Source organism: Rhizobium sp. BK602, assembly GCF_014195095.1.
GTDB lineage: Bacteria > Pseudomonadota > Alphaproteobacteria > Rhizobiales > Rhizobiaceae > Rhizobium.
Genome location: NZ_JACIBC010000006.1, coordinates 279,714 through 391,554, shown reverse-complemented (window position 1 = coordinate 391,554; position 111,841 = coordinate 279,714). Strand labels below are relative to the sequence as shown.

The following is a 111,841-nucleotide window of genomic DNA, read 5'->3' as shown; positions in this document are numbered from 1 at the left end:
GTGGTGGAGACAGGCAATTTCACCCGCGCCGCTGCAACTCTTTCCATGCCGAAGGCGACAGTGACGACGCTCATCCAGTCGCTCGAGGCGCATCTGCATGCCAAGCTCCTGAACCGCACGACACGGCGGGTCATGGTGACGACCGATGGCGCGCTCTACTATGAACGCGCGGTCCAGATCCTGTCCGAGATCGACGAGCTGGACGGCAGCGTCAGCAATTCGCAGAGCCTGCCAAGCGGCCGCCTGCGCGTCGAAATGGCCGGCGCCTTCGCCGAAAAGATCATCATGCCGGCGCTTTGCGATTTCTATCAGCGCTATCCGGATATCCATATCGACCTCGGCGTCGGCGACCGGCTGGTGGATTACCTGGCGGAGAATGTCGACTGCGCGCTGCGCGCCGGCATGCCGAGCGATCAGTCCTTGATTGCCCGGCGGGTGGGTGAGATACCGCTCATCACCTGTGCCGCTCCCCGTTACATCGAGAAGTTCGGCCTGCCCGAACGGCCGGAGGAGCTGGAGAGCACGCATTATGCCGTCAGCTATTTCCGCGCCCAAACCGGACGGGTCATCCCCTTCGAATTTCAGCGCGGCAATGAATCGCTGGAAATCAGCCCGCGCTACATTCTTTCGGTCAACGACAGCCGCAGCTACGTCAACGCCGCGCTGGCCGGCCTCGGCATCGCCCAGGCCCCCATGTTCATGATCCGCGACGAACTCGCCAGGGGCGACCTCATCCCCGTCCTCCCCGGCTGGACGCGCACCGCCATACCGCTGCACATCGTCTATCCCCCGAACCGGCATCTGAGCAACAAGGTGCGCGTCTTCGTCGACTGGTTGGCAAAGCTGCTGGTGACCTCCAAGGTAAGCGAAGCCTGACCGCCTCCCTAAGGGAGGCGGCCCTTGTCCGGCGCGATCAGCTCCACGAGGCTCCCGCCGGCTGCCGCACCGTCGCATTCAGCCGGTTCCAGACATTGTCGACCGCGATCGAGACGATCAGCGCGGACAGCGCCTTTTCGTCATAGTGCCGGGCGGCTTCATTCCAGACCTCGTCGCTCACGGCGTCCGGCCGGTCGGCAAGCCGGGTCATGGCTTCGCCAAGCGCCAGGGCGGCACGCTCGGCCTCGGTGAAATAGGGCATTTCGCGCCAGGCGGAAACACCGACGATGCGCTCCACCGTCTCGCCTGCCTTCTGTAGCTTGCGCAATCCCATATCGGTGCAGACACTGCAGCCGTTGATCTGGCTGACGCGCAGATGCACGAGATCCATGGTGTTTTCGGATACCCCGCGATCCCTCAGCGAGGCGCTGAGCGCCAGCAGGGCTTGCAGGGTATCCGGCAGGATGACGGCGGGGTTTTTCATACGGGCTTGCATCATTCTCTCCTTGAAACATTTGCTGTGATGATGACGATGTCACCTCCATGCCGATCCGTTGTCACACCGGCCGGATGTCGTTCGTCATGGGCATGACGCAACAGGATCAGGGAGTGTGACCGATGGACGAAAAAAAGTGGCAGGCGGAAAAATTCGAGGCCAACCGCCCGCATCTGCGCGCCGTTGCCTACCGCATGCTGGGCTCGCGTAGCGAGGCGGAGGACGCAGTGCAGGAGGCCTGGCTGCGGCTCAGCCGCACGGATACGTCGGCGATCGACAATCTCGGCGGCTGGCTGACCACGGTCACCGCCCGCATCTGTCTCGACTGGCTGCGTGCCCGCAAATCCCGGCGCGAGGAGCCATTGACCATCCATGTTCCCGAACCCGTCATCAGCCATGAGGCCGGAACGGGCACCGATCCGGAACGGGAGGCGCTGCTATCGGATTCGGTCGGTCTGGCGCTGCTGGTCGTGCTGGAAAAGCTCGCGCCCGCCGAACGGCTGGCCTTCGTGCTGCACGACATGTTCGACATGCCTTTCGACGAAATCGCCCCGATTGTCGGGCGCAGCACCGTCGCCACGCGCCAGCTCGCCAGCCGCGCCCGCCGACGCGTGCAGGATAGGCCGGCCACCGCGGAGGTCGATCTTACCCATCAGCGTCATGTGGTCGATGCCTTCTTCGCGGCCTCGCGCAACGGCGACATGAACGCGCTCCTCGCGATTCTCGACCCCAATGCCGTCTTCCGCGCCGATGCGGTTGGCATACGCATGGGCGCGCCGGCGGAAGTCCGCGGCGGCAGCGCGGTTGCCGGAATCTTCCACGGCCGCGCCCAGGGCGCTCGCCTGGCCGTCATCGATGGCGCGGTCGGCGCGGTGGTCATCCTCGGCGGACAATTGCGCGTCGCGCTGCGTGTCGCCGTGACAGGCGAAGGCAGGATCACCGGCATCGAATCGATCGCCGATCCCGAGCAGTTGCGCCTGCTTGAGATCGTGATGATCGCGCCATGAGGATTACCCCATCCGCGTCGGGCTCGCTCCCGTCAGCCGGCGAAACATGGCGATGAAAGCGGAGGCGCTGCCGTAGCCGAGCTTCGCCGCGATCCACTGCACCGGCTCGCCCGCCTCGATCAACGCCAGCGCCTCGACCAGCTTCAGCCGCTGGCGCCATTCGTTGAAGGACATGCCGAGATCGTCGTGGCAGCGGCGGGAAAGCGTCCGTTCGGTGGTGCCCATCCGCCGCGCCCATTCGGCCAGGGAGTTGCGGTCGCCGGGATCGGCCTGCAACGCCTTGAGCACCGGCTCCAGCAGCGGATCGTCCGACAGCGGCAGATAGCTTTCGCAACGCGGAGCGAGCCGGATCTGATCGACCAGAACCCGCGCCAGCCGCAGATCCTCCTCGGTCTGCGGAAGAGTGACGTCGCGGGAGGCGAAATCGGCGAGGATCGCCTTCAACAGAGGGCTGATGCTCAGCGTCGACGGTTCGGACGGCAGGTCGGTGCAGAGTGCGCGCTCGACATAGACGGTGACATAGCGCAGGTCGTACTGGTTCCAGGCGCCATGCATCGTGTCCGGCGGCAGCCAGATGGCATAATGCGGCGGAGACAGATAGCGCACGCCTCGGATCACGAATTCAGCCACACCCGCAAGGGCGTAATTGAGCTCGCCCCATGGCTGGCTCTTCGAGGGAAAGACCGTCCCGGCCTTGTACGTCTCTGTCCGAAAGGAAACCGGCCGCGGCGGGTCTCCCTCTATGCGTGGTTCGCGCGCCATACGCCTGCTCCGCTCTGTCCGTAATCCGCTACCCTTGTCCGAAAGTCGCTATATACCAAAAATCGGACAGCCGGTAGAAACGATCCCATCCCGAACGATCAGACCCAGGCCGGCCGCCCGACAGGAGGATGCCATGCGCCGCAATTCAACGCCTGCCACCGACACCGGCACCGCCGTCACCGCAAGCGCGATGCTCGCGCCGCTGCTCACCGTGTTCATCTGGTCCGGCAATACCGTGGTCACCAAGGCGGCGGCCGGCATCATCTCGCCCGGCTCGATCTCCTTCTATCGCTGGCTGCTGGCTTTTCTCATCCTGCTGCCCTTCGTCGGCCGCGCCGCATGGAAAAACCGCGCGCTGCTGAAGCAGCATTGGCTGCAGCTTGCGACCCTCGGCGCGCTCGGCATGGTGATCTACCAGAGCCTCGCCTATGAGGCGGCCAAGACCACCTCGGCGGTCAATATGGGTGTCATCATCGCACTGATGCCGCTGCTGTCGACCTTGCTGGCGGGCATGCTCGCCGGCGAGAGACTGACGGTCGCCGGTCTTGCGGGCGGCGTCATCTCGCTGATCGGGCTGATCTACCTCACGTCGCAGGGCCAGCCCGCAACGCTCCTGACCGGCGGCTTCCACATCGGCGACGGCCTGATGATCGTCGCTGTCCTCTCCAACTCGCTCTACGGCGTCATGCTGAAGCGCTGGGCGATGCCGATACCGGTGTGGCAGCAACTCTTCTGGCAGATCGGCTTTTCGACCATTCTGCTGATCCCGATTTTCCTGATGGGCGATATCTCGCCGATCACCGTAACCAATCTGCCGCTGATCCTCTATGCCGCCATCCCGACGTCGCTGGTCGCGCCGCTGTGCTGGATGATCGGTATCCAGAAACTCGGGGCGGCACGGACCTCGCTGCTCATCAATCTCCTGCCGATCGTGGTTGCCACACTTGCCTGGGCGACTCTCGGGGAAGACTTGCATGCCTATCACGCCATCGGTGGCGCGCTCGCCCTCATCGGCGTCGCCATCGGCCTTCGGCAAACAAGGATCGCCAAGGGTGAGACAGAGCCCAGCGCCGGTCAGGCGGCCTGGGAAACGGAGGAGGTTTGACACGGCTGCCCTTCCTTCTACGATGTCCGGCATGGCGGGAATCGCCTGGGCGGGAGGGGAGCGAGCGTGCGGATAGGCCTGGAACCGGTATCATCGAGAACGACCATCCAGGAGGCCGTCTACCAGCAATTGCGCAACGCTCTGATGGCCGGCAATTTCGATCCCGGCCAGACGCTGACCATCGCTTCCCTGGCCGACACCTTCGGCACCAGCAACATGCCCGTGCGCGAGGCCTTGCGCAGATTGGCGGCTGAAAATGCGCTGGAGGTGGCGGCGAACGGCTCGGCCCGCATTCCGATCGTCACGCTCGCCCGCCTCGACGATCTCTGCCGCGCCCGCATCGCGGTCGAGGGGCTCGCCGCCGAACTCGGCCTCCCCCGCCTGACCGCTACCGACATCGCGACCCTGGAGCGTATCGCCGCCGAACAGCACGCCATCGGCCTTGGCAGGAATGTCTACGACCTGATGATCCGCAACCAGCAATTCCATTTCACCATCTACCGCGCCTCGGGTTCGGAGGTGCTGCTGCAGCTCATCGAAACATTGTGGCTGCGGTTCGGCCCCTATATGCGCATGCTGTCCGCTTCCGTCGAGCCGCTGATGCGCAGCGGCGAGATCGATCCGGCGGCACCGCATGTCCCGATCATAGAGGCGGTCAAGGCCGGCGATTTTGGCCGTGCCCGCGACGGCGTCATCGACGATATCCGCCGGACCCATGAGATCCTGCGCGACTATTGCCCGGCGCCCCAGGACGAACCGCGCCCGAAAAAGCCCGCTTCGGCAGTTCGGCGTTAGACCCAACGAAAATCCCGGCGAGCCGGAGCCAACGGACCTTCCGGAGAATTTAGTTGAGCCTTCAAATATTTTGTGATCAAATGATCATATCTGATCTTCAAGTCCGCCCGTTTTCAGCGAGAGCATCATGAGCGCCTCCCCTGCCAAACCAGCCTTTTCAGGTCTGAACAGCTTCCCGGTCGACGAGATCCGCGCGATGTTCCCGGCCATCAGGAAAGCGGGCGATTTCGTTTTTCTCGACAATGCCGGCGGCGCGCAGGTGCCGCAGGCGGTGGTCGATGCCGTCGCCAATCACCTGATCGATTTCAACGTCCAGCGCATGGCGAAATATCGACACAGCCAGGGCGTCGACCGCAACTTGACCGAGGCACGCGAAAGCGTCGCCATGCTGGTCAATGCCTACCGACCGGAGGAGATCTCCTTCGGCCAGAACGCCACCTCCTTCATCCGCCTGGTGAGCCTCGGCATAGCCAAGCTGCTCGGCGAGCGCAACGAAATCGTCATCACCGACGTGGACCATGACGCCAACATCGCCACCTGGCTGGCGCTGGAAGCCGATGGCGCCAAGATCGTCTGGTGGCGCATGCGCGAGGACGGCATGCTGCACACCGAAGACCTGAAGCCGCTGCTGAACGGCAGAACCCGCCTCGTCGCCTGCACGGTGACCGCCCATTCCATCGGCACGATCGTCGATGTCGCCACCGTCGGCAGCTTGGCACGTGACGCCGGCGCCGAAGTCTTTCTCGATTGCGTCCATTACGGCCCCCATGGCCTGATCGACGTGCAGGCATGGGATTGCGACTATCTGGTCTGCTCCGGCTACAAGAATTTCTCGCCGCATATGGGTTTCCTCTGGGGCCGCTATGATGCGCTCGTCAGGCTGCCGACCTTCAAGGAAGACTTCATTCCGGACGTGCCGCCCTACAAGATCGAGGTCGGCACCTTCACCTATGAGAACGTCGCCGGCATGAATGCGGCCATCCACTACCTGGAAGATCTCGGCCGCCGCTTCCTGCCCGCCGGCGAACACGGCCGCCGCGACGCACTCGCCGCCGCCATGGGCGCGATCCGCGACTACGAACTGACGCTCTCTCGTGACATGATCGCCGCTCTGAAACGCCATGGCGCCACTATCTACGGCATTTCCGATGAGGCCCGTCTGGAACAGCGCGTGCCGACCATCTGCTTCAACATGCCTGATATCACACCGCAGCAGTTCGCCACCGAAATGGGCGAAGCCGGCATCGGCCTGCGCGACGGACACATGTTTGCCCCGCGCCTGATGAAACGCCTCGGCCTCTCGATGGAAACCGGGGCGATCCGGGTATCCCTGGTACACTACAACAAGCCTGAAGAAATCGCTCGCTTCGAGACGGTACTGACCGAGATCATGGCGCGACACAGATAAGCCGCTTCACAAGCGGCGGCGTCACCGAGCAACTCCGCCACCGCGATGCACCGGCCGGAACGATGGCAGCCTGCGGCAACGTTGAAACCTGAAACGATTGCCGCTTCGCAGCTCCGCCTTTTCAGTCTATCCCTTCCCCAGGGACCTTTTGAGCGCGAGGAAGACCATGAGCGATTTCCGCAAGAGCTGCACCGACAAGACCCCGCTCATCGGCACCTTCGCCGCTATTCCGCATCCCGTCGCCATCGAAGTCATTGCCGCCTCCGGCGTCGACTTTCTCTGCATCGACTGGGAACATGCCCAGATCAGCCGTGAGCGTATCGAGGATCTGATCCGCGCCGCCGACATGCACCGTGTTCCCGCCCTGGTGCGCGTGCCCGGCCACGCGCCGGAATCCATTGCCGCCGTATTGGATGCGGGTGCAGCCGGTGTTCTGGTGCCGCGCGTGTCGACGGCGGCGCAGGCAAAGGCCGCCGTGCTCGCAACCCGCTATCCGCCGCTCGGCGAGCGCGGCGTCGGTCCCGGCCGCGCCGCCGCCTATGGCTACCGCATTCCAGACTATCTCGCCAAGGCCAATGCCGAACTGGTGCTCGCCATTCAGGTCGAGACGGCGGAGGGGCTCGCCAATATCGCGGCGATTGCCGCGGTCGATGGCATCGACGTCATTTTCATTGGCCCCGGCGATCTCTCGGTGTCGATCGACGCCATGGGACCTGCCGGAAAGGACAGGCTCGATGCCGCCATCGAAACCATCGCCGAGACGGCTCTTGCCGCCGGCAGGACGGTTGGCATTTTCCGGCCATCGCCCGATGATATCGACCTCTGGTCGAAGGCCGGCATCAGCTTCTATCTGCTTGCCAGCGACACCATGTTCCTGGGCGCCAGCCTGGCTGGCGGCATCGTGGCGGCGCGAGCACGCGCAGCATCGCAAAATATTGAAAAATAATAATTATTTCAGAAACTTAATACGTGAGAAAACAACGCGGGGACTATTCACGAAACCAGACTTTTTAAGCTTAAAACTTTATCCTTGAAATACATTCGCTTTTGGATAACGATCCTCAAAATGAAGGGCTCTCCAAACGCTGCTCTCCGTGACGCGCCGCCCTTCCAACACCAGGTTTCCAGGGAACGCACCTTGCCTCTTCCACCGCCGAATAGCCTGTCCGGGACGACACGCAACCACCATGCCTTCGAGGGTATCCGCGCCCAGATCCGCGATCTGCGCACCGACAATATCGCCGTGCTCGCCAAGCGCGCCCGCGAACTCGGCGGCGTCATTCCGTTGTGGTTCGGCGAAGGCGACATGGTAACCCCCGCCTTCATTCGCGACGCCGCCAAGAAGGCGCTCGACGACGGCCAGACTTTCTACGTTCCGAACATGCGCGGCCTTCCCGCACTGAACGAAGCCCTGTCGGAGTATCAGACGCGCTGGCATGGCCGCCCGATCCCGATCGAGCGCACCACCGTCGCGCCCGGCGGCATGCAGGCGCTCTATATGGCACTCGAACTGCTGGTCGATCTCGGCACCAATGTCGTCTATGTCGCGCCGCAATGGCCGAACATCCACAATGCCATCCATCTGATCGGCGGCGAACCCCGCCCCGTATCGCTCGATTTCGATACCGACTGGCGCCTCGATCTCGACAGGCTCTTTGCGCGTTGCGACGCCCGCACCCGCGCCATTTTCCTGTCGACCCCGTCGAACCCGACCGGCTGGACCGCGACACGGGAGGAAATGCAGGCGCTGCTCGATTTCTCCCGCCGCACCGGTATCTGGATCATTTCCGACGAGGTCTATGCCCGCCTCTATTTCGATGGCGAAATCGCGCCGTCGATCCTGCAGTTGGCCGACGATGACGATCGGGTGATTGCCATCAACAGCTTCTCCAAGGCCTGGGCGATGACCGGCTGGCGCGTCGGCTGGCTGACGCATCCCGCCGGCATTGCCGACCAGCTCGGCGCGATGACGCAATATGTCAACAGCGGCACATCGGCAATGATCCAGGCCGGGGCCGCCGCGGCGCTACGCGACGGCGAACCGCTGGTTGCCGAGATCCGCGCCAGAATCAAGGCCGGGCTCGATCTCGCCTATGAAAAGCTGCCGCGGATACCCGGCATCATCCTGCCGGAAAAACCGCGTGGCGGCATGTATGCCTTCTTCGCGCTGAGGGGCGAAGCCGACGCCACGGTGGCCTGCGAACGCATTCTCGAAACTGCACGCGTCGGCCTGGCGCCCGGCTACCATTTCGGTGAATCGTCCCGCGCCTTCCTTCGCATGTGCACGTTCCGCGACACGGAACAGATGCGCATCGCGCTCGACCGCATGGTCGGCGCCATGGCTTGACGGCTCGCCCCAGGACGAGCCGGCACTACCCGCGCACGGAACGCGTCCGCGGTCATAACCAGAGGGAGAACAACGAAATGCATTTGACCCGCCGCAATCTACTCGTTCTTGCGACCGTCGCCGGCATGGCCGGCGGCGGCCACTTCGCTTATGCCGCCGATGTGCTGAACGTCGGCTCCTATCCGAACAATCCGCCCTTCGAATACAAGACCGCGAGCGGCAGCTTCGAAGGTTTCGAGGTCGATATCGTCAACGAGGCCGCAAAGCGCGCGGGCATGACGACCAATATTGCCGACTATGGCTTTCAGGCCCTCTTCGCCGCGACCAGTTCCAAGCGCATCGATGTGGCGATCTCCTCGATCACCATCACGCCGGAACGGCTGAAGTCGCAATCCTTCACGCAGCCCTACTACGATTCCGACATGGGCATCGCCACCAAGGACGGCAGCCCGATCAAAAGCCTCGCAGATCTCAAGGGCAAGACCATCGGCGTCCTCTCCGGTTCGACCGGCGAGAAATGGGCCAACGACAACAAGGCCGCCCAGGCCTTTGCCGACGTCAAGGGCTACAATGCCCAGCAGGACGTCTTCCTCGATCTCGGCGCCGGCCGCATCGACGCCGTCGTCAGCGACATCCCCGGCATGCAATATCTTTTCGTCAAGACGAAAGGCTTCGCCATCAAGGAACGCATCAAGACAGGCGAGCAGTACGGGTTGATGATGACAAAGGACTCGCCGTTGCTCGGCAAGATCAACGATGCCATCACCGCGATGAAGAAGGATGGCACGCTGGAAAAGATCCATGAAAAATGGTTCGGCGGCAAAGCGCCGGCCGGCTCCTCCACCGTCACCGAAATGCCGATCCCCAAGGCGTGATCAAAAGATCATCTCGATCAGACCCTGCGCCGGCGCTCGTAGCCGGCGCAGCCGTGATAGATTTCAGCTCTGTTCCGCCTGATGGGAGCGCCAATGTCCTTCGTCGATACCTTCTTCAATTCCGACGTCATGGTCTCGGCCTTCCCGCAATTGCTGCGCGGCCTCTGGATGACGATCGCGCTGGGCGTGGTCAGCATCCTCTTCGGCGTTTCCGGCGGTCTTGTCGTCAGCCTTATCCGCCTCTATGCGCCGAAGCCGCTGCGCCTGCTGACCGTCGCCTATATCGACATCATGCGTGCCATGCCAATGCTGGTGGTGCTGATCCTGATCTACTATGCCCTGCCCTTCGTCGGCATCAGCCTTTCCGCCTGGTGGTCGGCGATCCTGGGCTTTTCCATCGTGCTGGCCGCCTATTCGGCCGAGGTCTTCCGCTCCGGCATCGAAAGCGTGCCGCGCGGGCAATTCGAGGCCGCCGCCGCTCTCGGCATCCCCTTCCTCGTCACGCTTCACAAGGTGGTGCTGCCGCAGGCGATCCGCATCGTCATCCCGCCGACCACGAGCAATTGCGTGTCGATGTTCAAGGATACTTCGCTTGCCTCCACCGTGGCATTGCCGGAGTTGTTGAAGGAGGGACAGAATGCGCAGGGTTTCTATGCCAATCCATCACCGCTGATCATGGCGGCGCTGATCTACATCATCCTGCTCTGGCCTATGGTGCGGCTGGTGAGCGTGCTCGAAAAGCGATTCAAAAGCGAGCAGGCGCGGTAGGCCCGGTCCTCAATCGAAGGCGGCGCCCGAAAGATGATTGTTGACCGAGGATTTGACCGCGCCGATATCCTTCCAGAGTTCGGCGATGATGGCGGGATCGACATCGGCCATCAGTTCGCGCAGCCAGGCTTCATGCGCGGCGGCCATGGCGCCGAAGTGCTCCTCGCCCTTCGCGGTGAGCTTCGCGACCGTCACCCGCCGGTCTCCGTCGGGCGTTTCGCGCAACACGAGGCCATCGATTTCCAGCCGTTCGACCAGACCCGTGACATTGCCGTTGGTGACCATCGTGCGCTTGGAAAGCTCGCCGAGCCGCAAGCCCTCACGCTCGCGATAGAGCTGCGCCATCAGATCGAACTGCGGTAGGGTCGCGCCGAATTCATTGCGCAGGCGGCGGCGGATTTCCTGCGAGATCAGCTTGGTGGTCGACAGCATCCGCAACCAGAGCCGCAACTCCTGCTTCTTGCCCTCCTGCGCCCCCTGGACAATGATTTCCAGATCGACGGTTCCACTCTCGGATTCTGCCATGGCGCCAGCTCAAATCACCGTGTTGCACGTTCATCTTCAAACGGTCTACGGAGCAACATTTCAAATGTCAAAGGTTTAGCATCGAGGCCGCGGCCGCTCTTTCCCCTCGCATTTTCGCAGGCATAAGCAAGCCGACATGGACGCGTCCGCGGCCTTTGCGCCCACCATGATCATGTCATCGTTCATGGCCTAGCTCACAGGCCACGCCTATTGCCGTCATATGCATATAATTTAAATTTTATACTTCAAATACTTGCAGCAACCGACAGCTGATACGGTCCATGGCTGGCGCGTCGTCAGGTACCCGGCCACCGAGAAAAATAGTGTTATTTTTCCGAATGTTACCCGATCCTTAGCGCCTGAGATATCAACAATCGCCTTATCTTCCGAGAGCCCCGTGGAATGCTTGCATTGTCATATATTGTGCCCTAGGCTCGCCTCATCCTACCGCCGTCGCACGTTTCGCCGTTCGAGAAAGATACGCTCGCGCCCGCCGGCAAAGGCATTCAAGCTTGGTTCCGAGGCGAAGATCCGCGACGCGGCTCTTCGAGCGGGATCACGCCAAATCAAGGGGAACGCACCATGACCGCCAATACGCTTGCCAGCCTGGCCTCTGCCCTTGTTTCGGGCTCCATCAAGGTCGTCGACCTGACCGCGCCGCTCGGGCCGGACACGCCGGTCCTCTACCTTCCGCCGCAATTCGGCAAGAACACGCCCAGCGTGAAAGTCCACACCATCTCCGAATATGATCAGAACGGCCCGTTCTGGGCCTGGAACTGGCTGGAACTCGGCGAGCATACCGGTACGCATTTCGACGCGCCCTGTCACTGGATCACCGGCAAGGACAATCCGAACAACACGACGGACACCATCCCGCCGCAGAACTTCGTCGCTCCGGTCAATGTCATCGACCGTTCGAAGGAGGCAGCCGCCAATCCGGATTATCTGCTGACGGTCGACAGCATCAAGGAATGGGAGGCCGAACATGGCGCCATCGAGGCCGGAAGCTGGGTATTGCTGCGCACCGACTGGTACAAGCGCAACGGCGCGACCGAAACCTTCCTCAATGCCGACGAAAATGGCCCGCATTCGCCGGGTCCGACCGCTGAAGCGATCGAATATCTGCTGACCAAGGGCATTATCGGCTGGGGTTCGGAGACCATCGGTACCGATGCCGGTTCCGCCGGTGGCATGAACCCGCCCTTCCCGGCACACAACCTCATGCACAAGGCAAACCGCTATGGTCTGGCCAGCCTGTCGAACCTTGACCAGCTCCCCGCCAAGGGCGCCGTGCTGATCGCCGCGCCGTTGAAATTCGTCAAGGGAACGGGTTCGCCGGTGCGTGCGCTGGCATTGATTGCATAGGCGGCACCATTGACGAAGGCGGGCTGGAGCAGCCTCCCCTCTGGCGTCGCTTCGGCTCCTCTGTTAACCACCGCACTCATATAGCAACTCCATATCGACGGGTCGGGATCTCGGCGGAGACCCGGCCCGTCGAGGCATCATTGAAAACAGCAAGATCTCACGAGGAGATATCGTTCATGGAGGAACGGTTTTCAGGCGCAGTCCTGAAGCGCAGTCAAGGTGGTTCCGAAAAGCGTCCGACCATGGGCGAGATCGGGCTCAACCACTTCGCCCCCTATCTGATGAACCGGATCATGGCGCGCTGGAACAGCAACATGGCCGAGGAGCTGCGCGAATATGACATGACGACCGCGAAGATGCGCGCGCTCGCCATCCTCAGCATTTCCTCCTCCGTGAGCATCAACGAACTCTCCGTCTTTGCCGTCACCGAGCAATCGACGATGAGCCGAACGCTGGATTCCCTCGAGCAACAGGGCTTCATCCGTCGCCAGCCTCGCGCCGAGGACATGCGCGTTCGGGACGTCTCCATCACCGAGGACGGCCGCGCCGCCTTCGAGAAACTCTGGCCGACCATGTACGACCTGCTCCTGCAGATGTTCGACGGCGTGGAGGAGGCCGAATACCGCGCCTTCATCGCGACGCTGCACAAGGTGCTACACAATATCAGGAAGCATGAGATTTGAAGGGCGCTCTCATGCTAGCTGGACCAATTCGATGACAAAGACAATGATTCTGGGTCAAGAACACGATCAGAACCTTCGAGACACCCTCATGGAGGTTCTGCGTCAACTCGGGGCGTCCATCACCAGTCGGAATCGGGCAATCGCTGGCTCGCAAGAAATCGAGACCGTCGTGCTGCAACTGGCTGGGAAGGAAATAACCATCGAGGCGGAAACTTACGTCGGACTTTCCATCACTGGCGACGAGAAAGTGATCAATGAAATCTCGGAGCGCGTAAGGCAAGCCATTCGCAGCATCCAAAGCTGATCTTGTCCGGTCCTTGTGAGGCAACGAGCGTTGAGTGTTTCACAGCGTCGCCACGGTCTTCAACGCCCCATCCAGTGCAGCTCCGCTTTCATCCAGCAGCGCCGCCTGCCGCAGGCGCTTCATCCAGGCCGCGCCATCCTCACGATCCCGCAGCAACGGCAGGGCCGACATCACCCGGTCGAATTTCGACAGGCCGCGCGCATGCGTGTCGGAATAGCCTTTGACCAGACGGCGGTTGTTGAGCACTTCGACGGCGAGATCGTAGTTCGCGCCGATAAGATCAGACGCAGCAGCAAGCCAGACTTCGCAATGCTCGATTTCGCGCATGTGCCTGAGCGTACCACGGCGAGTGCGGCGCAGGCCTGAGACGATATAGAGGCCAAGGAACCAGAACAGTGTGCCGGTTTTGACACGCCGGCCCTTGTTGACGATACGGTCGAGCCGGCCAAAGAGTTTCGGCCGGCTTTCTATCCAAAGGCCCAGACCCCTCGGCAGCGTGCCGCAGACCTCTTCCATGCGCGGATGCATGTATTCCGTCATGTAGACGATCTGGTCATCCGTGGCGCCGACCTCCGCGCGAACACGGTCGAAGCGGGAGCCGCGCACCTTCAGGTCGGCGACGCGGATGACATCGTCGTAAGCCATGGCGACCGCGACATATTTGGCGGACTGGACAGTGAAAGCGAAGTCCCGGTCAGCACCGCCGGCCTTGCAGTCGAGCGCATGGAGTGCGGCGACGCGGGTCAGATACTCATCGGCATAGGCCGGGTCCTGATAGTCGGCGAGCTTCTTGACGCCGGCAAACAGCAGCGGCCGGGCCGCTTGCGGAAATTCGGACCGGATACGACGCACGAGACGATCCAGTGCCGGGTGGCCGGCCGTCTCCGGCAGGGCGTCGAAACGCTTCGGCGGCGTTGCCGAAACCGGATCGCGCGGCTTGTCCTTTGCCCGGTCGAAGGCGTCGTTGAACGCCTTGAGGCTGGGCTCGATGCCCTTGCCGCCGGCACGGATCATCGCCTCGAACGCTTGCTTGCCGAAAGGCAATGCGCCTGACGCTGCGAGAGCGCCGAACATCGCGGCGGAAATGACGCTGCCATTCCTGACGGCCATCGTTTCCATGTCGAAGGCGATCGTGCGCTTGGCGGCGAAATCAGTGGCCTCGACCACCACTTCCGGATTGCCGATGCCGTCGCCCGGCTTCTCCTTTTCGCCGACGGCGAAGGAACGGTGCGTCGAGGCGATCAGCACGGTCTTGTCGGGCGTGACCAGCCCGCGCAGCACGGAGCGGCCGGCTTCCATCAACTCGGCGGCCATGACGACATCGACATCGCCCGGCGTCGGCATCAGCGAAAAGATCGGCGCATGGCCATCGCGGGCCGGCAGCATTTCGATATAGTAGATCGTCGCGCCCGTGCGCTGCGCCACGCCAGGCACCGACGTCGTCTGCGCCATCCATCCCTCGGCCTCGGCAAGACCGACGATCCAGTCGGCCAGCACGCCGCCGCCCTGCCCGCCCATGGCGAGGATGGCAAGCGACAATGGCTTGTCCGTCGAAAGCCTGTTAGCGCCAAGATCGCTCATGCTCACATGCTCGTTCATCTCGCCCTCTCAATCCGAAAAGACGATGCGGCCGGCGCGACGGCGCGCCTGCAGCCAGCCGATGATACCCGAGCGCATGCGGGCCACGAAGCGATCCCAACCCGTCGGATTGTGGATGATATCGGCGCGGTAGAAGGAGGGACAGAGCACCGCCGCCTCCGAAACCTCGCCGCAATTGCCGCATCCCACGCAATTATTATCGATCGCCGCCACCGGATCGTCCTTCAGCGGGTCGTCGGTATGCTTGACCGACAGCGACGGACAGCCTGAAAGCCGGATGCAGGCGTGATCGCCGGTGCAGACATCTTCGTCGACGCCGAAGCGCTCCTTGACCACGCGCTTGCCCTCCTTCACCGCCTTGGCGAATTGCGGCTTCACGCGGCGCTGTTTGTTGAGCATGCATTCGGAGGAAGCGACGATGATCTTCGGCCCCGGCTCCTTCGAGGTCAGTGCCTCGCGCAGCGTGTCGCGCATTTTCGCCACGTCATAGGTCCGGTCGATCTGGCGCACCCAGGTGGCGCCGATCCCCTTGACGGCACTGACGATGGAATTGTTGGTCTTGCGGCGCGGATTGAGCGCACGCGACGACGGGATGTCCTGGCCGCCGGTCGCCGCCGAATAATAATTGTCGACGACGAGGATGACGCCGTCCTGCTTGTTGAAGACGGCATTGCCGACCGAGGTCGCCAGGCCGTTGTGCCAGAAGCCGCCATCGCCCATCACCGAGATCGCGCGCTTGTCGGCGGCGACATTGAAGGCCGAGGCAGCGGCCGGACCGAGCCCGTAGCCCATGGTCGTGCTGCCGATGTTGAAGGGTGGCAGGATCGAGAAGAGATGACAGCCGATATCACCGGAGATGTGGTGCTGGCCGAGCTCGCCTTCCACCAGCTTCATCGCCGCGAAGATCGGCCGCTCGGGACAGCCGATGCAGAAGCCTGGCGGGCGCGGCGGCACGACTTCGGCCAATGCCTTGACCTTCGGGTCGTTGAGAACAGGCGTCGGGTCCGGCAAAGGCGGCTGGTTGCCGAGCAGCACGCGCTGATGGATTTCCAGGAAATTCTTGATGCCCTTCATCAGTACCGGCGCGGTATATTCGCCGCCCATCGGAAGGACGTCCTTGCCCGCGATCTTCGTCTGGATATCGCGGCGGCGCAGAATGGTGTTGAGAGACTGCTCGATATATTCGGGCGCCCCCTCCTCGACCATCAGCACCGCCTTCTTGTTCGCGCAGAACGCGGCAATCTGATCATCGACCAGCGGATAGGCGACGTTGAGGACATGAAGCGGGACAGCGGAATTGCCATAGACATCGGCAAGACCAAGCTGCTGCAAGGCACGCATGACGCCATTATACATGCCGCCGAGCAGGATGATGCCGACATCGCCCTCGGACGGGCCGAAATATTCGTTGAGCTGGCGCCTCTTGATGAAGTCGACAGCCGCAGGCCAGCGCTTCTCCAGCTTCTCCTTCTCATGCAGGAAGGAAGCCGGCGGCAGCACGATGCGATTGACGTCGCGCACGGGATTTTCCAGCGCCTGCTTCAGCGTATAGGCCGGCCGCTTGTTATCCTTGGCGACGAACTGGCCGTGGACATGACAGCTGCGGATGCCGACTTGCAGCATGACCGGCGTATTGGAAGCTTCCGAGAGTTCGAATCCCACCTCTACCGCCTGAACGATCGATGGCAGGTTCGGGCGCGGATTGAGCAGCCAGATCTGCGACTTCATCGCATAGGCATGGCTGCGCTCCTGCATGATCGAAGAGCCCTCGCCGTAATCCTCGCCGATGATGATCAACGCGCCGCCGGTGACGCCGCCAGACGACAGGTTGGAAAGCGCATCGGAGGCGACATTCGTCCCCGCCGTCGATTTCCAGGTGACGGCGCCGCGCACCGGATACATGACCGAGGCCGACAGCATGGCGGCGGCGGCGGCTTCCGATGCCGAGGTCTCGAAATGGACGCCCAGCGCCTCCATCACCTCCTTGGCGTCGGCCAGCACGTCCATGAGGTGGGAGATCGGCGACCCCTGATAGCCACCGACATAGGAAACACCCGACTGCAACAGTGCCTTGGTGATCGCAAGGATGCCCTCGCCGCGGAAGATGTCGCCTTCCCCGAGCTTCAGATCCTCGACCTCGCGCGCAAAAGACCGCTCGGCCATAGACGTTACCCCTTTGCCCTGAAGGCTTCCTTTAAATCATTTGCAAAATCATATTTTGAAGATTTGACGACTGTCAACGAACAAGTGAGCGAGCGCTGCCTGATGTGACTTCATGGCGGCTTACGATGATCGAAACAGCACCATGCCTGCCTTCATGCGTTCGGCAATCAACACTCATATATATGCAAATACATGAAACATGCGCAGCACCGGAGCATTTCGCTATTTGAGGCGGAAGCGCTGTATCTTGCCCGACTCCGTCTTCGGCAGAGCCTCGACGAAGACGATGGAACGCGGATATTTGTAGGGCGCGATCACCGCCTTGACGTGATCCTGCAACGCCTTGACCAGCAGATCCGATCCGGCAACACCCGGCATCAGCACCACATGCGCCTGAACGATATGGCCGCGATCCTCGTCCGGCTTGCCGACAACGGCACATTCCAGCACATCGGCATGCGACAGAAGTGCCGATTCCACTTCCGGCCCGGCAATATTGTAGCCGGCCGAAAGGATGATGTCGTCGGACCGCGCGGCGAAATGGAAATAGCCTTCTTCGTCCTGAATGAAACTGTCGCCCGTCAGGTTCCATCCGTCCTTGACATAATCGGTCTGCCTGTCATCGGCGAGATAGCGGCAGCCGATCGGACCGCGCACCGCCAGTCTGCCGATGGTGCCGTGCGAGACCTCGTTCATATCGTCATCGACGACGCGTGCCTGATAACCGGCAAGCGGCCTGCCGGTGCAGTTCGCCCTCGCATCGTCAAGCCGATTGGAAATGAAGATATGCAGCAGCTCGGTCGAGCCGATGCCGTCGAGGATCGGCTTGCCGGTCTTGCGCGTCCATTCCTCGAAAATCGGTCCAGGCAAGGTCTCGCCGGCCGAAACCGCGATGCGCAGCGAGGAGAGATCCGCGCCCTCGTCCATGGCGGCCAGCATGGCGCGATAGGCTGTCGGCGCGGTGAAGCTGATGGTCGCGCCGTATTCCTGGATGATCTCGACCATGTTCTTCGGTGAGGCATTTTCGAGGAGCGCCGTCGATGCTCCGAAGCGAAGCGGAAAGACGACCAGACCGCCGAGCCCGAAGGTGAAGGCGATCGGCGGCGAGCCGATGAAGACATCGTCCGGCGTAACCTGCAGCACTTCCCTGGCATAGGCATCGGCGATGATCAGAATATCGCGATGGAAATGCATCGTCGCCTTGGGCACGCCTGTCGATCCCGAGGTGAAACCGAGCAGCGCCACATCGTCCCGCCCCGTCTTTGCCGCCTCGTAACGCACCGGCTTGTTGAGCGCGATACGGTCGAGTTCGGCATCATGATTGGCCGTGCCGTCGAAACCCACGACTTGCTTCAAATGCCGGCTGTCCTTTGCCGCCGCGACCAGCTCCGCCAGCAGCCTCGTATCGCAAAGCGCCAAAGAGATCTGCGCCTTGTCGATGACTTTCGAAAGCTCCCCCGCCCGCAGCATCGGCATGGTGTTGACGGCGACGGCACCGACCTTCGTCACCGCCAGCCAGCAGGCGATCATTGCCGGATTGTTGCCGGAGCGGATGAGAACGCGATTGCCGGGCTTGACGCCAAAGTCTTCGGCAAGCGCGTGGGCGATGCGGTTGGTCCAGTCCGTCAATTCCTTATAGGTGCGGCGCCGGCCATTGCCGATCAGCGCCACATGGTCGCCGAAGCCCTTTTCGACCATCCGGTCGCTGAGTTCGAACCCGGCGTTCAGCCATTCGGGATAGTCGAAACCATCCAGCAGCAAGTCGGGCCATGCCTCCGAGGACGGCAGATTGTCTCGTGTGAATGTATCGCTATGGCCGGTCGGTCCCAGCATTGCCTTGCTCCCACATTCTTCTCGATCAGATCGCCACCCTTGCCGCTTTCCCCTTCGGCATGCGTCGCGCGATCAAAAAGATCGCACTGACGGTCACAATGTTCAAGAAAGAAATTTTAAGTTTAAAATATTATTAGCCTACCCTTGATTCAAAAGGACATTTTGGAATTTTCGGTGTATTTTGATGGCCAACGGCCTGCGGCTCCGGCAAGATGCGTCTTGACGGGTGGCAACGACAATATATTTTAAACTTAAATGAATTTGGAGCCGGTCTCGGCGCCATGGGAGAGAAGCGATGCGCATCGTCTGTATCGGCGGCGGCCCTGCGGGACTTTACTTCGCGCTTCTGATGAAGAAGCTCCATCCCGAACATTCTATCCGCGTCATCGAACGCAATCGCCCCTATGACACTTTCGGCTGGGGCGTCGTCTTCTCCGATGCCACCATGGTTTCCATGCGCGAATGGGACCCGGAAAGCGCCGCCAAGATCGAGGACGCTTTCAACCACTGGGACGATATCGAAGTCTGGTTCAAGGGCACGCGCCAGCGCACCTCCGGCCACGGCTTCGTCGGCATCGGCCGCAAGAAGCTGCTGAACATCCTACAGAAGCGCTGCGAGGCACTCGGTGTCGAGCTGATCTTCGAAACCGACGTCGCCTCCGACCTCGATTTCCCCGACGTCGATCTGATCATCGGTTCGGACGGTCTGAATTCGAAGATCCGCAATCACTATCCCGAAGTCTTCCAGCCGGACATGATCACCCGTCCGAACCGCTATATTTGGCTCGGCACCAACAAGCTCTTCGATGCCTTCACCTTCGATTTCCGCAAGACCGCGCATGGATGGTTCCAGGCGCATATCTACAAATTCGACGACAAGACCTCGACCTTCATCGTTGAAACCACCGAGGAAGCCTATCTCGCCCATGGTCTCGACAAGATGGACCAGGACGGCTCCATCGCCTTCTGCGAGAACCTGTTTTCGGAGGTGCTGGACGGCGCCCCGCTGATGACCAATGCCCGCCATATCCGCGGCTCGGCCTGGCTGAACTTCAACCGGCTGATCTGCGGCAAATGGAGCCATTTCAACGGCAACGCGCATGTCGTGCTGATGGGCGATGCCGCCCATACCGCGCATTTCGCCATCGGCTCCGGCACCAAGCTCGCCATCGATGATGCCATCGAGCTGACGCGGCAATTCCAGATTCATGGGCACGGCAAGGACAAGATACCAGCCATTCTCGCAACCTATGAAGACATCCGCCGCGTCGACGTCGCCCGCATCCAGAATGCGGCGCGCAACGCGATGGAATGGTTCGAGGTCGTCGGACGTCGCTATGCCGACACGCTGGAACCCGAGCAGTTCATGTATTCGATGCTGACCCGCTCACAGCGCATCAGCCACGAGAACCTGCGGCTGCGCGACAGGGACTGGCTGGAAGGCTACGAGCGCTGGTTCGCCAGGAAATCCGGCCTTGCCGTCGGCAACGACCGTTGCCTGCCGCCGATGTTCACGCCCTATCGTCTGCGCGATGTCCAGCTCATTAACCGCATCGTCGTCTCGCCGATGGCGATGTATTCGGCCGAAAATGGCGCGATGAACGATTTTCATATCGTCCACCTCGGTTCCCGCGCTCTCGGCGGCGCCGGCCTGATCTTCGCGGAAATGACCTGCGTTTCGCCCGATGCCCGCATCACGCCCGGCTGCCTCGGCCTCTGGAACGAGGAACAGGCGGCGCAATGGAAGCGGCTCGTCGAATTCGTGCACACCAACAGCGCTGCCAAGATCGGCATCCAGCTCGGCCATGCCGGCCGCAAGGGCGCGACGAAAGTCGCCTGGGAAGGGATTGACCAGCCGGTTGCCGACGGTGCGTGGCCGCTGATCTCGGCCTCTGCCGTTCCCTACCTCAAGAACAGCCAGGTGCCGAAGGCCATGGACCGCGCCGACATGGATCGCGTCAAGGCCGATTTCGTCCATGCCACGAAACTGGCCATCACCACCGGCGCCGACTGGCTGGAACTGCACTGCGCCCACGGCTACCTGCTGTCGAGTTTCCTGTCGCCGCTGACCAATCTGCGTAACGACGACTATGGCGGCAGCCATGAAAACCGCGCCCGCTATCCCCTGGAGATCTTCAAGGCGATGCGGGAAACCTGGCCGCAGGACAAGCCGATGTCCGTCCGCCTGTCCTGTCATGACTGGACCGACGGCGGCAACACGCCGGAGGATGCGGCGATCTTTGCCGGTATGTTCAAGGAGGCCGGCTCCGACCTGATCGATTGCTCGTCCGGCCAGGTGTCGAAGGAAGAAAAGCCGATTTACGGCCGCCTGTTCCAGACGCCTTTCTCGGACAAGATCCGCAACGAGATCGGCATCCCCACGATTGCCGTCGGCGCGATCTCGGAGGCCGACCACGCCAATTCGATCATCGCCGCCGGCCGCGCCGATCTCTGCGCCGTCGCCCGCCCGCATCTGGCCGACCCCGCCTGGTCGCTGCACGAAGCCGCCAAGATCGGCCTGACCGCGATCCCCTGGCCGAAGCAATATCTCTCCGGCAAGACGCAATATGAAACCAACCTTGCCCGCGCGGCCGCCACCGCGCCGGCGAAGTGAGGCCCCGATGACGAGAGCAGGCAAACTTGCGGGCCGTCACGCCCTCGTCACCGGCGCCGGTAGCGGCATCGGCGCCGCCATTGCGCGGGCGCTTGCCGCCGAGGGCGCAAACGTGACGCTCGCGGGGCGACGCAAGGAACCGCTGGAGACCGTCGCCAGCGAGATCGGTGTAGGCGCTTTCGTTGTTGACGGTTTCGACGTCGCCAGCACCGAAGCGATCGCCAAGGGCCTGGCTCTTTCCCGCGAAAAATTCGGCCCCATCGATATTCTCGTCAACAATGCCGGCGAAGCGCCGAGCGCACCGTTCGAAAAGACCAGCCTGGAGATGTGGAACCGCGTGCTGACGGTCGACCTCACCGGCGTTTTCCTGGTAACGCAAGCCGTGCTGCCAGACCTGAAAGCCCATGGAGCCGGCGCGCGCATCGTCAACATCGCCTCCACGGCGGGCCTGACCGGCTACGGCTATGTCTCCGCCTACGTCGCCGCCAAGCATGGCGTGGTCGGCCTGACGCGTTCGCTGGCGCTGGAGCTGGCAAGGACCGGCATCACGGTCAATGCCGTCTGCCCCGGCTTCACCGACACGCCGATCATTCAGCGCTCGATCGAGACCATCGTCGCCAAGACCGGACGCACGGCGGAACAGGCGCTTTTGGAATTCACCAAACACAATCCGCAGGGACGGCTCGTCAAACCGGAGGAGGTTGCCGACACCGTTCTGTGGCTGGCATCGCCGGCGGCGGCATCGATCAATGGACAGGCAATCGCGGTTGCCGGCGGAGAGGTTTTGGCGGGATGAGCGAACAGGACATGACGATGCGGGGCCATCTTGTGCCCTTCAACACCTATGTGGCCCGCCATTTCCTCTGGGAAGTCAGCGAGGACGGCCGCGTCGCCACCATCCGGCTGAACCGTCCGGACCGTAAGAACCCGCTGACATTCGACAGTTACGCCGAGCTGCGCGATCTCTTCCGCAATCTCACCTACGCGTCCGATGTGCGCGCCGTGGTGCTGACCGGTGCCGGCGGCAATTTCTCCTCCGGCGGCGATGTCTTCGAGATCATCGAGCCGCTGACCCGCATGGCCATGCCCGAGCTGCTCGCCTTCACGCGCATGACCGGCGATCTCGTCCGCGCGATGCGCAAATGCCCGCAGCCGATCGTTTCGGCCGTCGACGGTATCTGCGCCGGGGCCGGCGCCATCCTCGCCATGGCCTCCGATCTGCGCCTGGCGACGCCCGAAGCCAAGACCGCCTTCCTCTTCACCCGCGTCGGCCTTGCCGGTGCCGACATGGGTGCCTGTGGCATCCTGCCCCGCATCATCGGCCAGGGGCGCGCCGCCGAACTGCTATTCACCGGCCGCTCGATGTCGGCGACGGAAGGCCATGCCTGGGGGTTCTACAACAGCCTGCACGCAACCGCCGATCTGGAGCAGGAGGCCGTGAAGCTCGCCCAATCGCTCGCCGACGGCCCCTGGTTCGCGCATGGCATGACCAAGACCATGCTGAACCAGGAATGGGCGATGGGCATCGACGAAATGATCGAATCCGAGGCACAGGCCCAAGCGGTCTGCATGGCGACCCAGGATTTCCGCCGCGCTTTCGAGGCCTTTGCCGCCAAGCGCAAGCCGACATTCGAGGGGAACTGAAGCTATGTCCGCTCTATCAGCCCTCCCCGGCCCGACACGGGAGCATCTGGATTGGCCGTTCTTCGAGGAGCGTCACCGCGCGTTCGCAGCCGAAGTCGATGCCTTCGCCGCATCCTCGGCCATGGCCGATATCGACCATGGCGATGTCGACGCCGCCTGCCGCAAGCTGGTCAAGGCGCTCGGCGACGCCGGCCTCCTCGCCGCCGCAACCGGCACCTCCCACGACGACCCGCTGATCGATTCCCGCCTCGTCTGCATCGCCCGCGAAACACTGGCCTGGCATGACGGCCTTGCCGACTTCGCTTTCGCCATGCAGGGCCTGGGCACCGGTGCAATCGGCCTTTCCGGCTCACCCGAGCTGCGCGCCGCCGTGCTGCCGAAAGTCCGCGCCGGCGACTGGCTCGCCGCCTTCGCACTGTCGGAAAAAGGCGCCGGCTCCGATGTCGCGGCCATGAGCTGCGCGGCCCATGCCGACGGCGACCATTATGTTCTCGATGGCGAAAAGACCTGGATTTCCAATGGCGGCATCGCCGACGTCTACACCGTCTTTGCTCGCACCGGCGAAGCGCCGGGCACACGCGGCATTTCTGCCTTCGTCGTCTTCGCCGACGACCCCGGCTTCTCGATCATGGAGCGCATCGAGGTGATCGCGCCGCATCCGCTGGCGACGATCCGCTTCGACAATTGCCGCATCCCCGCTTCGCGCCGCCTCGGCGCACCGGGTGAAGGCTTCAAGATCGCCATGCGTACGCTCGATATCTTCCGTGCCTCGGTGGCTGCGGCCAGCCTCGGCTTTGCCCGAAGAGCATTGGACGAGTCGCTCGCTCATGTCCGAACCCGCCGCATGTTCGGCGCAGCGCTCGGCGACCTTCAATTGACCCAGGCCGCCCTCGGCGACATGGCGACCGGCATCGATGCGGCAGCCCTCCTCACCTACCGCGCAGCCTGGCGCCGCGACGTGCAGCATTTGCCGACGACACGCGAGGCCGCCATGGCCAAGATGACATCGACGGAAACAGCGCAAAGCGTCATCGACCGCGCCGTCCAGCTCTTTGGCGGCCGCGGCGTGAAATCGGGCGAGATCACCGAAAAGCTCTATCGGGAAATCCGGGCGCTCCGCATCTACGAAGGCGCGACGGAGGTCCAGAAACTCATCGTCGCGCGCGAACTCCTGAAGGCCAATTGATGGGAGACGAGACGAGACGCCACGCGATTTTCGACCGGGCCGGCCGGCAACATCCTCGCCCGTACCACGACCGGCATGGCCGCCACGCCGCACTGACCTCTTATCTGGAGACGACCGATGCATACCATCCTGCAACCTGAAGGCTGGGCCAAGCCGATCGGCTATGCCAATGGCATGGCGGCGACGGGCCGCATGGTGTTCGTCGGCGGCCAGGTCGGCTGGAACGCGGCTTGCGAATTCGAAAGCGACGATTTCGTCGAGCAGGTCCGCCAGACGCTGAAGAACGTCGTCGCCATTCTCGCCGAAGGTGGCGCCGAGCCGACGCACATCACCTCCATGACCTGGTATTTCACCGACAAGCGGGAATATCTCGATAATCTCAAGGCTGTCGGCCAGGTCTACCGCGAGACCATCGGCCGGCATTTTCCGGCCATGGCCGCCGTGCAGGTCGTCGCTCTGGTCGAGGATCGCGCCAAGATCGAAATCCAGGCGATCGCCGTCATCCCGCAATAAGCTTACTGGAAGAGACGGAACGAACCCATGTCGGCATTGCGCTTCTCGGACACCGTCTCGGCGAAATTGGCGGACGATATCCTCGTCGTGACCATCGACAATCCGCCCGTGAACGCCCTGTCGGCCGATGTCCGTGCCGGCCTCATGGTGGCGCTCGATCGCGCCGAGGTGGACAAGGCCGTCACCGCCATCATACTGACCGGCGCGGGCAGCACCTTCATCGGCGGCGCCGATATCAGGGAGTTCGGCAAGCCGCCGGTCGAACCGACCCTGCCACAGCTCGTCGCCCGCATCGAGGATTTTGCCAAGCCGATCGCCGCCGCCATCAACGGCGTAGCGCTGGGCGGCGGCCTCGAAGTGGCGCTTGCCTGCCATCGGCGCCTTGCCAGTCCCGACGCAAAGATCGGCATGCCGGAAGTCAAGCTCGGCATCGTCCCCGGTGCCGGCGGCACGCAACGCCTGCCGCGCCTGATCGGCACGGCCGCCGCCGTCGAGCTGATCGCGAACGGACGCGTCATCCCGGCTGGCGAGGCACAGAGACTCGGCATCCTTGACGATCTGAGCGACGGCGCGCTGATCGAGGATAGCATCACCGCCATAAGACATGCGGCGATGCCATCCTTGCGGCGGACCGGCACGCTGCCCGTCCCGCCCGAAACGAGCGAGAGCATCGACAAGGCCGCTACCGAAGCGATGCGCAAGGCGCGTGGCCAGCGCGCGCCTGCGGAAGCTATCCGCCTCGTTCGTCTTGCCGCGACGACATCGCTTGCCGATGCGCTTGCGGAAGAGCGCCGCACCTTTGTCGAGCTGCGGGACGGCGAGGAAGCGGCCGCCCTTCGCCATGTCTTCTTCGCCGAACGCGCCGCCGGCAAGGTCGAGGGTCTGGAAAAGGTCTCGCCGCGCGGGATCGAAACCGTCGGCATCGTCGGCACCGGCCTGATGGGCTCGGGCATTGCAGCAGCAGCGCTCAATGCCGGCTATCGCGTCATCGGCGTCGAGCAGACACCCGAAGGCGCCGACAAGGGCCGGGAGAGGATCGCCGGCCTCCTCGACAAATCAGTGCAATCCGGCCGCCTCGATGCGGCAGGCCGGGAAGAGCACCTCGCCCGGCTGACGGTCTCTGCCGATGCGGAGGAACTCGCACAGGCGGACCTTGTCGTCGAAGCCGTCTTCGACGATCTCGCCGTCAAGACCGCACTGTTCCAGCGCCTGGACGGGATCATCCGCGCCGACGCGATCCTCGCGACCAACACCAGCTACCTCGATCCAAACGTCATCGCCGCGGCGACCGCCCATCCGGAACGCATCGTCGGCCTGCATTTCTTCTCGCCCGCCAATATCATGCGGCTGCTGGAGGTGGTGAACTGCAAGAGGACCGCGCCGGATGTGCTGGCGAGCGCACTCGCCTTCGCCAAGCGCCTCGGCAAGCTGCCGATCGTCTGCGGCGTCACCGAGGGTTTCATCGGCAACCGCATCTTTTCCGCCTATCGGCGCGAGGCCGAATTCATGCTTGAAGACGGCGCGCTGCCGCAGGAGATCGATGCGGCGCTGGAGGCCTATGGCTTTCCGATGGGCCTCTTCGCCGTCTATGACATGGCCGGCCTCGAAATCGCCTGGGCGCGCCGCAAGCGGCAGGCGGCCACGCGCGATCCGGCCGCCCGCTATGTCGTCATCGCCGACCGCCTCTGCGAAGCCGGCCGCTTCGGCCAGAAGGTGGGGCGCGGCTGGTACGCCTATTCGCAGGGCCGGCGCAGCGTCGATCCAGAGGTGACGGCGAAGATCGAGGCTGCCCGCAAGGAAAAGGGCGTGACGCCGAGAGGCTTTACCACCGACGAGATCGTCGCCCGCCTGTTGCGGGCCATGGGCGACGAAGGCAAGGCGCTGCTATCCGAGCATGTCGCCGCTCGCCCCGGCGATATCGATCTGGTCATGATCAATGGCTACGGCTTTCCCGCGCACAAGGGCGGCCCGATGTTCGCCGCCGGCCATCGCTGAAAGGCTCAAGCGGCCGACGACAGCAGCGTGAACAGCTCCTGCGGCCGGTTGACGCCACGCAGCGCATAGCGCCCGACCGAGACGAGATCGTTGCTCTGCTCCGCCGCCGACAGGGCTTCGACGAAATTCGCCGACATCAGGATATTGCGGTCGGCCGAACGGCACATGGAGGCGATACGGCTGACCTCATTGACGGCTGGGCCGATAACGGTGAAATCCAGGCGGTCCATGCTGCCGATATTGCCGTAGAAGACATCGCCGATATGCAGGCCGAGATAGACCTCGGTCACCGGCCGCCCCTCGATCTGCCGCTGCGCGTTGAGATCGCGCAGGCGCTGGCGCAGCAGCGATTCCGCCATCAGGGCCGCGGCGCAGGCGTCGCCGGAATCCCTCGCCTTGAAAATCGCCAGCGTGCCGTCGCCGATCAGCTTCAGCACATTGCCGCCGGCCTCGTGGATCGAGGAGATCACCGCGTCGGCATAGGCATTCAGCATCGGAATGATCTCGTCGGGCTCGGCCGTATCCGAAATGCGCGTGTAATTGGCGAGATCGGAGAACCACAGCGCCGCCGAGATGCGCTCGGCCTTGCCGCGCGTGATCTTGCCCTCGAGCACATGGCGCGCGGCATCCTCGCCGAGATAGACCTCGGCGATCGTGCGCGCGATGCGCCCCATGCCGGTGCATTTGATCGCCAATGCCAGAGCCGGCGCAAGTTTGCGCAGCACGCGCAGGTCCTCGTCCGGGAAACCCGCGGCGGCCGCGGTGGCGAAATTGGAATAGAAACAATCCATCTCGCCGATCGTGCCGCCCGCCTCGAAGCGGTGCACCATCGCGATATAGTCGGTGTGACCGTCGTTCAGCAGCGTGTCCAGGCCGAAGAAATCGGCCGGATCGCCAAAACCGATGCGCCGCCGTACCTCTTCCCCACCGGTCGTCAGCATATGGTAGAAGGAGGTGCGCAGCCAGTTCTCGGCAGCGATCCCCTGATGGGAAGGCCCGTATTCCAGCTCGCGCTCGATCGATTGGTTGCCGTCCCAACGGAAGGCGCGGCCTTCATAGACAGGATGCAGCGTGTCCATCAGCGCCATGGCGCGATCGACCCGCAGTCCGTGGCGACAGCAGGCCTCGCAGAACCCCGCCAGGATATCGGCCTCTCCCATGCCCTTGAGGCCGCTCTGCATGAGCCAGCCGGCGATTTCGCCGATGTCCTTGTCGTTCATGGATTGTCTCCCGACTCCCGAAAGGATTCGCTTTAATACGAAATATGTAGGCTTGGAATGCAGTGCAACCCAAATAAACCGGCTGGAGACCGACAATCGTCGCCCCTGCGGCGCAGAGACGGCGATTTGACGCGTGAAAAGAACACATGCCACCAGCCTCGGCGATGGCCACCGAGGCGGCTCCGCGACGGCAGGCTCAGATCACGCCGCCATTGGCGCGCAGCACCTGGCCATTGATCCAGCCGCCATCGGGGCCGGCAAGGAAGGAAACGGCGGCGGCGATATCCTCCGGCGTACCGAGGCGTTCCAACGGGTTCATCCTGGCCATGCGGTCGATCAGCTCGTCGCTCTTTCCATTGAGGAAGAGATCGGTTGCGGTCGGACCGGGCGCCACGGCGTTGACCGTGATCGACCGGCCCCGCAATTCCTTGGACATGATGCCGGTCAGCGCCTCGACGGCGGCCTTGGTGGCGGCATAGACGCCATAGGTCTCAAGCTTGAGACCGACGACGCTGGTGGAGAGATTGATGATGCGGCCGCCGTCGCGCAGGCGCTTGCCGGCCTCGCGCAGCGTATTGAACGTACCCTTCAGATTGATGGCGATCTGTCGGTCGAAATGGGCATCATCGGCCTCGGCGATCCTGGCGAGCTGCATGATGCCGGCATTGTTGACCAGCACATCCACGCCGCCAAATGCGGCCTCGGCCGCATCGAACATGTGACCTACGGCTTCGGCGTCGGAAACATCCGCCTTGGCGATCAGCGCCTTTCCGCCCTTCTCCTCGATCCCGCGGACCACCTCGGCAGCCGCGGCTTCGCTGCCGGCATAGTTGACGACGACCGTGAAGCCGTCCTTTGCCAGACGTTCGGCGATCGCGGCGCCAATGCCGCGGGAGGCTCCGGTCACGATGGCTACCCTGTTGGAGTTATTGGTCATTCTCTTCATCCCTCATGGCTCGGCGCCGCAGCGCGTTTCTATGAGGAGAAGATGCCCCTTTTCATCTGACGGATAATCATCCAATAATCGGCATCACTATCCGAAATAGCCGAACAAATCGAAATGGACAGATTCGATGCCATGCGGGTATTTTCCCGCGTCGTGGAACGGCGCAGCTTCACGCTGGCCGCCGAGGACTTGGGACTGCCACGGTCGACGGTGACCGATGCCGTCAAGCGATTGGAGGCACGGCTCGGCGTGCGGCTGCTGCAGCGAACGACGCGGCATGTCAGCCCGACGCTCGACGGCGAAGCCTATTATCAGCGCTGCCTGCGCATCCTGTCCGACATAGAGGATGCCGAGGGCGCCTTTGCCGGCGCCAAGCCGAAAGGCCTGCTGCGCGTCGATGTGCATGGCACGCTCGCACGCCATTTCGTGCTTCCGAACCTGCCGTCCTTCCTCGCGACCTATCCCGAGATCGAGCTTCATCTCACCGAAGGAGACCGTTTCGTCGACCTGATCCGCGAAGGCATCGACTGTGTGCTGCGCGTCGGGGCGCTGCAGGACAGCGACATGGTCGCGCGCCGCCTCGCCATGCTGGACGAGCTGACGCTGGCAGCCCCCGCCTATATCGAGCGCCATGGCATGCCCCTGCACCCGCAGGCGCTCGACAGCCACCGCATGGTCGGCTTCCGCTCCTCCGCCACGGGCGGCCTGCTGCCACTGGAATTCACCGTGGATGGCACCGTCCGCAATGTCACCCTGCCCGCGACGGTCGCCGTCAATGCCGCCGAGAGCTATTTTGCAGCCGCCAAGCTCGGCCTCGGCCTCATCCAGATACCGCGCTACCATGCCGAACATGCCCTGAAATCCGGCGAGCTGATTTCCGTCCTCAAGGATTTTCCGCCGACCAGAACACCGGTCTCCATGCTCTATCCCCGCAACCGCCAGCTCTCCCCGCGCGTCCGCGTCTTCATCGACTGGCTCGTCGCCATTTTCGCGCGGCAGGCAAGCGCACAGGAGCCGATGGATGAATATTCCTCGCAATCGATCAAATAAATGAAAACCGTCCTTTGAATGTGGCAGTCGCGCACCTACGTCGAAGGCATATTCCCACGGGCATAAGCCGCCACGATCCGTGATTTGCGAGAGGGATTGATCCATGACCGAACAGAAGCAATTGAAGCTCGGGGCCTTCATGCGTCCCGTCAGCCTGCATACCGGCGCCTGGCGCTATCCCGGCGCCTATCCGGACGCCAATTTCAATTTCAGGCACATTGCAGGCTTCGCGCAGGAGCTCGAAAAAGCGAAGTTCGACGCCTTCTTCATGGCCGATCACCTGGCCGTGCTCAACATGCCGGTCGAAGCCCTTAAGCGCAGCCACACCGTGACCTCCTTCGAGCCCTTCACGCTGCTCTCCGCCCTTGCCGCCGTTACCGAAAGGATCGGCCTGGTCGCGACCGCTTCCACCACCTTCGACCAGCCCTACCACATCGCCCGACGCTTCGCCTCGCTCGACCATATCAGCGGCGGCCGCGCCGGCTGGAATATCGTCACCACGTCCAACCCGGACGCGGCGCTGAATTTCGGCCTCGACGAGCATATGGAGCACGGCGAGCGCTATCATCGCGCCCGCGAATTCTACGATGTCGTCACCGGCCTCTGGGACAGCTTCGCCGACGACGCCTTCATCCGTGATGCCGAGAGCGGCATCTTCTTCGATCCGGACAGGATGCATGTCCTTGCCCACAAGGGCGAGGAACTGAGCGTGCGCGGCCCGCTCAACATTGCCCGCCCGCCGCAGGGCTGGCCGGTCATCGTCCAGGCCGGGCAATCCGACGCCGGCCGTCAGCTCGCCGCCGAAACGGCCGAAGCGGTCTTCGCAGCGCCCCGCAATCTCGCCGACGGCAAGACGATCTTCGCCGACATCAAGGGCCGGATGAGAAAGATCGGCCGCAACCCGGATCACCTGAAGATCCTGCCCGCCGCCTTCATCGTCGTCGGCGACACCATCGAGGAGGCCAAGGCCAAGCGCGCCAAGCTCGACAGCCTCGTCCATTACGACAGCGCCATCGCCTCGCTGTCGATCGCGCTCGGCCATGACGCCTCCGGCTTCGATCCCGATGGGCCGCTGCCGGCGACGCCGGAAACCAATGCCAGCAAGAGCGGGCGCGAGCGGGTGATCGCGCTGGCCGAAGCGGAAAATCTGACCGTGCGCCAGCTCGCCCAGCGCCTCGGCGGCTATGCCGGCCTCGCCTTCGTCGGCACGCCGCAGACGGTGGCCGACGAGATGCAGCAATGGCTGCACGAGGAAGGTTCCGACGGCTTCAACGTCGTCTTCCCCTTCCTGCCGCAGGGCCTGCTCGATGTGACCACCCGCGTCGTCCCGGAGCTGCAACGCCGCGGCATCTTCCGCCGCGACTACGAGGGAACCACCTTGCGCGAGCATCTCGGCCTGCCGCGCCCGGAAAACCGCTTCTTCAAGTCCGCTTCCGAGGCGGCGCAATAAGAGACACCCGATGAGCCATATCACGCCGATCGATTACGATACCGCCTCCGAGGCCGTCCGCACCGAGCATGACCGCGAGGTGGAATTGCGCGGCCGCATGACCAACATGAAGCGCACCCTGCTGCATTCGCCCGTGGCGCACCGCATCTATGCGGAATGGTTCACCCTGCGGGAAGAGCTGCGCCCGGCACTGGACGACCGCGCCGTCTGGCTGTTCTGCCACGCGATTTCGCTGGAAAACCGCGCGATCATCCCGGTCGGCTTCTTCCGGCGCGCGCTCATCAACGCAGGATTGGAGCCGGAGGCCGTAGTGCCGAGCGAGGACGAAGCGCTGCTGATCGATTTCGGCAAGGCCATCGTCCAGGATTCCAACGCCGTTCCCGAGGAACTCTGGGCACGGCTGAAAGCCCGTTATGACGAGCCGACCCTCGTCAACCTCGTCGCCTTCGCCGGCATCATGATCGCCACTGCCGTCTATACCAATGTGGTGAAGGTGGATATCGATCCCGAGCTTGGACCCTATCTGGAAGGGTTTGAATTGCCGCCGAAATAGCGGAAAAAGCCCCTCGCCCTAGCCCTCTCCCCGCACGCGGCAGGGCAATTGCATATGGGGCAGACGAGCACCGGAAACTCCTTCTCCCCAGTGGGGAGAAGGTGGCCCGAAGGGTCGGATGAGGGGGTGGTGCGGCATAGGAAGGATTGCCTTTCGCTTGCGCTCAAGGCTCTCGTCGCTCTGCTCCTCGCCCCCTCATCCGCCCTGTCGGGCACCTTCTCCCCGCTGGGGAGAAGGGGGAGGCTGCGATTTCAGTGCATATGCGATAGCCCTGCCGCACGCGGGGAGTGGGGATGACCTCTGTACCCTCGCCTAGGCTGGCGCTGAGGGGGAATGAGGGCCTCCCTCCGCGACACAAGCCTCACCCCGAAATCACCGTCTCGAACTTCGGATTTCCACGGATCGTGTTGCTCACCGTGCAGATCTCGTCCTCGGCGGCATGCGCGATCGCATTGCGGATCTCGTCGCCGAAATCGCCCTTGATGGTGAAGGCGATGTTGAATTTTTCGACACGCGACAGTCCTTCCGTCGCCTTCTCCCCGATCACGGCGGCGGTGACTTCGGTGAGCTTGTCAAGCACGCCGAGGCCGCTCGCGGCATTGCGGGCACTGAGCACCAGACAGGCCGACAGCGATGCGTAAAGCAGGTCGAGCGGATTGAAGCCCGGCTGCGACGGCGAGGTGACGATATCGATCTCGCCGCCCGTTACCGACGTCACATGCGGAAGACCGGTGCGGCCGAGCGTGGCGGTGGCGCCCGTCCGTCTCGTCTTCACCCTCAATTCGGCCATGTCGAAAATCCTTCGCATAAAAGCATTGAAACTGTTGTTTTGAACATAGGGATTCACCTTGTCCGGCACAATTGGCGTTGTCAGCCCTTGCGCCGTCGCGTCAGTTAAGCCACCAAATAGTTACAGCATCATCGCAGACAGGCAGTTCTCGACATGACCGTTTCCGATCCCCGCGCCTTCCTGACCTCCCTCTTCGACGCCGCCGTCCGCGCCGCCGATCCCCTGACCGGTATCCGCGCGCATCTGCCGGCGAAACCGAAAGGTCGGACGATCGTCATCGGCGCCGGCAAGGGCTCGGCACAGATGGCGGCGGCGCTGGAACAATGCTGGGATGGCCCGCTGGAAGGGCTTGTGGTGACGCGCTACGGCTTTGCCGCGCCCTGCCGCCATATCGAAATCATCGAAGCCGCCCATCCGGTCCCCGACGAGGCCGGGCTCGTCGCCTCCAAGCGGCTGCTGAAAGTGGTCGAGGGGCTTACTGAGGACGATCTGGTGATCGCGCTGATCTCCGGCGGCGGGTCGGCCCTGCTGCCGTCACCGGCCGGCACTCTGACGCTTGCCGACGAGATCGCCGTCAACAAGGCGCTGCTCGCCTCCGGCGCGCCGATTTCGGCGATGAACGTCATCCGCAAGCATTTGTCGACCATCAAGGGTGGCCGTCTTGCCGCTGCCGCCTATCCGGCCAAGGTCGTCTCGCTGGTGGTCTCCGACATTCCGGGCGACGATCCGGCGCTCGTCGCCTCCGGCCCGACCGTGCCCGGCGCCGGCACGCGCGCCGAAGCGCTCGATCTTATCGCCCTCTACCGTATAGACCTGCCCGCGGCCGTCATCGCCCATATCCAGCAGCCGCAAGCCGATGCGCCGCGGCCGGACGATCCGCGTTTTGCCCGTAACGAAGTGCATCTCATCGCCTCGGCCGGCGTCTCGCTGGAAGCCGCGGCCAAGGTCGCGCGCGAAGCCGGTATCGAGGCAGCGATCCTGTCGGATGCGATCGAGGGCGAGGCCCGCGAAGCAGCCCATGTGCACGCCGCCCTCGCCCGCGAGATCCTCAACCGCGATCGCCCCTTCGCCAAGCCGATCGTGCTGCTCTCCGGCGGCGAGACGACGGTGACGCTGACGGGCAAGGGCAAGGGCGGGCGCAACTCGGAATTCCTGCTGTCGCTCGCGATCGACATCGACGGCCACGCGGGCATTCATGCCATGGCGGCCGATACCGACGGCATCGACGGCAGCGAGGACAATGCCGGCGCCTTTGCCGATGCAACCACGGTGGCGCGCCTTCGCAAGGCCGGCCTGGTGCCCGCCGCCATGCTCAGAAACAATGACGCCTGGACGGCCTTCAGCGCGATCGGTGACCTCTTCGTCCCCGGCCCGACCGGCACGAATGTCAACGATATCAGAGCGATCCTGATTGGCTGACGGTCACCTTACGACCGGACGAGCTCGGCACTTTGCGAGCATTCCTCGCAACGCCCGTAGCCGGACGCCGTTGATGTCCAGCGGAAGAAATGCCGGCGGCAATGCGCGCATTCGATTTCGACGACATGCGTCTTTTCGGCAACGACCCGCGGCTTGGGTCTATTCTTGCGGTCGTTCTTCCACTGCTCAAGTTTCGTGACGGCCACGGTTACCCTCCACGCAATACTTCCGCCTCGATCTACGCGTTCCTAAAGTAGACTACCCTGATGAATAAAATATTGCGAGCCTATAAAGCATCGGCCTCCTATATCTTGCATCGACGGCAATACCGGAACGCAGCGGCGTGGCCCGCATTTAATACTGGGCCGTTTCAAAGCCCGACAATGGCTCCGAGTATCACGGCCGCAAGGCCGGCTTTTGCCTAGCCGATCCCGACGAAAACCGGGCTGTTGGCGCGATGGAAATTCGCGTTCCTCGCACTGGACACCATGGCTTTGATGGGCTCCTTTATCCCGACAACAAACTCCGAGAGGGACCATCATGCGCCATTTCCGCCAGCGGGCGATATCCTCGGCAACCATCCTCGCCTTCGGGCTTTTCTCCATAACCACGGTCCAGGCCGCCGCACCACAGCCGGTCGAAGCCGAGCATGGCATGGTGGTGACGGCGCAGCATCTGGCGACGGATATCGGCGTGGATGTGCTGAAGAGCGGCGGCAACGCCGTCGATGCCGCGGTTGCGGTCGGCTATGCGCTTGCCGTCGTTTATCCGACCGCCGGCAATATCGGCGGCGGCGGCTTCATGACCATCCGGCTGAAGGATGGCAAGACGGCCTTCCTCGATTTCCGCGAGCGCGCGCCGCAGGCGTCCACCAAGACCATGTACCTCGATGACAAGGGCAATGTCGTCAAGGGCGCAAGCACGGACGGCTATCTCGCCGTCGGCGTTCCCGGCTCCGTCATGGGCTTCGAGACCGCCCGCGAGAAATACGGCACGAAAACCCGCCAGGAGCTGATGGCGCCGGCGATCCGCTATGCCAAGGAAGGCTTCGTGCTGAACCAGGCCGACGCCGCCGAGCTGAACGAGGGCAAGGCCTGGCTGTCGCGCGATCCGGCAACCGCCGCGATCTACACCAAGCCGAACGGAGCCCCTTTCTCCACCGGCGACCGCTTCACCCAGCCGGACCTCGCCGCGGCGCTGACGAGCATCTCCGAACAAGGGCCGGATGGATTCTACAAGAGCACGACCGCCGACGCCATCGTCAAGGCCAGCCAGGACAAGGGCGGCATTCTGGCGAAGGCGGATTTCGAACAGTACAAGGTGCGTGAACTCGACCCGGTCAAGTGCAACTATCGTGGCTACGAGATCATCTCCTCGCCGCCGCCCTCCTCCGGCGGGGTGATCATCTGCGAAATCCTCAACGTGCTGGAAGGCTACCCGCTCTCCTATACCGGCTACGGCTCGGCCGACACGGTGCACCTCATGACCGAGGCCATGCGCCACGCCTATGTCGACCGCAACTCGACGCTCGGCGATCCCGATTTCGTCGACAACCCGGTCAGCAAGCTGCTGGACAAGAACTACGCGAAGAAGATCCGCGACAGCATCGATCCCTATCGCGCCGGCGTCTCCAAGGACCTGATGCCGAAGGGTCTCGGCGAAAGCCATGAGACGACGCATTATTCGATCATCGACAATGACGGCAACGCGGTCGCCGTCACCTATACGCTGAACGGCTCCTTCGGCGCCGGCGTGGTCGCGCCCGGCACCGGCATTCTTCTCAACAACGAGATGGACGACTTCACCTCCAAGCCCGGCGTGCCGAACCTTTACGGCCTGGTGCAGGGCGAGGCCAACGCCATCCAGCCGAAGAAGACGCCCCTCTCCTCCATGAGCCCGACCATCGTCGCAAAGGACGGCAAACCCTTCATGGTGATCGGCAGCCCCGGCGGTTCGCGCATCATCACCATCACGCTCGAAGCCATCGTCAACGTCATCGATTTCGGCATGGACATCCAGCAGGCGATCGACGCGCCGCGCATCCATCATCAATGGCTACCGGACCGGATCTACACCGAACCCTATGCGCTCTCGCCCGACACGATCAAGCTTTTGACCGGCATGGGTTACGCCGTCCAGATCGGCGGCGACTGGCCGGTCTGGGGCAAAGCAGCCGGCATTCTCGTCGGCGGCAAGAGCCTCAGCGACATCGCCAAGGGCGACGGCGCCCGCTACAACGGCGCGATGGACAGCCGCGCCGGTTCCGGCCTCGCAGCGGGCTACTGATCCCGGCGCAACCCATCCGATACCGGCCTCATTTCACCGAGGCCGGTATCCTCGCCTTCCGGCAAGAGGACACCCGGACACATCGCCTTACATGTAAAAACGAGCCGTGATCGGCATAGAGGCCCGGTCGCGGTCCTTCCGACGCCAGGCGTTCACGGTCTGTGACATTCCTGCCCGATTCCGTCATCTTTTTTCATTTCGATCAATCAGATTTGCGATATCTCATATAGAAATCAGGCGCGAGCGGGAGTATACAACCCCGCATCCAATCGGCCTTCGCGCTGTTGTCAGACTTGCGGTTCTGTCTTTGGACCCCACCGCACCATCGAGAGCGATCCCCGACAATGTCGGATCAGATTTTCCAGGCCGCCCCCACCCGGCGGGCCGCACCGAATTTTCGTGTAGTAGCGCTTATCGTGGCAAGCGCGATGTTCATGGAACAGCTTGACGCGACCGTGCTCGCCACCGCCCTGCCGACCATGGCAAGGGACTTCGGCGTCAGCGCCCCGGCGATGAGCATCGCGCTCACCTCCTATCTGCTCAGCCTCGCGATCTTCATTCCGGCAAGCGGCGCCATCGCCGACCGCTTCGGGTCGCGCACCGTCTTCCGCAGCGCCATTGCCGTCTTCGTTGTGGGGTCGCTTCTTTGCGCCCAGGCGCCGAACCTGTTTTTCCTCGTCATCGCCCGGCTGATCCAGGGTCTCGGCGGCGCCATGATGCTCCCCGTCGGCCGCCTGGTGCTGATGCGCAGCGTCGCGCGCAAGGACATGGTCAACGCCATGTCCTGGCTGCTCATCCCGGCCCTTGTCGGCCCGATCCTCGGCCCGCCGATCGGCGGCCTGTTCGTCACCTATCTCGACTGGCGCTGGATCTTCTACATCAACGTGCCGATCGGCATCATCGGCTTCATTCTGGTGTCGATGTTCATCGAGGAGGTAAAGGGTCCGCGCAACGGCCGCTTCGACCTGTCGGGCTTCATCCTCTCCGGCATCTCGCTCGGCTCGCTGCTGTTCGGCTTCGAAATGTCGAGCCGCGAGGGCGAAGGCTATATGGCGATCTTCCTGATTTCGGTCGGCCTGCTGTTCGGCATCGCCTATCTGCGCCATGCCCGCAAGCACCCCTCGCCGATCATGGACTTCTCGCTGATGAAGGTGCCGACCTTCCGCACCTCCGTCATCGCCGGCTCGCTGACCCGCATCAGCCAGGGCGCGCATCCGTTCCTGATACCGCTGATGCTGCAGCTTGGCTTTGGAATGTCGGCCGCCGCCGCCGGCCAGATCGCCATTGCGACCGCTCTCGGCTCCATGACCATGAAGCCGTTTCAGGTTAAAATCCTGCGCACGCTGGGCTTCCGCACCGCTTTGCTGATCTTCGGCGTGATCGGCACCCTCGGCTACGGCCTTTGCTCCATCTTCCAGCCGGACTGGCCGCTGCCGGTGATCTTCGTGATCCTGTTCTTCTGCGGCTTCTTCATGTCGTTCCAGTTCACGGCCTACAACACCATCGCCTATGACGAGATCGAACGCGAGCGCATGAGCACGGCGACAAGCTTCTATTCGACCTTCCAGCAATTGATGCTGTCGCTCGGCATCTGCGTCGCAGCCCTTGCCCTGCACGGCTCGATGCAGGTGCGCGGACATGCGAGCGCCGAGATGAGCGATTTCTCGGTCGCCTTCATCGTCGTCACCGCCATCGCGCTTCTCGCTGGAATCTGGAATGCCCGCTTCTCGCGCACCGCCGGCTCCGAGATCAGCGGCCACCGCAAGAAATCGCCCGAGGATACGCCGCTCGGTGATCACTGAGGTCGTATAGGAAGGCATCGCGCCCCATCCAGGGATGACGGAATAACAAAAGGCTCCGGTCATGGACCCCGGCCACTAGCCGAAATGCGGAATGCTTGCTGTCGCAGCAACGCCTATCCCTCGGCGCTCGCAATCTTAGTGGTCGCGATACCCATGCCTTGACAAGGCCGTTGCGACTTCCCGTCTAGTTGAAAGAAAAAGTCACGAATTGGTCCAATTCGTCCGCCGGACGATAAGGTTCACGGCGTAGCGTCACGGAACGCACCCGAAAATCCGGGTCTACTTCGGAGATCACGCGCACCTCGCCCTTCGATGACGTGACGCTGAACTGATAGAGCGAAACAGCGATATTGTCGAAAGCGGCCTCGTCCGAGCGATATCGGCCTGGAGCGCCGTTCGCGCGTTCGAACAATTTCAAAACCTCCAGAGCACTTAGCGTGAAAACGAGCTTGCCTTCAAAATTTGTCTCCTTGTGCCGAGCCTCGACAGTGACCGCATCAAGGCGGCCATCCCGGTATTCGAGCAAGATCGGCGTTTGTCCCATCGTCAAGTTCTGTGTTGCAAAATTGGCCAGGCTTCCCGCAGCGTCTCTCAACGCGGCCATCGTTTCCGCAGGCATGGTGGTACCGGACTGGGCTATTACCCCTTCCACATCGGATGCGACAGACGCATAAGATTTCAGCGGACTTGGCTTTCCATAAAGGGATTCCATCGAGGCGACAGCTTCCAGTGAGAGGCCGAAAGTAAGGCGCCCGATCCCGTTGTGCGGAGCTATGAGCCAATCGGCGTTCATATTATCACCTTGGGACTTGAGAGGATCGGCAGCAGCGGACGCCGCTATTATCAATAGAGCAGCCAAAAGGATCGCTCGTATATATTGGATTGCTGCCATCGCAAGAAGCTCATAGCTGACTATTTCGGAACCATCTCCATTGACACGCCATTGTCGCGAAATCCCAACTAAAGCGAGAGTTTTGCGGTTAATTTATACGGCGTCGTGAAAACGGGCACTTGGCAACGATTGAGCACGCATAATGCTTCACGAAGGCATTTCCGGCAAGGCAAACGGCCGTAACGCCTATACCGCAAGCGGTTTCCGCACCATTATCTACATCTCGGCCAGAAGCCGGCTCCTGAACCAAGGCCTTTCGCTTCACAGCTTGCCTGTGATCAAAACGCAAAAAAGGCCGGGCTAACCCGACCTCTTCCTTCATCGCCTCGACGATCCATGCCAGTACATCCGTGGTCAAAGACCGGAAGCAAATGCCTTACAGCGATTCCAGCTGATCAGCCGACATCTTGCCCGAGCGCTTGTCCTTGACAAGCTCGTAGGAGATCTTCTGGCCGTCCCGGAGGCTGCTCATGCCAGCGCGTTCGACTGCGGAAATGTGCACGAAAACATCCGTTGCGCCATCATCCGGCTGAATGAAACCAAAACCCTTGGCGGCATTGAACCACTTTACAGTACCTGTGCTCATAACGATGACCTTTTCAATCACTCACATAAGAATCGCACCCAGACGTCGCCTGGGCACATCGGACCGATTTTGAGAGGAAGTTCGTCAGTGTCGCGCAGAGTGCGTCGCGGCAAAGTTCATTCAGCAATATCGATGCGCGGTTTATAACGGATGACTGAATTTTCCACAAGGAAAAACGGGAAAACCGCCGAAAACGACCAAATATTTCTCAAAATTCCAGCCGTACGACATAAATTCATCATTTGTCGAAGTTCAAATAAATTCGAATTTCCGACTGAAATTTCCCGATTTTTCGACTGAAACCCGGCTGGTCTTACAATATTTTTTCTTTTCGTTTTCTCAAAATTTACGTGAGAACGTCGCCTTATTTCTTTGAAGCCCGCAGAATTATATCGCCAATGTGAACGCTATCCGATACACAATAGTCGCTCTTCCGCCGCGAGCGCCCTGATCCAGCGCAAATCCGCAAATAACGCCCGCAAATAACGCCAATGCCGACACGAACCCTGGAGGCCAATATGGCGCCGCCTAATAAAGACAATCTTTTCGGTTCCAAGAAACAAGCCTCGCTCGCCAAGGCCAGTCAGCTTGACTCCACCGTCAAGGAAATCCTGGCCAGCGAACAGACGCTGCGCGACCGCAAGACGGCGCGCCTGCGCGAGCTTCGCCTCGAAAAAGAGGCGCAGCAGCAGCCACCGGAACCAAAAGCCAAGCGGAAAACCGCGAAAACACCCTGATCGGCGACAGGCTCCGGCAACGCATGTCACTCATTTCGTGAACACTGCCTTCACGAGCCGCGCATTGAATTGAAAACGGCTTCCGCCCTAAATAGCGACCAGTTCTGCAATCCGCTCTGGAGCATCCCATGGTCGCCGGCATTCACCACATCACGCTGATTACCCGCAAGGTACAGGCGAATGTCGATTTCTATGTCGGCTTTCTCGGCCTGCGGCTGGTCAAGCGCACCGGCGGCTTCGAAGACGCGACGCAGCTTCATCTCCTCTATGGCGATGCCAAGGGGTCGCCGGGCTCGCTGATCACCTTCCTCGTCTGGGAGGACGGCGCTCCCGGCCGCGCCGGCGTCGGCCAGGTCGGCGAGATCTCGCTCGCCATCGATCCCGCGAGCATCGGCTTCTGGCTGACGCGCGCGCTCAGCGCCGGTCTGCGTCCGGAAGGCCCTTCGGACGAATTCGGCGAGCCGGTCCTGCGCCTGAAGGACCCGGATGGCGTCATCGTCAAACTCGTCGGCGCCAGGGAACTGCAATCCGCCGCGCCGTGGGCGAGCGAGACGATCCCGCCGGAACATGCGATCCGGCGCATTCGCGGCGCGACGCTGTTCAGCGAGACGCCCGAGCAAACGCAAAGCTTCCTCGTCGAGCATTTCAACTATACGCCGCATGCCGTCAACGGCGCCATCAGCCGCCTCGTCTCCGGCCCCGGCGATATCATCGACATCCGCGACGCCAGCGGCTTCTGGGCAAGCGCGCCCGGAACCGGCACGGTCGACCACGTCGCGTTCCGCGCCGCCGACGATGCCGAGCTGCAATCCGTCGGCGCCGAGCTGCGGGCGATCAACTCGTCGCCGACCGTGATGCACGACCGGAAATATTTCCGCTCGCTCTATGTCCGCGAACCCGGCGGCATCCTGTTCGAGCTGGCGACGGACGCGCCCGGACCGCTGGTCGACGAGGCCGAGGCAACGCTCGGCACCCGGCTGTTCTCCCCCGACGACAGGCCGGAGCGGCTGGCAGAGCTGACTGTCATCCTGCCGCAATTCTCCATGCCCGGCGAGCCGCGCGTCATCTATCGCGAGCTGCCCTTCATCCATCGCTTCTTCACGCCGCGGGAGCCGGACGGCACTATCTTCATCCTGCTGCATGGCTCGGGCGCCAACGAGAACACCATGATGCCGATCGCCCATAAGATCGATCCGCAGGCGACCTTGCTCAGCGCCCGCGGCAGGGCTCTGGAGGAAGGGGCGCCGCGCTGGTATCGGCGTATCACGCCCTTCTCCTTCGACCAGGCCGATATCGCCAAGGAGGCGGAAGCCTTCGCCGCCTTCATCGACGGCGCGATCCATGCCTATGGCCTCGACCCCGAACGCATCGTCTATATCGGCTATTCGAACGGCGCCAATCTCCTCAACGCCATGCTGTCGCTGCAGCCGCATGTCATCCGCCGCGCCGTGCTGCTGCGCTCCATGGCCGTGCTCACCGATCCGCCGCCGGCCGACATGTCGGACGCCGACGTGCTGATCATCGCCGGCGAGAAGGACGACTACGGCCCCTATGCGCAGCCCCTCGCCGAGCGCCTGCGCGAAGGCGGCGCGACCGTGAACCTGCAGACCATCCCGCATGGCCATGAATTGACCGACGCCGACGTGCCTATCATCCGAGCCTGGTTGAAGCGCTCGAAATGAGCGCTTCAACGGCCACAATCGATATGCGCCTTCCTGTGTCGGGCAAGGATTAGTTCGATAGTTGCGACAGCAGGAAATCGGCGGCGCTGCGATGAGCCGCTGCCGCTTGGCTATCCGATTTCAGAAAGAAATCATGCGCTCCGCCTTTATGAACATCAAGGCTGGCTGATCCGCCCAGCTCCTGTGCCGTCCGTTGAAGTTCGACCGCGGTCGAGACGGGAAAGACCCGGTCGGCGCCGCCCCAGACGATATGGAGCGGCGGCAACGCGCGTCTCGGCTTCGAATAGCCGTCCGGGAAAGCACCGTCGACAAGCACGAGCGCGCCGATGCCCGTCGTCCCGCCGGCAGCGGCAGCCGCGATTTGCGCACCGAGGGATATGCCGAGCACACCCACCCTGCCGGCATGGCGAGGCTGATTGTCGAGATAGGAGACCACCTCGCGAACGCTCGCGATCCAGTCCGGCAGCCGCGCCGCGTAGTAACCGATCCTGGCGCGAGCATTGCCCGCGCCGGCGATGGTCGCGACATCGGATGCCGAAAGCACATGCACGAGATAGGCGTCGAGGCCGGTCGCCTCCAAGCGCCGTCCCAGCTCATCATAGGCCGGCGAGGCGAAACCCTTGCTGCCGCTGAGGACGACCACGGCTGGGCGCGCCGGACCTGAACTGCTTGAAAAAGCCTCAACCAGCACATCGCCATTCGAAGCCGTCACGACGAACTGTCGACGGGCAGCGGCTTCGGCGTGCCCAGTAAGGGAGAATGACAACAGCGTCAAAACGACGGTTAAAACGACTCGCATGCACCAAATATCCTGCCAGACCTGCAGGGATATTGCACGGCTTCGGCCGCGAACAAAACGGCGGAAGCCGGAGAATGCCAACGAACGCAGAAATCACCCCTTGAACGTATACTCCGCAATCGACTCCGGTTTCATCTCGATCGAGAAGCCCGGCAGGCTCGGCGGCATGTAGGCGGCGTCGCGGATCACGCAAGGATCGAGGAAATGTTCGTGCAGGTGGTCGACATATTCGATCACGCGGCCGTCCTTGGTGCCGGAAACAGCGAGATAGTCGATCATCGACAGATGCTGCACATATTCGCACAACCCGACCCCGCCGGCATGCGGCCAGACCGGCAGACCGTATTTCGCGGCGACCAGCAGCACCGCCAGCACTTCGTTCAGCCCGCCCATGCGGCATGAATCGATCTGCACGATGTCGATCGCGCCCTCGGCGATGAACTGCTTGAACATGATGCGGTTCTGGCACATCTCGCCGGTCGCGACCTTCACCGGGCCGATGGCCTGGCGGATCTTGCGGTGGCCGGCGACGTCGTCGGGGCTCGTGGGTTCCTCGATGAAGAAAGGCTTGGCGAAGGCGAGCTTGTTGACCCAGTCGATCGCCTGGCCGACTTCCCAGACCTGGTTGGCGTCGATCATCAGATAGCGGTCGGGGCCGATCACCTCGCGGGCGATGGTGAGCCGGCGGATATCGTCCTCCAGATCGCGGCCGACCTTCATCTTCACGTGGTTGAAGCCGGCATCGATCGCCTCCTGGCACAGACGGCGCAGCTTGGCGTCGTCATAGCCGAGCCAGCCGGCCGAGGTCGTGTAGCAGGCATAGCCCTCGCGCTCGAGTGTGGCGATCCGTTCCGTCTTGCCGGCCTCGGCCTTCTTCAGGATGGCGACAGCCTCGTCACGGGTCAGGACATCGGTCATGTAGCGGTAGTCGACGATATCGGCGATCTTTTCCGCATCCATCTCCGCCACCAGCCGCCAGACGGGCTTGCCGGCCTCCTTGGCGAGCAGGTCCCAGACGGCGTTGACGACGGCACCGGTGGCCAGATGCATGGCGCCCTTCTCCGGGCCGATCCAGCGCAGCTGGCTGTCGCTGGTCAGATGCCGCCAGTATTTGCCCGGATTCTCGAGCACCGTCGCAAGCTCCGTGCCAACGACCAGATGGCGCATCGCCTCGATCGCCATGCAGCAGATATCGTTGCCGCGGCCGATGGTGAAGGTCAGACCATGGCCGGCAAGGCCGGGCTTGTCGGTGTCGAGAACGACATAGGCGGCGGAATAATCCGGATCGGGGTTCATCGCATCGGAGCCGTCAAGGCTCTGCGAAGTCGGAAAGCGCAGGTCGAATACGCGGAGATTGGTGATGCGCGTCATGGGGAAACTCCTTCTAAATCCGCCGGGCGATCTCTCGGATTGTCAGCCGAGGCCGAATTCTTCCCGGATCGTCGCATTATACTCGCCTCGACCAGGCCCCAGCTCGCGCCATGTCTTCTTATGTAAATACTACTTTCGCATATGGATGAAATTTGCAAACAAAAAGAGCGGTGATCATCGCCCGAGCTCCAGCGAAGAACGCACGGGAATGCGATATGGTTTCCGCATCTGTCCGGATGATCGAGAGGAGATTTGCGATGACGACGGTCAAATTGCTTGATGACGCTGAAGCCGAGGCCATCCCGGCGGTCAAGGCGGTGTTCGACGACATCCGCGCCGTCAGGAAATCCGATTTCGTCAACAATTTCTGGCGAGGGCTTGCCAATGACCCGGCGCTTCTGAAGCGGACCTGGGAGGGGCTGAAGGCAGTGATGATGGCCGAAGGGTCGCTCGATCCGCTGGTGCGCGAGATGATCTATATTGCCGTTTCCACGGCAAACGGCTGCACCTATTGCGTCCATTCCCATACCGCCGCCGCCAGGGCGAAGGGCATGACGGATGCGCAGCACGGCGAATTGCTCGCCGTCATCGGCCTTGCCGGCCAAACCAACCATTTGGTGACTGCCATGCAGATTCCCGTCGATCCGGAATTCGACGTCGGCCGGCGCTGATATCGCAAAAGAGCCCGCCGGCGCTGGCCGGCGGGCTCTTCTATGAATGACCGAGAACTGTTTTCAGCGGTCGGCTTTTTCCGCTGCCTGCGCCTTCGCGGCAACAGCGGCGGCCACGACATCGACGTCGTTGTTCACGGCCAGAAGCCGCTTACGGACGAGAACGCCCATGACCCGGGCGGCCGTCGAAAAGGTCATCGTGTCCAGCGGACCTTCGCCTTCCCAGGGCTTGGTCAACCGTTCCGTGACGGCCGAGACGATGTTGTTCGGCACGATGTCCGTGCATTCGCGCATGGCTTCGAAAACAGCCCTGATGGGAACAAGCCGGCCTTCGAACATCACGATCGGCTCGGTGACTTCCTCATCCCACTCCTCGAAGGCATAAAGCGCCTCCCGGAAGAGCTGCTGCAGAGTGATAGGGGCATGACCCTCATGAAGGGGCGGCAAGGCATTCGACATGTCTGTCTCCTTTCAATTGAAGTCCGGCGCATAAATGTAAAGACTGATCGGCCTCTCTCCGAGGCCCACGCGCTGCTTCTGGATTCGGCGCGCCCCGATATTGGATCGGACTGGCGGCGCGGCAAATCATCTTTGGTGACCGGCGCAACGCGGGATCACACGAAATGTTCCCACCGGTCACTTAACTTGATCAAGTCTATAGATTAATCTCGACTTGAAAAGCCTCTTTTGAATTTTTCTGTAATTCCCTATATTTCTGAATGGCTTCGCCGTAGGCCAACATGCCGCCTCGCCTTCTTGGAATGGGCGAATCTTCCCTTGGTTGCAAAAGGATCGTCATAGGCAGCGGTCACGGATATGACGATCAGGGACGCTGGAATGCGCCCTCGTGCGCTCTGTCCGGCGCAAACGACCATCATCGTCTCGACATAGAAGCCGCGAATCCGCTCTGGAAAGAGCCAATCCACCACCGATATGCACAAATCGCATGCATTCAGGAGCGCCGGCGCACAAAAATCCATCACGTTTATAGAAAATTAGTTCGTGATCGACTGCTCACCCAAAAGAGTTTTCCATAAGTGCGGTGCACAAAAAATCTTCCTGCTTCGCGTAAATGGCGAGCGTCTGAAATGATCAGCGCCGTCAACGAGACAATGGCGTCTCAATCACATGGAACAGGATTTCCCATGACGAAAAAGTCTTCTCAGGGTCTCGATGCATTGCGCTTCTCGCGCCGGACCGGCCTTGCAGCCATCATTGCCTCCGCTGTCGCCGTCTTCGGCTTGACGGCCGCCACCCCGTCCTTTGCCGCCGGCAAGACCATCAAGGTCGGCATCATCAGCGGCGAGGACGAAGATGTCTGGCGCGTGGTCACCACCGAAGCAGCCAAGAAGGGCTTGAAGATCGAGACCGTCGTCTTCAACGACTATACCCAGCCGAACGAAGCGCTGGAGCGCGGCGAAGTCGACGCCAACGCCTTCCAGCACCAGCCCTATCTCGACAACCAGATCAAGCAGCACGGCTACCATATCGTCCGCGTCGGCTATACCGGCGTCTGGCCGATCGGTCTCTACACCAAGAAGTACAAGACCGTCGCCGACCTGCCGAAGGGCGCCGTCATCGGCGTGCCGAACGATCCGTCCAATGAAGGCCGTGCGCTGCGCGTGCTGCAGAACGAGGGCGTCATCAAGCTCAAGGACGGCACTGGCATTCTCGCCACCATCGCCGACATCGTCGAGAACCCTAAGAATGTCGAGATCAAGGAACTCGACGCCGGCATCGTCGGCCGCTCGATCGACGACCTCGACGCCGCCGTCGTCAACACCGACTGGGCGCTGAAGAGCGGACTTTCGCCGAAGGAGCGTATCGCGCAAGAGCCGATCGACGGCAATCCCTATCGCAACTTCATCGCCGTCAGGCAGGGCAGCGAGAACGAGGCCTGGGTGAAGACGCTCGTCTCCGCCTATCAGAACGATACGGTCAAGGCCGAATTCGACAAGGTCTACAAGGGCACCGGTCTTAGCGCCTACTAACAGCAATACAGCGCTGAAATTCCTTCTCCCCTTGGGGAGAAGGTGCCCGCCAGGGCGGATGAGGGGGCGCTCGGAACGTTGTTCCGAGCGCCTTGAGCGTAAGCGAAAGGCAGCTTTCCCGTGTGGAGATACCCCCTCATCCGACCCTTCGGGCCACCTTCTCCCCGAGGGGAGAAGGATTACCCGCGCTCAAGAAAGAACCACCATGAACTCCTTCATCCCCGCCGCCGCCATCGACGGACATGCGTCGCCCGGAGCTTTGGCAAATGACGAGATCATTCGTCTCGTCGATGTCCGCCGCCGATTCGGCACGACACCGGCGCTCGACGGCATATCGCTGACGGCCCGCCGTGGCGAGATCGTCGGCATCATCGGTCGCAGCGGTGCCGGCAAGTCGACGCTGATCCGCTGCCTGAACGGGCTGGAACGCGCCGACAGCGGCGAAATCCATATCGAGGGCCGTGACATCGCGCGGCTGTCGGAAAACGAATTGCAGCCGCTGCGCCGCCGCATCGGCATGGTCTTCCAGCATTTCAACCTGCTGTCGGCCAAGACGGTGGAAGAGAACGTCGCCCTGCCATTGAAGATCGAGGGCGTCACCAAGGCCGAACGGCTGCGTCGCGCCCGCGAGCTGCTGGAGCTCGTCGGCCTCGCCGACAAGGCCAGGGCCTATCCCTCGGCGCTGTCCGGCGGCCAGAAGCAGCGCGTCGGTATTGCCCGGGCGCTTGCCGCCCGCCCCGCACTCCTCCTCTCCGACGAAGCGACCTCGGCTCTCGATCCCGAGACGACACGCTCGATCCTGGCGCTGCTGAAGGACATCAACCGCAAGCTCGGCCTGACCATCCTGCTCATCACCCATGAGATGGAAGTGGTCCGCTCGATCGCCGATCGCGTCGCCGTCATCGATGCCGGCCGCATTGTCGAGGAAGGCCCGGTCTGGCAGATCTTCGCCAATCCGCAGGCCGAGATCACCGCAAGCCTGCTCTCGACCATCCGCCCGCAGCTCCCCGACCATATCGCCGAACGCCTGTCGCAGACCACGGGCGTCGAGGCGATCCTCAGCATCGACCTCGCCGGCCCGGCCGCGCAAGGCGCGCTTTTCGCCGAGCTTTCGGCGGCGCTGCCGCACTCCTTCCGCCTCGTGCATGGCGGCATCGACCATATCCAGAACCAGCCTGTCGCCCGCTTCTTCATCGCCGTGCCGACGCGCGATGCCGGCCTGCCGGCGAAGGTAACCGATTTTCTGACGGCCCGGTCCGCCCGGGTGGAGGTCCTAGGCTATGACAACTGACATTATTCTCGGCCTGCTCTGGCGTTCCTTCTGGGAGACGATCTGGATGACCGGCGCATCCGGCCTGCTTTCGCTCGTCATCGGCCTTCCCCTCGGCCTCGCCCTGGTCGTCACCGGCCGCGACGGCATCGCCGAGCAGCTCACCGTCAACCGCATCCTCGCCGCCCTGGTCAACGGCTTCCGCGCCGTGCCTTTCGTCATCCTGCTGATCGCGCTGATCCCGCTGACCCGGCTGATCGTCGGCACCGCGCTCGGCACCACGGCGGCGATCGTGCCGCTGACCATAGCGGCCATTCCCTATTACGCCCGCATCGCTGAGGTATCGCTTCGAGACGTCGATCGCGGCCTGATCGACGCCGTGCGCGCCATGGGCGGCAATCGCTGGACGATCATCCGCGAAGTGCTGGTGCCGGAAGCCCTGCCCGGCATCGTCGCCGGTTTTACCGTGACGCTGGTAACCCTGATCGGCGCGTCGGCCATGGCCGGCACCATCGGTGGCGGCGGCCTCGGCGACCTCGCCATCCGCTACGGTTACCAGCGCTTCGAAACCGGCGTGATGATCGCCGTCGTCGTCGTACTGATCATCCTTGTCTGCGGCATGCAATGGCTCGGCGACCGCCTCGTCGCCAAGCTCGATCATCGTTAAGGGAACTCTTAGCCGCGATGACGGAATGCGGCTGCCGGATGACTTGACGGCAGCCGCCCATCGCCTCGGCCAAAGAGCTTCTGGCGCAACGTGCCCTCGGCATAATCAGCCTTGAACAAGCCGCGCTCCTGCAGCACCGGAATGACGAGGTCGACGAAATCGCGCAGGCTTTCCGGCGCGACCGTGCGCGCCAGGTTGAAGCCGTCGATGCCGCCCTCCTCCATCCAGAGCTGAAAGCGATCGGCGATCTGCTCCGGCGAGCCGACCATCGGCTTCTGCCGGCTGCCGAGCACCATCTGGTCGATGATCTGCCGTCGGGTCATCGCCGGCTTGCCGCTTGCCTTGCCGGTCACGACGGCGAGAGCCGCCTGCTGCGCATTCGTCGCCTGTTGCGTAATGGGTTCATCCAGGCCGAATTTGGAAAGATCGATGCCGATCGAGCTGGAATAATGTGCCAGCGACGCCTCGACGCTGGCGTGGCGCCGATAATCCTCCAACTTGTCCTCGGCCTCCTTCTCCGTCCGCCCGACGACAACCGTAATAAGATTGAGGATACTGAGGTCGTCGGCGCGCCGGCCGAAATCCACGGCCCGCTGCCGGAGCGCATCCGTCATCGGCTTGGCGCCCTGCGGCGTCGGGCTGGCGACGAAGACGCATTCGGCATGCCGCGCGGCAAAGTCCTGGCCCCGCGCGGAAGCGCCGGCCTGAAACAGCAGCGGCGTGCGCTGCGGCGACGGCTCGCTCAGATGGATGCCCTCCATCCGATAGTGCTGCCCCTGATGACGGACGGCGCGCACCTTCGACGGATCGGCAAACAGCCCGCCCGTCCTGTCGCGCTTGACCGCATCATCATCCCAACTTCCCTCCCAGAGCTTGTAGACCACCTCCAGATAGTCCTCGGCCGCATCATAGCGGGCATCGTGATCCGGCTGGCGCTCCATCCCCATGCTGCGGGCGGCGCTATCCAAATAACCGGTGACGATGTTCCAGCCAATGCGGCCTTTGGTCAAATGATCGAGCGTCGACATCCGCCGCGCGAAGAGAAACGGCGGCTCGTAGGTCGTATTGACGGTGACGCCGAAACCAAGATGTGTCGTCACGTAGGCCATGGCCGAAAGCGGAATGATCGGGTCGTTGACCGGTATCTGCGCAGCCGTGCGGATCGATGTCTCGGGGCTGCCCTGATAGACGTCATAGACCCCGACGATATCGGCGAGGAAAATGCCGTCCAGCTTGCCACGCTCGGCGGTGCGCGCGAAATCCACCCAATAATCGAGATCGGTATAGGCAAGCGACGTGTCGCGTGGATGCGTCCAAAGGCCATGATTGATATGCCCGACGCAGTTCATGTCGAAGGCATAGATCTGCATCGGCTTCATCGTACAATCCTCTACTGTCGTCTTCACCACCCACCGGTCCTCTTCTCCCTATCGCAAAAAGACCTGCAGTTTCACGATATTTGGAAGCGGGTTGCCATGGACGGCGCGAATCCGGAATTTTGTATCTCTATATTTTCTATCAATTTCACGATCATTAGCGCAGATCGACTGCCAGATCAGCGGTTCAAGACCAGTTTCAAACGTTACGCCCCGGGGGAAAACATGACCATCCATCGACGCCATCTTCTGACAACCACGGCGGCCGCCGTTCTTGCCGTCACGTTCGGCTCCTATGCCCATGCGGCCGATGTCACGCTCAACATCGGCTATCAGCCGATCGTCGAGCCGTCGCGCGTGCCGCAGGCCGACGGCGATTATGAGAAGGCGACCGGCGCCAAGATCAGCTGGCACAAGTTCGACGGCGGCGCCGATGTCGTGGCCGCCATCGCCTCCGGCTCGATCGATATCGGCTATGTCGGCTCGTCGCCGCTTGCCGCCGCCGCCAGCCGCGAACTGCCGATCGAAGCCATCTATGTCGTCGGCAATATCAGCGAGGCGGAAGCGCTGGCCGTCAAGGGCATCGACAAACCCGAAGACCTGAAGGGCAAGAAGATCGCCACGCCCTTCGTCTCCACCTCGCATTACAGCCTGCTGACCGCGCTGAAGCACTGGAACATCGATCCCAAGTCCGTGCAGATCCTCAATCTGCGTCCGCCGGAAATCGCCGCCGCCTGGGAACGCGGCGATCTCGACGGCGCCTATGTCTGGGACCCGGTCCTGTCGCAGATCAAGAAGAACGCCAAGGTTCTCGCAACCTCCGGCGATGTCGCCAAATGGGGCGGCCCGACCTTCGACGCCTGGATCGTCAGCAAGACATTCGCCGACGCCCATCCGGAAGTCGTGACGAGCTTCGTTCAGGTCACCGGCAAGGCCTATGCCTCCTACCGCGCCGATCCGGCAAGCTGGAGCGCCTCGTCGCCGCAGGCCGCCAAGATCGCCAAGCTCACCGGCGCCAAGCCGGAAGAGGTGCCGGAACTACTGAAGGGCTATTATTTTCCGACGCTGAAGGAGCAGGCGACCACGGAATTCCTCGGCGGCGACACGGTGAAGGCCATCGCCCAGACCTCCGCCTTCCTGCTGGAACAAGGCAAGGTCCCGGCAGTGCTGAAGGACTATGCTCCCTACGTCAACGCCAAGTTCGTCACCGACGCGGCCAAGACCGGCCTCTGATCCACATCTCTGGCGCGGGCGGGTCGTTCCCGCCTGCGCCAATTCCTTGGAGTACCCCACCCATGAGCATCCTGTCCCTGCAATCCGTCTCGCTGAACTTTCCCGGCGACCGCCGGCGGCAGGAGACGCGCCGCGTCCTCGACAATCTGACGCTGCACATCGCCTCCGACGAATTCGTCACCGTCATCGGCCGCTCCGGCTCGGGCAAGACCAGCCTGCTCAATCTCGCCGCCGGCTTTCTTGCCCCTTCCGAGGGACGCATCCTGGTCGACGGCAAGGAGATCGACGGGCCGGCGGCCGACCGCGCCGTGGTCTTTCAGGACGATGCGCTCTATCCCTGGCTCAACGCCCGCGACAACATCGCCTTTCCCCTGCGCCTCAACGGCGTTCCGAAAGAGGAGCGCCGCCGCCGCGCCGATGCGCTGCTCGTCAAGGTCGGGCTGGAAGGCGCCGGCGACCGCAATATCTGGGAGCTCTCCGGCGGCATGCGTCAGCGGGTCGGCATCGCCCGCGCGCTCGCCTCCGATCCACGCTTTCTGCTGATGGACGAGCCGCTCGGCGCGCTCGATGCGCTCACCCGCACCCGCATGCAGCAATTCCTGTTGAAGGTCTGGTCGGAAAGCAGCACCGGCGCCCTGCTCATCACCCACAGCATCGACGAGGCGCTGCTGCTCGCCACCCGCGTCATCATCCTGACGCCCAATCCCGGCCGCGTCACCGCCGACATTCCCCTCTCCTTCGGCAAGCGCAGCCTTGCCGGCGAGCCGCTTGCCGACATCAAGGCATCGGCCGATTTCAAGCGACTGCATGACGAATTGACCGGATTGATCCATGAGGAAACCGAGGAGGAAGCAGCGTGACCGCCGATATCGAAAAGATCACGGCCGTCGCCGCCCAATCCGACGCCGTGCCCGCAGCCAGGAACAGCGCATCCGGCTCGACCCTGTGGATCTCGTTCGCAACCGTGCTCGGTCTCCTGGTGATCTGGGCTGTCGCGGCCGCCTATGGCGCCGTCTCGCCGGTGTTCCTGCCGTCGCCCTGGACGGTCGCCAAGGCGCTCTACACGCTCGCCATCACCGGCTTCGTCGACTCGACGCTGGCCGAACATGCCTTCGCCAGCCTGCTCAGGATCTTCGGCGGCCTCGCCGTCTCGCTGGTGATCGGCATTCCCGCCGGACTGGCGATCGCCACCAGCCGCATCGGCAAGGGCATCCTCGACCCGATCGTCGAATTCCTGCGGCCGCTGCCGCCGCTCGCCTATCTGCCGCTGATCATCATCTGGGTCGGCATCGGCGAGGCCTCGAAGATCACCGTCATCGCGCTCGCCATGCTGCCGCCGATCATCCTGTCGACCGCCGCCGGCGTGAAGGCCGCTCCCGTCGATTATGTCAACGCCGCCCGCTCCTTCGGCGCCGGCAGATTGCAGGTGCTGCGCCACGTCGTCCTGCCGGGCGCCATCCCTTCGATCCTCACCGGCATCCGCATCGCGCTCGGCGCCGGCTGGTCCACCCTCGTCGCCGCCGAACTGGTCGCGGCGACGCAAGGCCTGGGCTTCATGATCCAATCGGCGGCGCAATTCCTGGTGACCGACATCGTCATCAGCGGCATCATCGTCATCGCGCTGATCGCCTTCCTGTTCGAAATCACCGTCCGGCTGATCGAGCGCCGCTTCGTACCCTGGTCGGCTCATCGCTGAGCCGGCCGGCGGGACGCTCGTGAAATCCGCGGAACTTCGTCAGTTCCGGGTGACCGGCTTGGAGCGCATGCGCGACACGGTTTCCCGCTCCGCCCGCTTGCAGCGCATCGGCGGCAGGCCGCGATCCATCAGGTCCATGTCCTCGAGCACCATGTCGCCCATCTTCTTGAAGGCGCTGTCGAGCGCGCCGGCGCGGTGCGCCGAGCGGAGAAAGCCCTTGAGGTGACGCACGGGGTGATCCTTGCCGAGCGGCTCTTCCGGATAGACATCGCTTGCCGCGACGATATGGCCGGTCGCCACCGCCGCCATCAGCGCCTCGAAATCCACGACGTCGGCGCGGCTGAGCAGGATGAAGGCCGCCCCCTTGCGCATGCGCGCGAAAGCCTCGGCACCGAGAAAGCCCTTGTTCTCGCTGGTGACGGAGGCGACGACGAAAACGAAATCGCTACCCGACAACACCTCATCGAGACCGGCCGGCTGCACGCCATGCTCCCGCAGGATCGACGGCGGCATCCAGGGATCGAACACTTTGACATTGGCACGGAAACCGGACAGCACCCGGTTCAACGCCTTACCGAGATCGCCGAAGCCGATAATGCCGATATCGCTGCCCGAGACGAGCCGGGCGCTGGCATTGCCGTCCCCGCCCCAAAGCTCCCTGCCCTCGCGGAAATCGAGATCGGCATCGACGATGCCGCGCGCAAGGCTGAGCGCAAAGCCGAGGCCGATCTCCGCCACCGGCTCGGCAAAGACCTGCCCCGTCGTGACGACATGGATGCCGCGCTCGAACAGGACGTCATAGGGCATGTTGTTGATGAGATTGCTCTCGACATTCAGGATGCAGCGCAGGCCCGGCATACGGTCCAGCACCTCCCTCGAGAGCGGCGGCTGGCCGATGATATATCGCGCCTCGCCGAGAATATCGTCGCCGAGACCGGCGATATTTTCCGGGCCCACCTCGACGATCCGATATTTCGAATGGAGGAGCGACAGCGCATCCTTGCTGAAGATAAGCGCGAGCGAGCGCGGCTCGGGCGCGCTGATGGCCAGCGGCCGGTTGTCGGTGGACATGATCGTCTCCTCCTCGTTTACGGCGCGATCCAACATGATCAGGCCCATCAAAGCAATCAGGCCTGCTCGTCTTCCCCCGGCATTCCGACGGAGAAAGCGCAGATGCGCGAGAGATAGGTCTGCGGCAGACCGGTCTCGGCGCCCCAGGCATTGAACTGGTCCTGGATCAGCCGCAGATCCTTCTTCGTGGGCCTCGCCTCCGAAATCGGCAGGCCGGCCAGCCGCAGGCAAACGAGGACATCATGGCTCGTGACGAAGCTGTCGCGGCCGATGGCGCGCAGGAAATATTGCCCGCTCATGCCGCCCAGCCGGTCGGCGCGCTTGTCGAGCACGGCAAGCAGGCCGACGTGATCTTCGACCGGCCAGTCCGCGAGGAAGCGCCCGGCGCTGCCATGCTCCTCGGCAAGCTGGCGGATGAAATGCGCATTGGCCCTGACCGACATGATCTTGGCGCCATTGCGCACCACCCGCGCATCGGAGGTCAGATCGTGCCAATAGTCATCGGGCGCGAAATTGAGGAAAACCGGATCGAAACCGGAAAAGGCCGCTTCGAAGCCCGGCCATTTCGAATCGATGATATTGCGCACGAAGCCGGCATAGAAGACATAGCGTGCCATGTCAGATAGCAGCCGATCGTCCGGTATGGCGCGCAAGGCGTCGTGATCCGGCGCCTTCGGCATCAGCGCCATCAGTGCCTCGGCCCCGCCCTTTCGCTTTTCCGCCCGCTCCCGAATCTCCGCGAAGCTGCCCATCTGCCGCCCTCCCTTTGTCTGCCCGCAAGTCTTTTATGATCTTTCGCCTCCCGGCAAGGTGCTTTCGCCGAAGGGCGGAATCGAAAAGGCCGGAGCGATGCCCCGGCCTCCGTCTTCTCCCTGTAAAAGTGTTTTATTCCGCCGCTGCTTCCACCACCGGACGACGCGCGATCGTCGCCTGCGTCAGCAGCAGCGCGGCAACGGCGCAAAGCGCGATGCCGGCGACCATCGGCAAAGGCGTGCCATCGAAGAACACGGCGGCAATGACCATGGCGACGGCGGCCGTGACGAATTGCAGCGTTCCCATCAGCGCCGAGGCCGTACCGGCGATTTCGCCGTGATCCTCCAGTGCCAATACCGCCGTCGTCGGAATGACCAGGCCGAGGAAGCCGTAGCCGACGAAGAGGAACACCACCAGCACAGGCAACTGGGTAAAGCCGAGGCTCATGACGACCGCCAGCGCCGCCATGGTGGCGGCGAAGGCCGTGACGGCAAAACGCATGACGCGCAACAAGCCGAAACGCTCGCCGAGCCAGCCGGTGAGCTGCGACACGGCGAAGAAGGACACGGCGTTGACCGAGAAGGCGACGCTATATTGCGTCGGCGTCAGATGATAGTGGTCGATCAGCACGAAGGGCGAATTGGCAAGATAAACGAGGAAGCTCGAAATGCCGAGACCGCCGATGAAGGTCAGCGTCAGGAAATTGCGGTCGCCGAGCAGCAGGCGATAGGCTGCCATGGCGCTGCGCAGGCCGCTTTCAGAACGCTCGGCTTTCGTCCGCGTTTCCTCGAGCTGCGTCGACAGCAGGACAAGGCCGATGAGGGCCGCGACCGTCACCGCCCAGAATACGCCGCGCCAGCCGTAGAAGGCGATGACGGCGCTGCCCGTCAGCGGCGCGAGGATCGGCGAGATGCTGAACACCAGCATCAGCAGCGACATCAGCCGCGCCGCCTGCACGCCGGTATGCATGTCGCGCACGATGGCGCGCGGCACCACCATGCCGGCCGCGCCGCCGATGCCCTGCAGGAAGCGGAAGGCAATCAGCGTCTCGATATTGCTGGCCGTGGCGGCACCGACGCTCGCCACCGCAAACAGGCCGATGCCGATATAGAGCGGCGCCTTGCGGCCCCACATATCCGACAGCGGCCCATAGAGAAGCTGAAAGACGGCAAAGGGAATGAAGAAGAACAACAGGCTGAGCTGAACGACATTGTTCTGTGCCGCAAGATCCTTGCCGATCGACGGCAGAGCGGGGAGATACATGTCGATGGCAAAGGGACCGATGGCCGAAAGCAGGCCGAGAATGATCGCATAGCGAAGGAAAGACGTCGTCATGATGATGATCTTTCAAAAAGTTCCGAGCGCGAAAGCCGGATTGCCGCCGCGCCGCATCTCCCGTGGAGGGAGCCGAAATCCATGGGTTCACCGGAAAGCCACGCGATCTTGGGAGGAAAACGTGGACCGGAATTGCGCTTAACAAGCTCGTCCATCTTTTTGGACAGTGATGTCAAATTAGACACTATTGTCCAAATCGTCAATACGCATTATCTTCGTTCCATGACCACCCGAAACGCCATCGACTTGCAGGAAAGACCGGCAAGACCCGCGCAATGCCTGAAACGCGTTCCCATTCTGGATGCGGCCGCGGACGTTTTCTGCCGCGAGGGATTTTCCGGTGCGAGCATCGACGAGATCGCGGCACGGGCCTGCGTCTCCCGGCAGACCATCTACAATCACTACCGCGAGAAGGAGACGCTGTTCATCGCCGTCGTCGCCGATGTGACCGCACGCGCCAACACCGCCGTCTTCGCCGCACTCGCCGCCTTCCCCGACAGGCCGGAAAAGCTGCGGGAAGACCTGATCGCCTTCGCCGTCGATCTCAACCGCAATTGCCTCTACAATCAGGACGGAAAATTCCTGCGCAAGCTCGTCCAGTCCGAGGGGCCGCGCTATCCGCATCTTTTCGAAGCCTGGCGCGAGCACGGACCTTGCAAGATCGGCACCGCGCTCGGCGCGATCCTGGCCCGCCTCCACCATCAGGGCCTTCTCCAGATCCCCGACTGCGATGTCGCCGCCCGCCAGTTCACCGCGCTGATCAACGCCGACCTACAGATGCCGACACTATTCGGCGAAACGCCGACCGAGGCGGATATCGAGACCGCCGCGCAGCAGGGCGTGGACATGTTCCTGCGGGGCTACGGAGTTCCGGCGAAAACCGCCGCCTGAGCCCTGGGCGGGTGCATTTGCGAGCGCTATTTTAACGATGGCTTTAGTACCTTCGCTATGTAACCGAAGCCACTTCGAAATTTACTTGTGCCGACGCGCGACAAGGCGCTAACCTGCGCCATATGGGGCGGAGCTTCAAGATATGAGCAATAGACGTTGGAACTACCCCGTGCTGGTCATCTGCACGCGCACGGGGACAACCTATACTGTCAGCACGACGAAAGAGGCGCTGGACATGCTGCTGAATGCATGGCCGGTTGCCGAAGGCAAGGCGTTCCTGAGAGCCCTGCAGGTCTGCGCCGACGTGGAAAGCGGGCTGAGGCAGCCCTTGGAAGCCCGCAGCAGCTTCATCGCCGCATCCATGGAAGCCGGCGTTCCGATCGAGACCGTGATGGCCGACTGAGCCGCCGGCATCTGTCGTACCATATCAGCACCGCCTGCCTGGCCAGGCTCCTCACACTCGTCTTCTGACCACTTGCCATCCTTTGCCGCCAACACGGACGCCCGGTCCTTGTCCATGTTTGCCGCTGGCGCATCCGCAAACCGCGCAATTACGACCGGCTGTTATTCAGCTAGGCTTCAGCTTATGGTGGTAGACCATGGCTGTGCGAACGAGCCCGCCCCCCAACAGCCCGTTCGCATCCGAGCCAGTGCCTGGCCTCCCGGCTCTGCCTTTCCCTCGGAAGGCAGAGCCGATTTCCGGCGGCAAATTGCACGCTCGGCGATCATTCATCCCCTGTTCAGCCCTATGGTTTCAGGATGAGGACGATGAAGGAGGTTCATCATGAAAATCTTCAAAACCCTGCTTGCTGGAATCCTCGGCCTCGGTCTGCTCATCGGCGCCGGCGCGGCATCGGCCACGCCGATGATGAAGATGTCGAAGCCGGAAGTTCAATCGTCCGTCCAGACGGTCCACTATCGTCGTTATCACCATCGCCATTGGCACGGTCCGCGGCATCACAGACATCATCACTGGAATTCGCATCGCAGCTACCGGAGCCACTACTGGCGCGGCCATCACCGCGGCTGGTACAAGCACCACCGCCACCATCCCCACTACCGCCACCATCGGCATCACTATTATCGGGCCTGAAACCGCGCTTGGTGTAGCTTGACGTGAATGTAAGACGGCAGCGCTCGCGAGGGCGCTGCTGTCAGAATGGTGTTCCGTGGCGATTGGCGCTAGCTGCTTTCGGCCCGCAGGTTTTTGCTTGATCTGAGGCGCTCCAGCGCCGGCGCGAATTCTATTGTTTCGCTTCAAACTGCCTTTGGAAAGTTGTAACCGCGTCGCGATTATCGGTGCTCATCTTCACGCTCTGATCACTTTTCTTCAGAAGATCATCGAAAAACGTAGGTTCGCTGTACTTTCCCCAATCAAATTTCAAAGGTGACTTCACACCCCCACCTTGGGTGCCTGGATTTTGTGACGACTGATTGGCCGCCTCCAACCTATTAAGACGCTCATTTGCGACCCTTAAGGCTTCAGTGGTCTGCCTGATAGTTTCATTAGCTTGGATATTGTCATCTGCCAGTTTCTTAACTTGGGAAGTAAGATCAGCGGTTTCGTCGCGGCGAGTATATTTAAAGCCTCCGTCAGACCATTCAAAATTCGAAACGGATGGGAGAAGCATAAGCGCAGCTCCTGCAGCCAACACCATTGCATGTCCGGAGGAAACCTCTTTCCCTCTAACAATCAAGCCGAGCGTAAATACTATAAGAATAGCTCCCGCTGCCAAAGCAATATAGTCGAACATTGCCATACCCCCTCTAAGTTGTGGGCTTGAACAATGACTCAACGATGGAAAAAGTAAACAGGTGGAGATACAGTTCTACATTTCCATGCCGCATGGATATGCCGACAGCAGAAGGAAACACCTGAAAATCAGGGAGAACAGCACACACCGCAACGAAATTGCGACGTAACGCACCGATAAAACATTGAATTCTCTTAAAGAATGGTAGCGGAGGAGGGATTTGAACCCCCGACACAAGGATTATGATTCCTCTGCTCTGACCTACTGAGCTACTCCGCCACGTCTGCGCCTGATCCATCAGCATCATGCGCAAAGGTCAAACGAAACCGCCGCTCGAAGAACGTTGGCTCGTCGGTGAGCGGCTTATAAGGTGCGGTTCGGCTTTGTGTCAAGCGGATGATTTGGAAAAATCAACGCTTTCCCCCACGCGGCCGTCGCTCGTCCTCAGGCCGCCACCGGGCTTGCCAGCAGCGCCTTCAGCGAGGCCTCCGCCGAAGGTTCGCGCTCCGAGCGTTCGATGAAGCCGCCGCCATAGACGCGGGCGTCGTCGCCGGGGGCGGAATAAAGCGCGCAGGCCTGGCCGGGGGCGACGCCGGCCTCGCCGATCGTCAGATCGACATAGATGCCGCCGGCATCGGCATGCAGCACGGCCGGCGCCGGCGCGCGCGTGGAGCGCACCTTGGCGTAACAGGCAAAGCCCTCGCCGGACGCCGCCTGCATCAGCGGCTCGTCGCCCAGCCAGTTGACATCGCGCAGATAGACGCGATGCGTTTCCAGCGCCTCCTTCGGACCGACGATGACGCGGCGCGAGCGGGCGTCGAGATAGACGACATAGAGCGGCTCGCCGGTGGCGATGCCGATGCCGCGGCGCTGGCCGATCGTATAATGCAGGATGCCCTCGTGCTGGCCGAGCACGCGGCCGTCGAGATGGACGATCTCGCCGGCCAGCGCCGCATTCGGCTTCAGCTTGGCGATCACGTCGGAATATTTGCCCTGCGGTACGAAACAGATGTCCTGGCTGTCGGCCTTCTTGGCGACGACGAGGCCCATCTCCTCGGCCAACGCGCGGGTTTCCGCCTTCGGCATGCCGCCGAGCGGGAAGCGCAGGTAGTCGATCTGCTCCTGCGTGGTGGCAAAGAGGAAATAGCTCTGGTCGCGATCGGCGTCGGCCGGGCGATAGAGCGCGCGGCGGCCGGGATGATCCGCGGACGGGTTCGGGCGCGAGCGGATGTAATGGCCGGTCGCCAGCGCGTCGGCGCCGAGCTCCTTGGCCGTTAGCAACAGATCGGCGAACTTGACCGTCTGGTTGCAGGCAACGCAGGGGATCGGCGTCTCGCCGGCGACATAGCTTTCGGCAAAGGGATTGATCACCGTCTCGCGGAAACGCTTTTCGTAATCGAGCACATAGTGCGGAATGCCGAGCGTTTCGCAGACGCGGCGCGCATCGTCGATATCCTGGCCGGCGCAGCAGGAGCCGGCACGGTGGACGGCGGCACCATGATCGTAGAGCTGCAGCGTGATGCCGAGCACATCATAGCCCTGGCGCTTCAAAATGCCGGCAACGACCGAGCTGTCGACGCCGCCCGACATGGCGACGACAACGCGCGTATCTTCCGGCCTCTTGTCAAAATCCAGTGTATTCACGGTCTTGCCGCCAATCTCGATCGATCTTCGGTGCTGTCTTCCGTCCACCGGTTGCCATGCAAAAGCGGCGGATTTTCATCCTATGGGGGCTCGCGGCGACCTCGGCCGCCCGCCTCGATGGATGAGGGATATAGAAAGGATTGCCCTCGCGCGCAAGGGGCGGCGAATCAGCGAGGCCCCGAACGGCGGTCAACGCTTCATCTTCAGCTGCCGGATGAGGTTGAACCCTCGCCGCAGCGCCGTCACCGCGGCGCCGACAGCGATGATCCAGAGCGCGATGGTCAGCACCCAGCTCCCGCCGTTCCAGAGCACTTCGAGGATGGAAATCAGCGCCGCGGCCGTGATCGTCGCCATGCGATGCTGCTTGGCCATGGGCCCGCCGAAATCGCTGGGATTGCCCGTGGCCCGACCGAGCTCGCGGACATAGGCCGTCAGAACCGCGAAGGCGGCTGCGGCCCAGCCAAGGCCGGGCGCGGCGATACCGTAGCCGACGCCGGCAAAGATCAGGATATCGGCGACACGATCCGGAAATTCATTCCAGAACGGCCCATCCGCTTCGCCCTTGCCGCCCTCGACGGCGACCATGCCGTCAAGCAGATTGCACAGCAGCCTAAGCTGGCAGAAGAGCGCTGCAAGGATCAGGAACAGAACCCGCGACCCGCCATCTCCCCCGCCCGATAGCCAGAAGGAGCCGCCGGCCAGCGCCGCCATGACCATGCTTGCCTGCGAAATCTGGTTCGGCATCACCGACAATGCGGTCATCCGCCGTGCCAATGCCTGTGCCCACCGCGTATTGCGGCTCGCCAAAGGCCGCCTGTCGCCCGTTCCTTCGCCCGCCATGACCCTAGCGCCTCCCGCCGGAAATCGAATAATTATAGATCGCCGCATAGCTGGTGGAGACCAGCAACGGCACCGCGATGGTCCTCAATATCTCCGGCGTGCCGCTGAGCGCATGGATCGTCAGCAATATGGCGGTAGAACCGAGACAGGCGATCAATGGCGGCGCCCAGAGAGAAGTGAAGCCGCCGAAGCGTTTCGACAGGGCTTCGACCACCGATTTGAGGAACAGCGTCAGACATGCAGACAAAATGCCCTGGACAAGACCAGCGATCAGAGGCCGCGGCATCGGATGCATGCGGTTGGCGAAAACGGCCCAGCCGCCCATGGCGAGAAAGGCGAAAAGCACATGCACGATGCTGCTGCCGGCAAGCGCCCTCACCCGCCCGATCATGACAGCGACCACCAGTAGCGGACCAGATGAAAGAAGATCGGGGCGGAAAAGACGACCGAATCCAGCCGGTCGATCAATCCGCCATGGCCTTCGATCAGGTGCCCCCAATCCTTGACACCGCGATCCCTCTTGATCGCCGACATCACCAGACCGCCGAAGAAACCCATGATCGTGATGACGAAGGCGAGAAGCCCGGCTTGCAAGGGCGTAAACGGCGTGATCCACCACAGCGCCGCGCCAATCAGCGTCGCGCTGGCGACGCCGCCGACAAAGCCTTCCACCGTTTTCGACGGCGACAGTTTCGGCGCGATCTTGTGGCGCCCGAACAGCTTGCCCCAGACATATTGCAGCACATCGCTGAGCTGCACGACGATGACGAGGAAAGCGATCAAAAGGACATTGCGGCCTTCATAGCCGGGAATGTGCAACGTCAGCAGCGCCGGCACATGCGAGGCGCAGAAAACGCAGATCATCAGCGCCCATTGCACTTCGGCGATACGGATCAGGAAGCGCTCGGTATCGCCGCGCACGACCGCGATGATCGGCATCAGCAGGAAGGCATAGACCGGGACGAAGATCGCATAGATGCCGTATTCCTCGGCCCAGAGCAGATAATATTGCACCGGCAGAACGATGAAGAATGCGGCGGCGAGCGCCCAATGGTCGGCGCGCCGGGTGCTGATCAGCGTGATGAATTCGCGCAGCGCCGCAAAGGAACAGAAAGCAAAGAGCAGGATGACGCCAGCACGGCCCGCCACAAAGGCGAGACCGATCAGGATGACCATCACCCACCAGGCCTTGATGCGGGCATTCAGGTTTTCGATGGCCGCGTTCGATCCGTCCGGCGACAGCCGCTGCTGCAACACATAACCGACGACGGAGGCGACGATCAGAACGCCGAAAATGCCGAAAACCAGGTGGATCAGATCGGAGCTCGCCGCACTCATACGCCATGCCCCGCTTGCTTGGGCGACAAAGCCAGCAGTGCCGATTGCGCCCGCGCCAGAAAATCCGCCTTCTCTTCCTGCGCGCCGATATGCAGGGCCTCGCCGAAAGTCACCGTGCAGATCAGCGGAATGGGCACGAACTCACCCTTGGGCATCACACGGTTGAGATTGTCGATCCAGACGGGAACAAGATCGATATCGGGACGTGCCTTCGCCAGATGATAGAGCCCGCTCTTGAACGGCTGCAACGGCATATCCGTCAGGTTTCGCGTGCCCTCGGGAAACAGGATGAGCGAGAAGCCGGCGTCGATTGCCGCAGCCATTTGCTCGACCGGGTCCTCCGTTCGCGCCTCACGATCGCGCTCGATCAGAACGGCATTGAAGACATCGCGACCGATGAAACTATTCAATTTCGACTTCAGCCAGTAGTCGGCACCGGCGACCGGCCGCGTGCGCTGACGCAGCCGTGGCGGAAGTACGGTCCAGATCAGGATGAAATCGCCGTGGCTGGAATGATTGGCGAAATAGACGCATCGGTCGGTCGGAGCACCGCTCTCCGGCCAGATCGCCCTGACAGCGGTAACGGCCCGCGCGAACAACACGACAGCGAAAGCTGCCGGCTTTGCAAACCACTTAAGCGGCCTGCCCAGCGCATCTGAAAAAATGCTCTTTTGTAACGCCCCCATGACAAAGAAATAGGCTGGTTTGCAGGCCCCCGATAGCCTGCCCGCCAAACTTATCCACAATCCGGTCTTCAACAAGGAAAACCCGGCGCAACGAACGTTACGCCGGGTTTTCAGATCGCTCTTGGGAGGAGCAAATCAGTCGACGTTGAAGACCAGCGGCTTGGCCTGACGGATCGCCTGATGGGCCGTCAGCTTGCCCAGAACCTCGTCGCCGATCGGGCCGTCGACATAGAGCAGCGCGATGGCGTCGCCACCCTGCTTGTCACGGCCAAGCTGGAAGTTGGCGATGTTGACGCCGGCGGAGCCGAGCGTCGTGCCGATGAAGCCGATCATGCCGGGAACGTCGGTATTGGCGAGATAGACCATGTGGTTGCCGACATCGGCGTCGAGGTTGATACCCTTGATCTGAATGAAGCGCGGCTTGCCGTCGGAGAAGACGGTGCCGGCGACCGAGCGCGTCATGCTGTCGGTGGTCACCGTCAGCTTGATATAGCCGTCATAGACGCCGGTCTTGTCGCGCTTGACCTCGGCGAGCACGATGCCCTTTTCCTTGATCATGATCGGCGCCGAAACCATGTTGACGTCAGCCACCTGATTGCGGATCAGACCGGCGAGCAGCGCACTCGTCAGCGCCTTGGTGTTCATGCCGGCGGTGACGCCGTCATAGAGGATCTCGATTTCCTTGATCGGATCGTCCGTCACCTGGCCGACGAAGGCGCCGAGAACGTCGGCGAGCTTGATGAACGGCTTCAGGATCGGCGCTTCCTCGGCGGTGATCGAGGGCATGTTGATGGCGTTGGACACCGCACCCTTGACCAGATAGTCGGCCATCTGCTCGGCCACCTGCAGAGCAACGTTTTCCTGGGCTTCCGTGGTCGACGCGCCGAGATGCGGCGTGCAGACCACGTTCGGCAGGCCGAACAGCGGGCTTTCCTTGGCGGGCTCGACCTCGAAGACGTCGAAGGCAGCACCCGCGACATGGCCGGACTTGATGGCGGCAGCAAGGGCCGCTTCATCCACCAGACCGCCACGGGCGCAGTTGATGATGCGCACACCCTGCTTCATCTTGGCGATAGCGCTGGCGTCGATGATGTTGCGGGTCTTGTCGGTCAACGGCACATGCAGCGTGATGAAGTCGGCACCGGCGAAAAGCTCATCGAGCTCGACCTTGGTGACGCCCATTTCCTCGGCCCGCTCCTTCGACAGGAAGGGGTCATAGGCAAGGACGTGCATCTTCAGGCCGATGGCGCGGGCAATCACGATCGAGCCGATATTGCCGGCGCCGATGACGCCGAGCGTCTTGCCGGTGATTTCGACACCCATGAACTTCGACTTTTCCCACTTGCCGGCCTGGGTCGAGCTATCGGCGGCCGGAAGCTGGCGGGCGACGGCGAACATCAGCGCGATGGCATGTTCCGCCGTGGTGATCGAATTGCCGAACGGCGTGTTCATGACGATGATACCGCGGCGCGAAGCGGCCGGAATATCGACATTGTCGACGCCGATGCCGGCGCGACCGACGACCTTGAGGTTCTTCGCCGCTTCGATGATCTTTTCCGTCACCTTGGTGGCGGAACGGATGGCAAGACCATCATAATTGCCGATGATTTCGAACAGCTTGTCCTTGTCCTTGCCAAGCTGCGGCTGGAAATCGACTTCGACGCCGCGGTCGCGGAAGATCTGAACGGCGGTTTCCGACAGTTCGTCGGATACGAGAACGCGAGGTGCCATGGTAGGCCTCCTGAAAAAAGGTCAGCTAAGAATCAATTCGGAATGCTGGGCTCCGCCTATCGTGGCGGAGCCATGAACGCTTCAAACCTCAGGCAGCAGCCTGGGAGAGCGTCGCCTTCTGCGTTTCGAACGCCCAGGCAAGCCAGGGCATCAGCTTCTGCATGTCGGAAGCTTCGATCGTCGCGCCGGCCCAGATACGCAGGCCCGACGGCGCGTCGCGGTAATGGCCGACGTCATAGGCGACGCCTTCCTTTTCGAGGAGCGCGACCAGGCCCTTGGCGAAATTCGCCTGACCATCGGCATCGAGAGCGACGACATCCTTGTCGACGATCTTCAGGCAGACGGAGGTGTTGGACTCCGTCTCGGCCTTGACGGCGAGATTGGCGATCCAGCCGTTGGCGGCAACGAAATCGTGGATGACCTTGGCATTGGCGTCGGCCCGGCCAATCAGCGCCTTCAGGCCGCCGAGATCCTTGGCCCAAAGGAGAGCATCGATATAGTCCTCGACGCAGAGCATCGACGGCGTATTGATCGTCTCGCCGGTGAAGATGCCCTCGATGAGCTTGCCGCCGCTGGTCATGCGGAAGATCTTCGGCAGCGGCCAGGCCGGCTGATAGGTGGTCAGGCGCTCGACGGCGCGCGGCGACAGGATGATGACGCCGTGTGCGCCCTCGCCGCCCAGAACCTTCTGCCAGGAGAAGGTGACGACATCGAGCTTGGCAAAATCGAGGTTCTGCGCGAAAGCGGCCGAGGTGGCGTCGCAGATCGTCAGGCCCTTGCGGTCGGCCGGAATGAAATCGGCGTTCGGAACGCGCACGCCAGAGGTGGTGCCGTTCCAGGTGAAGACCACGTCGCGGTCGAAATCGACAGCGGAAAGATCGGGCAGCTCGCCGTAACCGGCTTCGAGCTTGCGGACGTCCTTGAGCTTCAACTGCTTGACGACGTCGGTGACCCAGCCGGCGCCGAAGCTTTCCCAGGCAAGCATGTCGACGCCGCGCTCTCCGAGCAGCGACCACAGCGCCATTTCGACGGCGCCGGTGTCGGAAGCCGGAACGATGCCGATGCGGTAATCGGCCGGTACTTCGAGAGTTTCGCGGGTAAGGTCAATGGCCTGCTTCAGCTTGGCCTTGCCGACTTTCGCGCGGTGCGAACGGCCAAGAGGCGCGTCGGAAAGGGCATCGAGCGTCCAACCGGGGCGCTTCGAGCAGGGGCCAGAAGAGAAATGGGTATTGTTCGGACGGATGTCCGGCTTGGCGAGCTTAGTCATGATGCTATCCTCTCAGATAGAAAGCTCCTCGTTGGGGAGGAGTGTCCCGCCGCCGGGTATATTGGATGTGCTCGGTAAGCACAATAGGCAAAATACGCGGGTAGACACCCTCTCACATATTCGTGCAGAAACGACGCGGAGATTGGCCACACAAAAGCTGGTTTCTTTGCGGACACGCCACCATATGCTATGGCGTTGCATGGATTTGCGCCTATCGATGAAGAACAAATGTCTCTAACACATCAAGTCGCACTGTCCGAAAGTCCTCACATGCCCTCGCAGCCGCTGCCCGTCTACCTCATCAATATCGATCGGGCGACGGACAGACTGGCCGAAATGCAGCGGCAGAGCGACGAATTCGGCATCAAGATCGAGCGTGTCGACGGTGTCGACGGCGCCCTTTTACCGCAGGAACAATGGACCGACGTCGACCACGAGCGCTTCCAGCGCCGGCATGGCCGGGTCATCCTGCCCGGCGAATATGGCTGCTACCGCAGTCATCTGCTGGCCTTGCGGCAATTCCTGGCCGGCGGCAGTCCCTCGGCTGTCATCATCGAGGACGACATCGCCTTGAACGGCGATTTTCTCGCCCGTGCCCTGGCCATTCAGGACGCAGCTCCGAAGGCCGAAGTCATCAAGCTCGTCAATCATCGCTGGGGAGGCTTCCGCGCCACGACCAGCAGCAACAAAGGGGATGTGGTCGGCCGCTGCCTCTTCGGCCCGCAGGGCTCGACAGCCTGCTATCTCGTGACGCGCAGCGGCGCGGAAAAGATCGTCAGGTCGCTGGCGGTCATGTCCCTGCCCTGGGATGTCGCCGTCGAACGTGGCTGGGACATGCGGACATCCATTTTCACCACACGCACCAACATCGCCGGCTTCAGCCCGCTGCAAAGGACGACGATGATCGGCTGGCGCCGCGATTATCGCGCCGCGAAATCCTCCGCCTGGCGGCGGATTCCGGCGCATATTTTCCGCACGGTGGATTTCTTCCGCCGCATTGCCTACGTGCTGAACGCGCCGTGAGCCGACCTACCAGGTGGTGATTCGCAAGCCGACGCGAATCTCGTGGCGGGAAAGATCGCCGTCGCGGCCCATCGTGCCGCCGGCACCCGCTGCCGAATCGGCGGCGGAATAGCCGAACATGTCGCCGCCGGCGACATGGGAGAAGCGATAGCCGAGATCCAGCTTCACATTCGGCGCCACCTCATAGGCGACGCCGGCCGTCAGCGCATAGGTGAAGCGCCAGTCACTCTCACCCGAATAACGCGTGCTGACCGACGAGGCGCCGCCGCAGCTGGACGCGCCATCGACGCAGGAGCCGACAGCGTTGACGTTGCCCCAGGAGATCCGGGTGGCGCCGAGACCGGCGCCGACATAGGGCGTGAAGCCGGCAAGCGTGCCGAGATCGACATAGCCGTTCACCATCAGGCTGCCGGCCTTGTACGAGGAGCGCGCCCTGGTGGAGCAGCCGGTGCCGGCTGCACCGCCGGCACATGGCGAGGCGCTCGAACTCTTGCCGGTGAAATCGCCGCTAAAATAATCGCCGGTCAGATCGGCGCGGATAAGATCGTTGAACTGATAGCCGACCCCCAGCCCGCCGGAAAAATCGCCGCTGAAACGGCTGGAATCAAACTGGTCGGAACTGTAGTCGCCGGTGGCTGAATCATAGGCGCGAAACCGCGTGTCGCCGTGGCTCGCGTTGACGGCATAGCCGAGATCGCCGCGCACATACCACCCCTTGGCATCCTTGACACTGACTTCCGGCATCTTGATTTCGGGCGGCAGATCGCCCGCATAGACGGTGCCCGCACATGCGCCCGCCATCATCGCGGCCAGCGCCAAAGCGTCGAAACGGATCATTACTCCTCGCCTTCCATTCCCGGGCAGGCGCCCGCATTCCACTCCGGCCAGCTCTTGCAGTCCCGCTTTGCGGCTCTCTCCAAAAGAAGAGACCGGACCATGCCGCAGCCATTGTCATTTCATTAACCATAGGGAATTCATGGTTAACGAAGGTTTAAGCCATGGCCGAATTGCTTAACGGCAACCGCAAAAAGAAGAAGCCGCCCGGCGAACCGGACGGCTTTTCAATGGGCTCCAGAAGCTGGAAAGGTTTACTTGTAGACCGGCTGGACGGGGATATCGGCCGGCGGCATGTAGCTGGCCGTCTGGCAGCCGCCGAACGTATAGCGGGCGCCGATGCGAGCCTCATGCAGGTTGAGCCCCTTGTCGGAGCCGGGGCCGCCATTTTCGGCATAACCGAACATGTCGCCGCCTTCGATATGGCGGTAGCGATAGCCGACATCGGCCTTGAGGTTGCAGGAGAGGTCGATGGAGGTGCCGGCCATCAGCGCATAGGTGAAACGCCAGCTGCCGCGGCCCTTATGCGTGACGGTGCCATCGCAGGAATCCGGATTGGCATCGGAGCAGGAGGTGTTCTTCAGCTTGTCCCACTTGACGTAGGTGCCGCCGAGACCGCCGCCGACATAGGGCGTGAAGACGCCGTAGGTGCCGAGATCGACATAGGCATTGGCGAGCAGGCTGTAGGCCGTGAGCGACGTCCGGTCGCGGGAAGTGGCGGGTACGGAGGTGAAGTCCGGTCCGCAGCCGCCGCAATCGCCGCGCGTCGAACCCTTGAAGTCCGACTTGAAGAGATAATCCAGCGTCAGGTCCGTACGCAGGTAATTGTTGATCTGGTAGCCGACACCGCCGCCGATCGTCCAGCTGTCATCAAGCTTGGCGGTACTGAAATCGGCGACGTTGCCGTTCGAGCCCTGGAAATAATTGGCGCCACGAAGCTTGGTGAAGGCATAGCCGACATCACCGCGCAAATACCAGCCGCTCGCCTCGCTGACGGCAACCTCCGGTGTCTGCTGTGCCGGCTCCGGCGTATAAAGATCAGCGGAAAAAGCGGAAGTGCCGACCAACAAAGCGGCAACGGCCCCGATCAGGGATTTCATCATGGCTTTGGCTCCGAATTATTTGCCATTGGCACGACAAACGCTTGCCAATCGTAAAAGACATGAGATGGATAATGATTGATAAGGGTTAAAACCGGATTAACTACGAATATTTACTCTACTTATTTGCAAGCTATACTTGTTTTATATATTAGTAATTCATAATTATCTCACCGTAACAGCAAGATATCCTTCCGGATGGATATCTTCGGACCTCGCGATCCGGGAAACCGCTTCGCCACTCCCCACGCGTTTAAACCAATTGGCAAGAATAGCACCGCTACCTTGAGCACCGCCGGGGCCTGGAAACATGGAGGAAGTCATTGACTTGCTTTCGCAGACTGCGCGCCGGCTTCGGCCTCGCGCTGATCTTCATTGCCTCGAGCGTGCTCGCCGGTCCGGCGCCGACCCATCCGGTCGCGGCGACGGCCTGGGCCAAAGGACGGGAAACCGGGTTGCCGATCCCCCGTTACGTATCGCTGAAAGCCAATAGGGCGCGCATGCGCGTCGGGCCGTCGACGGACTATCCCACCCGATGGATCTACATGAAGCCCGGCTTGCCGCTGGAAATCATCGACGAATACGGCCATTGGCGACAGGTGCGCGACGATACCGGCTCGACGGGCTGGATGCACAGCGCCCTGCTATCCGGGCTGCGAACTGCGGTGGTCGCGCCATGGCTGAAAACAAACATCATGCTGCGCAGCGGCCCGCAGACGACCGCCTCGCTGATTGCCGAGTTGCAACCGCGCGTCCTGCTGTCGCTGCGCTCCTGCTCCGGCACATGGTGCCGCGTTTCCGTCCCGGATCATGCCGCAAGTGGTTATGTCAGGCAAAACCTGCTCTGGGGCGCCTATCCCGGCGAGCTGTTCCAGTAGCGTCAGTCTGCAACCATGCTCGGAAATGAATATGGCCGCCCTTGGCGAGGCGGCCATGTCCGAATGCGATGAAAGGCCGCTGCCTTGGTCAGGCAGCGCTGCGCACGCTCGAGATCACATCGATCAGGCCGCCGACGATCCGCTCGATCTGGCCACGATCGTCGCCCTCCGCCATCACGCGGATCAGCGGCTCCGTACCCGAGGGGCGGATGACCAGGCGACCATGACGGGCAAGCTCGCTTTCAGCATCGGCAATCGCCTTGCGCACCTGATTGTCCTCCAGCGGCTTGCCGCCGGAGATGCGGACGTTGCGCAGCAATTGCGGCACCGGCTCGAAACGCCGGCAAACCTCGCTCACCGGCTTGCCGGTGCGCTTGACGGCCGCCAGGATCTGCAGCGCCGCCACGAGGCCGTCACCGGTCGTGCCATAGTCGGACAGCACGATATGGCCGGACTGTTCGCCGCCGACATTGTAATTGTGCTGGCGCATATGCTCGACCACATAGCGGTCGCCGACCGCCGTGCGGGCAAGCGCCATGCCGCGCTCTTCGAGGAAGCGTTCCAGGCCGAGATTGGACATGACGGTGGCGACGATGCCATTGCCGCGCAGGAGCTGGCTCTCGGCCCAGCTTTCGGCGATCACGGCCATCAGCTGGTCGCCGTCGATGATGGTGCCGGTTTCGTCGACGATGATGACGCGGTCGGCGTCGCCATCCAGCGCGATGCCGATATCGGCCCGCACCTCATCCACCTTCTTCTGCAGCGCGACCGGGCTGGTGGAGCCGCAGTTGAGATTGATGTTGGTGCCGTTCGGCTCATTGCCGATGGTGACGACCTCGGCACCCAGCTCCCACAGCACGGCCGGCGCGACCTTGTAGGCGGCGCCGTTGGCACAGTCGATGGCAATCCGCAGGCCCTGCAGCGTCACGTCGCGTGGCAGCGTGCGCTTGGCATGCTCGATATAGCGGTCATGCACGCCGTCGACGCGCTTCGCGCGGCCGATATTCTCGGACTTGGCGAGATGCGCCGTCATGTCCTTTTCGAGCAGATCCTCGATCTTCATTTCGAGATCGTCGGAGAGCTTGTAGCCGTCGGGACCGAAAAGCTTGATGCCGTTGTCCTCGTAAGGATTATGCGACGCCGAAATCATCACGCCGATATCGGCGCGCAGGGAACGCGTCAGCATGGCGACGGCCGGCGTCGGGATCGGGCCGAGAACGAAGGCATCGACGCCGGCGGCGGTAAAGCCCGCCACCATGGCGTTTTCCAGCATATAGCCGGAGAGGCGCGTATCCTTGCCGATGACCACGCGATGGCGATGGCTGCCGCGATGGAAGATCGTGCCGGCAGCGATACCCACGCGCATGGCAAGATCCGGCGTCATCGGATAGATGTTGGATTGACCGCGGATTCCGTCCGTTCCGAAATAGCGACGTTTCATATGCACTCCCGTGATTGCTCAGTCCCACTGCGGGACTGCGGCATCCCGTCCACCTCCCCCGCGAAGCAAGGACCGGCGCGAACATCGATGCTTGTGGCTCATGCCACAGATTGTAAAATTCGGCACTTAAATTACCGAGAATGGCTATTACAACGCGTTACCGTTAATAAGCACTGAAAAAGGCCAGTTCCCGGTTGCAAGGGAGCTGGCCTCTTCATCGATAGGCTTTGATCGCCTCTGTCGCGCTTAACGCGGCTGCGGTTCGAAGCCGCCCTCGGGCTCATCGCCCTTGGTGCCCAGCGAACCATCCTTCTTGGCGCCGGTCTTCGGCACGGCCGAACCACGGCTCGGCGGCGTGTCGTCGCCAAGATCACGGGCGGGCTTTTCACCGCGAATGAGTGCCTTGATCTCCTCGCCGGACAGCGTCTCATATTCGAGCAGGCCTTCGGCCAGCGCGACGAACTCGTCATGCTTCTCGGTGAGAATGTCCTTGGCTTGGCGATAAGCCTCGTCGATCAGACGGCGGACTTCATTGTCGATCTTCTGCGCGGTCGCTTCCGAAACATTCTTCGACTGCGAGACGGAATGACCGAGGAAGACCTCCTGCTGGTTTTCACCATAGGCGACCTGGCCGAGCTCGTCGGAGAAGCCCCATTGCGTGACCATGGCGCGGGCAAGCTTGGTCGCCTGCTCGATATCCGAGGATGCGCCGGAGGTGATGTTCTCCTTGCCGAAGGTCAGCTCTTCGGCAACACGGCCGCCCATCATGATGCAAAGACGCGAGACCATCCACTTGTAGCTCATCGAGTAGCGGTCGCCCTCGGGAAGCTGCATGACCATGCCCAGCGCGCGGCCGCGCGGAATGATGGTCGCCTTGTGCAGCGGATCGGCAACGGCGACGTTGAGCGCCGTGATCGCGTGACCGGCTTCGTGATAGGCGGTGAGCTTCTTTTCCGCTTCGGTCATGGCCGAAGAGCGGCGCTCGGCGCCCATCATGATCTTGTCCTTGGCGTCTTCGAATTCCTGCATGGTCACCAGACGCTTGTTGCGACGGGCGGCCATCAGGGCGGCTTCGTTGACGAGGTTCATCAGATCGGCACCGGAGAAGCCGGGCGTACCGCGGGCAAGCGTCTTCAGGTCGACATTCGGCGCCAGCGGGACGTTGCGGGCGTGAACCTTGAGGATGCGCTCGCGGCCGACGATGTCGGGGTTCGGAACCACGACCTGGCGGTCGAAACGGCCTGGACGCAGCAGCGCGGGATCGAGAACGTCGGGGCGGTTGGTGGCCGCTATGAGAATGATGCCCTCATTGGCCTCGAAACCGTCCATTTCGACCAGCAGCTGGTTCAGCGTCTGCTCGCGTTCATCGTTACCGCCGCCGAGACCGGCGCCACGATGGCGGCCGACGGCGTCGATTTCGTCGATGAAGATGATGCAGGGCGCGTTCTTCTTGGCTTGTTCGAACATGTCGCGGACGCGGCTTGCGCCGACACCGACGAACATTTCGACGAAATCCGAACCGGAAATGGTGAAGAACGGCACATTGGCCTCGCCGGCGATGGCGCGGGCCAGCAGCGTCTTACCCGTACCGGGAGGACCGACGAGCAGAACGCCGCGCGGAATGCGGCCACCGAGGCGCTGGAACTTCTGCGGATCGCGCAGGAATTCGACGATTTCTTCCAGATCCTGCTTGGCTTCATCGACACCGGCGACGTCATCGAAGGTGACGCGGCCATGCGCCTCCGTCAGAAGCTTGGCCTTGGACTTGCCGAAGCCCATGGCACCGCGCGAGCCACCCTGCATCTGCCGCATGAAGAACAGCCAGACGCCAAGGATCAGGAGCATCGGCAGCAACGTGCCGAGATAGCTCAGGAAGCTCGAGGAACCGTCCGATTCCGGACGGCCAGCAACGATAACGTTCTTGCTTTGCAGGCGCTCAAGCAGGCTGTCGTCCACGACCGGGGCATAGGTCTGGAAGGGGGTTCCGTTTTCGACATAGCTGCCAACCACGCGATTGCCCGTGACGGTGACGTCGCGGACGCGGCCGGAATCAACTTCCCGGAGGAACTGCGAATAAGGGATTTCCCTGGAGCCTGTTTGTGCCGGCGCGTTCTGGAACATGCTGAACAGAGCGATCAATAGCAGCGCTATGATTGCCCACAGAGCGAAATTACGAAAATTAGGGTTCATCGAACTCCCCAGCACTGAAACTCCCGCCGCTGAGCGGCGGTATTACTTGGTCCCTAACATAGGGTTGCGTCAGGCCCTTGCCAAGGCAAACCGCGTCGCCACGCGCTTTATTCCGTCAATAACTCTCAAAGCGGCGGCGGCATATAGGGTTGGCGACCGAGGCAGGCGGCCAGCCGATTGGCAAATGTGAGATCGAATCGTGTCAAAAAGCGGTCGAAAGGCGCCATATAGGGCGTGATCGCGGCTGCCTCCCCGTCGCCTGCGACATGTGGCAGCGCCGCGCGCGCCCTTTGTACCGCGCCCTTCGGCAACCCTTCCGTGAATGGACCACCTGCGCATGTCCCCGCCATTTCGATACGGATCGCGGATCGACCGGAATTGACGATCCGGAACCGCCCGTCCCAGACGCCCTCGGCGCCGGCCGCCAGAACAAGCGGCTGAATGCCGCGGCTTTCGCGCATGAGATAGAGCCCATCCTTGCGCAGGTCGAAGACGACACCTCCCGCTGTCCGGCGCCCCGGCTTGCCTTCGGCGATAAAGTCCAGAATGCGTCGCATCCGTTCGCGGCCCGGTCCGTAAGGCGCGCCGCCGAAGACACCGGCGAGATGGGAGAACGCATAGGCAAGAACCGCCTGCTCGGCCTCAAGCGCCGGGCGGGCGATGGCGCAGAGCACATTGGCGTGCACGGTCACATATCGATCCAGCCAGGCCGCGGCTTGCGCCGAAAGCGCCGCGCGGGCCAGTCCGCCATCGGCAAGCGCGGTCGGCTCCCTTTCGCCCGCCAGATGCTTGCGTGTGCGCACCCGCTCGTAGCGCAGATCTTCGTTGCTTGGATCATCCAGCCAGGAGATGGCGCGGTTCGCGAGATAGGCGCGGATATCCGCGCGCCGGCAGGCCAGAAACGGCCTTGCAATCCAGACGCGCCGGTCGAACAGCATCGCCCCGGCAATGCCTGTCCCAACGCTGCCGTCGCCTTCGCCAAGACGCGCCGCGCGCATGGCCAGCGTCTCGCGCTGATCGTCGAGCGTATGGGCGGTGACGATGACATTGGCGGAGATGTCCGCGGCGATATCCGCGAGCAGACCGTAGCGCGCCTCGCGGGCAGCGGCCATGATACCGCTTTTCGGCTTCCCGCCTTCCCAGCGGCGGGATACATGCGCGATCCCGAGCGATGCGCAGAGCGCGGCGACATCGCGCGCTTCATCGGCAGCCTCGGGGCGCAGGCCATGATCAATGGTGGCGGCGGAAAGGATGATCCCGGAATTCGGATAGGATTTCAGCTGATCCGCGAGGGCGGCCAGGAGCCCGGTCGAATCGCTGCCGCCGGAAATGGCGACGAGAACATGGGCGGGCTTGAAAAGAGAATGAAGAAAATCGGCGGCTGCGGCTTCGGGTACCCGCGCCGCGGCGGCGCCGGCTACAGCGTCACCCGACATGGCGATCAGCAGGCAAGGCGCTTTTCTTCGCTGGCCACCTTGCCGGTCACGGCTTTCGAAGCCTTCGGATAGCGCTTGGTCACCTCGCGCAGCGTCGCGCAGGCCGTGTCCTTGTTGTCGAGCGCGGCAAGCGACATGCCGAGCTTCAGCAGCATTTCCGGCGCCTTTTCGGAGGAGCTGTATTTTTGATGCGCGTTCAGGAAGGTCTTGGCGGCATCATTGTACTTGCCTTGCGAATAGAGCGCTTCGCCAAGCCAGAAATTGGCATCCGCCGCGCGGCCGCTGTTCGGGTAGCTGTCGATATACTGGCGAAACTCCTGCTCGGCGACGCTGTAGTCGCCGGACAGGACGTGGCCGTAGGCCGCCTTGTATTGATCGTTCTCGCTGCCGAGCGAGGCGGTCTGCGTCGAAGAACCCGTGCTTGGCGCGGCGCCGGAGCTGTTGTTGCTGCGCGTCGCCGTCGCTCCGACCTGCTTGCCGCTCTGATCGAACTGGATCGAACCGAGCTGGGTCGGCGGCTTGCCGGAGCCGCCGCCCTGCTGGGCCGTGTCCGGCGTGTCGCTGCCCTGGGAATCGCCGATTACGCCGGCAATATCGTCCTGCTGGGTGCCACCCTGAGCCGGAGCATCGGCCTCGCTCTTCTTCATCGAGCCGCCGGTGGTAGCCCCGCCACCGCCGACGCTGCCGCCACCGCCACCGCGTTTTTCGAGCTGCTGGAAGCGGAATTCATTGTCTTCCTGCGTCTTGCGGATCTGCTCCTGCATCTGCAGCAGCTGATAGCTCATTTCCTCGACGCGGCCGTTCAGCTGGCGCATCTGGTCCTCGAGCTGCTGCAGGCGAACCTCGGCATTGCTGCTCTGGACGTTGATGACAGGCGCTTGCCCGAACTGTCCTTGTCCTTGAGGCATCGCATTGTTGGGAGCGGTCTGCTCCGCGGCGCCGCGTCCCCCCAGATGAAGTCCGAACAGCGACAGGGCAGAGGCATCGCGCTCGCTACCGGCAAAAGCAGCGAGGCAAAGCAAGCTCGCCACGACAAGTTTTCTCATATGGATCATCCTGCCTGATTGATTCTTCGCACCATGGGCACGACCAGGAGATTTTTTACAATTGCTCTCAAAAAGCAACGGAGTTCGGCCAAAGTGTGGTCAAAAAAGTAAAGGCGGCCACGCAGGCCGCCTTTGTGCATTTCGACCGGAATTCCGGCTATCAGGAACCAGCGCCGTTGAGCACGGTGACAGCACGACGGTTCTGCGACCAGCAAGAGATGTCGTCGCAGGTCGCGACCGGACGTTCCTTGCCATAGGAGATGGTCTTCATGCGCTGAGCCGGAACGCCGCGCGAAGCCAGATAGTCCTTGGTGGCGGCAGCGCGGCGGGCGCCGAGAGCCAGGTTGTATTCGCGGGTGCCGCGCTCGTCGGCATGACCTTCGACGGTGATCGCGTAGTTCGGATAGCGGGCCAGCCACTGCGCCTGACGGTCGAGCGTCTGGGCAGCATCGGAACGGATCGAGGTGCTGTCGGTGTCGAAGAAGATGCGGTCGCCGACATTGACCGTGAAGTCCTGCGGCGAGCCCGGCGTGGCGTTGCCGGCACCGTTGAGGCCGAGGCCGTTGGCATCGTTCGGCAGGCCCTTCTTGGATGCGCAGCCGGCCAAGGAAAGGCCGACGAAAAGCGCGATCATGATCGGGTTGCGAGCGAGGTTCTGCATGTGGCCAACGGCCGGGGTTGCGATGCGGCTCATGGCCGGTCTCTCCTTAAGTCTCTATCAGGGTTGCCAGACTGTAACCGGGTGCGGTTAATCCGATTCCAACAAATATGGTTAATGCTGTCTTAAAATTGTCCCGAACTCGTCCAGTCACAGGACTTTGCGGCGATAACGTGGCGCGCCCTTCCCTACTCGAGAAGCGGCGACCAGGCCGGGTCCGAAGCGAAGCCCGGCGACGGGATCTTCTGCTCGTTATAGCCCGTCAGGTCGATCGAGTAGAGCTGCGGACCGCTGGAGCCGGCCGGCTGGCGGAAGAACATGATGACACGGCCGTTAGGTGCCCAGGTCGGGCCTTCATTGTGGAAGCCCGTGGTCAGGAGGCGTTCGCCCGAACCGTCGGTCTTCATCACGCCGATCGAGAAGCTCCCGCCGGACTGCTTGGTGAAGGCGATCAGATCGCCGCGCGGCGACCAGACCGGCGTGGAATAGGAACCGTCACCGAAGGAAATGCGGTGCTGGTTGGAACCGTCGGCATTCATCACATAGATCTGCTGCTTGCCGCCACGGTCGCTTTCGAAGGCGATCTGCGTGCCGTCGGGCGAATAGGAGGGCGAGGTATCGATCGCCGTCGTCGAGGTCAGGCGGGTCGTCGTGCGCGAGCGCAGGTCCATCGTGTAGATGTTGGCGTTGCCTTCCTGCTGCAGGCTCATGATCACCCGCTGGCCATCCGGGGAGAAGCGCGGCGAAAAGGTCATGCCGGGGAAATTGCCGACCAGTTCGCGCTGGCCCGTCTGCAACTGCAGCAGATAGACGCGCGGCTGCTGATTGGCGAAGGACATGTAGGTCACTTCCTGGCGGTTCGGCGAGAAGCGCGGCGTCAGCACGAGGTCGCTGCCATCCGTCAGCATGCGCGCATTGGCGCCATCCTGGTCCATGATGCCGAGCTGCGTCTTGCGGGCGGTCTTCGGACCGCTTTCGGCGACGAAGACGACGCGGGTATCGAAATAGCCCTTCTCGCCGGTGATCTTCTCATAGATCGCATCGGCGATGATATGGGCGACACGACGCCAGTTGTCCGGCTGCGCGTAGAACTGCTGGCCGATCATCTGCGAATTACCGAAGGTGTCCCACAGGCGGAACTCGGCGCGAAGACGGCCGCCCTCCTGCGTCACCCGGCCGGTCACCAGCGCCTGGGCGTTGATCGACGTCCAGTCGGGGAAGCGCGGCGTCGAGTCGGAATTGGTGATCTTCTCGATGAAGGCCTGCTTGTTGATCGGGGCGAAGAGACCGGACCGCTGCAGGTCGGCGGCGATGACGCCGGAAATCTGCGGGCCAAGACCATCATTCGACAGAAGGTCGGTGATGGCGATCGGCATCGGCTGGACGTTGCCCTTGTTGATGTTGAGCTCGACCACGGCATAGGCCGGAGTAGCGAGGACTGCCGTCAAGCCTGCCAGCATCAGCAGGAGACGAACGAGGGATTTTCTGATCATATGTGCCAAGCCTTTCAGCATTAATTCGTCAGATCGCCGGTTCGAAGTTGATGGTGACTTCTTTCCAGTCGTCATATTGATCTATTGGCAGGTTTTTGAACGGGGCGGCGCGGAGCACGGCTCGCATCGCGGCTACCGCCATGGCTTGCTGTGTCCCTTTGGGACCGCCGGTCACGGTAACCTTCGGCTCGCCCACAATCTCTCCGCTTCGGTTGAGCCTAAGATGCATCCGGACGCGGACGTCTCTCGCTCCCTCCATGCCCGGAACTATGTTCCAATTCTTCGCGATATCCTCGCGCAGGGCGTTCGTAGCCGAATTTTCATGCCGTTGCACAGCTGCAGCGGCGTTCGATGCATGCGTCAACTTGGGAGCCGTCAGCATCGTCCCCAACGCGAGAAGCAGGCTGAGGCCAATGTGCGGACAGTGATTCGTCGTAGACTGCAATCCCAGCATTACAGCCCCAAGTCTCTCGGATCGAAGTTGAGTACCAACTCGTTCCAGCCGTCCGCACCATCATATTTGTCCGGCGGCAACAATCCTCCGGCATTCACTTCCTTTTGCAGATCGGCACGGCTTTTCAGCACCGCGCGCTCCGCGGCGCCCCTTAGCGCTTGCTGCGTTGTAGCCGGGCCGCCGCTGACAGAGACTTCCGGTGCGCCGACAATCTGGCCTGACTTGTCGAGACGAACATGAACCTTGATCGTGACATCGCTTGCCCCTTCCATGCCGGGGATAACATTCCAGTTCTTACCAATCAGATCGCGCAACCCGTCCTTTTGACTCTGGCTGAGCTTACCGCCACCGAGCGATTTCATCCCACCGCGTGAGGCGACCTGATTATCGGCGCCGGCGGAAGCCTGTTGAGACGAGCGCTTCGCGCCGCCCTTGGACGACGTATTGTTCAGAACGTTGGCAATTTCATCGGCAAGGCCATCGTCCAAACCCTTGTTGGAGGCCTTGGGAGTATCGCGCTTCTTGTCGCTATCCTTCTTGCCATCGTCGGCCGACGTGGTCTTGCTGGTGCTCTGCGTCGTCGTCTTGTCCATCGGCTTGGCTTCGGCCACCTTTGTGTCCGGCTTCGGATCGGGCTTGACGTCAGGCTTCGCCTCGACGGGCTTCGGCGGCTGCGGCTTGACGTTCGGCACGGGAACATTGTCCGGCGTCGGCTGCTCGGCCTGCTCGGTCGGCTGTTCCGTCGGCGGCGGTGTCGGGGTGGCGTCCGCCTTCGGCGTCGGGGCCGGTTCAGGCTTCGGGGTGGGCGGCGTCGGCGTCACGTCCGGCTTCTGCTGCGGAATGGCGGCCACTTCCTTCGGCGCTGCCTCGGTTTCCTTCTGCTCGATCGTCTTGACGTCATTCGGCCGCGGATCGTCCTGCGGAACCGGCGCGTCGACCTTCTTCGGCGCCAGTGCTGCGGTATCGCTCTCCGGCCGTTGCGTCGGCACGACCGGGTTCTTGATGTCGACATTGTTCTCGCCGACATTCTGAGCGTTGGCGACCTGGTCCTGCTTCGTGGTCTGCTTGCGGGAGACGTGATCCGTCACCGGCGCCTTCTTCTCGCCTTGCTGAAGCTGGTCGGCCTGGACGATATCGACGTCCATGGCCATGCTTTCCGGCGTTTCGAGCGGCGCCGGCGCGCTAAGCGACAGCATGGCGCCGATCAGCACCAGAATGTGAACAACCGCAGATGTGACGAGGCTGCGCTTCATATCGATCCCGTCAGTGATCCGTTACCTGCTGCGTGACCAGGCCGATATTCTTGTAACCGGCTTCCTGAATGCGGGACATGACGTCGGCGATGACGCCGTAAGGGGCTTTCGCATCGCCCTTTACGAAGATGCGTTCGCTATAGCCCGTGGTGGCGATCGCCTTCAGCTTGTCCGCGATTTCGGTGGCCTGGATCTGCGATTCCCCGATGAACACCTGGCCGTCGGACTTGATCGAGATCGTGATGGGCTGGGTCTGGGCGTTCAGCGCGCCGGCCTGCGTTTGCGGCAGGTCGATTGGCACGCCCGAAGTCATCATCGGCGCGGCCACCATGAAGATGATCAGCAGCACGAGCATGACGTCGACCAGCGGCGTCACGTTGATCTCGGAAATCGGGCCGCCCCGGCCACCGCCGCGACGACCGCCCCGGCGGCCACCGCCGCCCCCATTGCCTCCAACAGACATTCCCATATGCGTACTCCGGTTCTGTCCGTTACTTACTGGGCCGCCTGGCGCGGCTGCAGCTTCTCATCGATCTGGCGCGACAGGATGGCGGAGAATTCATCCGCGAAACCTTCCATGCGCGCCGACAGCTTGCCGGCATCGGCCGAAAACTTGTTGTAGGCGATAACGGCCGGGATAGCCGCAACGAGGCCGATCGCGGTTGCAAGCAAGGCTTCAGCGATACCGGGTGCGACGACAGCGAGGTTGGTCGACTTCGAGCCGGCGATCGCCTGGAACGAGGTCATGATACCGACGACGGTGCCGAACAGACCGATGAAGGGACCGGCGGAGCCGATGGTCGCGAGCGATCCGAGGCGGGCGACCAGATGCTCCGATTCACGCGCCAGCGTCACATCCATGGCGCGGTCGATACGCATCTGCAGGCCGATCGGCGAACGCGCGCCGCGCTCGAACGACTTCTTCCACTCGCGCATGGCAGCGACGAAGATGGCGCTGAGGCCGGTGTTGTTGCGCTCCGAAAGCGTGCGATAGAGTTCCTCGAGCGACTGGCCCGACCAGAAGACCTGCTCGAAATGATCGAACTGACGGCGTGCCCGCGCGTAGCTCAGATACTTGTCGATGACGATCGCCCAGGTCCATACCGACGCCGCGAGCAGACCGAGCATGACGAGCTTGACGACCAAGCCCGCCTGCATGAAGAGCGACCAGAGGGTGATGTCCGGTGTGGTGGCCGCTGCCAATGCTACTTGTTCCATTGATCCAAAATCCCCGAATCCAAACGCCCGGCGCTAGACCGGGCGGCTAAAAGTGATCTCACAAGAATTGTTTGGCAGCCGCCGCTGAACGCCCTGGTCAAGCCTTCCAAGCTATTACTGCCTTCTTGCCGTCAAATTTGGTCAAAGGAAGGCGTGCACCGCACAAACTCCGACTAAACCAGTAAGACACTATTATGGTTAAAAGAATGTTAGCGTCGGAACATGAAAGATTGAACGGCGGTGAAGGCTTATTCTAGCTCCTGGAAAGAACTGACCGGGGCGAAACCGGCGGCGGACGCAGACAAATCTTGCGCGCGGAATTCCTTCACACAAAACTCAAGTTTTAGCAAGGCTGCTTTTTGCATTGCAGCGATGGGCCGTGGGGATCGCCGGCCCATCGGCGCGACACTAAAGCGCATCGCGATCTCTAAGATTCGCTTCTTGCGCTTTAGGTCCTTGATTTTGCGCATGTCGTTGTCGCAAAACCGCGGCACACTTTTGCGCGACATGCTTTAGAACGCAGCCCCCGACGCCGTCAGCATCTGCGCCGCCAGTTTTTCCGGCAGCCGCCGCGGCCTGCCCTTGGCATTGATGACCGCGATGATGACCTTGGCCGCGATCAGCAGCGTATCGTCGCGGTGGATTTCCTGCGCAAGCACCATCTTGGCGCCGCCGGCCTTCTCCGTCACCGTGCGAATCGTCAGGATGTCGTCCATTCGTGCCGGCCCCTTGAAGTCGATCTCCATGCGATGAACAACAAAAACCAGCCCTTCCTCGTCGGCATTCAGGAGCTCGCGCTGCTCCACGCCGAGGCAGCGCAGATAGTCCGTTCGCCCCCTTTCGAGAAAATGCAGGTAGCGCGCGTGATAGACGAGACCGGAAAAATCCGTATCCTCGTAATAGACTCGCTGCACCAGCCGGTGGCTACCGGCTTCCAGTTCCCCGGCAATCAGAAAGGGGCTGTTCATCGTCGCCGCATCTCCAAAAAATCAGGCGACTTCTTTGGCCGAAGTTCTGCCATCAAGCAAGCTTTGAACAATTGTCATAGATTCTGACTATCCGGGATGGTGCCGGATAGCGGTGGACGCAGAAGGAACGATCTCATGAAAATAGCGGTAATGGGCGGCGACGGTTTCATTGGTTGGCCAACTTCGCTGCATCTGTCCGATGCCGGTCATGAGGTGCATATCCTCGACAATCTCTCCCGCCGCTGGATCGACACGGAACTTGGCGTGCAATCGCTGACGCCGATGGATTCGATCCAGGAGCGCACCCGCATCTGGCACGCCGAAACCGGCCGCCGCATCCATTTCAGCCTTATCGACCTCGCCAAGGATTATGAGCTTCTGAAAAAATGGCTCGCCGAGCATCGCCCGGATGCCATCGTGCATTTCGCCGAACAGCGCGCCGCGCCCTATTCGATGAAGAGCGACCGCCACAAGAACTACACCGTCAACAACAATGTCAGCGCCACGCACAATCTCCTGAACGCGCTGGTCGAGCTCAACCTCGACGCCCATCTCGTCCATTTGGGCACGATGGGCGTCTACGGCTATTCGACCGTCGGCGCTGCCATCCCGGAAGGCTACCTGCCCGTCGGCATCGAGACGGCGGACGGGCGGACGGCAAGCCAGGAAATCCTCTATCCCTCCAATCCCGGCTCGATCTACCATATGACCAAATGCCTGGATCAGCTGCTCTTCCAGTTCTACGCCAAGAATGACGGCCTCAGGATCACCGATCTGCACCAGGGCATCGTCTGGGGCACGCATACGGAACAGACGCGCCGTCACGAACAATTGATCAACCGTTTCGACTATGACGGCGACTACGGCACCGTGCTCAACCGCTTTCTCATCCAGGCGGCGATCGGCTATCCCCTGACCGTGCACGGCACCGGCGGCCAGACCCGCGCCTTCATCCATATCCAGGATTCGGTGCGCTGCATCGAACTTGCCCTGAAGAACCCGCCCGCCCGCAATGCCCGCGTCGAGATCTTCAACCAGATGACGGAAACGCATCGCGTCCGCGACCTCGCCGAGATGATCGCGAAGATGAGCGGCGCCGAGATCGTCCGTTTGCCCAATCCGCGCAAGGAAGCCCCGGAAAACGACCTGATCGTCAAGAACGACAAGTTCCTCGATCTCGGACTGGCGCCGACGACGCTGCAGGCGGGCCTTCTGAGCGAGATCGTCGACGTCGCCCGCAAATATGCCTACCGGGTCGACCGCTCGCGTGTTCCGGCCGTGTCCGCCTGGACAAAGGACCTTGCGGCGACGGTCAACCACGATCCCGAGGGCAAGCGGTTGAAGTCGGTCTCATGATGTTCGCAAGCGAACATCTGCAGGGCGTGCGACCGCGCGCGAGGCCGAGGGCGCGCCAGGCTTTCGTCACGCTCGTCACCAATGCTGATTATGCCATGGGTGCGCTGGCCCTTGCGCGCTCGATCGCCTTGACCGGCACGAGAGCGGATATGGTGGTGCTTCACACCGCCGGCGTCAGCGACAACGATCTTGTCCCACTGGAAGAACTCGGCTGCCGGCTGGTGGAAGTCGATCACCTGCCGCTGTCGGACGACTTCAACGAGCGCCATGCGCGCGGCAATCTTCACGCCAGTGCGCCCTTCACCAAGGGCCGCAAACCGGTCTTCCATTCGCCCCTCGACAATTTCTGCAAGCTCCGGCTCTGGCAGCTCATCGACTACGACACCTGCGTCTTCATCGACGCGGATGCGCTGGTGCTGAAAAATATCGACAGGCTCTTCGACTATCCGGAATTCTCGGCTGCGCCCAACGTCTATGAAAGTCTTGCCGATTTTCACCGGATGAATTCCGGCGTCTTCGTCGCCAAGCCATCGCTTGCGACCTTCGAAAGCATGCTGAAGCGGCTCGACCAACCCGGCGCCTTCTGGCGGCGCACCGACCAGACCTTTCTCGAAACCTTCTTTCCCGACTGGCACGGCCTGCCGGTCTTCATGAACATGCTGCAATATGTGTGGTTCACCATGCCCGCGCTTTGGGACTGGAAGAGCATTTCGATCCTGCACTATCAGTATGAAAAGCCCTGGGAAGAGGACCATCCGAAGGCTGACAGCCTGAGGCCGCTGATCGCGCTCTGGCACGATTTTCATGCCGGCCGCGACATTCCCGACATAGCCGCGCTCGCCAATCCGGACCTGGCCGCATGAAGGCCCTGGTATCGGGCGGAACCGGACTCGTCGGCCGCTATATCGTCGAGGAGTTGCTCTCCGCCGGATATCGCGTCACCGTTGCCGGCCGTTCGGAGCCGCGGACCGGTCTTTTCCCACAGCCCGTCGCCTTCGCGCCCCTGAGCCTCGATCCCGCTGACAATCCGGGTCCGATCTTCGACGAGATCGATGTCTTCGTGCATGCGGCTTTCAACCATGTCGCGGGCCAATATCGCGGCGGCGAAGGCGACGATGCCGCGGGCTTCCGCCGGCTCAATCTCGACGGCACGGTGAACCTCTTCAAGGCGGCGAGGCAGGCAGGCGTTTGCCGCTGCATCTTCCTGTCCTCGCGCGCCGTCTATGGCGACCGCCCCGCCGGCGAGACATTGACGGAAACCACCGAACCGGCGCCGACCACGCTCTATGGCGAGGTGAAGCGCGAGGCCGAGCAGGCGCTCTTTTCCCTCTCTGCACCCGGCTTCGCGACCACCAGTCTCCGGGCTACCGGCGTCTATGGCGACCTTTGCCCGAACAAATGGGGCGATCTCTTCGCCGATTACCTTGCCGGCAGGCCGGTTCCCTCCCGCGCCGGAACGGAGGTCCACGGCCGCGATCTCGGACGCGCCATACGCCTCTTAGTGGAGACCGAGGCAGGCCGCATCGACGGCGAGGCGTTCAACCTGTCGGATATACGGACCGACACGCATGAGATTCTCACATATCTGCAGCAGGCAACCGGCTGTTCGCACGCCTTGCCGGCGCCAGCGTCGCACGATGCCGTCAACACGATGGATACGTCGAAAATCCGCGCGCTCGGCTGGCGCAGCGGCGGAACGGCGGCTTTGAAAGAGACCGTCACGCGCCTGGCAAGGACGGCCCGCGACGGCACTTTCAGCGCATCAGCTTCGTCTCGCTCCATTTAAGCGACGCCAGTTCTCCGCTCCTGAACCTCGCATCGTCGGCGACGATGAATTCATCCAGTTGCGGCGGCGCGACGCTGCTGCCGGCGAGCATGGCATGCACTTGGCCGCGATGATGGGTCTGATGCTGGAAGAGATGGCTGAATACATCGTCAGCCCGTTCGCGCTGGATACGGTCGCCGCGATGGAGGTCGATCACCCTTGCGAGCGCATCGGCATCGACAGTCTCGCAAAGAAGAACAAGCCGATGGTCGACCTTCGCCTGCTCCGCCGACAGGCCTGCAAGCGTATCGAAAGGCTCCTCCTTGTCGAAGGCCCTGATGCCGAGCGTCCCGCCCTCCAGCGCATCGACATAAAACCAGTCGACGATCAGGATATGGTTGAGCGTCGCCTTGATCGACGGAAAGAAGCTCACCCGCTTTGCCTCGAACTCACCCGGCTGGAGCGCCGCACAGGCCTGATACAGCCGGGTGTTGGCCAGCGCGTTGTTATAGGCGAGCTTGCGAAAAACGCGGGTTGGATCGACAGCGGTCATGGAATGCTCCTGCATTTTGCACAAAACGGACCTTAGGACCGTTTCCAGCGATAGAGCCAAGCATCCGTCCGGATGCCGATTGAGGTTAGTAGCAGCTCATCCGGAAGCAATCGGACACGGCGCAACCCGATCTTTTCCAGCACCCGAAGGCTGGCTATATGGTCCGTGGCACAACATGTCGAAATCTCCGTGAGCCCGGACAGATGCATGACCCAATCCATCACGGCGACGCCGGCTTCCGTGGCCAATCCTTGCCCCCAGAATGCCGGTCCAAGTCCGTAATGAATTTCTGCACTGTTTCCATCGATGAACATCAGGAACAAACCGATCGCCTTCTCGTCGGAACGTCGAAGAATGCTCCAGACGAAACGATCGCCCCGCAGCCAATTGGCTTCACCCCAGGTCTCGATCACCGCTTCGGTTCGGGCCTGCGATGAATGCGCACCGCGCTGCAGGTAGCGCGCGGCATCGCTCCTGCCCGTATATTCCGTGAACAGCGATTGCGCGTCCTCACGGCGGCCGGCGCGCAATGTCAGCCGGGAGGTTGTCAATAAGGTGGGTGGTCTGTGCACCAATTTGAGAAACTCCCGACCAAAGACGCGGGTTCAGGTCAACGGGGTCCGCTAGGCTTCACCAACCCAGCTTCTTCTAGAGATCAAGCCTTGTCGAGATCGCCATCGCGCCAGACGAGGTGACGCGGTGCGAGCGGCAGACTTTCGATCTCATCGGCGATGAAATAGGGAGGGATGTCGAGCGCGACCAGCGCGTCGTGCGTTGCCCTCACCCATTTGAATTCGAGCTGGTTGTCGCCGTCCTCGATGCGGTGCACGATCTCGTGGCGATGGAATGGGAAGGTCCGGGGAATATCCATGAGATAATAGAGCCCCAGCTCGTGCCAGTCGCGCTCTTCGTAATGGAAGAAATTCTCCACCGACCAGAGTAGCCGCCCGACCGTCACCTCGACGCCGAGTTCCTCGACCATCTCCCGGTGCAATGTCTCTTCCGAGGTCTCGCCGATCTCCGCCCTTCCGCCGGGAAAGGTCCAGAACGGCTCGTGCACCGCGCGATGGACAAGCACATGCCCGTCGCGAAAACCGAGACCCGCAACCCGCATCTGGAAGCGCGAGCGGCCGGCGTTCAACCTGATGAGTTTGCGTTTGGTCATCCCCTGCCCCAGATCAGCCGCGACGGCTGCTCACTCAGCATCCCCCTGGAACAGCCCGAATTGCGCCGCCTCCAGCTCCTTCGGCGGCTGCATGCCGAGGTGCTTCCAGGCGATCGCCGTCAGCACGCGACCACGCGGCGTGCGCTGGATGAAACCCTGCTGGATCATATAGGGCTCGATGATGTCCTCGATCGCGTCGCGCGGTTCGGACAGACCCGCCGCGATGGTTTCGATGCCGACCGGGCCGCCGCCGAAATTGACGGCGATCATGTTGAGATAGCGCTTGTCGAGCTGATCGAAACCGACATTGTCGACCAGCAACCGCGTCAAGGCTTCGTCGGCGATCTCGCGCGTCACCGCTTCGGCTTTCGCGACCTCGGCGAAATCGCGCACACGGCGCAAAAGCCGGCCGGCAATGCGCGGCGTGCCGCGCGCGCGCCTGGCAATCTCCCGCGCCCCCTCTTCGGTCATGCCGAGCCCCATCAGCCGCGCACCGCGCCGGACGATCAGCTCCAGCTCCTCGACCGTATAGAAGCTCAGGCGGACCGGAATGCCGAAGCGGTCGCGCAGCGGCGTCGTCAACAGGCCGAGGCGGGTGGTCGCGGCAACCAGCGTGAACTTGGCGAGATCGATCTTCACCGAGCGCGCCGCCGGCCCTTCGCCGATGATCAGGTCGAGCTGGAAATCCTCCATCGCCGGATAGAGGATTTCCTCGACCGCCGGATTGAGGCGATGGATTTCGTCGATGAAGAGCACGTCGCGCTCTTCGAGATTGGTCAGAAGAGCCGCAAGATCGCCGGCCTTGGCGATCACAGGGCCAGACGTGGAGCGGAAATTGACGCCGAGTTCCTTGGCCATGATCTGCGCCAGCGTCGTCTTGCCGAGACCGGGAGGGCCGACGAACAGCACATGGTCCAGCGCCTCGCCGCGCCCCTTGGCCGCTTCGATGAAGACCTTCAGATTGGCGCGCGCCTCCGCCTGGCCGGTGAATTCGTCCAGCGATTGCGGCCTGAGCGTCGCATCGATGTCTTCGCCCCGCTTTTCCGGCGATATCAGACGTGCGGCTTCACTCATCTCAGCGGTTCCATTCCCGGTATGCGTTTCGCAGGCCCCGCGCCGAAGGCGGCATTCGTTCTGCCGCACTCAAAAATAGTCTTCGACGACGAAGCGCCACACGTCGATCTCTCGACTTTGCGACAATAGTAAGGATTGCGGAAGGTGCAAAGCCTCACCGCGACAGTTCCTTCAAGCCGAAACGGATCAACTTGGCGCTGTCCGCACCCTCGCCGGCCGTCTTCAATGCCGCGGCAACCGCGTTGGCAGCCTGATCGCGGGAGTAGCCAAGATTGGTGAGAGCGGAGACGGCATCAGCAACGGGCGCTGCGGCAACGCCTTCCCCAAGCTCCTGTTTGAGCCCGATATTGGCGGCATCGCCGGCAAAAGACGGCGCCTTGTTCTTCAGTTCGGTGACGATGCGCATCGCCACCTTCGGCCCGACGCCCGGCGCCCGCGAAACGGCGGCACGATCCTGCAGCGCAATGGCATTGGCAAGCTCGGCCGGCGTCAGCGTCGACAGCAGCGCCAGCGCCACCTTCGCGCCCACGCCCTGAACGGTCTGCAATATGTTGAACCACTCGCGTTCCAGCGCCGTCATGAAGCCGAAAAGCCGGATCTGATCCTCACGCACATAGGTCTCGATGAAGAGGATGCAGGCCTCACCGACCGAACCGAGCTTCGACAGCGTCCGGGCCGAGCAATAGGCGACATAGCAGACGCCATGCACATCCACGAGCACATAGTCCTCGCCGATTTCTTCGATTGTGCCTTTCAGCTTGCCGATCATGAATGGAATGTCCGTCAGGGATGGGTTTCGGGAGTGATAAGATCAAGCGAAGGAAAGTAGGAACGGTAGCGAGAGGCATCCCGAGTCAGCAATCTATGTCTTCGCCACTCGGCATGGGCACCAATCAGGAAATCCGGAAGCGTCCTCTCCCGCTGACCGCCAGCAAGCCGATAAACGCGATGGGCTTTGCCGGCTCGAAAAGCAGCCTCAAAGGGTATGGCTTCGCGTTTCATGTCGAGCCAGGACAGAGCGACCGTTAATTCCTCTTCGCTCAAAGGCGAAGCAGCAAGCTCCGACCAGATCACCGGACTTAAAATGAGATCGCCTTCACCGACACATCTCTTCAGCGATTTTGCGGACCATTGCCGATGGGCTGATGCCGGGCCGAGGATATCGATGAAGATGTCGGTATCAATGAGGGTCGACGTCGTCACGCGGACCTCTCAGAAACTCCATGAACTCATCCGTTGTCATGCCGCCGAGATCCACCGTGCCCCTAACACGCTCCAGCCAATCATCGAAATCGCGTATAGCCGAATCCGATGCCTCGGCGATCTTAACAAGCATCGCACCGCTGCCCGAGGCGATAAAATCAACCTCCGAACCCGGACCAATGCCCAGTCTGTCCCGAATTTCCTTGGGGATAGTTACTTGGCCTTTTTCCGTCACACGCATAGTAATACCTCTCTAGTAATACTTAGCGATCGCACCAGAACAAGTCAAGAACAAACTATCCCGCCAACGCCGCCTGACGCAGCCGGCTGGCACCACGATTATGGGCATGGCAGATGGCGATGGCGAGCGCGTCGGCGGCGTCGTTGCCCTTGAACTCCACCTTCGGCATCAGGATCTTCAACATCATGTGGATCTGCTGCTTTTCGCCATGTCCGACGCCGATCACAGCCTTCTTGACGGCGTTCGGCGCATATTCGGCGACCGGTAGGCCGGCGCGGGCTGGCACCAGCATCACCACGCCGCGCGCCTGGCCGAGCTTCAGCGTCGCCACCGCATCCTTGTTGACGAAGGTCTGCTCGACCGCGGCCTCATCCGGCTTGTAGCTGTGGACGATCTCCGCCAGACCGTCGTGAAGCTGGCAGAGACGGGAGGCGAGATCCATGTCGCCATCGGACGTCACCGTCCCCGACGCCACGAAGCGCAGGGAATTGCCAAGCGTATCGATGATGCCCCAGCCGGTGCGGCGCAGTCCCGGATCGATGCCGATGATGCGAATCGTGTTTTGCATGGCTAAACCTATCTTTCAGGCCGCAGATGTGCCAGCAAAATGTGAACAAAACAAAAACAAGGCGGAGTTTGCAATCGCCGGAGTCGCGCTGAAAACATCACGACGAAATTGCGGCGACAGGGTTTGGAATGAGGCGACGGCACTCCTACATGTGGAAACAACCCTCCCTTCCACCACGCAGGTTTCTTGCCATGGTTCCCTTTTCCATTCTCGATCTTTCGCCCGTCGCCGAAGGCAGCAGCATCAGCCAATCCTTCGAAGGGTCGAAGCGCATGGCGCGAAAGGCCGAGGAACTCGGCTACAACAGGTTCTGGCTCGCCGAGCATCACGGCATGCCCGGCGTCGCCAGCGCCGCGACGGCGGTCGTGATCGGCCATGTCGGCGCCGCGACCTCGCGCATTCGCATCGGCTCGGGCGGCGTCATGCTGCCGAACCATTCGCCGCTCGTCATCGCCGAGCAGTTCGGCACGCTGGAAGCCCTGTTCCCCGGCCGCGTCGATCTCGGCCTCGGTCGCGCGCCGGGCACGGATATGCGCACCGCCCAGGCGCTGCGCCGCAACCTCGATGCGGGCGCCCAGAGCTTCCCCAACGATATCGTCGAGCTGCAGCATCTGCTCAGCCCCGCCGACGAGAACCAATCGATCCTCGCCGTGCCCGGCCATGGCGCCAACGTACCGATCTGGCTGCTCGGCTCCAGCCTCTACAGCGCCCATCTCGCCGCCATGCTCGGCCTGCCCTATGCCTTCGCCTCGCATTTCGCGCCAGAAGCCCTGCTTGATGCCGTCGCCATCTACCGCGAGCGCTTCACGCCTTCGGCCACGCTCGACAAGCCCTATGTCATGGTCGGCGTGATGGGCGCGGCGGCGGAGACGGATGAAGAGGCACAATATCACTTCACCTCGGCACAGCAGCAATTCGTCAACCTGCGCCGCAACGTGCGCGGCCCCTTCCCGCGCCCGCGCAAGGACATGGATGATTTCTGGACGCCGATGGAAAAGCTGAATGTGGAAAACACGCTGCGTTACGCTGTGGTTGGCTCGCCGGAAACCGCAGAGGCAAAGCTTTCGCGCTTCATCAAGGATACTGAGGCCGATGAGGTCATCATTTCGATGCCGATCCATGATATCGAAGCCCGGCTGAAATCGGTGGAACTCTTCGCAACGCTTCCGAGCTTCCAGAAGGTTTCCTGATTTTCGGGAAAACAATTTAACCGGTGAGCCGACCCCCTACGTGTGGCTCACCGGAAGATCGCCGCCAGATGATCGATGGCTCAAGCGACAAGCCTCGTCTTCCAATAACGCCGGATGAGCATATCCAGCGACAGCTTGCCGGCGCCGGAGACGATCAGGGCAAACATGCCGCCTGCAATCGCCAGATCCTTTTCGAAATGCAGCAATTCGTTATGGCTGGCGAAGTTCGTATGAAAGAGCGTCGCCGTCAGCAGGCAGAACACGCCGAGGCCAAATGCCGCCAGACGGGTCATCAACCCCAACGCAATGGCAAGGCCGGCGGCAAGCTGCAGCACGATGGTTGCGGTCGCGATGGGGGCTGACACGCCAAGCTTGGCCATGACTTCCAAGGCAGTGTCGAAATTGCTGGCGAGTTCGATACCCTCTTCCAGAAAGAGCAGCGACAAGAGGATGCGGCCGAACAGCAGTGCCATGTCGGCGAAATTGACCAGAATGGCATTCTCCTCTTCGAATTCCATGGCCTTTCTCCTTCCCGTGATAAGTTCACCGAAGCTCCGATCATCCCCGGCGGCATCTCCACGACATGGTCAAAGGGAAATGCCGCCGGATCGGTTGCAGCCGGGTCTTAGTTGGTTCCCTTGACGGCGATCGCCTTGGTCAGGTCCTCAAGTTCCTCGCACTCCGCAGGGCAAAGCTTGGTGAGTGCTGCCAGCTGCTCGCGGGCCTTGGGCATGTCGCCGGTCTCGACATAGAGTTCGCCGAGATATTCATGTGCGCCCTTGTGATCCGGCTGCAGTTCGAGAGCCTTGGTGTAGTAGGTCAGCGATGTCTTGAAGTCCCCGGTTTTGCGTAGGGTGAAGCCCATCAGGTTGTAGACATCGGCCTGCTGATGCTCCTCGGCGATATCACGGAGCTCGGCGAGCGCGCCGGCATAGTCCTTTGCATCGATCTTGGCGCGAACCGAGGTCAGATCCGGCGCATCGGTCGATTCCATATTGTCGACGGCGAACGCGATGCCTGCCGTCGCGGCCGGGAGGATGGCGACGGCGCATAGGCCGGCAATCCCGAAAATGGCATGTCTGAACATGGTAGTTGCTCCTCGTTCTGGCCGCTCAGGCCTGGATGGTGGGGGTAAAGCCGTAGGCATTGCCGTCCTTGACGAAGGTGCCGGAGCCGGGGAACGGGAAATGCGAGCCGCAGATCCTGATCTTGTCGGCAATGACGCGATCGATCAGCCTGCGGCGGGTGGTGACGGCCATCGGTCCATCCTGGTCGTAAGCACCTTCCCATTCCGGATGGGGGGCGAGCAATGCCGGCACATACATGATGTCGGCCGAGACCATTAGCTGCTCCGCGCCGCCGTCGATGAGGAAGACCGAATGGCCGGGCGTATGGCCGTATGCGGCCAGCATGTGCACGCCGGGCGCGACTTCCGCATTATCGTCGACCAGCTTCCAGTTCTTCCATGTCGGGAAAACGGAGGCGATACGCCGGCCGGCTTCCTTGCGGCCCTCCGCCAGCTTGTCGACACGGCCGGGATCGGTCCACCATTTATATTCTGCCGCATTGACGATCAGCTCGGCATTCGGGAAGACGGCGGCATTGGTTCCCTTTTCCATCAGGCCCCAGACATGGTCTGGATGGAAATGCGAGATCATGATCGTATCGATCTTCTTGTAGTCGATGCCGGCGGCAGCCATGTTGGCCGGCAGATGCGTGGCGTTGGTCTGCCACTGCCCGACGCCGGAGCCCGCATCCATCATGATCTTGCGACCGCCGATATCGAGAACGACGACGGTCAACGGGATGGGCATGAAGTCAGTCGTCAGCCCGGCCTTGGAAAGTGCGTCCTTGGTATCGTCGACGGACGCATTCTTGATGAAGGCCGGATCGTGCGGCTTACGCCAGATGCCGTCATAGATGGCCGTCACCTCGATCGAGCCAACCTTGTATTTGTAAAAGCCGACCGTCGGCTCCAGCGGGGTCGCCGCAAAGGCTTGCGGGATGAATTCGAGCTTCGACGACAGCCCGAAGGCTGCCGCGGCAGCGGCCGTGCCAAGCACGGCGCGGCGGGTCATATCAAACATCGCACTATCTCCTCAGGGTTATGACTTTGGGGTCAGGCGGAGGTCGCAACAGACGGCAGCCGTCCACTGAGGAAGAAGATCGGCGACGGAAGGCGCTTATTCCTCACAGCGCCGAAAATTCTATCAAAGCATTGATATATATGGAGTTATTTTGCAAAGACCGATTGGAGCGGTAGGACGGCGGGCATCCATATTCGACGTCTGCGATTTTCTGTATCCGATCGGGAATAAAACCCACGCGAGCGCGATCTAGCATCTCAGGCAACATTGCAAGCGCCATATCCGCGGCTTACACTCGGCATCGGCGTTTTGCGGGGATCATGATGACAGACGCCCGAATTATGAGTTCGATGACACTCAGCCACCCACTCCACACATGGATATGGCGCTGGCCGCAAAACGCCGCGATAGGCAGGTTGGCTCACCTGCGGGCCGTCGTCGCGGTGTCCAAAACGATCAAACATGCCGTTCTCATGGCGGTGGCGGAACCGACAGCGAATGCCGCACCATTGCAGGGTGCGCTATCCTCACCCGACGAGACTATGCGCCGCTTCCAGCGGACCATCATGCCCCATCTGGACGCCGCCTATAATTTCGCGCGCTTCCTGAGCAGAGACGCCGATGCTGCGCAGGATATCGTGCAGGACGCATATCTTCGCGCCTATCGTGGTTTTGGCGGCTTTCGCGACGGCGATGCCCGGGCCTGGACCTTCACCATTGTCCGCAATTGCTACCATGCCTGGCTGCAGCAGGACCGGCGCAAGACCCGTTACGAACAGCCGATGGCCGACGAAAGGGATCGGAACGAGGGCTCCCTCTCCCCCGATCCCGCATCCGAAGAGGACACGCCGGAAGCAGCCTTGATCCGCAAGTCGGAAACGCAGCGGGTGCGCGAGGTCATCAACAGGTTGCCCGACGCAATGCGCGAAGTTCTGGTCCTGCGCGAATTGGAGGATCTTTCCTATAAGGAAATCGCCGAGATCATCGATGCGCCGATTGGCACGGTCATGTCACGCCTCGCCCGCGCCCGCCGCGATTTCGGCGAGGTCTGGCGCGGCCTTGACGAGAAAGGCGCAGTACGATGAGCGGCGTGGAACGCAATGATCACGGCGAATGGAACAACCTGCTGCACGGCTTCATCGATGGCGAGCTGGACGCAGCCAATGCCGCCCGTTTCGAGGCGCATCTGACGACTTGCCGGGAGTGCGCCGACGAGATGGAGAATGCCCTGATGGTTAAGCGCCTATCCGCACGCGAAGGGGTGAAATGGCAAGCGCCGGAGGCTGTCCATGCCCGCGTTCAGGCGGCACTTTCGCTGGAGCAGGCCATAATGACACGCACCATGACGGCCACGCACCCGACTGAAAGTTCATGGCAGCGCCTTTGGCAGTTCGTTCGCAAGTGGAGCTTCGCGCCGTCCCTTGCCGTCCTTACCGCCAGCCTCATGCTGGTGCTGAATGTGTCGCCGCAGAGCCAGACCATCGAGGAGCAGCTTCTTGCCAGCCACGTCCGTTCGATGCTCGCCGATCATCTGACCGATGTGTTGACCTCCGACCAGCACACCGTCAAACCGTGGTTCAACGGCAAGATTGATTTTTCGCCGCCCGTGGTCGATATGGCGGCTCAGGGCTTCCCCCTCGTCGGCGGCAGGGTGGATTATCTCGACGGCCGGGTGGTAGCGGCACTGATCTATCGCCGGCACGGCCATGTCATCAATCTCTTCATCTGGCCGGGGGCGCCGGGCGCCCATGGCAGCGCCGAGAAGGATGGCTATAATCTCGTTGAATGGCACGCGGACGGGCTGGTTTTCTGGGCAATCTCAGATGTCATAGCATCGGATCTCTCCGCCTTCCGCGACGACTTCATTCGCGCGACGGCACCATGACACAAAAAGCCGGCCGCATTGCTGCAACCGGCTTTCTTCAAACGGTGATGCGGCTCAAGCCGAAAGCTTGGCCAGCACTTCTTCGGAAACTTCGAAGTTCGAATAGACGTTCTGCACGTCGTCGTCATCTTCCAGGCTGTCGATGAGCTTGATCAGCGACTGCGCCCGTTCCTCGTCGACCGGCACGTTGTTCTGTGCGCGCCAGATCGCCTTGACGGTCTCGGCCTCGCCGAGGGATGCTTCCAGCGCCTTGGCGACTTCGCTCATGGCTTCGAAGCCACAGATGATGGTGTGGCCTTCTTCGTCGCTCTCGACGTCATCGGCGCCGGCTTCGATCGCCGCTTCCATCACCTTGTCGGCGTCGCCGACCGTGGACTTGTAAGTGATCTCGCCGACATGATCGAAGGAGAAGGAAACCGAGCCGGTTTCGCCGAGCGCGCCGCCGGCCTTGGTGAAGATCGAACGGACGTTGGAGGCCGTGCGATTGCGGTTGTCGGTCAGCGCCTCGACGATGATCGCCGTGCCGCCCGGGCCGTAGCCCTCATAGCGGACCGCATCGTAGTTTTCGCCGTCATTGCCGGACGCCTTCTTGATGGCGCGGTCGATATTGTCCTTCGGCATCGACTGTGCCTTGGCATTCTGGATCGCCAGGCGCAGGCTGGCGTTCATGGTCGGGTCAGGCAGGCCCGACTTGGCGGCGACGGTGATTTCACGCGCCAGCTTGGAGAACATTTTCGACCGCACGGCATCCTGACGGCCCTTGCGATGCATGATGTTTTTAAACTGTGAATGGCCAGCCATGGCACCCCTGTTCACGTCTTTTGTTGGGAATGGGCCGCCTTATAAGAGCGAAGCGGCCTTCATTCAAGTAAAAAGCCGATCATGCCGATCCCCGCCATGCCTGCAACCGCGCTCGGAAACCATTGGCTGGAAGGCAAAACCCTGCCAGCGATCATCCTGCCTGGCTCAAAGCCCCTTCAGCACATAGATCAGCGGTTTGCGCGGCAGCGTCTTTAGCGACACCGTGGTCGTTGCGTCCGGCGCATAGGCGATGTCGAACTCCGGGCCGAACATGGCCAGGAACTGCTGGACCGGCGGTCCCCAGCGATGCATCGGCAGGATGAGCGAAGACCGCAGCCGTTTGACTACCCGGCTCATGCTGTCGGCACCCATGGTCAGGCCGCCGTCGACCGGCACCATCACCACATCGAGCCGGCCGATGTCGGCATATTGCTTGTCGTTGAGCTCGAAATGCAGGTGACCCAGATGGCCGATGCAGAGGCCCGCCACCTCGAAGATGAAGATGGAATTGCCGTTGGGCTCGATGCCGCCCGACCAGGAGCGGATATCGGTCACGACATTGCGGATCAGCGTGTCACCGACGGCCAGATGGACCTTCGCCGGCTCATCAGGCGTATCGCTCCAGCCATGCAGCACATATCGGATCGCCGGGTCCGGCGTCAGCGTGTAATGCGTCGGATGCGCCTTGTTCATGGTGACCACGGTCGGCGTGTACGGCGGCGAATAGGTGCCGCTGAAATCGGTAGCGATCGATGTGCCGCCGGGCGTTTCGATGAAGAAGGTGGCGTGGCCGAGGAAGGTGATCTTCACCTCGCCACTGGCCGTATCCCTGGCAAGCGTCGGGCCTGGAGGCGAGAAGCTCGCGAATGTCGCCTTCGGCAGCGATTGCGCAATGGCCTGACATTGGCTTGGCTGCGGGCGAGACGGCCGCTCCTGGGCGTCGGCGCTGCGCCAACCCGCCAGGACGAGCAGGAAGAACAGGGCACAGACAGGAAATCGCAACATCATGCCACCCCTTCAAGCCTCGCGGAGGACGGGAGGATGCGGCATGCGACAGGCCGGGTCCAGCGGCAATGCGAGCAGCTTTGCTCACAATCGCGTCATTGCCGGACGATGCTGAATGCTTGGGCAGACCCTATCGCCAGAAATCGGGAATGGTTTCCGAAAGGCGCGGACCGAGCCGCAGCGGCGCGATCTTCTCGGCAAGCCCGGTTGCATCCGAAATCTCGACGCCGACGCCGCAGAGGGTGGCAGGGCCGGAGGCCGCCTCGAAGCGTCCCTTCGGCATTTTCGAGATGAAGCGGTTCAGCGGCTCCTCCTTCTCCATGCCGAGCGAGGAATCGTAGTCTCCGCACATGCCGGCATCCGACATATAGGCGGTGCCACCATTCAGGATCTGCGCATCGGCGGTCGGCACATGCGTGTGCGTGCCGACGACGAAGCTGGCGCGGCCGTCGACGAAATGGCCGAAGCACTGCTTCTCGCTGGTCGCCTCGGCATGGAAATCGAAAACGATCGCATCCGCCTGCTCCTTCAGCGGGCAGGCATCGAGGATCGCTTCGGCCGCCTTGAAGGGATCGTCCAACTCGGGATGCATGAAGACGCGGCCCATGATGTTGGCGACCAGCACGCGGGCGCCGTTGCGGGCATAATAAAGGCCGGAGCCACGGCCCGGCGTGCCGGCCGGATAATTGGCCGGGCGCAGGAACTGGTCGTGGCGCTCGCAGAACACTACCGCTTCCTTCTGGTCCCAGACGTGATTGCCCGTCGTCACCACGTCGGCGCCGGCATTGATGGTCTCGAGGAAGATATCCTCGGTAATGCCGAAGCCGCCGGCGGCGTTCTCGCCGTTGACGATGACGAAATCGAGCTTCAGATCGGACACCAGCCCCGGCAGGCGATCCCATACCGCCGTCCGCCCGGTCTTGCCGACCATGTCACCCAGAAAAAGCAGTCGCATTTCCTATCCAATCTCCTCGGAAACGAAATTGAGTCCGCTCTCGGTCAAAATCGCGTCCAGACGGACATCATGCGGCTCAGCCGGTACTGATGGCACTTCCTGGCAGTCGAATGCAATGCCGACAAGCCGCGGATACAACCCTTTTTTGTGCAAACGGTCGATGGCGCGGTCATAGTGGCCGGCACCGTAGCCGATGCGATGGCCGGTGCTGTCGAAGGCAGAGAGCGGCACCAGCATGACCTCGGGGTCCAGAACCGCGGCCTCCGGCCCCGGTCCGGCCGTCCCGAATCCGCTGGGGATCAGAGGTGCTCCCGGCACGAGTTCGCGGAAAACGATGGTCAGCTTGTCGAGAATGACGGGCACGCAGAGCCGCGCGCCGCGCTCGCGCAGCCGCGCCATCAGCGGTCTGATGTCCACCTCCGAGCGGATCGGCAGGAAACCGGACACGATCGTCCCCGGCTCGAACTCGATCGCATCCCCGGCATGCGCGAGCATCGCCAGGCCTTTCTCGATGCGGTCATCGGCGGGGATCGCGTCGCGCGCCGCCAGGCGCTCGTTGCGATATCGGGCTTTCAGCTCTTTGGAGTTGGAGGTCATCGGGCTTTCGCGGATATTGACAGTATTACGAAAGCATAATGGGCCGGCAGCCTATTGCAATGCATGAATGCGACATGGCGGACCGCGCAACGGCGGCGGCCCCGGTCAGCCAATGCTGCGCACCACCGAAAGATGCCCGTGGCCGTCGACATGCGCCTGGACACGCTCGTAGTTCGGCAGCGTCGAGTGACCGGTTTCGAGCGGATGCGAATGCGTCGCGGTGATCACCATGATATCGGCACCCGCCGCCTCGCCCGCCCTGATGCCGGCCATCACGTCCTCGAAGACCAGGCAATCGGAAGGCCGCAGGCCGAGGCGCTCGGCGCCGAGAATGTAGCATTGCGGATCGGGCTTGCCGATCCTGACGTCTTCCGCCGTCACGATGAAACGCGGCACCGGAATGCCGGCGGCGGCAAGCCGCGCCTGCGCCAGCCGCAGCGGCGAGGAGGTGACGATCGCCCAGCGCTCCGGCGGCAGCGACGCCAGAAACTCGATCGCCCCCGGCAGCGGCACGACGCCCTCCAGATCGGCGATCTCCGCCTCCATGATCCATGCCGCTTCCGCCACCGGATCGACGCCGGGCAGGTTGAGGTTGCGGATCGTGTCGATGCCGCGCGCGCCATGCATGGTCGGCATAAATTTTTCGACGTCGAGCCCCTTGCCGCGCGCCCAGTCGCCCCAGACGCGTTCGGCGGCGGCGATCGAATTGATGATCGTGCCGTCCATGTCGAACAGGAAGCCGGAATAGTTCTTGTTGAAGGCGGAAGACGATGCGGCGGACAAGTTGCAGTCCCTTTCGGTTTGGCGGGATCGGTCGAGCGGGCCAGGATCGGCTCGCGATGTCTTCACTCCGACTATCGATTAGCGGCGCCAAGAAGCAAATGAATGCTGAAGACGGCAGGGATGCCGCGTTCCACATGGGCTGGATGGTCGGATGGGAGGCGCGGCGGGAAGAAAGCCGCCGCGCACAGCTATTATTCGCCGAGCCTGCTCTTCAGGCCGTTGATGATGTGATTGGCGAGCGCCTGGTAATCATCGTCGAAATGATGGCCGCCATCCATGGCGATGACCTCGGCACCCGAGCCGTTCAGCACCGGGCAGGCCACATCCTCGTCGTCGTCCTTGCCGTAGATGCATTGCACCATCTTCGGATTGATCGACTTCAGGTCGTTGGTGGGATCGCCGCCCTTGCCGGCACTCGTCGCGCCGAGCCAGCCCATGACCGAAATCACGTAATCGACCTTGCGCGACAGCGACAGCAGCGAGAGCTGCACGATCTTGTCCTTGTCGGCCTGCTTCAGGCGATTGTAGCTCGCCGGCAGCACATCGGCGCCGAAGGAATAGCCGATCAGCACCACATGCTTCACCTTGAAGCGCTTGGTGTAATATTCGATCATCCGGCCGAGATCGTCGGCCGTCTGCTGCGGATCGCGCTCGGACCAGAAATAATGCAGCGAATCGACGCCGACGACCGGAATCCCCTGATCCTGCAGATAGCTGCCGACTTCCTTGTCGATATCGCGCCAGCCGCCGTCGCCGGAATAGACGATCGCCAGCGTGTCCTCGGTCGGCTTCGTGTTCATGACATCGACCGGCAGGCCGAGCGGCGACTTCTCCGCGTCGATCGCCTTCATCAGGTCCGTGAGGCCGGTGCTGAGCGCGGCATAGGCGTCGTCTTCCTCGGCGTCCGTGACCTGAACGTCGGGATGATCCTTCTGGATCTCCTCGACATGGTCGCGGCCGTCCTTGGGGGCATTCGCGGTAAAGGTCGCGACGATCGGGTTCGGCAAGGCGCCTTCCTGCAGGCCGAAGGAGACCATGTCGCCATCGGTCTTCTTTTCGGCCGGCGTGCAGAGCTCCTGCTTCAGGGCGATGCCGGCGGACGGATCGACGGCCAGCGTGCCGGCGACCGTTGCGTCCGGGGTCTGCGCGGCGATCGTCAGCGCCATGGCGCCACCGGCACCGACGCCGGCGATGATCGGCAGCTGATAGCTGCTGTCGGCAAAGGAGCGCTGCACCTGCTGGCTCAGCGATTCCAGGTCCGAGACCATATAGATGCAGCCGTCGTTCTGGCTGACGTCATACTTGTTGAGCGAAGCCAGGAAGGACGGATAATCGATGCCGATGACCAGGCTACCATCGGCGACGAGCTTCTCGGCGACGCCCTTTTCCTTGTCACCCCAGCCGCTCGCATCGGAAATCAGCACGACCTCGCTCGTCACCTTGCCTTGCGGACGCAGGATATGCGGCGGCGAAATCATGCCGAGATCGTATTTGGTGTCGTCCTCTTCCGCCCTTGCCGCACCCGAGACCAAAAGGCCCGTGGTCAGCATGCATGCGAAAGCCAACGACGTTGCGTATTTCAAGATCATTTCCTCACGACCCCCTTAAGTCCGCCTCCGATGAGGAATGTGGCATCCATCAACGCGATCATTGGACTGACACCTCCCGAAACCGCCAGATAGCGTGGCTGCCATTCGGGATGGAACTTGGATTTGAAGGCACGAAGCCCTTTGAAATTATAGAAGCGCTCGCCATGTTCGAAGACGGTCCCCCCGACCCGGTCCCACACCGGAGCCGATTCCCGCCTCGACATGCCCGACAGAGGCGCCATGCCGAGATTGAAGCGCTGGAAACCCTCTTCCTTCAGATATTCGAGGATCTTCACAAACAGAAAATCCATCGACCCCTTCGGAGCCTCGGGCGAAAAACGCATCAGGTCGACGGAGCCCTCCTCCCTGGTCTCCGTCATCAGGATATTAGCGAAAGCGACGATCTTACCATCCTTTTTCAGCACGCCAACCGGTTGCGACGCAACATAGTCCGGATCGAAAGCCCCCAGCGAGAAGCCCTTTTCCTTGGCGTTGTGATCAGCCAGCCAGGATTCGGAAACCTCCGCAAGCTGATCCATGATTTCGGCCACATCTTGTGGCTCGATAACGGCAAATTCTAGTCCGTCGCGCACCGCGCGGCTTGCCGTCTGGCGAAGATTGGCCCATTTGCCGCCCTTCAGCTCGAAATTGGCGAGGTTGACCACCGCCAGCTCACCGAGCTTGAAGGCGCGCAAGCCGGCATCGGCGCAATAGGACAGCAGCGCCGGCGATATCTGATAGAAGACCGAACGGCAGCCCGCCGCGCGCGCCGTCTCGACGAAGCGCCAGACAAGATCGGGCAGCGCATGCCTGGGACCGATCGGATCGAACAACGCGATCCAGGAACGGCCCTGCTTGCTGTACATGATGAAGGCATCGCCCTTCTCGGAGAACATGACGCTCTTGTCGCCCATGCGCACCAGATTGGCGTCGGCGACGCCCTGGTTGCGGACGATCTCGACGGCACGCTCGACGGCGTCGTCGGACACCGGCTCCAGCCGCGGCGTCGCCGGCCGCAGCAGGCTGAAGATCGCGATCGCCGACGAGACGATGGATATGCCGAGCACGGCGCGAAGCCCGCGCGGCGCCTCGCCGGTGAATTCGAACTCCCACCAGAGCTGGTTGCTGTATTCGACGTCGCGATAGACGAAGAACAGAATGACGACGGCACCGATGCAGATGACCGCGATTGCCGTCAGCCAGCCTCCCGTCAGGGCCTGGTTGAGCAGCGATGCCGGACGCGTGAACAGCCGGCGGCTGACGACGAGACCGAAGACGAGGAAGGCGAGCAGCGACGCCTCGACAAGGGCGATGGCCTTCAGCAGCGAGAAGAGCAGCGCAAGAGCGGCGGAGACGACCGATACCCACCAGGCGCCGTCGAGACGCTGGCCGAGGCCGCGGGCGGCGACGATCATCGCAAGGCCGAGCAGGCTGGAGAGGAAATGCGCGCCTTCGACGATCGGCAATGCCAGATAGTCACGCAGAAATTCGAGATTCTGATCCGGCGTCGGTGTCACGCTCGAAAACACCAGCATCATGCCGAGCAGCAGCGCGAAGGTCGACAGCAATTGCGGCATCAGCCGGCCGCCGATGCGCCGCATGCTCGAGGCGGCGGGATGATCGACGAAGCGGCGCAGTTCCGCCACGGAGATGGCCAGGATCGCGATCGCCAGCGGAATGACGTTATAGATGACGCGATAGAGAACCAGCGAACCGAGGACGGCATCGGCATTCACCGAACTGCCGAGCCAGGCGATGATGATCGTCTCGAACACGCCGAAGCCGGCCGGAACATGGCTGAGTACGCCAAGGCCGACGGCGATGGCGTAGATGGCGAAGAAGCCCGGCCAGCCGATGGCCGTGTCCGGCAGCAGGACGTAGAGCACCGAGGCGGACGCGGCGATATCGACCGCCGTCACCAGGAACTGCCGCGACCATGTGCGCGAATCCGGCAGGCGGACGGCGATCGGGCCGATGCGCACCTCGCGGCCATTGCGCCCGACGATGATCACGAAGGCGAGCGCCGCGAGGATCGCGCCGGCGATCAGCCGCAGCCAGAGGCCGTCGACATTGATCAGCGGGCCGATCTCGTCGGCGATGACGAGCAGCGCGAGAGCGCCGACGGCGGCGAGGCCGAGACCGAAGGCCAGCGTCACGAAGGCGATGACACGGGTGATATCATCAGGCGACAATCCGAGCCTGGTATAGGCGCGATAGCGGATCGCGCCAGCGCTGAGCGCGCCGAAACCGGCGGTGTTGCCGACCGCATAGGCGCTGAAGGAGGTCAGCGCCACATGCGGAAACGGCAGCCGCTTGCCGATATAATCGAGTGCGTTCTGGTCGTAGAAGACCAGCGAAAGAAAGCTCAGCCCGGTGAAGAACAGGGCAAGCAGGATGGAAGAAAGCTTCGTCGCCGCCAGCGCATGCACGACATCGTCATAACGGACCTCGTTCGTCAGATCGAAGATTGCATAGGCGGCGATGCCGAAGACGGCAACGGTGAGGACGGCGACGATCAGCGTGCGATTGCGGTTCAGGAATCCGCTGATGCCGCCACGCTCCTGCAGTTCCTCATCGGCTTTTTCCAGATCGATTGGGGTCGACATGCTCTACCTGTTTGAATTGGCTTTCGCCGGTCCCGTTTGCTCATATATGCAATAACACTAATCTTACATTCTGTGTTACTGCCTGCTCTTCTTCCGACGGGCTCTTTTCCGGAGCGCTCCCATGTTGCTCAATTTAGGCAATTTTGGCGCAGGGCTCGTTCGGATAGCAATGAATCGGTTTATTATTAAAGGGAATTCGTCATTCGCCCGGAATTTCGGCTTATCCACACAGAAAAGTGAAGAGGCAAGAGGCCATGACGCAAATAAGAACGGACCCGGCGCCGTCTTCCGGCGCCGGGTCCGTTTGATGGTTCCGATCCGTCGGGCGCGGCCGGCTGCCTCAGCGATCGGGCGCCTCCGCCGGAACACCCCGCATCTCGCTCAGGAAGAAGCCGTCCCGCAGATTGATGCCATATTCGACGAAGGCCTTCATGCAGCACAACATCTGCGTCCAGCCCTCGCAATTGAGGTAGGTGCCGTGGCGGCCCGCCTCATCCTCGCGCCAGCCCCTTTCCGCGATCATCACCAGGGTACCGCCGTCGTCGAGCGCCTCGAAGGTCATCTCCACCTCGGTCCTGTAGCGGCTGCCGTCCTCGCCGGTGCCGCCATCCCAGTGAAACAGGATGCGGCGATTGGGATCGACCGCCTTGACCTCCACCGGCGCCTTCTCCCACCAGATGACGGTGGTGCCAGCCACCAGCGGCGCACTGGCGCCGCCGACCGTCGTGAAATAGCTCGAAAGCTTCTGCGGATTGACCACCGCGTCGAAGACTTCCTCCACCTTGCGGCCGATCCGGCCCGAAATACGGATGCTCAATGTCATGATTTCTCCTCCGCTTTCCGAATGTGGCTTTCTCATTATTGAGATCGGTCCGATTATGTTATAAAAATATAACATGTCAAGCGAATCGGACAGCGACCTGATTTTCAAGGCCCTGGCGCATCGGCGCCGGCGTGAAATCCTCGACCTCCTCAAGGAGGCGCCGAGAACCACCGGCATGCTCTGTGAAACCTTTGCCGATATGGACCGCTGCACGGTGATGCAGCATCTAAAAGTGCTGGAAGACGCCAGGCTGGTGATCGCCCGCAAGGACGGCCGCGAACGCTGGAACCATCTGAACAGCCTGCCGATCAAACAGATCCACGACCGCTGGATCAGCGCCTATGCCGGCCATGCCTTGTCGATCCTCGATAGGCTGCGGAGCGATCTGGAGGATTGAGGATCAGAAGATGATAGCGAGCCTTTTTGCTGGATTGGAAATCATCCGCCGGTTCGGCGCAGCAAGTCCCTGAGCTTCTCGCTCGTTCCATCCTCGTCCAGCGGCGTATACACCACCAGCTTCATGTCCGGCCGGTCAATCACGGCAAGCGCGGTATATTCGAAGGTCATCAGCCCGCCCTCGGGATGGCGCAGGCGCTTGTAGCCGGTAAGCGGCCGTAGCACCTCCTGCCTCGGCCACCAGGCGCGAAATTCCGGGCTTGCCTGCGTCAGGATGGCGATCAGCCGTTCGAAATCCGGATCGCCGGCATAGCGTGCGCTGTCGGCGCGGAACATGGCAAGTGAATTCGCCGCCACGATCTCCCAGTCGACCAGCAACTGGCGGTGCGCGGCATCGGCGAAGACCCGGTGGATGCTATTGCGTGCATCGCCCTGCAGCAGGCTGTAATCGCCGAAAAGCGCCACGGCGGCCGCATTCCAGGCCAGCACGTCCCAGCGCCGGCCGAGAATATAGGCCGGCTGGCCGCTAAGGCTCGCAAGCATGCGCCGCAGCGCATCCGGCACATCCTCAGGCCCCCGCGAGGAGGGTTCGGCGGCCGGCCGGTCGCTGAGGGTGAAAAGATGCCTTCGTTCGGCCGGATCGAGGCGAAGCGCCTCGGCAAGCGCCGTCAGTACCTCCGCCGAGGCGCGTACGTCCCGCCCCTGCTCCAGCCATGTGTACCAGGTGGTGCCGACGCCGGCGAGAAGCGCCACCTCCTCGCGCCGCAGCCCTGGCGTACGCCGCCGGAACCCATCGGGAAGCCCGACGGCTGCCGGCGTCAGCTTTTCCCGGCGCGAGCGCAGGAAGGCGCCGAATTCGCGGCGTCTGGCTTCGAGGATGGTCTGTTTCTGATTGATGGTCATTCCTCTATCATAGCAGGATCAATACTAGGATAAAGCCGGAACTGTTTGCCGCCTCCGCAAGCTGCCAGATTGCATAACCGAGACGGCATGGAGGCAATGATGATGGAGATGAGCGGCAAGAAGGTCCTGATCACAGGCTCGACCGACGGTGTCGGACGCCGGGTGGCAGAAAGGCTCGCGGCGCGGGGCGCCACGGTGCTGGTCCACGGACGCAACACGACGCGCGCCGAAGAATTGCTCGCCGGCATTCGCGGCGCGGGCGGAAAAGCCACCTTCTATCCCGCCGATCTGTCCGTGCTCGACGAGGTCCGTGCCCTCGCCGACGCCATCGAACACGACCATGAACGCCTCGATATCCTGATCAACAATGCCGGTATCGGCACCAGCGGCGGCGGTGCCGGACGCCAGGTCAGCCGCGACGGGCACGAGCTGCGCTTTGCGGTCAACTATCTCGCCGGCTTTCTGCTCACCCGCCGCCTGCTGCCGCTGCTGAGGGCGAGCGGTCCCGCCCGCATCGTCAATGTGTCCTCGGCCGGCCAGCAGCCCATCGATTTCTCCGATGTCATGCTGACGCGCGGCTATAGCGGCGTGCGCGCCTATTGCCAGAGCAAGCTGGCGCAGATCATGTTCACCTTCGATCTCGCCGAGGAGCTCGCCGGCAGCGGCATCACCGCCAATTGTCTGCACCCGGCGACCTACATGGACACGACCATGGTTCGTCAGGCGGGCGTGGCGCCACTGAACACCGTCGACCAGGGTTCCGACGCCATTCTCAACCTCGTCACAAGCACCGCCCTCGAAGGGCGAACCGGTCTTTACTACGACGGGCAGCGCCCGTCCCGCGCCAATGCCCAGGCCTATGACGCCACCGCGCGCGAGCGCCTGCGCATCCTCAGCCTCACCCTTACGGGCCTCGCCTGAGGCCTGCCCCCTCACCTCGAAAAGGAGACACACCATGTCGTCCCAGCACGTCGCCATCATCGGCGGCTCCTCCGGCATCGGCCTTGCGACCGCTGCCCATCTTCTGGAAAAAGGCTATCGGGTCACGATCACCGGCCGCGACGCAACGAAACTGCAAGCGGCGGCGCAAAGCCTCGGCGGCGATATTGCCACCGTCGTCATGGATGCCGCCGAACTCGCCAGCCTCGCCGAAGCCTTCCGGGCCATCGGCCCGCTCGACCATCTCGTCCTGGCGCTCGGCGGCGGCCATGGCGGCGGTCCCTTCGCCACCGTCGACCTTGCCGACCTCAAGAGGGGATTCGAGCAAAAGGCGATAGCACATTTCGCCTGTGCTCAGGCCTGCCTCCCCTATCTTTCCGGACAAGGCAGCGTCACTTTCGTCTCGGCCGTCTCGGCACAGGCAGCCATGCCGGGAACTGCGGGGCTGGGCGCCATCAACGCGGCCATTGCCGCCCTGGTGCCGATCCTTGCGGTCGAACTGAAGCCTATCCGGGTCAATTGCGTTTCCCCCGGCGTCGTCGAAACACCGTGGTGGGATTTCCTCGGCGACGAACAACGCCCGGCGGCGTTCGCCAGCTTCGCAGCCCGCACGCCCGTCAGCCGCATCGGCCGTCCAGAGGAGATCGCGGACGCCATCGCCTTCCTCATCGGCAACGGCTTTACCACCGGCCATACGCTGATCTGCGACGGCGGCATCCGTCTTGGCCAGTAACCGCATCGCCATTGCCGCCCGGCGGCGGCCATGGCGCCTTCAGCTATCGCGGACGCCCGCCTGCAAATGCTTGAGGATGTCGATAAGCTCTGGCGCCATGTCGCGGATTTCGCGCAGATGGATGGCGCTCAGCCGCCGCAGCACCTCTTCGGATCGCTCCGTCAGTTGCAGCGTCTGCCGGCGCTTGTCGACGGGATCGGGATGGCGGGTGACATAGCCGGATTCAGTCAGTCGGCCCACCAGCTCGGTCGCCGTATGCGGGGCGATCAGCAGCCGCTCCGCCAGCATGCCGATCGTCATCGCCGAGCCCTGACGGTTGCCCTTGATCGCCAGCAGTGCCTGATGCTGCTGCGGCGGCAATCCCTCCCCATGAGCCGCGGAAGTGCTGAAATCCATGAATTTCCGCAGCGTATGACGCAGCGTCGCCAGCGCCTCGTAATCCGCCTGCGATAGCGTCTCTTCCATTGTTCCCACCACTGCCACCGTTTTCATTCCTGCCCGTTGTTTTCGATCGTTGATTTATATCGTGTTACGATATAAATGTGCTGCATAATAAATCCGGCCACCCCGCCGCCGAGCCTTAGCACAGAAAGCATTCCATGCAGGACATCAATGCACCCTTGCGACCCGCCCATGATTTTTCCGGGGGCGTCTCCCGGAAAGACAACGGCGATTTCACGACGGACAAGCGCGTGCTGCTGCTGGCGGCCATGGCGCTGGTCGTCGGCACCGGCGGCGCTTTTGCCGCCTGGGCGCTGATCAATCTCATCGCGCTCGTCACCAACGCCGTCTGGCTGTTCAAGATCAGCACCGAGCCGTTGTCGATGGCCACCGTCGCACGCTCTCCCTGGATGGTCGCCGCTCCCGTCATCGGCGGCATCGTCATCGGCCTGATGGCCCGATACGGCTCGGAAAAAATCCGCGGCCACGGCATTCCGGAAGCGATCGAGGCCATTCTCATCGGCGGCAGCCGCATGTCGCCGAAAGTGGCCGCCCTGAAGCCGCTCTCCTCCGCCATCTCGATCGGCACCGGCGGCCCGTTCGGCGCCGAGGGACCGATCATCATGACCGGCGGCGCGATCGGCTCCCTCTTCGCGCAGTTCTTTCATCTGAGCGCGGCCGAACGCAAGACGCTGCTGGTCGCGGGTGCGACCGCCGGCATGACGGCAATCTTCGGCTCCCCCATCGCCGCCGTCATGCTGGCGGTCGAACTGCTGCTGTTCGAATGGAAGCCACGCAGCTTCATTCCGGTTGCGATCGCCGCCTGCATCTCCATCGCCTGGCGGCCGCTGCTGATCGGCAGCGGCACCCTCTTCCCGGCTCATTTCGACATGCCTTTCGGCGCGTCGACCATCCTGCTCGCCGCTGGCGTCGGCATCATCGCCGGCCTGCAGTCCGGCCTGCTGACGACGCTGCTCTACCGCATCGAGGACGCCTTCGACACACTGCCTGTTCACTGGATGTGGTGGCCGGCGCTCGGCGGCCTCATCGTCGGCCTCGGCGGCCTGATCGAGCCGCGCGCCCTCGGCGTCGGCTATGACATCATAGCCGATCTCCTGAGCGACCATATCGTCGCCGGCGCGGTGTTGGCCATTCTGCTGGTGAAGGCCGGCATCTGGCTGGTGGCCTTGTCATCGGGCACCTCGGGCGGCGTGCTTGCGCCGCTGCTCATCCTCGGCGGCGCGCTCGGCTGGCTGGTCGGTCTCGCCCTGCCCGGCAATCCCGGCTTCTGGGCGCTGCTCGGCATGGCGGCGATGATGGGCGGCACGATGCGCGCACCCTTGACCGGCACCTTCTTCGCCATCGAACTGACCGGCGACATGCAGGCGCTGGTGCCGCTGCTTGCCGCAACCGTCGCTGCCTATGCCGTCACCGTGCTCTTGCTGAAACGGTCGATCCTGACGGAAAAGATCGCCCGCCGCGGCCAGCACATCACCCGCGAATACGGCATCGATCCCTTCGAGCTCACCCGCGCCGCCGACATCATGATCTCCAGGGTGCATAGCCTGCCCGCCGCCATGCCGGCCGCACAGGCACTGGCCGAGCTGACCGAACGCTCCGACGCGCACCGCTTCTATCCGGTGACAGAAACCGACGGCCGCCTGGTCGGCATGATCTCGCGCGCCGACGCGCTGCGCTGGCAGCAGGAGACCGACCTTGCCGGACAGACGCTCTACGATCTGATTTCGGACAGCTCGCTTCCGGTTGCCCATCCTCAGGACACCGTCGGGCGGGTCGCCGATATCATGATCCAGGCCGACACCGGCCGCGTTCCCGTCGTCGACGAACACAGTGGCGTCCTTGTCGGCCTCATCGCGCGCAAGGACCTGCTGCGCCTGCGCAGCGCGGCCAACCGCTCGGAACGCGAGCGCGGTGCCTATCTCGGTACAAAACGTTAAGGGAGGAGGAGCGGCATCAGCGGGAGATTTCAAAATCCCGCGCCGCTGTCTTCCCGCGCAAGGGAGGGAAGGAGCGATCCACGACGACCGATGGATGTTTACGATCCTGGGTGCCTACAAACGTAGGTGGGCGCCGTGTGTCCAGGCCCACGGGCCTGGTCAGGGACAGCTCCCTTTGGATCGAGTATGGCCCCAGGGATTGTGGTTCCTGTCGGGAAGCGCAGACCGCACGTCCTATATAAAGAGAATTCTCGCCTTGCACCAGAGGGGGCCAGGACGCAGTTCGGGAAATCGGGGAAAATCTCAGTTCGGCTCGGAGCCCGGACGGGCCGTCAGCTTTTCGGTGATGCCGCGAATGCGGGTCGTGACTTCGTCGATCACGGTCGCCAGCGTCTCCTCGTTGCGGGCATTGGCCGCCAAGGCGCTATCGCGATTGCCGCGCAGGGTCTCGAGCTCCTCCTCCAGTCCGGAAACGCGCCGCGTCAATTCCGAGACCTCGTCCATGATCATGATGCCGGACATCACGGTCAGGCGCAGATCGCCGATCTCGCCGAACTGGCTCTTCAGATGCATGACGTAGCGGTCGAAGCGGGTGGCGAGATCCGTCAGATGCGCTTCCTGCCCCTCTTCGCAGGCCATCCGATAGGCCTTGCCGTCGATCGTTACCGTTACCTGCGCCATTCGACTTTCCGATCATTGCCGCTGGTCGCGACGCCGCACCCCGAGGGGCTTAGCGGTCGAGCACGGCTCTTATGGTTTCCATCGCCGTCACAAGCCTGCGCGACACTTCGCGATTGACTTCTTCCAGCCGGTTCGCACGGAACTCGGCCTGGTCGAGTTCCTGGGCAAGCCGCGAACGATCGGCATGCACCCGGCGAACCTCGCCCTCGACATCGCTTTGCGTACGTTCGCGTTCGAAGCGTCCATCGACGGCGCTCTCCAAGGACGAAAGCGCCTGGCGCAATTGTGCGAGCGCCACATCCACCGTTTTGCCTGAGGACGTCATGTCTTCCGAGTCTCCGCGCAAGGCCCGAATCAAAATATCCGGCCACTTGTCTGATTTCCCAACAATATTCAACTCGGCAACTGGACGTCAATAAAGGCAGCCATGCGGCAGGTGGCCTAATCTGTGGATGAAGGTCGCCTTTATGGCTTGCCGGCGGCTTTGTCTTGCCATTGTCGTCTTTTGTCAAAGTCGACGGGCAAATGTTAAAAAATTGCCGCTGGAGGTCCGGATTGGCCCGTGGATTTGTTGACTTGCGCGCCCCAACTGCTATGTCTCAGCCGCCTGAGGCGACGTTGAAAATGGAGTTCGGAGGAACGTCTCGTTTTCAGCCGCCTTTCAACCGATGGCTCGGCTTCCCAAGCGTGCGGCCATCCCTCGAACCCGGAACATTGCGGAAAAACCCATGATCTCTCGCGAACAACACGACCGGATGGCGAATGCGATCCGTTTCCTTGCCATGGATGCAGTCGAGAAGGCCAATTCCGGTCACCCCGGTTTGCCGATGGGCATGGCGGACGTCGCCACCGTTCTCTTTAGCAAGTATCTGCGCTTCGATCCGAAGAACCC

General features: G+C 62.3%; 113 protein-coding genes, 1 tRNA gene and 1 other RNA gene (2 of these 115 only partly in view). 49 read left to right on the top strand and 66 right to left on the bottom strand.

What is annotated here, in order from left to right:
• Positions 1 to 876, top strand: the 3' portion of a protein-coding gene (locus FHX11_RS21060; RefSeq protein WP_184360198.1) for a LysR family transcriptional regulator. It extends 36 nt beyond the left edge of the window; only the last 876 of its 912 coding nucleotides appear in the window; its start codon lies off the left edge, out of view; its stop codon occupies positions 874 to 876.
• A gap of 37 nt (positions 877 to 913) precedes the next feature.
• Here FHX11_RS21060 and FHX11_RS21055 read toward each other — a convergent pair whose 3' ends face one another.
• A complete protein-coding gene (locus FHX11_RS21055; protein WP_184360684.1) occupies positions 914 to 1,372 on the bottom strand; it encodes a carboxymuconolactone decarboxylase family protein in 459 nt (152 codons plus the stop codon).
• A gap of 122 nt (positions 1,373 to 1,494) precedes the next feature.
• On the opposite strand from FHX11_RS21055, the gene FHX11_RS21050 reads away from it, so the two are divergent.
• Positions 1,495 to 2,379 (top strand): sigma-70 family RNA polymerase sigma factor, encoded by an 885-nt coding sequence (locus FHX11_RS21050; protein WP_184360195.1) that lies wholly within the window; start codon positions 1,495 to 1,497, stop codon positions 2,377 to 2,379.
• A 3-nt stretch (positions 2,380 to 2,382) separates the two neighbouring features.
• On the opposite strand, the gene FHX11_RS21045 is transcribed toward FHX11_RS21050, so the two are convergent.
• Positions 2,383 to 3,141: a helix-turn-helix transcriptional regulator gene (locus FHX11_RS21045; RefSeq protein WP_184360192.1), complete on the bottom strand. Its 759-nt coding sequence runs from the start codon at positions 3,139 to 3,141 to the stop codon at positions 2,383 to 2,385.
• Between the two features lie 133 nt (positions 3,142 to 3,274).
• Between FHX11_RS21045 and FHX11_RS21040 the strand changes: the two genes are divergently transcribed.
• From FHX11_RS21040 to FHX11_RS21010, 7 genes are all read left to right on the top strand, one after another.
• On the top strand, positions 3,275 to 4,246 hold the full coding sequence (locus tag FHX11_RS21040) for a DMT family transporter (RefSeq protein WP_184360189.1): 972 nt from the start codon (positions 3,275 to 3,277) through the stop codon (positions 4,244 to 4,246).
• Positions 4,247 to 4,312: 66 nt separating this feature from the next.
• On the top strand, positions 4,313 to 5,041 hold the full coding sequence (locus tag FHX11_RS21035; protein WP_184360186.1) for a GntR family transcriptional regulator: 729 nt from the start codon (positions 4,313 to 4,315) through the stop codon (positions 5,039 to 5,041).
• A gap of 127 nt (positions 5,042 to 5,168) precedes the next feature.
• Positions 5,169 to 6,449, top strand: coding sequence for a cysteine desulfurase-like protein (locus FHX11_RS21030; RefSeq protein WP_184360183.1), 1,281 nt, complete (start codon positions 5,169 to 5,171; stop codon positions 6,447 to 6,449).
• A gap of 166 nt (positions 6,450 to 6,615) precedes the next feature.
• Positions 6,616 to 7,395, top strand: coding sequence for an aldolase/citrate lyase family protein (locus FHX11_RS21025; protein ID WP_184360181.1), 780 nt, complete (start codon positions 6,616 to 6,618; stop codon positions 7,393 to 7,395).
• A 192-nt stretch (positions 7,396 to 7,587) separates the two neighbouring features.
• A complete protein-coding gene (locus FHX11_RS21020) occupies positions 7,588 to 8,796 on the top strand; it encodes a pyridoxal phosphate-dependent aminotransferase (RefSeq protein WP_246781097.1) in 1,209 nt (402 codons plus the stop codon).
• Between the two features lie 77 nt (positions 8,797 to 8,873).
• Positions 8,874 to 9,671 (top strand): ABC transporter substrate-binding protein, encoded by a 798-nt coding sequence (locus FHX11_RS21015; RefSeq protein WP_184360179.1) that lies wholly within the window; start codon positions 8,874 to 8,876, stop codon positions 9,669 to 9,671.
• A 93-nt stretch (positions 9,672 to 9,764) separates the two neighbouring features.
• Positions 9,765 to 10,439, top strand: a complete 675-nt coding sequence (locus tag FHX11_RS21010) for an amino acid ABC transporter permease (protein ID WP_184360177.1) — start codon at positions 9,765 to 9,767, stop codon at positions 10,437 to 10,439.
• A gap of 9 nt (positions 10,440 to 10,448) precedes the next feature.
• Here FHX11_RS21010 and FHX11_RS21005 read toward each other — a convergent pair whose 3' ends face one another.
• Positions 10,449 to 10,964, bottom strand: coding sequence for a MarR family transcriptional regulator (locus FHX11_RS21005; protein ID WP_184360175.1), 516 nt, complete (start codon positions 10,962 to 10,964; stop codon positions 10,449 to 10,451).
• 582 nt (positions 10,965 to 11,546) lie between these two features.
• Here FHX11_RS21005 and FHX11_RS21000 point away from each other — a divergent pair.
• From FHX11_RS21000 to FHX11_RS20990, 3 genes are all read left to right on the top strand, one after another.
• Positions 11,547 to 12,329: a cyclase family protein gene (locus FHX11_RS21000; protein WP_184360172.1), complete on the top strand. Its 783-nt coding sequence runs from the start codon at positions 11,547 to 11,549 to the stop codon at positions 12,327 to 12,329.
• 176 nt (positions 12,330 to 12,505) lie between these two features.
• Positions 12,506 to 13,012: a MarR family transcriptional regulator gene (locus FHX11_RS20995; protein ID WP_184360170.1), complete on the top strand. Its 507-nt coding sequence runs from the start codon at positions 12,506 to 12,508 to the stop codon at positions 13,010 to 13,012.
• A 31-nt stretch (positions 13,013 to 13,043) separates the two neighbouring features.
• Positions 13,044 to 13,316 (top strand): hypothetical protein, encoded by a 273-nt coding sequence (locus tag FHX11_RS20990; RefSeq protein WP_184360168.1) that lies wholly within the window; start codon positions 13,044 to 13,046, stop codon positions 13,314 to 13,316.
• 39 nt (positions 13,317 to 13,355) lie between these two features.
• Here the strand turns inward: FHX11_RS20990 and FHX11_RS20985 are convergent, their stop codons facing one another.
• The 3 genes from FHX11_RS20985 to FHX11_RS20975 all read right to left on the bottom strand — a co-directional run bounded on the left by FHX11_RS20985 (position 13,356) and on the right by FHX11_RS20975 (position 18,911).
• Complete coding sequence (locus FHX11_RS20985) at positions 13,356 to 14,915, bottom strand: indolepyruvate oxidoreductase subunit beta family protein (protein ID WP_184360166.1); 1,560 nt, start codon at positions 14,913 to 14,915, stop codon at positions 13,356 to 13,358.
• Positions 14,916 to 14,924: 9 nt separating this feature from the next.
• Positions 14,925 to 17,078 carry an indolepyruvate ferredoxin oxidoreductase subunit alpha gene (locus FHX11_RS20980; protein WP_184360164.1) on the bottom strand — a complete coding sequence of 718 codons (2,154 nt, stop codon included), beginning with the start codon at positions 17,076 to 17,078 and terminating at the stop codon, positions 14,925 to 14,927.
• 222 nt (positions 17,079 to 17,300) lie between these two features.
• Positions 17,301 to 18,911: an AMP-binding protein gene (locus FHX11_RS20975; RefSeq protein WP_184360162.1), complete on the bottom strand. Its 1,611-nt coding sequence runs from the start codon at positions 18,909 to 18,911 to the stop codon at positions 17,301 to 17,303.
• Positions 18,912 to 19,206: 295 nt separating this feature from the next.
• Between FHX11_RS20975 and FHX11_RS20970 the strand changes: the two genes are divergently transcribed.
• From FHX11_RS20970 to FHX11_RS20945, 6 genes are all read left to right on the top strand, one after another.
• On the top strand, positions 19,207 to 21,525 hold the full coding sequence (locus tag FHX11_RS20970; RefSeq protein WP_184360160.1) for a bifunctional salicylyl-CoA 5-hydroxylase/oxidoreductase: 2,319 nt from the start codon (positions 19,207 to 19,209) through the stop codon (positions 21,523 to 21,525).
• 7 nt (positions 21,526 to 21,532) lie between these two features.
• Positions 21,533 to 22,321, top strand: coding sequence for an SDR family NAD(P)-dependent oxidoreductase (locus FHX11_RS20965; RefSeq protein WP_184360158.1), 789 nt, complete (start codon positions 21,533 to 21,535; stop codon positions 22,319 to 22,321).
• Entirely contained in the window at positions 22,318 to 23,169 is an 852-nt protein-coding gene (locus tag FHX11_RS20960; protein WP_184360156.1) for an enoyl-CoA hydratase family protein, read from the top strand. The genes FHX11_RS20965 and FHX11_RS20960 overlap by 4 nt, the downstream gene beginning before the upstream one ends.
• Positions 23,170 to 23,173: 4 nt before the next feature.
• On the top strand, positions 23,174 to 24,355 hold the full coding sequence (locus FHX11_RS20955) for an acyl-CoA dehydrogenase family protein (RefSeq protein WP_184360155.1): 1,182 nt from the start codon (positions 23,174 to 23,176) through the stop codon (positions 24,353 to 24,355).
• A gap of 117 nt (positions 24,356 to 24,472) precedes the next feature.
• Positions 24,473 to 24,868 carry a RidA family protein gene (locus tag FHX11_RS20950; protein WP_184360153.1) on the top strand — a complete coding sequence of 132 codons (396 nt, stop codon included), beginning with the start codon at positions 24,473 to 24,475 and terminating at the stop codon, positions 24,866 to 24,868.
• Between the two features lie 27 nt (positions 24,869 to 24,895).
• Complete coding sequence (locus FHX11_RS20945; protein WP_184360151.1) at positions 24,896 to 26,863, top strand: 3-hydroxyacyl-CoA dehydrogenase NAD-binding domain-containing protein; 1,968 nt, start codon at positions 24,896 to 24,898, stop codon at positions 26,861 to 26,863.
• Positions 26,864 to 26,868: 5 nt separating this feature from the next.
• Here FHX11_RS20945 and FHX11_RS20940 read toward each other — a convergent pair whose 3' ends face one another.
• Together FHX11_RS20940 and FHX11_RS20935 are read right to left on the bottom strand one after the other, a co-directional pair.
• A complete protein-coding gene (locus FHX11_RS20940; protein ID WP_184360149.1) occupies positions 26,869 to 28,083 on the bottom strand; it encodes an adenylate/guanylate cyclase domain-containing protein in 1,215 nt (404 codons plus the stop codon).
• 196 nt (positions 28,084 to 28,279) lie between these two features.
• Positions 28,280 to 29,020, bottom strand: a complete 741-nt coding sequence (locus FHX11_RS20935; protein ID WP_184360147.1) for an SDR family oxidoreductase — start codon at positions 29,018 to 29,020, stop codon at positions 28,280 to 28,282.
• A 123-nt stretch (positions 29,021 to 29,143) separates the two neighbouring features.
• Here FHX11_RS20935 and FHX11_RS20930 point away from each other — a divergent pair, with 123 nt between their 5' ends.
• The 3 genes from FHX11_RS20930 (at position 29,144) to FHX11_RS20920 (ending at position 32,082) form a co-directional block, all read left to right on the top strand.
• Positions 29,144 to 30,079, top strand: coding sequence for a LysR family transcriptional regulator (locus tag FHX11_RS20930; protein WP_184360145.1), 936 nt, complete (start codon positions 29,144 to 29,146; stop codon positions 30,077 to 30,079).
• 103 nt (positions 30,080 to 30,182) lie between these two features.
• Positions 30,183 to 31,529, top strand: a complete 1,347-nt coding sequence (locus FHX11_RS20925; protein WP_184360144.1) for an LLM class flavin-dependent oxidoreductase — start codon at positions 30,183 to 30,185, stop codon at positions 31,527 to 31,529.
• Positions 31,530 to 31,539: 10 nt separating this feature from the next.
• Entirely contained in the window at positions 31,540 to 32,082 is a 543-nt protein-coding gene (locus tag FHX11_RS20920; protein ID WP_184360142.1) for a hypothetical protein, read from the top strand.
• A gap of 361 nt (positions 32,083 to 32,443) precedes the next feature.
• On the opposite strand, the gene FHX11_RS20915 is transcribed toward FHX11_RS20920, so the two are convergent.
• Positions 32,444 to 32,872: an OsmC family protein gene (locus FHX11_RS20915; RefSeq protein WP_184360140.1), complete on the bottom strand. Its 429-nt coding sequence runs from the start codon at positions 32,870 to 32,872 to the stop codon at positions 32,444 to 32,446.
• Between the two features lie 153 nt (positions 32,873 to 33,025).
• On the opposite strand from FHX11_RS20915, the gene FHX11_RS20910 reads away from it, so the two are divergent.
• A complete protein-coding gene (locus FHX11_RS20910) occupies positions 33,026 to 34,291 on the top strand; it encodes a glycerate kinase (RefSeq protein WP_184360138.1) in 1,266 nt (421 codons plus the stop codon).
• Between the two features lie 8 nt (positions 34,292 to 34,299).
• Here the strand turns inward: FHX11_RS20910 and FHX11_RS20905 are convergent, their stop codons facing one another.
• Positions 34,300 to 34,497, bottom strand: a complete 198-nt coding sequence (locus FHX11_RS20905) for a hypothetical protein (protein ID WP_184360136.1) — start codon at positions 34,495 to 34,497, stop codon at positions 34,300 to 34,302.
• A 334-nt stretch (positions 34,498 to 34,831) separates the two neighbouring features.
• Between FHX11_RS20905 and ggt the strand changes: the two genes are divergently transcribed.
• Both ggt and FHX11_RS20895 read left to right on the top strand, forming a co-directional pair.
• Positions 34,832 to 36,577: a gamma-glutamyltransferase gene (gene ggt, locus FHX11_RS20900; protein ID WP_184360135.1), complete on the top strand. Its 1,746-nt coding sequence runs from the start codon at positions 34,832 to 34,834 to the stop codon at positions 36,575 to 36,577.
• A 344-nt stretch (positions 36,578 to 36,921) separates the two neighbouring features.
• Complete coding sequence (locus tag FHX11_RS20895) at positions 36,922 to 38,379, top strand: MFS transporter (RefSeq protein WP_184360133.1); 1,458 nt, start codon at positions 36,922 to 36,924, stop codon at positions 38,377 to 38,379.
• 184 nt (positions 38,380 to 38,563) lie between these two features.
• On the opposite strand, the gene FHX11_RS20890 is transcribed toward FHX11_RS20895, so the two are convergent.
• Both FHX11_RS20890 and FHX11_RS20885 read right to left on the bottom strand, forming a co-directional pair.
• The gene (locus FHX11_RS20890; RefSeq protein ID WP_210292532.1) at positions 38,564 to 39,271 is read right to left on the bottom strand and encodes a hypothetical protein; all 708 of its coding nucleotides are present in this window, start codon (positions 39,269 to 39,271) and stop codon (positions 38,564 to 38,566) included.
• Between the two features lie 376 nt (positions 39,272 to 39,647).
• Positions 39,648 to 39,857, bottom strand: coding sequence for a cold-shock protein (locus FHX11_RS20885; RefSeq protein WP_007703204.1), 210 nt, complete (start codon positions 39,855 to 39,857; stop codon positions 39,648 to 39,650).
• A gap of 518 nt (positions 39,858 to 40,375) precedes the next feature.
• Between FHX11_RS20885 and FHX11_RS20880 the strand changes: the two genes are divergently transcribed.
• Both FHX11_RS20880 and FHX11_RS20875 read left to right on the top strand, forming a co-directional pair.
• Positions 40,376 to 40,594, top strand: a complete 219-nt coding sequence (locus FHX11_RS20880) for a hypothetical protein (RefSeq protein ID WP_184360131.1) — start codon at positions 40,376 to 40,378, stop codon at positions 40,592 to 40,594.
• 128 nt (positions 40,595 to 40,722) lie between these two features.
• Positions 40,723 to 42,276 (top strand): VOC family protein, encoded by a 1,554-nt coding sequence (locus tag FHX11_RS20875; protein WP_184360129.1) that lies wholly within the window; start codon positions 40,723 to 40,725, stop codon positions 42,274 to 42,276.
• Between the two features lie 49 nt (positions 42,277 to 42,325).
• Here FHX11_RS20875 and FHX11_RS20870 read toward each other — a convergent pair whose 3' ends face one another.
• A complete protein-coding gene (locus FHX11_RS20870; RefSeq protein ID WP_184360127.1) occupies positions 42,326 to 43,075 on the bottom strand; it encodes a dienelactone hydrolase family protein in 750 nt (249 codons plus the stop codon).
• Positions 43,076 to 43,168: 93 nt separating this feature from the next.
• A complete protein-coding gene (locus tag FHX11_RS20865; RefSeq protein WP_184360125.1) occupies positions 43,169 to 44,446 on the bottom strand; it encodes an L-fuconate dehydratase in 1,278 nt (425 codons plus the stop codon).
• Positions 44,447 to 44,703: 257 nt separating this feature from the next.
• Here FHX11_RS20865 and FHX11_RS20860 point away from each other — a divergent pair, with 257 nt between their 5' ends.
• Entirely contained in the window at positions 44,704 to 45,117 is a 414-nt protein-coding gene (locus tag FHX11_RS20860) for a carboxymuconolactone decarboxylase family protein (protein ID WP_184360124.1), read from the top strand.
• 63 nt (positions 45,118 to 45,180) lie between these two features.
• On the opposite strand, the gene FHX11_RS20855 is transcribed toward FHX11_RS20860, so the two are convergent.
• Positions 45,181 to 45,576 carry a hypothetical protein gene (locus FHX11_RS20855; protein ID WP_184360122.1) on the bottom strand — a complete coding sequence of 132 codons (396 nt, stop codon included), beginning with the start codon at positions 45,574 to 45,576 and terminating at the stop codon, positions 45,181 to 45,183.
• Positions 45,577 to 46,262: 686 nt separating this feature from the next.
• Here FHX11_RS20855 and FHX11_RS20850 point away from each other — a divergent pair.
• The 3 genes from FHX11_RS20850 (at position 46,263) to FHX11_RS20840 (ending at position 49,045) form a co-directional block, all read left to right on the top strand.
• Positions 46,263 to 47,108: a MetQ/NlpA family lipoprotein gene (locus FHX11_RS20850; RefSeq protein ID WP_184360120.1), complete on the top strand. Its 846-nt coding sequence runs from the start codon at positions 46,263 to 46,265 to the stop codon at positions 47,106 to 47,108.
• 205 nt (positions 47,109 to 47,313) lie between these two features.
• The gene (locus FHX11_RS20845; RefSeq protein WP_184360118.1) at positions 47,314 to 48,399 is read left to right on the top strand and encodes a methionine ABC transporter ATP-binding protein; all 1,086 of its coding nucleotides are present in this window, start codon (positions 47,314 to 47,316) and stop codon (positions 48,397 to 48,399) included.
• Positions 48,389 to 49,045, top strand: coding sequence for a methionine ABC transporter permease (locus FHX11_RS20840; protein WP_184360116.1), 657 nt, complete (start codon positions 48,389 to 48,391; stop codon positions 49,043 to 49,045). Before FHX11_RS20845 ends, FHX11_RS20840 begins: the two co-directional genes overlap by 11 nt.
• A gap of 8 nt (positions 49,046 to 49,053) precedes the next feature.
• Here FHX11_RS20840 and FHX11_RS20835 read toward each other — a convergent pair whose 3' ends face one another.
• Positions 49,054 to 50,424, bottom strand: a complete 1,371-nt coding sequence (locus FHX11_RS20835; protein ID WP_184360675.1) for an LLM class flavin-dependent oxidoreductase — start codon at positions 50,422 to 50,424, stop codon at positions 49,054 to 49,056.
• Positions 50,425 to 50,646: 222 nt separating this feature from the next.
• On the opposite strand from FHX11_RS20835, the gene tauA reads away from it, so the two are divergent.
• From tauA to FHX11_RS20820, 3 genes are all read left to right on the top strand, one after another.
• Positions 50,647 to 51,654: a taurine ABC transporter substrate-binding protein gene (tauA, locus tag FHX11_RS20830; protein ID WP_184360114.1), complete on the top strand. Its 1,008-nt coding sequence runs from the start codon at positions 50,647 to 50,649 to the stop codon at positions 51,652 to 51,654.
• Positions 51,655 to 51,716: 62 nt separating this feature from the next.
• Positions 51,717 to 52,514 (top strand): ATP-binding cassette domain-containing protein, encoded by a 798-nt coding sequence (locus tag FHX11_RS20825; RefSeq protein ID WP_184360112.1) that lies wholly within the window; start codon positions 51,717 to 51,719, stop codon positions 52,512 to 52,514.
• Between the two features lie 47 nt (positions 52,515 to 52,561).
• A complete protein-coding gene (locus FHX11_RS20820; RefSeq protein WP_348649725.1) occupies positions 52,562 to 53,350 on the top strand; it encodes an ABC transporter permease subunit in 789 nt (262 codons plus the stop codon).
• A gap of 39 nt (positions 53,351 to 53,389) precedes the next feature.
• Here the strand turns inward: FHX11_RS20820 and FHX11_RS20815 are convergent, their stop codons facing one another.
• The 3 genes from FHX11_RS20815 to FHX11_RS20805 form a co-directional block, all read right to left on the bottom strand.
• Positions 53,390 to 54,421, bottom strand: a complete 1,032-nt coding sequence (locus FHX11_RS20815; RefSeq protein ID WP_184360108.1) for a hydroxyacid dehydrogenase — start codon at positions 54,419 to 54,421, stop codon at positions 53,390 to 53,392.
• A gap of 56 nt (positions 54,422 to 54,477) precedes the next feature.
• Positions 54,478 to 55,173 (bottom strand): DNA-3-methyladenine glycosylase I, encoded by a 696-nt coding sequence (locus tag FHX11_RS20810; RefSeq protein WP_184360106.1) that lies wholly within the window; start codon positions 55,171 to 55,173, stop codon positions 54,478 to 54,480.
• A 133-nt stretch (positions 55,174 to 55,306) separates the two neighbouring features.
• Positions 55,307 to 56,509, bottom strand: a complete 1,203-nt coding sequence (locus FHX11_RS20805) for a multidrug effflux MFS transporter (protein WP_184360104.1) — start codon at positions 56,507 to 56,509, stop codon at positions 55,307 to 55,309.
• A gap of 222 nt (positions 56,510 to 56,731) precedes the next feature.
• Between FHX11_RS20805 and FHX11_RS20800 the strand changes: the two genes are divergently transcribed.
• The 3 genes from FHX11_RS20800 (at position 56,732) to FHX11_RS20790 (ending at position 58,493) form a co-directional block, all read left to right on the top strand.
• Positions 56,732 to 57,400 (top strand): TetR/AcrR family transcriptional regulator, encoded by a 669-nt coding sequence (locus FHX11_RS20800; RefSeq protein ID WP_184360102.1) that lies wholly within the window; start codon positions 56,732 to 56,734, stop codon positions 57,398 to 57,400.
• A 142-nt stretch (positions 57,401 to 57,542) separates the two neighbouring features.
• Complete coding sequence (locus FHX11_RS20795) at positions 57,543 to 57,803, top strand: DUF982 domain-containing protein (protein ID WP_184360100.1); 261 nt, start codon at positions 57,543 to 57,545, stop codon at positions 57,801 to 57,803.
• 381 nt (positions 57,804 to 58,184) lie between these two features.
• Positions 58,185 to 58,493 carry a hypothetical protein gene (locus FHX11_RS20790; protein WP_184360099.1) on the top strand — a complete coding sequence of 103 codons (309 nt, stop codon included), beginning with the start codon at positions 58,185 to 58,187 and terminating at the stop codon, positions 58,491 to 58,493.
• Positions 58,494 to 58,644: 151 nt separating this feature from the next.
• Here FHX11_RS20790 and FHX11_RS20785 read toward each other — a convergent pair whose 3' ends face one another.
• From FHX11_RS20785 to FHX11_RS20745, 9 genes are all read right to left on the bottom strand, one after another.
• A complete protein-coding gene (locus FHX11_RS20785; protein ID WP_184360097.1) occupies positions 58,645 to 59,154 on the bottom strand; it encodes a hypothetical protein in 510 nt (169 codons plus the stop codon).
• A gap of 202 nt (positions 59,155 to 59,356) precedes the next feature.
• Positions 59,357 to 59,433: transfer RNA gene (locus FHX11_RS20780), tRNA-Met, on the bottom strand.
• 165 nt (positions 59,434 to 59,598) lie between these two features.
• A complete protein-coding gene (gene mnmA / locus FHX11_RS20775) occupies positions 59,599 to 60,798 on the bottom strand; it encodes a tRNA 2-thiouridine(34) synthase MnmA (RefSeq protein WP_184360095.1) in 1,200 nt (399 codons plus the stop codon).
• Positions 60,799 to 60,987: 189 nt separating this feature from the next.
• Positions 60,988 to 61,638 (bottom strand): CDP-alcohol phosphatidyltransferase family protein, encoded by a 651-nt coding sequence (locus FHX11_RS20770; protein WP_184360093.1) that lies wholly within the window; start codon positions 61,636 to 61,638, stop codon positions 60,988 to 60,990.
• 4 nt (positions 61,639 to 61,642) lie between these two features.
• On the bottom strand, positions 61,643 to 62,029 hold the full coding sequence (locus FHX11_RS20765; protein ID WP_184360091.1) for a hypothetical protein: 387 nt from the start codon (positions 62,027 to 62,029) through the stop codon (positions 61,643 to 61,645).
• Positions 62,026 to 62,976 (bottom strand): phosphatidate cytidylyltransferase, encoded by a 951-nt coding sequence (locus FHX11_RS20760; RefSeq protein WP_184360089.1) that lies wholly within the window; start codon positions 62,974 to 62,976, stop codon positions 62,026 to 62,028. The genes FHX11_RS20765 and FHX11_RS20760 overlap by 4 nt, the downstream gene beginning before the upstream one ends.
• Positions 62,973 to 63,662 carry a lysophospholipid acyltransferase family protein gene (locus FHX11_RS20755; protein WP_184360087.1) on the bottom strand — a complete coding sequence of 230 codons (690 nt, stop codon included), beginning with the start codon at positions 63,660 to 63,662 and terminating at the stop codon, positions 62,973 to 62,975. The genes FHX11_RS20760 and FHX11_RS20755 overlap by 4 nt, the downstream gene beginning before the upstream one ends.
• 135 nt (positions 63,663 to 63,797) lie before the next feature.
• Positions 63,798 to 65,393 carry a phosphoglycerate dehydrogenase gene (serA, locus tag FHX11_RS20750; RefSeq protein ID WP_184360085.1) on the bottom strand — a complete coding sequence of 532 codons (1,596 nt, stop codon included), beginning with the start codon at positions 65,391 to 65,393 and terminating at the stop codon, positions 63,798 to 63,800.
• A gap of 88 nt (positions 65,394 to 65,481) precedes the next feature.
• Complete coding sequence (locus FHX11_RS20745) at positions 65,482 to 66,660, bottom strand: phosphoserine transaminase (RefSeq protein ID WP_184360083.1); 1,179 nt, start codon at positions 66,658 to 66,660, stop codon at positions 65,482 to 65,484.
• A gap of 270 nt (positions 66,661 to 66,930) precedes the next feature.
• On the opposite strand from FHX11_RS20745, the gene FHX11_RS20740 reads away from it, so the two are divergent.
• Complete coding sequence (locus FHX11_RS20740) at positions 66,931 to 67,683, top strand: glycosyltransferase family 25 protein (protein ID WP_184360081.1); 753 nt, start codon at positions 66,931 to 66,933, stop codon at positions 67,681 to 67,683.
• Between the two features lie 6 nt (positions 67,684 to 67,689).
• Here FHX11_RS20740 and FHX11_RS20735 read toward each other — a convergent pair whose 3' ends face one another.
• Positions 67,690 to 68,520 (bottom strand): outer membrane protein, encoded by an 831-nt coding sequence (locus tag FHX11_RS20735; RefSeq protein ID WP_184360079.1) that lies wholly within the window; start codon positions 68,518 to 68,520, stop codon positions 67,690 to 67,692.
• A gap of 251 nt (positions 68,521 to 68,771) precedes the next feature.
• A complete protein-coding gene (locus tag FHX11_RS20730) occupies positions 68,772 to 69,620 on the bottom strand; it encodes an outer membrane protein (RefSeq protein ID WP_184360077.1) in 849 nt (282 codons plus the stop codon).
• A 320-nt stretch (positions 69,621 to 69,940) separates the two neighbouring features.
• Between FHX11_RS20730 and FHX11_RS20725 the strand changes: the two genes are divergently transcribed.
• On the top strand, positions 69,941 to 70,495 hold the full coding sequence (locus FHX11_RS20725) for an SH3 domain-containing protein (RefSeq protein WP_184360075.1): 555 nt from the start codon (positions 69,941 to 69,943) through the stop codon (positions 70,493 to 70,495).
• Positions 70,496 to 70,583: 88 nt separating this feature from the next.
• Here the strand turns inward: FHX11_RS20725 and glmM are convergent, their stop codons facing one another.
• From glmM to ybgC, 12 genes are all read right to left on the bottom strand, one after another.
• Positions 70,584 to 71,936 (bottom strand): phosphoglucosamine mutase, encoded by a 1,353-nt coding sequence (glmM, locus tag FHX11_RS20720; RefSeq protein WP_184360073.1) that lies wholly within the window; start codon positions 71,934 to 71,936, stop codon positions 70,584 to 70,586.
• 246 nt (positions 71,937 to 72,182) lie between these two features.
• Positions 72,183 to 74,126, bottom strand: a complete 1,944-nt coding sequence (gene ftsH, locus FHX11_RS20715) for an ATP-dependent zinc metalloprotease FtsH (RefSeq protein ID WP_184360071.1) — start codon at positions 74,124 to 74,126, stop codon at positions 72,183 to 72,185.
• Positions 74,127 to 74,251: 125 nt separating this feature from the next.
• The gene (tilS, locus tag FHX11_RS20710; protein WP_184360069.1) at positions 74,252 to 75,562 is read right to left on the bottom strand and encodes a tRNA lysidine(34) synthetase TilS; all 1,311 of its coding nucleotides are present in this window, start codon (positions 75,560 to 75,562) and stop codon (positions 74,252 to 74,254) included.
• Between the two features lie 5 nt (positions 75,563 to 75,567).
• Entirely contained in the window at positions 75,568 to 76,608 is a 1,041-nt protein-coding gene (gene ybgF, locus FHX11_RS20705; protein WP_184360067.1) for a tol-pal system protein YbgF, read from the bottom strand.
• A 160-nt stretch (positions 76,609 to 76,768) separates the two neighbouring features.
• Entirely contained in the window at positions 76,769 to 77,302 is a 534-nt protein-coding gene (pal, locus tag FHX11_RS20700) for a peptidoglycan-associated lipoprotein Pal (protein ID WP_184360065.1), read from the bottom strand.
• Between the two features lie 152 nt (positions 77,303 to 77,454).
• Positions 77,455 to 78,759, bottom strand: a complete 1,305-nt coding sequence (gene tolB, locus FHX11_RS20695; RefSeq protein ID WP_184360063.1) for a Tol-Pal system beta propeller repeat protein TolB — start codon at positions 78,757 to 78,759, stop codon at positions 77,455 to 77,457.
• A 28-nt stretch (positions 78,760 to 78,787) separates the two neighbouring features.
• Positions 78,788 to 79,213: a hypothetical protein gene (locus FHX11_RS20690; protein ID WP_184360061.1), complete on the bottom strand. Its 426-nt coding sequence runs from the start codon at positions 79,211 to 79,213 to the stop codon at positions 78,788 to 78,790.
• Complete coding sequence (locus tag FHX11_RS20685) at positions 79,213 to 80,466, bottom strand: hypothetical protein (RefSeq protein ID WP_184360059.1); 1,254 nt, start codon at positions 80,464 to 80,466, stop codon at positions 79,213 to 79,215. The genes FHX11_RS20690 and FHX11_RS20685 overlap by 1 nt, the downstream gene beginning before the upstream one ends.
• Positions 80,467 to 80,476: 10 nt before the next feature.
• Positions 80,477 to 80,935, bottom strand: a complete 459-nt coding sequence (gene tolR / locus FHX11_RS20680; RefSeq protein WP_184360057.1) for a protein TolR — start codon at positions 80,933 to 80,935, stop codon at positions 80,477 to 80,479.
• 26 nt (positions 80,936 to 80,961) lie between these two features.
• Complete coding sequence (tolQ, locus tag FHX11_RS20675; RefSeq protein WP_184360055.1) at positions 80,962 to 81,684, bottom strand: protein TolQ; 723 nt, start codon at positions 81,682 to 81,684, stop codon at positions 80,962 to 80,964.
• Between the two features lie 248 nt (positions 81,685 to 81,932).
• Complete coding sequence (locus FHX11_RS20670; protein ID WP_184360720.1) at positions 81,933 to 82,154, bottom strand: hypothetical protein; 222 nt, start codon at positions 82,152 to 82,154, stop codon at positions 81,933 to 81,935.
• 42 nt (positions 82,155 to 82,196) lie between these two features.
• On the bottom strand, positions 82,197 to 82,652 hold the full coding sequence (ybgC, locus tag FHX11_RS20665) for a tol-pal system-associated acyl-CoA thioesterase (protein ID WP_184360053.1): 456 nt from the start codon (positions 82,650 to 82,652) through the stop codon (positions 82,197 to 82,199).
• A 135-nt stretch (positions 82,653 to 82,787) separates the two neighbouring features.
• Between ybgC and FHX11_RS20660 the strand changes: the two genes are divergently transcribed.
• Genes FHX11_RS20660 through FHX11_RS20650 form a run of 3 tightly spaced genes read left to right on the top strand, consistent with a single transcriptional unit; the run spans position 82,788 to position 85,794 of the window.
• Positions 82,788 to 84,008 (top strand): NAD-dependent epimerase/dehydratase family protein, encoded by a 1,221-nt coding sequence (locus FHX11_RS20660; protein ID WP_184360051.1) that lies wholly within the window; start codon positions 82,788 to 82,790, stop codon positions 84,006 to 84,008.
• The gene (locus tag FHX11_RS20655) at positions 84,008 to 84,871 is read left to right on the top strand and encodes a glycosyltransferase (protein ID WP_246781105.1); all 864 of its coding nucleotides are present in this window, start codon (positions 84,008 to 84,010) and stop codon (positions 84,869 to 84,871) included. The genes FHX11_RS20660 and FHX11_RS20655 overlap by 1 nt, the downstream gene beginning before the upstream one ends.
• The gene (locus tag FHX11_RS20650) at positions 84,868 to 85,794 is read left to right on the top strand and encodes an NAD(P)-dependent oxidoreductase (RefSeq protein ID WP_184360047.1); all 927 of its coding nucleotides are present in this window, start codon (positions 84,868 to 84,870) and stop codon (positions 85,792 to 85,794) included. Before FHX11_RS20655 ends, FHX11_RS20650 begins: the two co-directional genes overlap by 4 nt.
• Here the strand turns inward: FHX11_RS20650 and FHX11_RS20645 are convergent.
• The 8 genes from FHX11_RS20645 to ruvC form a co-directional block, all read right to left on the bottom strand.
• Complete coding sequence (locus tag FHX11_RS20645; RefSeq protein ID WP_184360045.1) at positions 85,763 to 86,326, bottom strand: DinB family protein; 564 nt, start codon at positions 86,324 to 86,326, stop codon at positions 85,763 to 85,765. The genes FHX11_RS20650 and FHX11_RS20645 overlap by 32 nt on opposite strands.
• A gap of 32 nt (positions 86,327 to 86,358) precedes the next feature.
• The gene (locus FHX11_RS20640; RefSeq protein WP_246781096.1) at positions 86,359 to 86,856 is read right to left on the bottom strand and encodes a GNAT family N-acetyltransferase; all 498 of its coding nucleotides are present in this window, start codon (positions 86,854 to 86,856) and stop codon (positions 86,359 to 86,361) included.
• A 125-nt stretch (positions 86,857 to 86,981) separates the two neighbouring features.
• The gene (locus FHX11_RS20635) at positions 86,982 to 87,491 is read right to left on the bottom strand and encodes an NUDIX hydrolase (RefSeq protein ID WP_184360042.1); all 510 of its coding nucleotides are present in this window, start codon (positions 87,489 to 87,491) and stop codon (positions 86,982 to 86,984) included.
• Between the two features lie 30 nt (positions 87,492 to 87,521).
• Positions 87,522 to 88,565: a Holliday junction branch migration DNA helicase RuvB gene (gene ruvB / locus FHX11_RS20630; RefSeq protein WP_184360040.1), complete on the bottom strand. Its 1,044-nt coding sequence runs from the start codon at positions 88,563 to 88,565 to the stop codon at positions 87,522 to 87,524.
• A gap of 154 nt (positions 88,566 to 88,719) precedes the next feature.
• A complete protein-coding gene (ruvA, locus tag FHX11_RS20625; protein WP_184360038.1) occupies positions 88,720 to 89,334 on the bottom strand; it encodes a Holliday junction branch migration protein RuvA in 615 nt (204 codons plus the stop codon).
• A gap of 14 nt (positions 89,335 to 89,348) precedes the next feature.
• Complete coding sequence (locus tag FHX11_RS20620; RefSeq protein ID WP_184360036.1) at positions 89,349 to 89,768, bottom strand: type II toxin-antitoxin system VapC family toxin; 420 nt, start codon at positions 89,766 to 89,768, stop codon at positions 89,349 to 89,351.
• Positions 89,746 to 90,009, bottom strand: coding sequence for an AbrB/MazE/SpoVT family DNA-binding domain-containing protein (locus tag FHX11_RS20615; RefSeq protein ID WP_184360034.1), 264 nt, complete (start codon positions 90,007 to 90,009; stop codon positions 89,746 to 89,748). The genes FHX11_RS20620 and FHX11_RS20615 overlap by 23 nt, the downstream gene beginning before the upstream one ends.
• A gap of 55 nt (positions 90,010 to 90,064) precedes the next feature.
• Positions 90,065 to 90,577 carry a crossover junction endodeoxyribonuclease RuvC gene (gene ruvC / locus FHX11_RS20610; protein ID WP_184360032.1) on the bottom strand — a complete coding sequence of 171 codons (513 nt, stop codon included), beginning with the start codon at positions 90,575 to 90,577 and terminating at the stop codon, positions 90,065 to 90,067.
• Positions 90,578 to 90,768: 191 nt separating this feature from the next.
• Between ruvC and FHX11_RS20605 the strand changes: the two genes are divergently transcribed.
• The gene (locus FHX11_RS20605; RefSeq protein WP_184360030.1) at positions 90,769 to 91,767 is read left to right on the top strand and encodes an LLM class flavin-dependent oxidoreductase; all 999 of its coding nucleotides are present in this window, start codon (positions 90,769 to 90,771) and stop codon (positions 91,765 to 91,767) included.
• Positions 91,768 to 91,847: 80 nt separating this feature from the next.
• Here the strand turns inward: FHX11_RS20605 and FHX11_RS20600 are convergent, their stop codons facing one another.
• The 3 genes from FHX11_RS20600 to FHX11_RS20590 form a co-directional block, all read right to left on the bottom strand.
• A complete protein-coding gene (locus FHX11_RS20600; RefSeq protein ID WP_184360028.1) occupies positions 91,848 to 92,285 on the bottom strand; it encodes a DoxX family protein in 438 nt (145 codons plus the stop codon).
• Between the two features lie 107 nt (positions 92,286 to 92,392).
• On the bottom strand, positions 92,393 to 92,854 hold the full coding sequence (locus tag FHX11_RS20595) for a tetratricopeptide repeat protein (protein ID WP_184360026.1): 462 nt from the start codon (positions 92,852 to 92,854) through the stop codon (positions 92,393 to 92,395).
• A gap of 25 nt (positions 92,855 to 92,879) precedes the next feature.
• A complete protein-coding gene (locus FHX11_RS20590) occupies positions 92,880 to 93,854 on the bottom strand; it encodes an MBL fold metallo-hydrolase (RefSeq protein WP_184360024.1) in 975 nt (324 codons plus the stop codon).
• A gap of 341 nt (positions 93,855 to 94,195) precedes the next feature.
• Between FHX11_RS20590 and FHX11_RS20585 the strand changes: the two genes are divergently transcribed.
• Both FHX11_RS20585 and FHX11_RS20580 read left to right on the top strand, forming a co-directional pair.
• The gene (locus FHX11_RS20585; RefSeq protein WP_184360022.1) at positions 94,196 to 94,939 is read left to right on the top strand and encodes a sigma-70 family RNA polymerase sigma factor; all 744 of its coding nucleotides are present in this window, start codon (positions 94,196 to 94,198) and stop codon (positions 94,937 to 94,939) included.
• Positions 94,936 to 95,739: an anti-sigma factor gene (locus FHX11_RS20580; RefSeq protein ID WP_184360020.1), complete on the top strand. Its 804-nt coding sequence runs from the start codon at positions 94,936 to 94,938 to the stop codon at positions 95,737 to 95,739. Before FHX11_RS20585 ends, FHX11_RS20580 begins: the two co-directional genes overlap by 4 nt.
• 54 nt (positions 95,740 to 95,793) lie before the next feature.
• On the opposite strand, the gene FHX11_RS20575 is transcribed toward FHX11_RS20580, so the two are convergent.
• The 8 genes from FHX11_RS20575 to FHX11_RS20540 all read right to left on the bottom strand — a co-directional run bounded on the left by FHX11_RS20575 (position 95,794) and on the right by FHX11_RS20540 (position 104,898).
• Entirely contained in the window at positions 95,794 to 96,540 is a 747-nt protein-coding gene (locus tag FHX11_RS20575) for a YebC/PmpR family DNA-binding transcriptional regulator (RefSeq protein WP_184360018.1), read from the bottom strand.
• A gap of 165 nt (positions 96,541 to 96,705) precedes the next feature.
• Positions 96,706 to 97,545: an MBL fold metallo-hydrolase gene (locus tag FHX11_RS20570; protein ID WP_246781104.1), complete on the bottom strand. Its 840-nt coding sequence runs from the start codon at positions 97,543 to 97,545 to the stop codon at positions 96,706 to 96,708.
• A gap of 130 nt (positions 97,546 to 97,675) precedes the next feature.
• On the bottom strand, positions 97,676 to 98,500 hold the full coding sequence (locus FHX11_RS20565) for a TIGR00282 family metallophosphoesterase (protein ID WP_184360014.1): 825 nt from the start codon (positions 98,498 to 98,500) through the stop codon (positions 97,676 to 97,678).
• Between the two features lie 3 nt (positions 98,501 to 98,503).
• Positions 98,504 to 99,097 carry a 5-formyltetrahydrofolate cyclo-ligase gene (locus tag FHX11_RS20560; protein WP_184360012.1) on the bottom strand — a complete coding sequence of 198 codons (594 nt, stop codon included), beginning with the start codon at positions 99,095 to 99,097 and terminating at the stop codon, positions 98,504 to 98,506.
• A 105-nt stretch (positions 99,098 to 99,202) separates the two neighbouring features.
• Complete coding sequence (locus tag FHX11_RS20555; RefSeq protein ID WP_184360010.1) at positions 99,203 to 99,880, bottom strand: HAD-IA family hydrolase; 678 nt, start codon at positions 99,878 to 99,880, stop codon at positions 99,203 to 99,205.
• A gap of 191 nt (positions 99,881 to 100,071) precedes the next feature.
• Positions 100,072 to 101,430: an AcvB/VirJ family lysyl-phosphatidylglycerol hydrolase gene (locus FHX11_RS20550; RefSeq protein WP_246781103.1), complete on the bottom strand. Its 1,359-nt coding sequence runs from the start codon at positions 101,428 to 101,430 to the stop codon at positions 100,072 to 100,074.
• Between the two features lie 35 nt (positions 101,431 to 101,465).
• Positions 101,466 to 104,075, bottom strand: a complete 2,610-nt coding sequence (gene mprF, locus FHX11_RS20545) for a bifunctional lysylphosphatidylglycerol flippase/synthetase MprF (protein WP_184360006.1) — start codon at positions 104,073 to 104,075, stop codon at positions 101,466 to 101,468.
• Between the two features lie 340 nt (positions 104,076 to 104,415).
• Positions 104,416 to 104,898 (bottom strand): SRPBCC domain-containing protein, encoded by a 483-nt coding sequence (locus tag FHX11_RS20540; RefSeq protein WP_184360004.1) that lies wholly within the window; start codon positions 104,896 to 104,898, stop codon positions 104,416 to 104,418.
• A 73-nt stretch (positions 104,899 to 104,971) separates the two neighbouring features.
• Here FHX11_RS20540 and FHX11_RS20535 point away from each other — a divergent pair, with 73 nt between their 5' ends.
• Entirely contained in the window at positions 104,972 to 105,295 is a 324-nt protein-coding gene (locus FHX11_RS20535) for a metalloregulator ArsR/SmtB family transcription factor (RefSeq protein ID WP_184360002.1), read from the top strand.
• Between the two features lie 41 nt (positions 105,296 to 105,336).
• On the opposite strand, the gene FHX11_RS20530 is transcribed toward FHX11_RS20535, so the two are convergent.
• Positions 105,337 to 106,197, bottom strand: a complete 861-nt coding sequence (locus tag FHX11_RS20530) for a helix-turn-helix transcriptional regulator (RefSeq protein ID WP_184360000.1) — start codon at positions 106,195 to 106,197, stop codon at positions 105,337 to 105,339.
• Between the two features lie 102 nt (positions 106,198 to 106,299).
• Here FHX11_RS20530 and FHX11_RS20525 point away from each other — a divergent pair, with 102 nt between their 5' ends.
• On the top strand, positions 106,300 to 107,118 hold the full coding sequence (locus FHX11_RS20525; RefSeq protein WP_184360671.1) for an SDR family NAD(P)-dependent oxidoreductase: 819 nt from the start codon (positions 106,300 to 106,302) through the stop codon (positions 107,116 to 107,118).
• A 34-nt stretch (positions 107,119 to 107,152) separates the two neighbouring features.
• Positions 107,153 to 107,869, top strand: a complete 717-nt coding sequence (locus tag FHX11_RS20520; RefSeq protein WP_184359998.1) for an SDR family oxidoreductase — start codon at positions 107,153 to 107,155, stop codon at positions 107,867 to 107,869.
• A gap of 39 nt (positions 107,870 to 107,908) precedes the next feature.
• Here FHX11_RS20520 and FHX11_RS20515 read toward each other — a convergent pair whose 3' ends face one another.
• Positions 107,909 to 108,334 carry a helix-turn-helix domain-containing protein gene (locus tag FHX11_RS20515; RefSeq protein ID WP_184359996.1) on the bottom strand — a complete coding sequence of 142 codons (426 nt, stop codon included), beginning with the start codon at positions 108,332 to 108,334 and terminating at the stop codon, positions 107,909 to 107,911.
• A gap of 134 nt (positions 108,335 to 108,468) precedes the next feature.
• Here FHX11_RS20515 and FHX11_RS20510 point away from each other — a divergent pair, with 134 nt between their 5' ends.
• The gene (locus tag FHX11_RS20510; RefSeq protein ID WP_184359994.1) at positions 108,469 to 110,268 is read left to right on the top strand and encodes a chloride channel protein; all 1,800 of its coding nucleotides are present in this window, start codon (positions 108,469 to 108,471) and stop codon (positions 110,266 to 110,268) included.
• Positions 110,269 to 110,339: 71 nt separating this feature from the next.
• On the opposite strand, the gene ssrS is transcribed toward FHX11_RS20510, so the two are convergent.
• The 3 genes from ssrS to FHX11_RS20495 all read right to left on the bottom strand — a co-directional run bounded on the left by ssrS (position 110,340) and on the right by FHX11_RS20495 (position 111,274).
• Positions 110,340 to 110,498: non-coding RNA, 6S RNA (gene ssrS, locus FHX11_RS20505), on the bottom strand.
• 73 nt (positions 110,499 to 110,571) lie between these two features.
• Positions 110,572 to 110,949: a cell division protein ZapA gene (locus FHX11_RS20500; protein WP_184359992.1), complete on the bottom strand. Its 378-nt coding sequence runs from the start codon at positions 110,947 to 110,949 to the stop codon at positions 110,572 to 110,574.
• A gap of 49 nt (positions 110,950 to 110,998) precedes the next feature.
• On the bottom strand, positions 110,999 to 111,274 hold the full coding sequence (locus FHX11_RS20495; RefSeq protein ID WP_184359990.1) for a DUF4164 domain-containing protein: 276 nt from the start codon (positions 111,272 to 111,274) through the stop codon (positions 110,999 to 111,001).
• Between the two features lie 403 nt (positions 111,275 to 111,677).
• Here FHX11_RS20495 and tkt point away from each other — a divergent pair, with 403 nt between their 5' ends.
• Positions 111,678 to 111,841 carry the 5' end (the start) of a transketolase gene (tkt, locus tag FHX11_RS20490; RefSeq protein WP_184359988.1) on the top strand. The gene runs 1,819 nt beyond the window's last position, so only the first 164 of its 1,983 coding nucleotides appear in the window; it begins with the start codon at positions 111,678 to 111,680; its stop codon lies beyond the right edge, outside the window.

Coding starts and splice junctions, on each gene's coding strand:
- FHX11_RS21055 (WP_184360684.1), bottom strand. CDS start 1,372: ATGCAAGCCCGTATGAAAAACCCCGCCGTCATCCTGCCGGATACCCTG.
- FHX11_RS21050 (WP_184360195.1), top strand. CDS start 1,495: ATGGACGAAAAAAAGTGGCAGGCGGAAAAATTCGAGGCCAACCGCCCG.
- FHX11_RS21045 (WP_184360192.1), bottom strand. CDS start 3,141: ATGGCGCGCGAACCACGCATAGAGGGAGACCCGCCGCGGCCGGTTTCC.
- FHX11_RS21040 (WP_184360189.1), top strand. CDS start 3,275: ATGCGCCGCAATTCAACGCCTGCCACCGACACCGGCACCGCCGTCACC.
- FHX11_RS21030 (WP_184360183.1), top strand. CDS start 5,169: ATGAGCGCCTCCCCTGCCAAACCAGCCTTTTCAGGTCTGAACAGCTTC.
- FHX11_RS21025 (WP_184360181.1), top strand. CDS start 6,616: ATGAGCGATTTCCGCAAGAGCTGCACCGACAAGACCCCGCTCATCGGC.
- FHX11_RS21015 (WP_184360179.1), top strand. CDS start 8,874: ATGCATTTGACCCGCCGCAATCTACTCGTTCTTGCGACCGTCGCCGGC.
- FHX11_RS21010 (WP_184360177.1), top strand. CDS start 9,765: ATGTCCTTCGTCGATACCTTCTTCAATTCCGACGTCATGGTCTCGGCC.
- FHX11_RS21005 (WP_184360175.1), bottom strand. CDS start 10,964: ATGGCAGAATCCGAGAGTGGAACCGTCGATCTGGAAATCATTGTCCAG.
- FHX11_RS21000 (WP_184360172.1), top strand. CDS start 11,547: ATGACCGCCAATACGCTTGCCAGCCTGGCCTCTGCCCTTGTTTCGGGC.
- FHX11_RS20995 (WP_184360170.1), top strand. CDS start 12,506: ATGGAGGAACGGTTTTCAGGCGCAGTCCTGAAGCGCAGTCAAGGTGGT.
- FHX11_RS20990 (WP_184360168.1), top strand. CDS start 13,044: ATGACAAAGACAATGATTCTGGGTCAAGAACACGATCAGAACCTTCGA.
- FHX11_RS20985 (WP_184360166.1), bottom strand. CDS start 14,915: ATGAACGAGCATGTGAGCATGAGCGATCTTGGCGCTAACAGGCTTTCG.
- FHX11_RS20980 (WP_184360164.1), bottom strand. CDS start 17,078: ATGGCCGAGCGGTCTTTTGCGCGCGAGGTCGAGGATCTGAAGCTCGGG.
- FHX11_RS20975 (WP_184360162.1), bottom strand. CDS start 18,911: ATGCTGGGACCGACCGGCCATAGCGATACATTCACACGAGACAATCTG.
- FHX11_RS20970 (WP_184360160.1), top strand. CDS start 19,207: ATGCGCATCGTCTGTATCGGCGGCGGCCCTGCGGGACTTTACTTCGCG.
- FHX11_RS20965 (WP_184360158.1), top strand. CDS start 21,533: ATGACGAGAGCAGGCAAACTTGCGGGCCGTCACGCCCTCGTCACCGGC.
- FHX11_RS20960 (WP_184360156.1), top strand. CDS start 22,318: ATGAGCGAACAGGACATGACGATGCGGGGCCATCTTGTGCCCTTCAAC.
- FHX11_RS20955 (WP_184360155.1), top strand. CDS start 23,174: ATGTCCGCTCTATCAGCCCTCCCCGGCCCGACACGGGAGCATCTGGAT.
- FHX11_RS20950 (WP_184360153.1), top strand. CDS start 24,473: ATGCATACCATCCTGCAACCTGAAGGCTGGGCCAAGCCGATCGGCTAT.
- FHX11_RS20945 (WP_184360151.1), top strand. CDS start 24,896: ATGTCGGCATTGCGCTTCTCGGACACCGTCTCGGCGAAATTGGCGGAC.
- FHX11_RS20940 (WP_184360149.1), bottom strand. CDS start 28,083: ATGAACGACAAGGACATCGGCGAAATCGCCGGCTGGCTCATGCAGAGC.
- FHX11_RS20935 (WP_184360147.1), bottom strand. CDS start 29,020: ATGACCAATAACTCCAACAGGGTAGCCATCGTGACCGGAGCCTCCCGC.
- FHX11_RS20930 (WP_184360145.1), top strand. CDS start 29,144: ATGGACAGATTCGATGCCATGCGGGTATTTTCCCGCGTCGTGGAACGG.
- FHX11_RS20925 (WP_184360144.1), top strand. CDS start 30,183: ATGACCGAACAGAAGCAATTGAAGCTCGGGGCCTTCATGCGTCCCGTC.
- FHX11_RS20920 (WP_184360142.1), top strand. CDS start 31,540: ATGAGCCATATCACGCCGATCGATTACGATACCGCCTCCGAGGCCGTC.
- FHX11_RS20915 (WP_184360140.1), bottom strand. CDS start 32,872: ATGGCCGAATTGAGGGTGAAGACGAGACGGACGGGCGCCACCGCCACG.
- FHX11_RS20910 (WP_184360138.1), top strand. CDS start 33,026: ATGACCGTTTCCGATCCCCGCGCCTTCCTGACCTCCCTCTTCGACGCC.
- ggt (WP_184360135.1), top strand. CDS start 34,832: ATGCGCCATTTCCGCCAGCGGGCGATATCCTCGGCAACCATCCTCGCC.
- FHX11_RS20895 (WP_184360133.1), top strand. CDS start 36,922: ATGTCGGATCAGATTTTCCAGGCCGCCCCCACCCGGCGGGCCGCACCG.
- FHX11_RS20890 (WP_210292532.1), bottom strand. CDS start 39,271: ATGGCAGCAATCCAATATATACGAGCGATCCTTTTGGCTGCTCTATTG.
- FHX11_RS20885 (WP_007703204.1), bottom strand. CDS start 39,857: ATGAGCACAGGTACTGTAAAGTGGTTCAATGCCGCCAAGGGTTTTGGT.
- FHX11_RS20880 (WP_184360131.1), top strand. CDS start 40,376: ATGGCGCCGCCTAATAAAGACAATCTTTTCGGTTCCAAGAAACAAGCC.
- FHX11_RS20875 (WP_184360129.1), top strand. CDS start 40,723: ATGGTCGCCGGCATTCACCACATCACGCTGATTACCCGCAAGGTACAG.
- FHX11_RS20870 (WP_184360127.1), bottom strand. CDS start 43,075: ATGCGAGTCGTTTTAACCGTCGTTTTGACGCTGTTGTCATTCTCCCTT.
- FHX11_RS20865 (WP_184360125.1), bottom strand. CDS start 44,446: ATGACGCGCATCACCAATCTCCGCGTATTCGACCTGCGCTTTCCGACT.
- FHX11_RS20860 (WP_184360124.1), top strand. CDS start 44,704: ATGACGACGGTCAAATTGCTTGATGACGCTGAAGCCGAGGCCATCCCG.
- FHX11_RS20855 (WP_184360122.1), bottom strand. CDS start 45,576: ATGTCGAATGCCTTGCCGCCCCTTCATGAGGGTCATGCCCCTATCACT.
- FHX11_RS20850 (WP_184360120.1), top strand. CDS start 46,263: ATGACGAAAAAGTCTTCTCAGGGTCTCGATGCATTGCGCTTCTCGCGC.
- FHX11_RS20845 (WP_184360118.1), top strand. CDS start 47,314: ATGAACTCCTTCATCCCCGCCGCCGCCATCGACGGACATGCGTCGCCC.
- FHX11_RS20840 (WP_184360116.1), top strand. CDS start 48,389: ATGACAACTGACATTATTCTCGGCCTGCTCTGGCGTTCCTTCTGGGAG.
- FHX11_RS20835 (WP_184360675.1), bottom strand. CDS start 50,424: ATGAAGCCGATGCAGATCTATGCCTTCGACATGAACTGCGTCGGGCAT.
- tauA (WP_184360114.1), top strand. CDS start 50,647: ATGACCATCCATCGACGCCATCTTCTGACAACCACGGCGGCCGCCGTT.
- FHX11_RS20825 (WP_184360112.1), top strand. CDS start 51,717: ATGAGCATCCTGTCCCTGCAATCCGTCTCGCTGAACTTTCCCGGCGAC.
- FHX11_RS20815 (WP_184360108.1), bottom strand. CDS start 54,421: ATGTCCACCGACAACCGGCCGCTGGCCATCAGCGCGCCCGAGCCGCGC.
- FHX11_RS20810 (WP_184360106.1), bottom strand. CDS start 55,173: ATGGGCAGCTTCGCGGAGATTCGGGAGCGGGCGGAAAAGCGAAAGGGC.
- FHX11_RS20805 (WP_184360104.1), bottom strand. CDS start 56,509: ATGACGACGTCTTTCCTTCGCTATGCGATCATTCTCGGCCTGCTTTCG.
- FHX11_RS20800 (WP_184360102.1), top strand. CDS start 56,732: ATGACCACCCGAAACGCCATCGACTTGCAGGAAAGACCGGCAAGACCC.
- FHX11_RS20795 (WP_184360100.1), top strand. CDS start 57,543: ATGAGCAATAGACGTTGGAACTACCCCGTGCTGGTCATCTGCACGCGC.
- FHX11_RS20790 (WP_184360099.1), top strand. CDS start 58,185: ATGAAAATCTTCAAAACCCTGCTTGCTGGAATCCTCGGCCTCGGTCTG.
- FHX11_RS20785 (WP_184360097.1), bottom strand. CDS start 59,154: ATGTTCGACTATATTGCTTTGGCAGCGGGAGCTATTCTTATAGTATTT.
- FHX11_RS20770 (WP_184360093.1), bottom strand. CDS start 61,638: ATGGCGGGCGAAGGAACGGGCGACAGGCGGCCTTTGGCGAGCCGCAAT.
- FHX11_RS20765 (WP_184360091.1), bottom strand. CDS start 62,029: ATGATCGGGCGGGTGAGGGCGCTTGCCGGCAGCAGCATCGTGCATGTG.
- FHX11_RS20760 (WP_184360089.1), bottom strand. CDS start 62,976: ATGAGTGCGGCGAGCTCCGATCTGATCCACCTGGTTTTCGGCATTTTC.
- FHX11_RS20755 (WP_184360087.1), bottom strand. CDS start 63,662: ATGGGGGCGTTACAAAAGAGCATTTTTTCAGATGCGCTGGGCAGGCCG.
- serA (WP_184360085.1), bottom strand. CDS start 65,393: ATGGCACCTCGCGTTCTCGTATCCGACGAACTGTCGGAAACCGCCGTT.
- FHX11_RS20745 (WP_184360083.1), bottom strand. CDS start 66,660: ATGACTAAGCTCGCCAAGCCGGACATCCGTCCGAACAATACCCATTTC.
- FHX11_RS20740 (WP_184360081.1), top strand. CDS start 66,931: ATGCCCTCGCAGCCGCTGCCCGTCTACCTCATCAATATCGATCGGGCG.
- FHX11_RS20735 (WP_184360079.1), bottom strand. CDS start 68,520: ATGATCCGTTTCGACGCTTTGGCGCTGGCCGCGATGATGGCGGGCGCA.
- FHX11_RS20730 (WP_184360077.1), bottom strand. CDS start 69,620: ATGATGAAATCCCTGATCGGGGCCGTTGCCGCTTTGTTGGTCGGCACT.
- glmM (WP_184360073.1), bottom strand. CDS start 71,936: ATGAAACGTCGCTATTTCGGAACGGACGGAATCCGCGGTCAATCCAAC.
- ftsH (WP_184360071.1), bottom strand. CDS start 74,126: ATGAACCCTAATTTTCGTAATTTCGCTCTGTGGGCAATCATAGCGCTG.
- tilS (WP_184360069.1), bottom strand. CDS start 75,562: ATGTCGGGTGACGCTGTAGCCGGCGCCGCCGCGGCGCGGGTACCCGAA.
- ybgF (WP_184360067.1), bottom strand. CDS start 76,608: ATGAGAAAACTTGTCGTGGCGAGCTTGCTTTGCCTCGCTGCTTTTGCC.
- pal (WP_184360065.1), bottom strand. CDS start 77,302: ATGAGCCGCATCGCAACCCCGGCCGTTGGCCACATGCAGAACCTCGCT.
- tolB (WP_184360063.1), bottom strand. CDS start 78,759: ATGATCAGAAAATCCCTCGTTCGTCTCCTGCTGATGCTGGCAGGCTTG.
- FHX11_RS20690 (WP_184360061.1), bottom strand. CDS start 79,213: ATGCTGGGATTGCAGTCTACGACGAATCACTGTCCGCACATTGGCCTC.
- FHX11_RS20685 (WP_184360059.1), bottom strand. CDS start 80,466: ATGAAGCGCAGCCTCGTCACATCTGCGGTTGTTCACATTCTGGTGCTG.
- tolR (WP_184360057.1), bottom strand. CDS start 80,935: ATGGGAATGTCTGTTGGAGGCAATGGGGGCGGCGGTGGCCGCCGGGGC.
- tolQ (WP_184360055.1), bottom strand. CDS start 81,684: ATGGAACAAGTAGCATTGGCAGCGGCCACCACACCGGACATCACCCTC.
- FHX11_RS20670 (WP_184360720.1), bottom strand. CDS start 82,154: ATGCGCAAAATCAAGGACCTAAAGCGCAAGAAGCGAATCTTAGAGATC.
- ybgC (WP_184360053.1), bottom strand. CDS start 82,652: ATGAACAGCCCCTTTCTGATTGCCGGGGAACTGGAAGCCGGTAGCCAC.
- FHX11_RS20660 (WP_184360051.1), top strand. CDS start 82,788: ATGAAAATAGCGGTAATGGGCGGCGACGGTTTCATTGGTTGGCCAACT.
- FHX11_RS20655 (WP_246781105.1), top strand. CDS start 84,008: ATGTTCGCAAGCGAACATCTGCAGGGCGTGCGACCGCGCGCGAGGCCG.
- FHX11_RS20650 (WP_184360047.1), top strand. CDS start 84,868: ATGAAGGCCCTGGTATCGGGCGGAACCGGACTCGTCGGCCGCTATATC.
- FHX11_RS20645 (WP_184360045.1), bottom strand. CDS start 86,326: ATGACCGCTGTCGATCCAACCCGCGTTTTTCGCAAGCTCGCCTATAAC.
- FHX11_RS20635 (WP_184360042.1), bottom strand. CDS start 87,491: ATGACCAAACGCAAACTCATCAGGTTGAACGCCGGCCGCTCGCGCTTC.
- ruvB (WP_184360040.1), bottom strand. CDS start 88,565: ATGAGTGAAGCCGCACGTCTGATATCGCCGGAAAAGCGGGGCGAAGAC.
- ruvA (WP_184360038.1), bottom strand. CDS start 89,334: ATGATCGGCAAGCTGAAAGGCACAATCGAAGAAATCGGCGAGGACTAT.
- FHX11_RS20615 (WP_184360034.1), bottom strand. CDS start 90,009: ATGCGTGTGACGGAAAAAGGCCAAGTAACTATCCCCAAGGAAATTCGG.
- ruvC (WP_184360032.1), bottom strand. CDS start 90,577: ATGCAAAACACGATTCGCATCATCGGCATCGATCCGGGACTGCGCCGC.
- FHX11_RS20605 (WP_184360030.1), top strand. CDS start 90,769: ATGGTTCCCTTTTCCATTCTCGATCTTTCGCCCGTCGCCGAAGGCAGC.
- FHX11_RS20600 (WP_184360028.1), bottom strand. CDS start 92,285: ATGGAATTCGAAGAGGAGAATGCCATTCTGGTCAATTTCGCCGACATG.
- FHX11_RS20595 (WP_184360026.1), bottom strand. CDS start 92,854: ATGTTCAGACATGCCATTTTCGGGATTGCCGGCCTATGCGCCGTCGCC.
- FHX11_RS20590 (WP_184360024.1), bottom strand. CDS start 93,854: ATGTTTGATATGACCCGCCGCGCCGTGCTTGGCACGGCCGCTGCCGCG.
- FHX11_RS20585 (WP_184360022.1), top strand. CDS start 94,196: ATGAGTTCGATGACACTCAGCCACCCACTCCACACATGGATATGGCGC.
- FHX11_RS20580 (WP_184360020.1), top strand. CDS start 94,936: ATGAGCGGCGTGGAACGCAATGATCACGGCGAATGGAACAACCTGCTG.
- FHX11_RS20575 (WP_184360018.1), bottom strand. CDS start 96,540: ATGGCTGGCCATTCACAGTTTAAAAACATCATGCATCGCAAGGGCCGT.
- FHX11_RS20570 (WP_246781104.1), bottom strand. CDS start 97,545: ATGTTGCGATTTCCTGTCTGTGCCCTGTTCTTCCTGCTCGTCCTGGCG.
- FHX11_RS20565 (WP_184360014.1), bottom strand. CDS start 98,500: ATGCGACTGCTTTTTCTGGGTGACATGGTCGGCAAGACCGGGCGGACG.
- FHX11_RS20560 (WP_184360012.1), bottom strand. CDS start 99,097: ATGACCTCCAACTCCAAAGAGCTGAAAGCCCGATATCGCAACGAGCGC.
- FHX11_RS20550 (WP_246781103.1), bottom strand. CDS start 101,430: ATGCTGACCACGGGCCTTTTGGTCTCGGGTGCGGCAAGGGCGGAAGAG.
- mprF (WP_184360006.1), bottom strand. CDS start 104,075: ATGTCGACCCCAATCGATCTGGAAAAAGCCGATGAGGAACTGCAGGAG.
- FHX11_RS20540 (WP_184360004.1), bottom strand. CDS start 104,898: ATGACATTGAGCATCCGTATTTCGGGCCGGATCGGCCGCAAGGTGGAG.
- FHX11_RS20535 (WP_184360002.1), top strand. CDS start 104,972: ATGTCAAGCGAATCGGACAGCGACCTGATTTTCAAGGCCCTGGCGCAT.
- FHX11_RS20530 (WP_184360000.1), bottom strand. CDS start 106,197: ATGACCATCAATCAGAAACAGACCATCCTCGAAGCCAGACGCCGCGAA.
- FHX11_RS20525 (WP_184360671.1), top strand. CDS start 106,300: ATGGAGATGAGCGGCAAGAAGGTCCTGATCACAGGCTCGACCGACGGT.
- FHX11_RS20520 (WP_184359998.1), top strand. CDS start 107,153: ATGTCGTCCCAGCACGTCGCCATCATCGGCGGCTCCTCCGGCATCGGC.
- FHX11_RS20515 (WP_184359996.1), bottom strand. CDS start 108,334: ATGGAAGAGACGCTATCGCAGGCGGATTACGAGGCGCTGGCGACGCTG.
- FHX11_RS20510 (WP_184359994.1), top strand. CDS start 108,469: ATGCAGGACATCAATGCACCCTTGCGACCCGCCCATGATTTTTCCGGG.
- FHX11_RS20500 (WP_184359992.1), bottom strand. CDS start 110,949: ATGGCGCAGGTAACGGTAACGATCGACGGCAAGGCCTATCGGATGGCC.
- FHX11_RS20495 (WP_184359990.1), bottom strand. CDS start 111,274: ATGACGTCCTCAGGCAAAACGGTGGATGTGGCGCTCGCACAATTGCGC.